At 69.3% G+C, this 111378-nt stretch carries 113 protein-coding genes, 1 tRNA gene, 2 pseudogenes and 2 riboswitches (2 of these 118 cut by a window edge); of the genes and pseudogenes, 46 read left to right on the top strand and 70 right to left on the bottom strand.

The genetic code is table 11. From position 1 onward, the window contains the following. The 5 genes from ACQPYK_RS09830 to ACQPYK_RS09810 form a co-directional block, all read right to left on the bottom strand. Positions 1-1279: the 5' portion of an ABC transporter ATP-binding protein gene (locus ACQPYK_RS09830; RefSeq protein WP_433253360.1), read on the bottom strand. The gene continues 455 nt to the left of window position 1, outside the view; only the first 1279 of its 1734 coding nucleotides appear in the window; the start codon lies at positions 1277-1279; its stop codon lies beyond the left edge, outside the window. Positions 1280-1496: 217 nt separating this feature from the next. Further along, positions 1497-2708 (bottom strand): beta-ketoacyl-[acyl-carrier-protein] synthase family protein, encoded by a 1212-nt coding sequence (locus tag ACQPYK_RS09825; protein ID WP_433253358.1) that lies wholly within the window; start codon positions 2706-2708, stop codon positions 1497-1499. Continuing rightward, on the bottom strand, positions 2705-2953 hold the full coding sequence (locus ACQPYK_RS09820; protein WP_433253356.1) for an acyl carrier protein: 249 nt from the start codon (positions 2951-2953) through the stop codon (positions 2705-2707). Before ACQPYK_RS09820 ends, ACQPYK_RS09825 begins: the two co-directional genes overlap by 4 nt. Positions 2954-3275: 322 nt before the next feature. Further along, on the bottom strand, positions 3276-4397 hold the full coding sequence (locus ACQPYK_RS09815) for a Vgb family protein (protein ID WP_433253354.1): 1122 nt from the start codon (positions 4395-4397) through the stop codon (positions 3276-3278). Positions 4398-4784: 387 nt separating this feature from the next. Further along, positions 4785-5369 (bottom strand): hypothetical protein, encoded by a 585-nt coding sequence (locus ACQPYK_RS09810; protein ID WP_433253352.1) that lies wholly within the window; start codon positions 5367-5369, stop codon positions 4785-4787. A gap of 489 nt (positions 5370-5858) precedes the next feature. On the opposite strand from ACQPYK_RS09810, the gene ACQPYK_RS09805 reads away from it, so the two are divergent. Further along, positions 5859-6440 carry a hypothetical protein gene (locus ACQPYK_RS09805; protein WP_433253350.1) on the top strand — a complete coding sequence of 194 codons (582 nt, stop codon included), beginning with the start codon at positions 5859-5861 and terminating at the stop codon, positions 6438-6440. Continuing rightward, complete coding sequence (locus tag ACQPYK_RS09800; RefSeq protein ID WP_433253348.1) at positions 6433-7503, top strand: hypothetical protein; 1071 nt, start codon at positions 6433-6435, stop codon at positions 7501-7503. Before ACQPYK_RS09805 ends, ACQPYK_RS09800 begins: the two co-directional genes overlap by 8 nt. A 109-nt stretch (positions 7504-7612) precedes the next feature. Here ACQPYK_RS09800 and ACQPYK_RS09795 read toward each other — a convergent pair whose 3' ends face one another. From ACQPYK_RS09795 to ACQPYK_RS09775, 5 genes are all read right to left on the bottom strand, one after another. Next, entirely contained in the window at positions 7613-7810 is a 198-nt protein-coding gene (locus ACQPYK_RS09795; protein ID WP_433253346.1) for a hypothetical protein, read from the bottom strand. Between the two features lie 188 nt (positions 7811-7998). Next, entirely contained in the window at positions 7999-8700 is a 702-nt protein-coding gene (locus tag ACQPYK_RS09790) for a nucleotidyl transferase AbiEii/AbiGii toxin family protein (protein WP_433253344.1), read from the bottom strand. Further along, positions 8697-9017: a hypothetical protein gene (locus ACQPYK_RS09785; protein ID WP_433253342.1), complete on the bottom strand. Its 321-nt coding sequence runs from the start codon at positions 9015-9017 to the stop codon at positions 8697-8699. The genes ACQPYK_RS09790 and ACQPYK_RS09785 overlap by 4 nt, the downstream gene beginning before the upstream one ends. Positions 9018-9038: 21 nt before the next feature. Beyond that, the gene (locus tag ACQPYK_RS09780; RefSeq protein ID WP_433253340.1) at positions 9039-9791 is read right to left on the bottom strand and encodes a hypothetical protein; all 753 of its coding nucleotides are present in this window, start codon (positions 9789-9791) and stop codon (positions 9039-9041) included. 39 nt (positions 9792-9830) lie between these two features. Then, positions 9831-10550 (bottom strand): FadR/GntR family transcriptional regulator, encoded by a 720-nt coding sequence (locus ACQPYK_RS09775; RefSeq protein ID WP_433253338.1) that lies wholly within the window; start codon positions 10548-10550, stop codon positions 9831-9833. An 86-nt stretch (positions 10551-10636) separates the two neighbouring features. On the opposite strand from ACQPYK_RS09775, the gene ACQPYK_RS09770 reads away from it, so the two are divergent. The 8 genes from ACQPYK_RS09770 to ACQPYK_RS09735 all read left to right on the top strand — a co-directional run bounded on the left by ACQPYK_RS09770 (position 10637) and on the right by ACQPYK_RS09735 (position 20056). Continuing rightward, positions 10637-11980, top strand: coding sequence for a glutamine synthetase family protein (locus ACQPYK_RS09770; RefSeq protein WP_433253336.1), 1344 nt, complete (start codon positions 10637-10639; stop codon positions 11978-11980). A gap of 2 nt (positions 11981-11982) precedes the next feature. Then, positions 11983-13326 carry an aldehyde dehydrogenase family protein gene (locus ACQPYK_RS09765; RefSeq protein ID WP_433253334.1) on the top strand — a complete coding sequence of 448 codons (1344 nt, stop codon included), beginning with the start codon at positions 11983-11985 and terminating at the stop codon, positions 13324-13326. Between the two features lie 5 nt (positions 13327-13331). After that, the gene (locus ACQPYK_RS09760; protein ID WP_433253332.1) at positions 13332-14096 is read left to right on the top strand and encodes a 3-oxoacyl-ACP reductase; all 765 of its coding nucleotides are present in this window, start codon (positions 13332-13334) and stop codon (positions 14094-14096) included. 120 nt (positions 14097-14216) lie between these two features. Continuing rightward, positions 14217-14912, top strand: a complete 696-nt coding sequence (locus ACQPYK_RS09755) for a gamma-glutamyl-gamma-aminobutyrate hydrolase family protein (RefSeq protein WP_433253330.1) — start codon at positions 14217-14219, stop codon at positions 14910-14912. Positions 14913-15001: 89 nt separating this feature from the next. Continuing rightward, positions 15002-15100, top strand: a riboswitch (glycine riboswitch). After that, positions 15101-15195, top strand: a riboswitch (glycine riboswitch). Between the two features lie 33 nt (positions 15196-15228). After that, positions 15229-16317, top strand: a complete 1089-nt coding sequence (gene gcvT, locus ACQPYK_RS09750; protein ID WP_433253328.1) for a glycine cleavage system aminomethyltransferase GcvT — start codon at positions 15229-15231, stop codon at positions 16315-16317. After that, on the top strand, positions 16314-16703 hold the full coding sequence (gene gcvH / locus ACQPYK_RS09745; protein ID WP_433253326.1) for a glycine cleavage system protein GcvH: 390 nt from the start codon (positions 16314-16316) through the stop codon (positions 16701-16703). The genes gcvT and gcvH overlap by 4 nt, the downstream gene beginning before the upstream one ends. A 79-nt stretch (positions 16704-16782) precedes the next feature. After that, positions 16783-18159, top strand: a complete 1377-nt coding sequence (locus ACQPYK_RS09740; RefSeq protein ID WP_433253324.1) for an L-serine ammonia-lyase — start codon at positions 16783-16785, stop codon at positions 18157-18159. 160 nt (positions 18160-18319) lie between these two features. Continuing rightward, entirely contained in the window at positions 18320-20056 is a 1737-nt protein-coding gene (locus ACQPYK_RS09735; protein ID WP_433253322.1) for a hypothetical protein, read from the top strand. Between the two features lie 185 nt (positions 20057-20241). On the opposite strand, the gene ACQPYK_RS09730 is transcribed toward ACQPYK_RS09735, so the two are convergent. Continuing rightward, positions 20242-20859 (bottom strand): DUF6286 domain-containing protein, encoded by a 618-nt coding sequence (locus tag ACQPYK_RS09730; RefSeq protein ID WP_433253320.1) that lies wholly within the window; start codon positions 20857-20859, stop codon positions 20242-20244. A 151-nt stretch (positions 20860-21010) separates the two neighbouring features. On the opposite strand from ACQPYK_RS09730, the gene ACQPYK_RS09725 reads away from it, so the two are divergent. Beyond that, positions 21011-22204 carry an amino acid deaminase/aldolase gene (locus ACQPYK_RS09725; RefSeq protein WP_433253318.1) on the top strand — a complete coding sequence of 398 codons (1194 nt, stop codon included), beginning with the start codon at positions 21011-21013 and terminating at the stop codon, positions 22202-22204. Positions 22205-22357: 153 nt separating this feature from the next. On the opposite strand, the gene ACQPYK_RS09720 is transcribed toward ACQPYK_RS09725, so the two are convergent. Further along, complete coding sequence (locus ACQPYK_RS09720; protein WP_433253316.1) at positions 22358-22696, bottom strand: DUF3618 domain-containing protein; 339 nt, start codon at positions 22694-22696, stop codon at positions 22358-22360. 111 nt (positions 22697-22807) lie between these two features. On the opposite strand from ACQPYK_RS09720, the gene bcp reads away from it, so the two are divergent. Both bcp and ACQPYK_RS09710 read left to right on the top strand, forming a co-directional pair. After that, entirely contained in the window at positions 22808-23272 is a 465-nt protein-coding gene (bcp, locus tag ACQPYK_RS09715; protein WP_433253315.1) for a thioredoxin-dependent thiol peroxidase, read from the top strand. A 542-nt stretch (positions 23273-23814) separates the two neighbouring features. Next, positions 23815-23888: transfer RNA gene (locus tag ACQPYK_RS09710), tRNA-Leu, on the top strand. A gap of 425 nt (positions 23889-24313) precedes the next feature. Here ACQPYK_RS09710 and ACQPYK_RS09705 read toward each other — a convergent pair. Both ACQPYK_RS09705 and ACQPYK_RS09700 read right to left on the bottom strand, forming a co-directional pair. Then, the gene (locus ACQPYK_RS09705) at positions 24314-25507 is read right to left on the bottom strand and encodes an FAD-dependent monooxygenase (protein WP_433253313.1); all 1194 of its coding nucleotides are present in this window, start codon (positions 25505-25507) and stop codon (positions 24314-24316) included. Further along, positions 25504-25776 carry a hypothetical protein gene (locus ACQPYK_RS09700; protein WP_433253311.1) on the bottom strand — a complete coding sequence of 91 codons (273 nt, stop codon included), beginning with the start codon at positions 25774-25776 and terminating at the stop codon, positions 25504-25506. Before ACQPYK_RS09700 ends, ACQPYK_RS09705 begins: the two co-directional genes overlap by 4 nt. A gap of 69 nt (positions 25777-25845) precedes the next feature. Between ACQPYK_RS09700 and ACQPYK_RS09695 the strand changes: the two genes are divergently transcribed. Continuing rightward, the gene (locus ACQPYK_RS09695) at positions 25846-26424 is read left to right on the top strand and encodes a TetR/AcrR family transcriptional regulator (RefSeq protein WP_433253309.1); all 579 of its coding nucleotides are present in this window, start codon (positions 25846-25848) and stop codon (positions 26422-26424) included. On the opposite strand, the gene ACQPYK_RS09690 is transcribed toward ACQPYK_RS09695, so the two are convergent. Further along, positions 26362-26631, bottom strand: coding sequence for a hypothetical protein (locus ACQPYK_RS09690; RefSeq protein ID WP_433253307.1), 270 nt, complete (start codon positions 26629-26631; stop codon positions 26362-26364). The two genes, ACQPYK_RS09695 and ACQPYK_RS09690, sit on opposite strands and share 63 nt — an antisense overlap. Positions 26632-27092: 461 nt before the next feature. Between ACQPYK_RS09690 and ACQPYK_RS09685 the strand changes: the two genes are divergently transcribed. The 4 genes from ACQPYK_RS09685 (at position 27093) to ACQPYK_RS09670 (ending at position 32639) form a co-directional block, all read left to right on the top strand. Then, entirely contained in the window at positions 27093-28316 is a 1224-nt protein-coding gene (locus ACQPYK_RS09685) for a sensor histidine kinase (RefSeq protein WP_433253305.1), read from the top strand. A 178-nt stretch (positions 28317-28494) separates the two neighbouring features. Next, positions 28495-29148: a response regulator gene (locus ACQPYK_RS09680; protein ID WP_433253303.1), complete on the top strand. Its 654-nt coding sequence runs from the start codon at positions 28495-28497 to the stop codon at positions 29146-29148. Positions 29149-29344: 196 nt separating this feature from the next. Next, positions 29345-30115: an ABC transporter ATP-binding protein gene (locus ACQPYK_RS09675; protein WP_433253301.1), complete on the top strand. Its 771-nt coding sequence runs from the start codon at positions 29345-29347 to the stop codon at positions 30113-30115. Between the two features lies 1 nt (position 30116). Then, positions 30117-32639: an ABC transporter permease gene (locus ACQPYK_RS09670; RefSeq protein WP_433253299.1), complete on the top strand. Its 2523-nt coding sequence runs from the start codon at positions 30117-30119 to the stop codon at positions 32637-32639. A 187-nt stretch (positions 32640-32826) separates the two neighbouring features. Here the strand turns inward: ACQPYK_RS09670 and ACQPYK_RS09665 are convergent, their stop codons facing one another. The 3 genes from ACQPYK_RS09665 to ACQPYK_RS09655 all read right to left on the bottom strand — a co-directional run bounded on the left by ACQPYK_RS09665 (position 32827) and on the right by ACQPYK_RS09655 (position 34172). Beyond that, positions 32827-33096 carry a hypothetical protein gene (locus ACQPYK_RS09665; protein ID WP_433253297.1) on the bottom strand — a complete coding sequence of 90 codons (270 nt, stop codon included), beginning with the start codon at positions 33094-33096 and terminating at the stop codon, positions 32827-32829. Continuing rightward, entirely contained in the window at positions 33093-33842 is a 750-nt protein-coding gene (locus ACQPYK_RS09660) for a toxin glutamine deamidase domain-containing protein (RefSeq protein WP_433253295.1), read from the bottom strand. Before ACQPYK_RS09660 ends, ACQPYK_RS09665 begins: the two co-directional genes overlap by 4 nt. 75 nt (positions 33843-33917) lie before the next feature. After that, positions 33918-34172 (bottom strand): hypothetical protein, encoded by a 255-nt coding sequence (locus ACQPYK_RS09655; RefSeq protein ID WP_433253293.1) that lies wholly within the window; start codon positions 34170-34172, stop codon positions 33918-33920. A 227-nt stretch (positions 34173-34399) separates the two neighbouring features. On the opposite strand from ACQPYK_RS09655, the gene ACQPYK_RS09650 reads away from it, so the two are divergent. Continuing rightward, positions 34400-35914, top strand: a complete 1515-nt coding sequence (locus ACQPYK_RS09650; protein ID WP_433253291.1) for an APC family permease — start codon at positions 34400-34402, stop codon at positions 35912-35914. Between the two features lie 94 nt (positions 35915-36008). Here the strand turns inward: ACQPYK_RS09650 and ACQPYK_RS09645 are convergent, their stop codons facing one another. The 7 genes from ACQPYK_RS09645 to ACQPYK_RS09615 form a co-directional block, all read right to left on the bottom strand. Further along, entirely contained in the window at positions 36009-37673 is a 1665-nt protein-coding gene (locus tag ACQPYK_RS09645; protein WP_433253289.1) for an FAD-dependent oxidoreductase, read from the bottom strand. A 127-nt stretch (positions 37674-37800) separates the two neighbouring features. Beyond that, positions 37801-39555: a molybdopterin-dependent oxidoreductase gene (locus tag ACQPYK_RS09640; RefSeq protein WP_433253287.1), complete on the bottom strand. Its 1755-nt coding sequence runs from the start codon at positions 39553-39555 to the stop codon at positions 37801-37803. Positions 39556-39670: 115 nt separating this feature from the next. Next, positions 39671-40303: an XTP/dITP diphosphatase gene (locus ACQPYK_RS09635; RefSeq protein ID WP_433253285.1), complete on the bottom strand. Its 633-nt coding sequence runs from the start codon at positions 40301-40303 to the stop codon at positions 39671-39673. After that, positions 40300-41016, bottom strand: coding sequence for a ribonuclease PH (gene rph, locus ACQPYK_RS09630; RefSeq protein ID WP_433253283.1), 717 nt, complete (start codon positions 41014-41016; stop codon positions 40300-40302). The genes ACQPYK_RS09635 and rph overlap by 4 nt, the downstream gene beginning before the upstream one ends. Before the next feature lie 5 nt (positions 41017-41021). Beyond that, a complete protein-coding gene (locus ACQPYK_RS09625) occupies positions 41022-41774 on the bottom strand; it encodes an MBL fold metallo-hydrolase (protein ID WP_433253281.1) in 753 nt (250 codons plus the stop codon). A 79-nt stretch (positions 41775-41853) separates the two neighbouring features. Then, positions 41854-42675, bottom strand: a complete 822-nt coding sequence (murI, locus tag ACQPYK_RS09620) for a glutamate racemase (RefSeq protein ID WP_433253279.1) — start codon at positions 42673-42675, stop codon at positions 41854-41856. 68 nt (positions 42676-42743) lie between these two features. Next, entirely contained in the window at positions 42744-43535 is a 792-nt protein-coding gene (locus tag ACQPYK_RS09615; protein WP_433253277.1) for a thioesterase family protein, read from the bottom strand. 151 nt (positions 43536-43686) lie between these two features. Here ACQPYK_RS09615 and ACQPYK_RS09610 point away from each other — a divergent pair, with 151 nt between their 5' ends. Both ACQPYK_RS09610 and ACQPYK_RS09605 read left to right on the top strand, forming a co-directional pair. Next, complete coding sequence (locus ACQPYK_RS09610) at positions 43687-44022, top strand: hypothetical protein (RefSeq protein ID WP_433253275.1); 336 nt, start codon at positions 43687-43689, stop codon at positions 44020-44022. Positions 44023-44124: 102 nt separating this feature from the next. Further along, positions 44125-45978 (top strand): DUF3352 domain-containing protein, encoded by a 1854-nt coding sequence (locus tag ACQPYK_RS09605; RefSeq protein WP_433253273.1) that lies wholly within the window; start codon positions 44125-44127, stop codon positions 45976-45978. A 279-nt stretch (positions 45979-46257) separates the two neighbouring features. Here the strand turns inward: ACQPYK_RS09605 and ACQPYK_RS09600 are convergent, their stop codons facing one another. From ACQPYK_RS09600 to clpS, 6 genes are all read right to left on the bottom strand, one after another. Next, positions 46258-47205, bottom strand: a complete 948-nt coding sequence (locus tag ACQPYK_RS09600; protein ID WP_433253271.1) for a PLP-dependent cysteine synthase family protein — start codon at positions 47203-47205, stop codon at positions 46258-46260. 82 nt (positions 47206-47287) lie between these two features. Then, positions 47288-47566: a MoaD/ThiS family protein gene (locus ACQPYK_RS09595; RefSeq protein WP_012888463.1), complete on the bottom strand. Its 279-nt coding sequence runs from the start codon at positions 47564-47566 to the stop codon at positions 47288-47290. A gap of 87 nt (positions 47567-47653) precedes the next feature. Then, on the bottom strand, positions 47654-47791 hold the full coding sequence (locus ACQPYK_RS09590; protein ID WP_433253269.1) for a hypothetical protein: 138 nt from the start codon (positions 47789-47791) through the stop codon (positions 47654-47656). Positions 47792-47878: 87 nt separating this feature from the next. Then, positions 47879-48295: a Mov34/MPN/PAD-1 family protein gene (locus tag ACQPYK_RS09585; RefSeq protein ID WP_433253267.1), complete on the bottom strand. Its 417-nt coding sequence runs from the start codon at positions 48293-48295 to the stop codon at positions 47879-47881. Positions 48296-48304: 9 nt separating this feature from the next. Continuing rightward, a complete protein-coding gene (locus ACQPYK_RS09580) occupies positions 48305-48829 on the bottom strand; it encodes a DUF2017 domain-containing protein (RefSeq protein WP_433253265.1) in 525 nt (174 codons plus the stop codon). Positions 48830-48920: 91 nt separating this feature from the next. After that, on the bottom strand, positions 48921-49190 hold the full coding sequence (gene clpS / locus ACQPYK_RS09575; RefSeq protein ID WP_433253263.1) for an ATP-dependent Clp protease adapter ClpS: 270 nt from the start codon (positions 49188-49190) through the stop codon (positions 48921-48923). Positions 49191-49254: 64 nt separating this feature from the next. Between clpS and ACQPYK_RS09570 the strand changes: the two genes are divergently transcribed. From ACQPYK_RS09570 to ACQPYK_RS09560, 3 genes are all read left to right on the top strand, one after another. Then, entirely contained in the window at positions 49255-50538 is a 1284-nt protein-coding gene (locus tag ACQPYK_RS09570) for a nicotinate phosphoribosyltransferase (RefSeq protein WP_433253261.1), read from the top strand. A 5-nt stretch (positions 50539-50543) separates the two neighbouring features. Further along, positions 50544-51116: an isochorismatase family protein gene (locus ACQPYK_RS09565; RefSeq protein WP_433253259.1), complete on the top strand. Its 573-nt coding sequence runs from the start codon at positions 50544-50546 to the stop codon at positions 51114-51116. Between the two features lie 247 nt (positions 51117-51363). Next, on the top strand, positions 51364-51936 hold the full coding sequence (locus ACQPYK_RS09560) for a hypothetical protein (RefSeq protein WP_433253257.1): 573 nt from the start codon (positions 51364-51366) through the stop codon (positions 51934-51936). Positions 51937-51976: 40 nt separating this feature from the next. On the opposite strand, the gene ACQPYK_RS09555 is transcribed toward ACQPYK_RS09560, so the two are convergent. The 6 genes from ACQPYK_RS09555 to ACQPYK_RS09530 all read right to left on the bottom strand — a co-directional run bounded on the left by ACQPYK_RS09555 (position 51977) and on the right by ACQPYK_RS09530 (position 58044). After that, the gene (locus tag ACQPYK_RS09555) at positions 51977-53728 is read right to left on the bottom strand and encodes a DEAD/DEAH box helicase (RefSeq protein WP_433253255.1); all 1752 of its coding nucleotides are present in this window, start codon (positions 53726-53728) and stop codon (positions 51977-51979) included. Between the two features lie 174 nt (positions 53729-53902). After that, the gene (locus ACQPYK_RS09550; RefSeq protein ID WP_433253253.1) at positions 53903-54721 is read right to left on the bottom strand and encodes a hypothetical protein; all 819 of its coding nucleotides are present in this window, start codon (positions 54719-54721) and stop codon (positions 53903-53905) included. Positions 54722-54819: 98 nt separating this feature from the next. After that, positions 54820-56208, bottom strand: a complete 1389-nt coding sequence (locus ACQPYK_RS09545) for an MFS transporter (protein WP_433253251.1) — start codon at positions 56206-56208, stop codon at positions 54820-54822. Then, positions 56205-57191, bottom strand: a complete 987-nt coding sequence (locus ACQPYK_RS09540; RefSeq protein WP_433253249.1) for a zinc metalloprotease — start codon at positions 57189-57191, stop codon at positions 56205-56207. The genes ACQPYK_RS09545 and ACQPYK_RS09540 overlap by 4 nt, the downstream gene beginning before the upstream one ends. A gap of 96 nt (positions 57192-57287) precedes the next feature. Next, positions 57288-57542, bottom strand: coding sequence for a DUF3039 domain-containing protein (locus ACQPYK_RS09535; protein WP_433253247.1), 255 nt, complete (start codon positions 57540-57542; stop codon positions 57288-57290). Positions 57543-57552: 10 nt separating this feature from the next. Next, on the bottom strand, positions 57553-58044 hold the full coding sequence (locus ACQPYK_RS09530; protein WP_433253245.1) for a hypothetical protein: 492 nt from the start codon (positions 58042-58044) through the stop codon (positions 57553-57555). Positions 58045-58187: 143 nt separating this feature from the next. On the opposite strand from ACQPYK_RS09530, the gene ACQPYK_RS09525 reads away from it, so the two are divergent. Continuing rightward, positions 58188-59606: a cellulase family glycosylhydrolase gene (locus ACQPYK_RS09525; RefSeq protein WP_433253243.1), complete on the top strand. Its 1419-nt coding sequence runs from the start codon at positions 58188-58190 to the stop codon at positions 59604-59606. A 63-nt stretch (positions 59607-59669) separates the two neighbouring features. On the opposite strand, the gene ACQPYK_RS09520 is transcribed toward ACQPYK_RS09525, so the two are convergent. Next, positions 59670-61265: an MFS transporter gene (locus ACQPYK_RS09520; protein WP_433253241.1), complete on the bottom strand. Its 1596-nt coding sequence runs from the start codon at positions 61263-61265 to the stop codon at positions 59670-59672. A 155-nt stretch (positions 61266-61420) separates the two neighbouring features. Here ACQPYK_RS09520 and ACQPYK_RS09515 point away from each other — a divergent pair, with 155 nt between their 5' ends. After that, positions 61421-62092, top strand: a complete 672-nt coding sequence (locus ACQPYK_RS09515; RefSeq protein ID WP_433253239.1) for a TetR family transcriptional regulator — start codon at positions 61421-61423, stop codon at positions 62090-62092. Here the strand turns inward: ACQPYK_RS09515 and ACQPYK_RS09510 are convergent. The 6 genes from ACQPYK_RS09510 to ACQPYK_RS09485 form a co-directional block, all read right to left on the bottom strand. Continuing rightward, the gene (locus ACQPYK_RS09510) at positions 62053-62631 is read right to left on the bottom strand and encodes a YqgE/AlgH family protein (RefSeq protein ID WP_433253237.1); all 579 of its coding nucleotides are present in this window, start codon (positions 62629-62631) and stop codon (positions 62053-62055) included. The two genes, ACQPYK_RS09515 and ACQPYK_RS09510, sit on opposite strands and share 40 nt — an antisense overlap. Before the next feature lie 379 nt (positions 62632-63010). Further along, entirely contained in the window at positions 63011-64423 is a 1413-nt protein-coding gene (locus ACQPYK_RS09505; protein WP_433253235.1) for an NAD-dependent malic enzyme, read from the bottom strand. Between the two features lie 82 nt (positions 64424-64505). After that, the gene (locus ACQPYK_RS09500; protein ID WP_433253233.1) at positions 64506-65135 is read right to left on the bottom strand and encodes an AAA family ATPase; all 630 of its coding nucleotides are present in this window, start codon (positions 65133-65135) and stop codon (positions 64506-64508) included. Between the two features lie 48 nt (positions 65136-65183). After that, positions 65184-66116 carry a co-chaperone YbbN gene (locus tag ACQPYK_RS09495; RefSeq protein WP_433253231.1) on the bottom strand — a complete coding sequence of 311 codons (933 nt, stop codon included), beginning with the start codon at positions 66114-66116 and terminating at the stop codon, positions 65184-65186. 67 nt (positions 66117-66183) lie between these two features. Continuing rightward, positions 66184-67851 (bottom strand): acyl-CoA mutase large subunit family protein, encoded by a 1668-nt coding sequence (locus ACQPYK_RS09490; RefSeq protein WP_433253229.1) that lies wholly within the window; start codon positions 67849-67851, stop codon positions 66184-66186. Between the two features lie 113 nt (positions 67852-67964). Then, a complete protein-coding gene (locus tag ACQPYK_RS09485) occupies positions 67965-68498 on the bottom strand; it encodes a MarR family winged helix-turn-helix transcriptional regulator (RefSeq protein ID WP_433253227.1) in 534 nt (177 codons plus the stop codon). 290 nt (positions 68499-68788) lie between these two features. Between ACQPYK_RS09485 and ACQPYK_RS09480 the strand changes: the two genes are divergently transcribed. Both ACQPYK_RS09480 and ACQPYK_RS09475 read left to right on the top strand, forming a co-directional pair. Next, a complete protein-coding gene (locus ACQPYK_RS09480; protein WP_433253225.1) occupies positions 68789-70270 on the top strand; it encodes a hypothetical protein in 1482 nt (493 codons plus the stop codon). 55 nt (positions 70271-70325) lie between these two features. Next, a complete protein-coding gene (locus ACQPYK_RS09475) occupies positions 70326-71000 on the top strand; it encodes a DUF4230 domain-containing protein (protein WP_433253223.1) in 675 nt (224 codons plus the stop codon). Positions 71001-71019: 19 nt separating this feature from the next. Here the strand turns inward: ACQPYK_RS09475 and meaB are convergent, their stop codons facing one another. Together meaB and ACQPYK_RS09465 are read right to left on the bottom strand one after the other, a co-directional pair. Further along, the gene (gene meaB, locus ACQPYK_RS09470) at positions 71020-71943 is read right to left on the bottom strand and encodes a methylmalonyl Co-A mutase-associated GTPase MeaB (protein ID WP_433258744.1); all 924 of its coding nucleotides are present in this window, start codon (positions 71941-71943) and stop codon (positions 71020-71022) included. Between the two features lie 107 nt (positions 71944-72050). Next, entirely contained in the window at positions 72051-73238 is a 1188-nt protein-coding gene (locus ACQPYK_RS09465; RefSeq protein ID WP_433253221.1) for an acetyl-CoA C-acetyltransferase, read from the bottom strand. An 83-nt stretch (positions 73239-73321) separates the two neighbouring features. On the opposite strand from ACQPYK_RS09465, the gene mce reads away from it, so the two are divergent. The 3 genes from mce (at position 73322) to ACQPYK_RS09450 (ending at position 76577) form a co-directional block, all read left to right on the top strand. Next, positions 73322-73744 carry a methylmalonyl-CoA epimerase gene (gene mce, locus ACQPYK_RS09460; RefSeq protein ID WP_433258742.1) on the top strand — a complete coding sequence of 141 codons (423 nt, stop codon included), beginning with the start codon at positions 73322-73324 and terminating at the stop codon, positions 73742-73744. A gap of 197 nt (positions 73745-73941) precedes the next feature. Further along, on the top strand, positions 73942-75228 hold the full coding sequence (locus ACQPYK_RS09455; RefSeq protein WP_433253219.1) for a DivIVA domain-containing protein: 1287 nt from the start codon (positions 73942-73944) through the stop codon (positions 75226-75228). Between the two features lie 140 nt (positions 75229-75368). Beyond that, a complete protein-coding gene (locus ACQPYK_RS09450; protein WP_433253217.1) occupies positions 75369-76577 on the top strand; it encodes an AI-2E family transporter in 1209 nt (402 codons plus the stop codon). Here the strand turns inward: ACQPYK_RS09450 and ACQPYK_RS09445 are convergent. From ACQPYK_RS09445 to ACQPYK_RS09430, 4 genes are all read right to left on the bottom strand, one after another. Beyond that, entirely contained in the window at positions 76537-77328 is a 792-nt protein-coding gene (locus ACQPYK_RS09445; RefSeq protein WP_433253215.1) for an alpha/beta fold hydrolase, read from the bottom strand. The two genes, ACQPYK_RS09450 and ACQPYK_RS09445, sit on opposite strands and share 41 nt — an antisense overlap. Before the next feature lie 205 nt (positions 77329-77533). After that, entirely contained in the window at positions 77534-78241 is a 708-nt protein-coding gene (locus ACQPYK_RS09440; RefSeq protein ID WP_433253213.1) for an alpha/beta hydrolase, read from the bottom strand. Between the two features lie 175 nt (positions 78242-78416). After that, positions 78417-78728: an ATP/GTP-binding protein gene (locus ACQPYK_RS09435; RefSeq protein WP_433253211.1), complete on the bottom strand. Its 312-nt coding sequence runs from the start codon at positions 78726-78728 to the stop codon at positions 78417-78419. A 20-nt stretch (positions 78729-78748) separates the two neighbouring features. Then, positions 78749-80218 (bottom strand): 3-hydroxyacyl-CoA dehydrogenase family protein, encoded by a 1470-nt coding sequence (locus ACQPYK_RS09430; RefSeq protein ID WP_433253209.1) that lies wholly within the window; start codon positions 80216-80218, stop codon positions 78749-78751. A gap of 87 nt (positions 80219-80305) precedes the next feature. On the opposite strand from ACQPYK_RS09430, the pseudogene ACQPYK_RS09425 reads away from it, so the two are divergent. The 8 genes and pseudogenes from ACQPYK_RS09425 to ACQPYK_RS09390 all read left to right on the top strand — a co-directional run. Beyond that, positions 80306-80410: pseudogene (locus ACQPYK_RS09425) on the top strand (endonuclease NucS); the annotation flags it as partial. 63 nt (positions 80411-80473) lie between these two features. Beyond that, positions 80474-82144, top strand: a complete 1671-nt coding sequence (locus ACQPYK_RS09420) for a recombinase family protein (RefSeq protein WP_433253207.1) — start codon at positions 80474-80476, stop codon at positions 82142-82144. 219 nt (positions 82145-82363) lie between these two features. Beyond that, on the top strand, positions 82364-83575 hold the full coding sequence (locus ACQPYK_RS09415) for an AAA family ATPase (protein WP_433253205.1): 1212 nt from the start codon (positions 82364-82366) through the stop codon (positions 83573-83575). Positions 83576-84765: 1190 nt separating this feature from the next. Beyond that, on the top strand, positions 84766-85035 hold the full coding sequence (locus ACQPYK_RS09410; protein ID WP_433253203.1) for a hypothetical protein: 270 nt from the start codon (positions 84766-84768) through the stop codon (positions 85033-85035). A 223-nt stretch (positions 85036-85258) separates the two neighbouring features. After that, positions 85259-85741 carry a hypothetical protein gene (locus ACQPYK_RS09405; protein ID WP_433253201.1) on the top strand — a complete coding sequence of 161 codons (483 nt, stop codon included), beginning with the start codon at positions 85259-85261 and terminating at the stop codon, positions 85739-85741. 19 nt (positions 85742-85760) lie between these two features. Further along, complete coding sequence (locus tag ACQPYK_RS09400) at positions 85761-86135, top strand: hypothetical protein (protein WP_433253199.1); 375 nt, start codon at positions 85761-85763, stop codon at positions 86133-86135. A gap of 26 nt (positions 86136-86161) precedes the next feature. Continuing rightward, entirely contained in the window at positions 86162-86833 is a 672-nt protein-coding gene (locus tag ACQPYK_RS09395) for a hypothetical protein (protein ID WP_433253197.1), read from the top strand. Between the two features lie 258 nt (positions 86834-87091). Beyond that, positions 87092-87319, top strand: coding sequence for a BRO-N domain-containing protein (locus ACQPYK_RS09390; RefSeq protein ID WP_433258741.1), 228 nt, complete (start codon positions 87092-87094; stop codon positions 87317-87319). A 320-nt stretch (positions 87320-87639) separates the two neighbouring features. Here ACQPYK_RS09390 and ACQPYK_RS09385 read toward each other — a convergent pair whose 3' ends face one another. From ACQPYK_RS09385 to ACQPYK_RS09355, 7 genes and pseudogenes are all read right to left on the bottom strand, one after another. Then, positions 87640-88272, bottom strand: coding sequence for a hypothetical protein (locus ACQPYK_RS09385; RefSeq protein ID WP_433253195.1), 633 nt, complete (start codon positions 88270-88272; stop codon positions 87640-87642). Next, positions 88269-88448, bottom strand: a complete 180-nt coding sequence (locus ACQPYK_RS09380; RefSeq protein WP_433253193.1) for a hypothetical protein — start codon at positions 88446-88448, stop codon at positions 88269-88271. The genes ACQPYK_RS09385 and ACQPYK_RS09380 overlap by 4 nt, the downstream gene beginning before the upstream one ends. Beyond that, a complete protein-coding gene (locus ACQPYK_RS09375; protein WP_433253191.1) occupies positions 88445-88837 on the bottom strand; it encodes a hypothetical protein in 393 nt (130 codons plus the stop codon). The genes ACQPYK_RS09380 and ACQPYK_RS09375 overlap by 4 nt, the downstream gene beginning before the upstream one ends. A 62-nt stretch (positions 88838-88899) precedes the next feature. Beyond that, the gene (locus tag ACQPYK_RS09370) at positions 88900-89433 is read right to left on the bottom strand and encodes a DUF5753 domain-containing protein (protein ID WP_433258740.1); all 534 of its coding nucleotides are present in this window, start codon (positions 89431-89433) and stop codon (positions 88900-88902) included. Between the two features lie 108 nt (positions 89434-89541). Next, positions 89542-89748 (bottom strand): annotated as a pseudogene (locus tag ACQPYK_RS09365) (helix-turn-helix domain-containing protein); the annotation flags it as partial. Positions 89749-89762: 14 nt separating this feature from the next. Then, on the bottom strand, positions 89763-90278 hold the full coding sequence (locus ACQPYK_RS09360; protein ID WP_433253189.1) for a DUF6879 family protein: 516 nt from the start codon (positions 90276-90278) through the stop codon (positions 89763-89765). Next, positions 90250-90495 carry a hypothetical protein gene (locus ACQPYK_RS09355; RefSeq protein ID WP_433253187.1) on the bottom strand — a complete coding sequence of 82 codons (246 nt, stop codon included), beginning with the start codon at positions 90493-90495 and terminating at the stop codon, positions 90250-90252. The genes ACQPYK_RS09360 and ACQPYK_RS09355 overlap by 29 nt, the downstream gene beginning before the upstream one ends. A gap of 275 nt (positions 90496-90770) precedes the next feature. On the opposite strand from ACQPYK_RS09355, the gene nucS reads away from it, so the two are divergent. The 6 genes from nucS (at position 90771) to ACQPYK_RS09325 (ending at position 96576) form a co-directional block, all read left to right on the top strand. Beyond that, on the top strand, positions 90771-91430 hold the full coding sequence (gene nucS / locus ACQPYK_RS09350) for an endonuclease NucS (RefSeq protein ID WP_433253185.1): 660 nt from the start codon (positions 90771-90773) through the stop codon (positions 91428-91430). A gap of 398 nt (positions 91431-91828) precedes the next feature. Further along, positions 91829-92671 carry an ABC transporter ATP-binding protein gene (locus ACQPYK_RS09345; RefSeq protein WP_433253183.1) on the top strand — a complete coding sequence of 281 codons (843 nt, stop codon included), beginning with the start codon at positions 91829-91831 and terminating at the stop codon, positions 92669-92671. Positions 92672-92868: 197 nt separating this feature from the next. Continuing rightward, entirely contained in the window at positions 92869-93711 is an 843-nt protein-coding gene (locus ACQPYK_RS09340; RefSeq protein WP_433253181.1) for an ABC transporter permease, read from the top strand. Further along, positions 93669-95057 carry a sensor histidine kinase gene (locus ACQPYK_RS09335; protein ID WP_433253179.1) on the top strand — a complete coding sequence of 463 codons (1389 nt, stop codon included), beginning with the start codon at positions 93669-93671 and terminating at the stop codon, positions 95055-95057. The genes ACQPYK_RS09340 and ACQPYK_RS09335 overlap by 43 nt, the downstream gene beginning before the upstream one ends. A 3-nt stretch (positions 95058-95060) precedes the next feature. Next, positions 95061-95684, top strand: coding sequence for a response regulator (locus ACQPYK_RS09330; RefSeq protein ID WP_433253177.1), 624 nt, complete (start codon positions 95061-95063; stop codon positions 95682-95684). A 310-nt stretch (positions 95685-95994) separates the two neighbouring features. Further along, on the top strand, positions 95995-96576 hold the full coding sequence (locus ACQPYK_RS09325; RefSeq protein WP_433253175.1) for a TetR/AcrR family transcriptional regulator: 582 nt from the start codon (positions 95995-95997) through the stop codon (positions 96574-96576). A gap of 67 nt (positions 96577-96643) precedes the next feature. Here ACQPYK_RS09325 and ACQPYK_RS09320 read toward each other — a convergent pair whose 3' ends face one another. From ACQPYK_RS09320 to ACQPYK_RS09295, 6 genes are all read right to left on the bottom strand, one after another. After that, a complete protein-coding gene (locus tag ACQPYK_RS09320; RefSeq protein WP_433253173.1) occupies positions 96644-96961 on the bottom strand; it encodes an STAS domain-containing protein in 318 nt (105 codons plus the stop codon). Between the two features lie 193 nt (positions 96962-97154). Beyond that, entirely contained in the window at positions 97155-97748 is a 594-nt protein-coding gene (locus ACQPYK_RS09315; RefSeq protein WP_433253171.1) for a response regulator transcription factor, read from the bottom strand. Further along, a complete protein-coding gene (locus ACQPYK_RS09310; protein ID WP_433253169.1) occupies positions 97745-98956 on the bottom strand; it encodes a sensor histidine kinase in 1212 nt (403 codons plus the stop codon). Before ACQPYK_RS09310 ends, ACQPYK_RS09315 begins: the two co-directional genes overlap by 4 nt. A 40-nt stretch (positions 98957-98996) precedes the next feature. Continuing rightward, complete coding sequence (locus ACQPYK_RS09305; RefSeq protein WP_433253167.1) at positions 98997-99794, bottom strand: ABC transporter permease; 798 nt, start codon at positions 99792-99794, stop codon at positions 98997-98999. Positions 99795-99902: 108 nt separating this feature from the next. Next, positions 99903-100964, bottom strand: a complete 1062-nt coding sequence (locus tag ACQPYK_RS09300) for an ABC transporter ATP-binding protein (protein ID WP_433253165.1) — start codon at positions 100962-100964, stop codon at positions 99903-99905. Positions 100965-101059: 95 nt separating this feature from the next. Then, a complete protein-coding gene (locus tag ACQPYK_RS09295) occupies positions 101060-104215 on the bottom strand; it encodes a S41 family peptidase (RefSeq protein ID WP_433253163.1) in 3156 nt (1051 codons plus the stop codon). A 65-nt stretch (positions 104216-104280) separates the two neighbouring features. On the opposite strand from ACQPYK_RS09295, the gene ACQPYK_RS09290 reads away from it, so the two are divergent. Then, positions 104281-104871, top strand: coding sequence for a cob(I)yrinic acid a,c-diamide adenosyltransferase (locus ACQPYK_RS09290; protein ID WP_433253161.1), 591 nt, complete (start codon positions 104281-104283; stop codon positions 104869-104871). Between the two features lie 114 nt (positions 104872-104985). Here the strand turns inward: ACQPYK_RS09290 and ACQPYK_RS09285 are convergent, their stop codons facing one another. The 7 genes from ACQPYK_RS09285 to ACQPYK_RS09255 form a co-directional block, all read right to left on the bottom strand. Then, positions 104986-105669 carry a choice-of-anchor C family protein gene (locus tag ACQPYK_RS09285; RefSeq protein WP_433253159.1) on the bottom strand — a complete coding sequence of 228 codons (684 nt, stop codon included), beginning with the start codon at positions 105667-105669 and terminating at the stop codon, positions 104986-104988. A 227-nt stretch (positions 105670-105896) separates the two neighbouring features. Beyond that, positions 105897-106307: a DUF2550 domain-containing protein gene (locus tag ACQPYK_RS09280; protein WP_433253157.1), complete on the bottom strand. Its 411-nt coding sequence runs from the start codon at positions 106305-106307 to the stop codon at positions 105897-105899. Between the two features lie 41 nt (positions 106308-106348). Further along, positions 106349-106756 carry a F0F1 ATP synthase subunit epsilon gene (locus ACQPYK_RS09275; RefSeq protein WP_306856419.1) on the bottom strand — a complete coding sequence of 136 codons (408 nt, stop codon included), beginning with the start codon at positions 106754-106756 and terminating at the stop codon, positions 106349-106351. A gap of 65 nt (positions 106757-106821) precedes the next feature. Beyond that, the gene (atpD, locus tag ACQPYK_RS09270) at positions 106822-108249 is read right to left on the bottom strand and encodes a F0F1 ATP synthase subunit beta (RefSeq protein ID WP_433253154.1); all 1428 of its coding nucleotides are present in this window, start codon (positions 108247-108249) and stop codon (positions 106822-106824) included. 1 nt (position 108250) lies between these two features. Further along, positions 108251-109150, bottom strand: a complete 900-nt coding sequence (locus tag ACQPYK_RS09265; protein ID WP_433253153.1) for a F0F1 ATP synthase subunit gamma — start codon at positions 109148-109150, stop codon at positions 108251-108253. Positions 109151-109153: 3 nt separating this feature from the next. Beyond that, positions 109154-110803: a F0F1 ATP synthase subunit alpha gene (atpA, locus tag ACQPYK_RS09260; RefSeq protein ID WP_433253152.1), complete on the bottom strand. Its 1650-nt coding sequence runs from the start codon at positions 110801-110803 to the stop codon at positions 109154-109156. 23 nt (positions 110804-110826) lie between these two features. Further along, positions 110827-111378: the 3' portion of a F0F1 ATP synthase subunit delta gene (locus tag ACQPYK_RS09255; RefSeq protein WP_433253151.1), read on the bottom strand. 261 nt of this gene lie beyond the right edge of the window; the window shows 552 of its 813 coding nt (coding positions 262-813); its start codon lies off the right edge, out of view; the stop codon is at positions 110827-110829.

Here is a 111378-nt window from a genome sequence, read left to right as displayed (position 1 = left end):
GCGAGCCGTCCAGCACCGGCGCGTCCTGCTCGACGTAGCCGAGGGAGGCGCGCAGCTCGCTCAGCGGCCACTGCCCGATGTCGCGGCCGTCGACCGTGATCGTGCCGGACTGCTGCTCGTAGAACCGTTCGAGCAGGGCGAACACCGTGGACTTGCCCGCCCCCGACGGGCCGACGAGCGCGGTCATGCCACCGGCCGGCACCGCGAAGGAGACGTCGTGGTGGACCACCGGCCGGTCGTCGCCGTAGCGGAAGGCCACGCCCTCGAAGCTCACCCCGGCGGGAGCCGTGCCGACCTCGCCGCCCACGCCGGCGCTCTCCTCGGCCGGGAGCTCCTCGATCTCGCGGATCCGCTTCACCGCGGCCAGGCCGTTCTGCATCTGGGTGACGCCCTGGATCAACTGGCCGATCGGGGCGACCAGGTAGAACAGGTAGAGCAGGAAGGCGATCAGCGAGGACACCTCCAGCGCGCCCGAGGCGACCCGCGCGCCGCCCACGCCGAGCACGGCCACGAAGGCGAGCTGCGCGGAGACCCACGCGGAGATGCCGGCGATCGAGGTCCACCAGGCGACCGCGATGCCCCGGTCCCGCGCCTCGCGGGCCGCCTCCGCCACGGTGGCGATCTCGCGGTCCTCGGCGCCGCTGGCCTTGACCGTGCGGAAGGCCTGCAGCACCCGGTCGAGCACCGCGCCCATCTCGCCCACCGCGACCTGCGCCTGCGTCGAGGCCCGGCGGATGCGCGGCATGACCAGGCCCACCAGTGATCCGACCAGGACCAGGACCGCCAGCGTGATGAGCAGCAGCAACCCGTCCATGATCACCATCATCACCACGGCGCCCAGGAGCATGAACACCGAGCCGACCATCTCGACGACGCCTTCGGTGAACACCGCCCGCAGCAGCGTGGTGTCGGAGGTCACCCGCGACAGCAGGTCTCCGGGCTTGAGCCGGTCCACCTCCGACACCCGAAGCCGCAGCATCCGGCCCACGAGGCTCTGCCGGGCGGAGAACACGACGCCCTCGCCCATCCGCTCCAGCACGTATCTGCCGAGCGCGCCGACGCCCGCGCCGACCAGCACGGCGGCCGTCAGGCCGAACACAGGCCCGACCAGGGAGCGCTGCTGGCCGAAGGCGTCGATGACCACTTTCGCGAGAAGCGGCATCGCCAGCCCGGCCAGCGAGCCGACGAGGCTGAGGATTCCGCCGAGGAGCAAGGCCCGTCGGTGCGGGCGGACGTAGGCGAGCAGGAGGCGCCAGGAGGCGGTCTCGGGCAATTTCATCTCCTTCGGAGGCTGACGTGACCGGACCCGGTCGCCGTCTTTCCTATCTACCGCGCACACGCCGAAGCCGGGCGCTGTGCCCGGCTTCGTAGACGAAAGTCGATACCGTCAACATAGGTTGACGGACAAGGAGATGTCAACCGAAGTTGACCACGGGAGATCCGGGGGCCGACTGGAGACATGCTCGGAAGGGCTTCGCGCGCGCCGCGATACGGGGTCAGGACGGGGTGAGCACCAGGCAGGCGTTGCTGCCGCCGAAGCCGAAGGAGTTGGACAGGACCGGGGCGGCGCCGACGGGACGTGGCTCGCCGTGGACGAGGTCGACGAGGTCGGCCTCGGGACCGCCGGTGAAGTTGGCGGTCGGGGGGACGAGCCCCTCGCGGGCGGACAGCAGCGCGATGATCGCCTCCAGCGCCCCCGCACCGCCGACCAGGTGGCCGGTCACCCCCTTGGTCGAGGTCACCGGGGGCGTGCGCCCGCCGAAGCAGGCGTGCAGGGCGACGGCCTCGGCGCTGTCGTTGTGCGGGGTGGAGGTGCCGTGCGCATTGACATGGCCGACGTCCCCGGGGTCGAGCCCCGCGTCCAGCAGCGCGGCGCGCATGCACTCGGCCGCGACGGAGCCGTCCCTGAGCGGTGCCACGATGTGGTTGGCGTCGCAGTTGGCCGCGTAGCCGCTGACCTCGCCGTAGACGCGGGCTCCCCGGGCCCGGGCGAGGTCGGCGCGCTCCAGGACGAGGAAGGCGGCGCCCTCTCCCATGACGAAGCCGTCCCGGTCCCCGTCGAAGGGGCGGCACGCCTCCGCCGGGGAGTCCGTCCGCTCCGACAGGGCTCCGACACGGGCGAAGGCGTACATGGCCAACGGGGAGAGCAGAGCGTCCAGACCCCCTGCCACCGCGGAGCCGACCACACCGGAGCGGATCGCGCGCAACGCCTCGCCGATCGCGGTGGCCCCGCTGGCGCAGGCGGTGTTGAAGGTCAGGCAGGGGCCGCGGTAGCCGTACCGGATGGCGATGCGCGCGGCGGTCGAGCTGGACATCAGCGTCGGCACGGCGTGGACGGGCACCTTCTCCCGGCCCAGCGCGTGCCCCACGATCAGGCTCTCCAGCGCGGCGAACCCGCCGCCGCCGGTGCCCACGTAGACGCCGCAGCCCTCGGCGGGCAGGCCGCCCGCGTCGGATACGGCGTCGGCCGCCGCGGCGAGGCCGATCTGACAGGTGCGGTCGAGCGTCCTGAGCTCGCGTCCGGTGAAGTAGTCCAGCGGCTCGAACGGGACCAGCGGGCAGCCGATCGAGACCGGTGCCCCCTCCTCTGCGAGCGCCGGGATCACGCTCGCGAGCGACTTGCCCGCCAGCACGGTGGCGAAGGCGTCCCGGACCGTGTTGCCCGCCGGGCTCTTCACACCCAGCCCGGTGACGACGACGCGTGTCACCGGGCCACCAGCGCGGCGTGCAGGATGCCCGCCATGTCGGCGACGGTCCGCGCGCCCGTGAAGTCGCCGGGTTCGAGCTGGACGCCCAGCCTCTCTTCGATGATGACGGCGATCTCCACCCATTCCAGGCTGTCGATCTGGTGGTCGGCGATGGTGGCGCCGGGCTTGATCTGATCGCTGGGCACGCTGAGCACCTCGGCGATCGCGGACTGGACTACGGATGTGGCTGAATCGAGGCTTACCATTCGCCCACCTTTAAAAGTAAAGGGATCGATCCACTCGGGCCCCCGCAATCCTCGGACTATAACTAAACAGACATAAGTTCTGTCTATCCCCTGCCAGGGGAAATTCCTGGAGTTTCTACTCATCCAGCGATAATTAACGACTCAAAAACCGAGCAATCCGCGGCCGCGAGGACGGGCGGGAGGGGAGGCCGGGACGGAAGCCGGGGCGCACGGCACGGGCGGCCGCCCGTGCCGGAGCGGGCGGGCCGCGAAAAAGGCCGGCGGCCGCGCCCGGAGTCCGGGAGGCGGCCGCCGGCCGGCACGTCAAGAAGTCACGACGGCGTCAAGGGGTCACGACGGCGATCTGGTCGACGTAGTCCTCGGTGATCCAGAGGTTGTCGTCGGATCCGGGCGCGATGTCGAACGGCCCGGAGACGACGGTCGGCAACGCGTACTCGTTGATGATCCCGGAGGTGCTGCTGCTGGCGACGTTGTTGGCGCTCTGCTCGACGAACCACAACTGGTTGTCCGACCCGACCGTGATGCCCCACGGGAAGCTGTCGGGGTCGGAGAGCGTGTACTCGGTGAAGCTGCCCGAGGTGGTGACCTTGCTCACCTTGCCGTTGGCGTCGGTGTACCACAGCTTGCCGTCCGGGCCCGGGGTGATCCCGATGGGCATCGCGCCGGAGGACGGGACGGCGTACTCGGTGATCGTCCCAGAGGTGGTGATCTTGCCGACGCTGCTGCCGAGCGGCTCGGTGAACCACAGGTTGTCGTCCGGGCCTGCGGTGATGCGCATGGGGTACATGCCGCTGGTCGGCAGGGCGTACTCGGTGATCGTCCCGGAGGTGGTGATCATGCCGATCTTGTTGCCCACCGTCTCGACGAACCACAGGTTGCCGTCCGGGCCGGCGGTGATGCCCCACGGATAGGAGTCCGCGGTCGGGATGGTGTACTCGGTGATCGTCCCGGAGGTGGTGATCCGGCCGATCTTGTTGGCCGCCGCCTCGGTGAACCACACGGCGCCGTCCGGGCCGGTGGTGATGTGCGCCGGCTGCGAGTCGGTGGTCGGGATGGTGTACTCGGTGAACAGACCCGCCGTGGTGACGCGCCCGATCTTGTTGGCGTAGTTCTCGGTGAACCACAGCGCGTCGTCCGGCCCGGCCGTGATGCCGATGGGCGTCGCCGGGCTGGTCGGTATCGTCAGCTCGTTGATCGTCGGGATCCGCCGGGCCTGTGCCTGCCTGGCCGGCTGGGTGAGCCGGGGCGCGGGCGGGAAGTGGCAGCGGATCCGCCGGTGCTGCGGCATCAGCTTGAGCTTGAGGCAGAGGGTCACCCAGGGGCGTGGCGGTGACGGACGGTGCGACGGGGCGGCGGAGGCGGACACCGGCAGAGGGGTGCTCGCCGCCAGGGCCAGGGCCATGACCACGAGCGGATACCCGAGGCGTCGAGAGCGAGGACGCATGACATTCCTTCCAAAAGCGAAAAAGGTAGAAAAGGAACGCGGGTAGGCCATTTTGTGTATTCGAGTGATCGAGGCCCGCGGCATCACGGCCGCCGACGGCGGGAATCTACGGGCATCGGCACGAACACCCTGAAGGCCCGATCCGGACGATGTTCTTCATTCCTGTCCGGCCCCGGCGACCCCAATATCTCCCACGGCCGCCGGTCACCTTCGATCATCTGCGTTCGTGGCTGGTCATGGAAACGCCAACTCATCGGCGGGTCGCCCGAGCGCGCCGAAACCCGTGCGGGCGGTTCCGGCCGTACGCCGGGGGCCTCGCGCCGGGGAAACCCGCCGTCGGCGGGAAAGGAGCCGCTCGGACAGAGGGGCTCGGAGCAGGGGCGCCGCTCAGGCGACCGAGTGAGTGATGGTCCCGGTGTAGGTGCCCGCGGCGGCGGCGGCCGGGATGGTGACGACCAGCGTCGGCTCCCAGCTGGTGGAGTTGGCGATGCCGATCACCTTGCGTCCGCTGAACGCGGTCGCCGGCGCGGTCAGGGTGACCTTCTGGGCGGCGGTGGGCTGCCCGGGGGTGCGGATGCCGCCGCCGGAGGAGGCGGTGGTCGACCCGGACCAGTAGGAGACGTTGGCCTTGGTGATGGTCTGCACCGGCGCGCCGGTGGTGAAGTCGGTGGAGGCCACGGTCGCCGTCCAGATGGGGTTGCCCGACCGGGAGTCGATCACGGTCACCGTGCCCAGGGAGGCGCTGAGCGTACTGCCCGCCGTGCCGCTGCCCAGGCTCGCCGAGTTGGGCACGGTGATCGCCAGCTGGTCGGCGCGCCAGGCGACCGTCGCGCTCGCCACGCCCACCGTGCTCCCGAAATCCGAGGTGGAGGCCGAGGCCCCCGGGGCGGCGAGGGCGAGCAGCACGGCGATCGACGCCGCCAGAGACAGGGGCGTTCGCGCGCTGGAGTCGCCCGCACAGCTCTTCCTCATTGCGATTCCTCACACGTGTCTCGTGGGCGATGCTCGTGGAGCATCTGTTCGGTTGCGCGCAGAAAAACCGATGGGCAGCCTAGATCATTTCGCCCGGACCGCGTTTCCCGAACGTCGTCCGTGGACGGCAAATCCACGGCAAAGGCAGCGGTGGAAACACCCGTTCCTGAACGAATGGGTGCACCCGCCGACGCCGCGCTCACAGGATCCGGGCACGGCGGGGAGACGGACGCACCCGAAAAGCCGCCGATCGGCCCACCGTCCCGCCCCGGGCGCCCGGCCGAGGCGCCCCGCCCGGAAACGCCCGAGGCGTGATCGGTTACGCCGCACCCTCGAATCACCGGCCCCACCAACACCAACAGTCACCATATGATCGCCAAAAGTTCCCAGATGTCCTTCTCGGACAGTTTCCCGGACGTGATCGCGGAGCAGGATGTGATCACGCCGCAACGGCCCAGGTAGGGCGGGCATTCGATGAAGGAGACAGCAGTGTCTAAAAGCCGTCTGGGCATCTCGTTGGCAGGCGCCGCCGGCATGGTGGCGGCCATGGTGATGGTGGCCCTGCCCGCGCAGGCCGGCACCTGCCCCGCGTCGACCACCTGTTCCACCACGGTGACCTTCACCGTGACCGCCCCGGGCGGGCTGACCATCACCGTTCCCGACGGTCCGGTCAACATCGGCAGCGGCGCGCCGGGCACCCAGATCAGCGGGCCGCTCGGCCCGGTCACGGTCTCCGACCAGCGCGCGGCGCTCAACGCGACGTGGGTCGCGTCGGTGATCGCGGCGCCGGCCGGCTTCACCACCGGCGGCGGCACCGCGCCTGAGACCGTTCCCACCAGCGCCGTCCTCTACTGGTCCGGCACCGCCACCACCACCGGCACCGGCACCTTCGTTCCCGGCCAGATCGACGCGGCGGCCGCGCAGACACTGACCGTGACGCGCACCGCCTACAGCAAGACGACCGGCTCCGGCAACAACTCCGCCACCTGGACCCCGACCATCGTGATCAACATCCCCGCCCAGGCGGTGGCCGGCACCTACACCGGCACGATCAACCACTCCGTTGCCTAGCCCCCTGTGCCCCCTGTCGCGCCGGGTCCTCCCGGCGACACTGCTCGCCCTCCTGCTGTCCGCGAGCGCCGGCGCGCCGGCGGTCGCGGACACGGGCCGGGACCGGGCGCGTTCGGCCGGCAGGGACCTCCTCGGCGTCAGGCTGCTGGAGATCCCCGCCAACCGGATGGACGATCCGCGGTCGCACTCCTTCATCGTCGACCACGTCAACCCCGGCACCACGTTCACCCGGCGCTTCGAGGTCTACAGCACCTCGCGCAAGCCGCAGCACGTGCGGCTGTACGCGGGCGCCGCCGCCATCAGCCACTCCCGCTTCACCTTCGCGCCGGCCGGCACCGCCAACGAGCTGAGCTCATGGATCACGCTCAACCGCCCCGAGGTCGACCTGCCGGCGCGCGGCAGCACGTCGGTCAAGGCCACCGTCGCGGTGCCGATGTGGGCGACCAAGGCGGAGCGGTACGCCGTCATCTGGGCGGAGATCGCCTCTCCGGGACCGGGCCCGAAGGGGAACATCGCGCTCGTCAACCGCGTCGGGATCCGCGCCTACCTCGACGTCGGCCCGGGCGGGGAGCCGCCCTCGGACTTCGATATCGGCGAGATAGTGCCCCAGCGCACCGAGGACGGGCAGCCGAAGGTCGTGGCGAGCGTCGCCAACACCGGCCAGCGCGCCCTCGACTTCGACGGGCGGCTGTCCCTGTCGGAGGGGCCGAGCTCGCTGAGCGCCGGTCCCTTCCGGATCAACCGCGACACGACCCTGGCCGTCGGCGGCCGCGGGGACATCACCATCCCGCTGGGCGAGGACCTGCCCGACGGACCGTGGAAGTTCCGGCTCACCCTCCAGAGCGGACGGGTCAGCCATACGGCGACCGGAACGCTCACCTTCCCCGCCAAGCCCGGGACGTGGGGCCTGCCGGCCGCGCTGGACTCCCCGATGACGATGACCCTCGGGCTGGCCGGCCTGGTGGCTCTCGTGGCCGCGTTGGTCCTTCTCATCGGCTTCCGTCGTTCCCGCGCGCGCCGGCGGTCCCCGGCCGCCGGCCGTCTCCACGGCGAACCCGCCTGACGCCGGCCGGTCGTTCGACCGGCCGATCGGCGATCGACCAACCGGCCAGCCGGCTGGTCGGCTGGTCAGCCGGTCGGCTGGTCGGGCTTACATTCGCTCAGGCAGCCGGTCAGCCGCGGCGGGCGCCGTACTCCCGGCGCATCTCGGCCACGGTGTCCAGGATCTCGTCCTGGGTCCTGAGCAGCTTCGCCTCGGCCTCTTCCGTACGGCCCTCGGCCGCCAGCCGGCGGTTGCCGGTCCGGCTGCCCAGCCTCCGCTTGGCCCTGGCCTTCATCTCACGCAGATTGAGCTTCTCGATCAGACCCACGAGATCCACACTCCTTCGGCAGAAGGCCCGTCAGCTTCCCTGCCGCCGGCCGAGTATGCCTCCCCGGCTCCTCGGCTCCTCGGCTCCCCGGGCGCTCCGGGCTCCCTGGGCTCTTCGGGCACTCTGGGATCCCCGGCCCCCGGGCTCCCCCGCCCCCCGGCTTCGGGCTTCCGCCCCGCCGGCGCCCGTCAGTCGGGCTCCGGGACGTCGTCGTAGTCGGCGCCGTACTCGGCGTCGCCCTCGTCGGCGCGGCGGAGCTTGATGTCCTCCACCCAGGCGTAGGACAAGCGCCTGATCTCGGCGATCCGCTCCTCGTCCACCCCATAGGCCTCGAAGTCCTCGTCGGCGATCAGATCGACGAACTCCAGCCGCATCACCAGCTCGGCGAGGGAGAACTCCTCGTTGTGCAGGCGGGCCAGGTGTTCCAGCTCGCGAAAGCCGTACAGGTGGGAGACCGAGGCGATGTCGATGACGTCACGGGCGAGGCTGCGCTCGTGCAGGGCCCGCATCTTGAGCCCCACCGCGTCGTCCAGGGAGACGACGGACAGGTCCCCGACGATCGCGGGCTGCTGCTGGAAGGCCTCCCGGAGCAGGTCGAACTCGCAGCTCTGCTCGGTCAGGGGGTCGCTCACCACCAGGCGGCCCATCCGGGGCGTGACCTCGACCACGGTGGCCTCCAGCCCGGCCGCCCTGAAGGCCTCGGCGACCCCGTCGGCGACCTCGGGCAACGGCGTCTCGGCGGCGGTGGCGAAGTCGAGATCGTTGCTGGGGCGGTCGGTGAAGCCGTGGGCGTTCATGGCGTAGCCGCCGGCCAGGACCAGCCCGAACCGGGAGCAGACCGGCAGCACTGCCTGGAGCATCCGCTGCTGGAAGGGCGGCAGGAGCATCATTCCCACCCCAGCGCGGCGATCTTTCCTTCCCAGGCCCTGCGGTAGCCCGGCCCGAGGCCCCGGCGCAGGGTGGGCCAGTCGGCGATCAGGAGCTCGGCGTTGAGGTAGGACTCGGCGTCGTCCCGGCCGCCGCCGGTGATGACCGTGCGATACAGGCTCATCCGCAGCAGCGGCTTCGTCAGGTCGAACTCGGCGAGCCCCGACCAGACGAGGTGGACGGGCAGGGCGACCACCCCCGTGGCCGGGCCGCGCAGGTCGGCCAGGGAGTCGGGGACCCGCCGCTCGACGCCGTCCCAGCGGGATGGAAGCACGTTCACGCCCCCAGTATGCCCGCCGGCTCAGCGCCGGACCCTGCGGCGCGTGGAGGGGAGGTCGTGGCGACCGGAGACGAACTCCTGGAAGGCGATCTTGGCGCGGATCACCGGGTGGCGCAGGCGCTCCTCGCGGCGTACGGCCCTGGCCATATGCCGGGGCCGGGGACGCCGGGCGCCGGGCGCCATGAACCAGTGGGCCCAGGGCGACCCCGGGCGGGCCAGCCGCAGGGCGCCGGGGATCAGCAACAGCGGGATGAACAACCCGGTGAGCCCCGTCCAGATCTTGCCCTTGAGCAGGGTGACCACCGCCAGCACGAGGTTGGCCACGATGACGCCGGCCGCGAGCCACGTGCCCTGCGGCGTGCCGTCGGAGTGCTCCCAGCCGAGGGGCCGCAGGCCGAGCAGGAGCAGGCCGGTGAGCGCGATCGCGATGAACACCGCGTCGACCGACGTGCGGCCCTCCTCCTCCCAGTAGACGTCGTGCAGGTGCAGGATCAGCGCGAACTCGTCCAGGATCAGGGCGGCGCCGATGCCGAAGACGGCCGCCGTCACGGCGTACCAGCTCTCCGAGATGCTCGCGACGACCAGCCCCGACACCCCGCCGAGCAGGGTCAGCACCACGCCGAAGACCACGTGGTGGATGTGCATCTCACCGACGTTGACGTTGCGGAACCAGCCGACCTCGGCACGGATGAGCCGGACGTTGATCCGGGTGAACACGAAGGCGCCGATCAGCGCGACGAAGAAACAGAACAGCGGAAGCCGCCCTGTGTCCATGATTCTTTCCCGTAACAGATCCCCCACTGCTTCACCAGATTATGCGAGGAAGCCTCGCAGGAGGGCCGCAGTCCCCTCCAGATGTTCGGCGACCGCGCGGCGCGCGGCGTCGGGATCTCCGGCCAGGATGGCCGTTACGATCGCCTCGTGCTGGGTGGCGGCGTGTTCGATGTTGCGCTGGAGGACCGGGATCGCGTTGAGCAGGTCGGTGACCCGCAGCCTGGCGTCCGCGCAGGTGGAGGCGAGCAGCGAGGAGCCGGTCAGTTCCGCGATGGACAGGTGGAAAGCCGTGTCGAGGCGGCGGTAGTCGTCGGGCCCGGCCGAGTTGACCTCCCGCAGGCGCCGTCGCAGCGTGTCGCACTGCGCCCGGCCCAGCTCGGCGGTGGCCAGCACCTGGGCCGCGCCGCACTCCACGGCCATCCGGAAGGTGAGCGCGTCGTCGAGGTCGTCGGTTCCCATGTCGGCCACGGCCCTGCGCAGGTCTCCCTGGCGGGGACGCGGCGGAGCGTAGGTGACGAACGCACCGCCGTATCTGCCTCGCCGTACGGTGAGGTAGCCCGCCTCCTGCAGCGCGCGGATGGCCTCGCGCAGGGTGACCCTGCTGATCCCGAGCTCCACGGCCAGCTCCCGCTCCGGCGGCAGCTTCTCGGTGACCACACCGAGCTTGATGGCCTGGAGCAGGCGTTCCACCGTCTCCTCGAACGCGTTTCCCGCACGCACCGGCCTCAGCACGGTCGTCAGTCGCGGCGACTCGTCCAATCTCACCTCCGTTCTTGACAATAGATCCTCCCGTAGACCTCAATGGTATGAGAGTAGCCCAATAAGTCTCCGGCGAGGAGGGCGGCATGGACGTCAGCGAGCTTCGCGACGAGGTGACGGCGGGACGGATCGACACCGTGCTGCTGGCGATCGTCGACATGCAGGGCCGCCTGCAGGGAAAACGTCTGTCGGCGCGATACTTCATGGAGGAGGTGCTGCACCACGCCGCTGAAGGCTGCAACTACCTGCTCGCGGTCGACGTGGACATGAACACCGTGGGCGGCTACGCCATGTCGTCGTGGGAACGGGGATACGGCGACTTCGTCATGAGACCCGACCTGTCCACCCTGCGCCGGGTGCCGTGGCAGGAGGGCACCGCCATGCTGATGGCCGACCTGGTGTGGGAGGACGGCACGGACGTGACCGCCTCCCCCCGGCAGATCCTGCGCCGGCAGCTCGACCGGCTGGGCGCGCGGGACTGGGGCGCGTTCGTCGGGACCGAGCTGGAGTTCGTGGTCTACAACGACACCTACGAGGAGGCCTGGCGCCGCGCCTACCGCGACCTGACCCCGGCCAACCTCTACAACGTCGACTACTCCCTCCTGGGCACCGCCCGGGTCGAGCCGCTGCTACGCAAGATCAGGCTCGGCATGGAGGGCGCCGGGATGTACGTCGAGTCGGTCAAGGGCGAGTGCAACCTCGGCCAGCACGAGATCGCCTTCCGCTACGCCGACGCGCTCACCAGCTGCGACAACCACTCCGTCTACAAGAACGGCGCCAAGGAGATCGCGTCCCAGGAGGGCATGTCGATCAGCTTCATGGCCAAGCCGAACCAGCGCGAGGGCAACTCCTGCCACATCCACATCTCGCTGCGGGACACCGGCGGCAGGCCCGTCATGGCCGGGGACGGCCCGCACGGGCTGTCGGAGATCGGGCAGCGCTTCATCGCCGGGCAACTCGCCTGCATGCGCGAGCTGACCCTGCTCTACGCCCCGAACATCAACTCCTACAAGCGCTACGTGCCGGGCAGCTTCGCCCCCACCGCCGTCAAGTGGGGCGTGGACAACCGCACCTGCGCGTTGCGGCTGGTCGGCCACGGGGAGTCGCTGCGGATCGAGAACCGGGTGCCCGGCGGCGACGTCAACCCCTACCTGGCGGTCTCGGCGCTGATCGCGGCCGGCCTGTACGGCATCGGCGAGGAGCTGCCGCTGCAGGAGGCGTTCACCGGCAACGCCTACGCGTCGGGCGCGGAGAGCGTGCCCCACACCCTCCGGGACGCCCTGGAGCTGTGGGAGGGCTCCGAGATCGCCCGTGCCGCCTTCGGCGAGGACGTCGTGGCGCACTACGCGAACAACGCCCGGGTCGAGCTGGCCGCCTTCGAGGCGGCGGTGACCGACTGGGAGCTGTTCCGAGGATTCGAACGGATGTGAGCATGAAGATCATAAATCCGGCGACCGAAGAGGTGGTCGCCGAAGTCGAGTTCGCGGACGCCGCCGAGGTGGACCGGGCGGTGGAGCGCGCCAGGCGCGCCTTCGGCGCCTGGCGCGCCGTCAGCCCGCCCGACCGGGCCCGGCTGCTGCGCGCCTTCGCCGCCCTGGTGGAGGAGCACGCCGAGGAGCTGGCCCAGCTGGAGATCGCCAACGCCGGGCACACGGTCGGCAACGCCCGCTGGGAGGCGGGCAACGTCCGTGACGTGCTGAACTTCTACGCCGGGGCGCCGGAGCGCAACCACGGCCGGCAGATCCCGGTGGCCGGGGGCGTGGACGTCACCTTCCAGGAGCCGCTGGGCGTGGTCGGCGTGATCGTGCCGTGGAACTTCCCGATGGTCATCATGACCTGGGGGGTGGCCCCGGCGCTGGCCGCGGGCAACACCGTGATCGTCAAGCCCGCCGAGTGGACGCCGCTGACCGCCCTGCGACTGGCCGAGCTGGCCCTGGCGGCCGGCCTGCCCGAAGGGGTGCTCCAGGTCCTGCCGGGCGCCGGCGAGGTGGCGGGCGCCCGGCTCGTCGAACACCCGGACGTGGCGAAGATCGTGTTCACCGGCTCCACCGAGGTCGGCAAGGAGATCGCGGCCACCTGCGCCGGACAGGTCAAGCGGATCACCCTGGAGCTGGGCGGCAAGAGCGCCAACGTGGTCTTCGCCGACGCCGACCTGGACAAGGCCGCGGCGACCGCGCCGTACGCGGTGTTCGACAACTCCGGCCAGGACTGCTGCGCGCGCTCCCGGATCCTGGTGCAGCGCTCGGTCTACGACGACTTCCTGGAGCGGCTCGCACGGGCGGTGCTGAAGGTCAGGGTCGGCGACCCCCGCGACGAGAGCACCGAGATGGGCCCGCTGATCAGCGCCGAGCACCGGGACCGGGTGGCCTCCTTCGTCACCGGGCCGGTCCACCTGCGGGGATCGTGCCCGCAGGGTCCCGGCTTCTGGTTCCCGCCGACGGTCCTCACCCCCGAGGTGACCGACCCGGCGTTCACCGAGGAGATCTTCGGGCCGGTGGTGTCGGTGGTCCCGTTCGACGACGAGGCTGACGCCGTGCGGATCGCCAACGACACCCGATACGGCCTCAGCGGATCCATCTGGACCCGGGACGTCGGCCGCGCGCTACGGGTGGCCCGCGCGGTCGAGGCGGGCAACCTCAGCGTGAACTCCCATTCGAGCGTCCGCTACTGGACCCCGTTCGGCGGCTTCAAACAGTCCGGCCTCGGCCGGGAACTGGGCCCGGACGCCCTGTCCGCGTTCACCGAGACCAAGAACGTCTTCATTTCGGAGGATTGACAGCCATGCAGCGTTTGCAGGACCGGGTCGCCGTCATCACCGGCGCGGGCAGCGGTATCGGCCTGGCCACCGCGCGCCGGTTCGCCCAGGAAGGCGCCCGCGTCGTATGCGTGGACCTGGACGAGGCGAGCGGGTCGGCGGCCGCGGCCGAGGTGGGCGGCCTGTTCGTCAAGACCGACGTCACCAGCGAGGCCGACGTCGCCCGGATGTACCAGACCGCGTTCGACACCTACGGCAGCGTGGACATCTCGTTCAACAACGCGGGCATCTCACCGCCGGAGGACGACTCGATCCTGGAGACCGGCATCGACGCCTGGCGCAGGGTCCAGGAGGTCAACCTCACCTCGGTCTACCTGTGCTGCAAGCACGCCATCCCCTACATGCAGCGCCAGGGCAAGGGATCGATCATCAACACCGCGTCCTTCGTGGCGGTGATGGGCTCGGCCACCAGCCAGATCTCCTACACCGCCTCCAAGGGCGGGGTGCTGGCTATGTCCCGCGAGCTCGGCGTGCAGTTCGCCCGCGAGGGCATCCGGGTCAACGCGCTCTGTCCCGGACCGGTCAACACGCCGCTGCTGCAGGAATTGTTCGCCAAGGACCCCGAGCGGGCACAGCGCCGCCTGGTGCACATCCCGGTCGGCCGGTTCGCCGAGGCCTCCGAGATCGCCGCCGCGGTGGCCTTCCTGGCCTCGGACGACGCGAGCTTCATCACCGGGTCGGAGTTCCTGGTGGACGGCGGCATCTCCGGCGCCTACGTCACGCCCCTGTAACCAGCCGTGACCGGTTTGGGGAGATTTGCCCACCCCATACCGTCCGTCCTCGATAACGTGCCGGGACGCGGGCAGATACCTATGTCACCACACGTCCCGGCACCCGGCGAGAAAGAGATCATGTCCCGTCCCGTCATCGGCATCACCTGCTACGTCGAGCCCGCGAAGTTCACCGTCTGGGAGATGACCACCGCGCTCCTGCCGTACAACTACGTCGACCACGTGGTCCGCGCGGGCGGGCAACCGGTGATCCTGCCTCCGGCGGGCGACCCCGCCGCGCTCGCCGGACGCCTGGACGGGCTGATCCTGGCCGGCGGCGGAGACATCGGCCCGGCACGGTACGGCCAGGCCCCGCACGAGCGGACCGGCTACGTCCGCGAGTTCCGCGACGACGCCGAGTTCGGGCTGTTGCGAGAGGTCCTGGAACGGGGCATCCCGTTCCTGGGAGTCTGCCGGGGCCTGCAGGTGCTCAACGTCGCCCTCGGCGGCAGCCTCCACCAGCACCTGCCCGACACGGTCGGCCACACCGGGCACGCCCCGGCGCCCGGTGACTTCGGCCGGATGCCGGTACGGCTGACCCCCGGCAGCCGTATCGCCAAGGCTCTCGGCGCCGAGGCCGTCGACGTGGCCCACTACCACCACCAGGCCGCCGACCGGCTGGGGTCGGGCCTGACCGTGACCGCCCACGCCGAGGACGGCACGATCGAGGCCGTGGAGCTGGCCGACCACCCGTTCGCCGTCGCGGTCCAGTGGCATCCCGAAGCCGACGACGAGAGCCTGCTGTTCGAAGAACTGGTACGGCACGGCCGCCCCTGAACGGCACGACGGTCTCCGAACGGCGACAACCCGCCGCCCGGGGATTTCGCTCGGCCGGTGCAGGCGGTTAGGCTTGCCGTGACACCGATGAATCCCGTGCGGGAGAGCGTCCTGACATCCAGGCCAGGACCCCTGAAGGAGCAAGCCCTCCCCGCGAACCTCTCAAGGCAAAGGACCGTACGGGTAGGTGGCCTCTGGAAAGCAGGCCTGATGGCCTCGCCGAAGGTGAAAGTCCGGCAAAAATCGGGCGAAGCTCTCAGGCATCGATGACAGAGGGGGAGGATGATCTCATCTGTCCCCTGCCTGAGGTGCGAACATGTCCCGACCTACGCCGCTGCGCGGCGTCCACGAGGCCCTCGGCGCGACGCTGACCGACTTCGCGGGCTGGCTGATGCCGCTCCGCTACGGCAGCGAGTCCACCGAGCACAACGCGGTCCGCCAGGCTGCGGGCCTGTTCGACCTGTCCCACATGGGCGAGATCTTCGTGACCGGCCCCCAGGCCGGCGAGGCCCTGGATTACGCGCTGGTGGGCTACATCTCCGCCCTCGACCCCGGCCGCGCCCGCTACACGATGATCGTCGACCCGTCGGGCGGCGTGCTGGACGACCTGATCGTCTACCGCCTGGCGGACGAGGAGTTCATGGTCGTCGCCAACGCCTCCAACTACCCGAGGGTCGCCGCCGAGCTCGTCGAGCGCGCCAAGGCGTTCGACGCCGTGGTCGAAGACCGCTCCGAGCAGTACGCGCTGATCGCGGTCCAGGGCCCGCGCTCGCGCGCCATCCTCGGCGAGATCACCGACGCCGACCTCGACGGGCTGAAGTACTACGCGGGCCTGCCCGCCACCGTGGCCGGCCGCAAGGCCCTCATCGCCCGCACCGGATACACCGGCGAGGACGGATTCGAGCTGTTCATCGCGGCCGACGACGCCGAGCCGCTCTGGGCCGCGCTCACCGAGGCGGGCGAGCCCCACGGGCTGATCCCGGCCGGCCTGTCCGCGCGCGACACCCTCCGCCTGGAGGCGGGCATGCCGCTGTACGGCAACGAGCTGTCGGCCGACCTCACCCCGTTCGACGCGGGGCTCGGCCGTGTGGTGAGGTTTGACAAGCCGGGCGACTTCGTCGGCCGGGCCGCCCTCGAACCGCTCAAGGACGTCCCGCCGACCCGTCGTCTGGTCGGACTGGTCGCGACAGGCCGCAGGGTGCCCCGGCACGGATACCCGGTGGTCTCCGGCGACGGAGCCGTCGCCGGAGTGGTCACCAGCGGAGCGCCGTCCCAGTCACTGGGCAAGCCCATCGCCATGGCCTACGTGGACAACGGCCCGTCCATCGGCCTGGCCGTGGACATCCGGGGCAGTCGCGAGCCGGTCGATGTCGTTGAACTGCCTTTCTACAGGAGGAAAAAGTGAGCAGCATTCCCGATGACCTGCAGTACACCAAGGAACACGAGTGGGTGTCCGGCATCGACGACGGCCTGACCCTCACCGTGGGCATCACCGCCTACGCCGCCGAAGCGCTGGGTGACGTGGTCTACGTGCAGGTCCCCGAGGTCGGCTCGACGGTCGCCGCCGGCGACGCTGTCGGCGAGGTCGAGTCGACCAAGTCGGTGAGCGACATCTTCGCCCCGGTGGGCGGGGAGATCGTCGAGGTCAACCAGGCGGTCGTGGACGACCCCTCCCTGGTCAACAGTGACTCCTACGGTGAGGGCTGGCTGTTCCGCGTCCGTCTTGAGGGCGACGCCGACGACCTGCTGTCCGCCGAGGAGTACACCGCACTCACCTCAGGCGAGTCCTGAGATTTCTCCTCTTGCGCCGTGATCATGTGCGTCACCCGGCGCGCATGATCACGGCGATGTGAAGGCAGGGATCAGATCAATGGCGATCAGCGTCTTCGATCTCTTCAAGATCGGCATCGGACCGTCCAGCTCGCACACCGGCGGGCCGATGGCCGCCGCGCACAAGTTCGCCCGCGGCCTCGACCAGGACGGGCTCCTGGAGAAGACCGCCAGGGTCGAGGTGATCCTCTACGGCTCGCTCGGGCTGACCGGCAAGGGCCACGGCAGCGACAAGGCCGTCCTCCTCGGCCTGTCGGGTGAGAAACCCGAGCTCGTCGACGTCGAAACCGTCGACGACCGGCTGGCCGCCATGCGCTCCTCCGGGACGATCTCCCTGTACGGCTCCCGCGAGATCCCCTTCGTGATCGGCGAGCACCTGATCTTCGAACGCAAGATCTCGCTGCCGCACCACCCCAACGGCATGCGCTTTTCCGCCTTCTCCGAAACCGGAGAACCGCTGCGCGAGAAGGTCTACTACTCGGTGGGCGGCGGCTTCGTCGTCGACGAGAGCGCCACCGGCGCCGACCGGATCAAACCGGACGACACCGCCCTGCCGTACCCCTTCACCACGGCCGCCGAACTGCTCGCCCACTGCGCCGAGACCGGCCTGTCGATCTCCGGGCTGATGCTGGAGAACGAGAAGGCCTTCGGCCGCTCGGAGCGGGAGATCCGCGACCAACTGCTGAACCTGTGGCGGGTCATGACCGAGTGCGTCCAGCGCGGCATCGCCAAGGAGGGCGTGCTGCCCGGCGGGCTGAAGGTCCGGCGCCGGGCCAACCAGCTACACCGGCGGCTGCAGAGCGAGTCCCCCGAGAAGGACCCGCTGCAGACCATGGACTGGGTCTCGCTGTTCGCCCTCGCCGTGAACGAGGAGAACGCGGCGGGCGGCCGGATCGTCACCGCCCCGACCAACGGCGCCGCCGGCATCGTCCCGGCCGTGCTCACCTACTACGACCGGTTCACCCCCAAATCCGACGACGACGGGGTGATCCGCTTCCTGCTCACCGCGGGCGCGGTCGGCGTGCTGTTCAAGGAGAACGCCTCCATCTCCGGCGCCGAGGTCGGCTGCCAGGGCGAGGTCGGCTCAGCCTGCTCGATGGCCGCCGCCGGGCTCACCGAGGTGCTGGGCGGCACCCCGGAACAGGTGGAGAACGCCGCCGAGATCGGCATCGAGCACAACCTCGGCCTGACCTGCGACCCGATCGGCGGCCTGGTGCAGATCCCGTGCATCGAGCGCAACGCGGTCGCCTCGATCAAGGCCATCGCCGCCGCCCGCATCGCGCTACGCGGCGACGGCCGCCACTTCGTCTCGCTGGACAAGGCCATCAAGACCATGCGCGACACCGGCCGCGACATGCTCGACAAGTACAAGGAGACCAGCCGCGGCGGCCTGGCGGTGAACGTCATCGAATGCTGACGTCACGGGGCCGGGGCCTGCCCGGCCCCCGGCCTCTCCGTGAGACCTCCGGCCACTTCCACAAAAAGGCCAATCGGCACGAGCTTCACCATCTCGTACAGGATCCCCCGGTCCCGCGCCTATGCTGGGTGGCCTTGTCGCGCAGACTCGGGAGGTAGCGGTGTCAGGGGGAGCACGCCCGGCGAGTCGTTTCCTCCGCACGCACCGGCTCTTCCTGGCCGCCCTGCTCGCCGGCGCCGCGCTCAGAACCCTGGCCGTGCTCGGCTACCGGCCCGCCCTGTGGTTCTGGGCCGACTCCTTCGTCTACCTCAACGCCGGGCTTGACCCCCGCCCCCTGGAGTCACGCCCCTCGGGCTACTCCCTGTTCCTGTGGACGCTGCAGCCCCTGTCCAGCGTCCAGGCCGTGACCGTGCTCCAGCACCTGCTCGGGCTGACCACGGCCGCCTGCGTCTACCTCCTGCTGCGCCGCCGGGGCGGGCTGCCCGGATGGGGCGCGACGCTCGCCGCCCTGCCGGTGCTGCTGGACGTCCACCAGATCCAGCTCGAACACCTCGTGATGGCCGACCTGCTGATGGAGTTCCTCACGGTCCTGGCGATCACGCTGCTGCTGTGGCGACGGCGGCCACCGGTATGGGCCGCGCTGCTCGCCGGGTTCCTGCTGGCCGCGGCGACCGTCACCCGCACGATCGGGCTGCCCCTGATCGCCGTCGTGCTGGTCTGCCTGCTGATCGGCCGCGCCGGCTGGAAGGCCGCCGTCTCCACCGCGCTGGCCGCCGCGATCGGCCTGGGCGCCTACGCCGCCTGGTTCGGAGCCGAGTACGGCACCTACGGGCTGACCCGCGGCAACGCCTTCCTGTGGGCGCGCACGATGACCTTCGCCGACTGCGCGAAGATCAAGCCCGCCGGGCCGGAGGCCGCGCTCTGCCCGGTCGACCCGGTGAGCGAGCGCAAACCGCCTCCGGTCTACATCTGGGACGGCGCCTCACCACTCAACAAGATCAAGGGAACCTGGGCCCAGCGCGACAAGCTCGCCGGAGACTTCGCCGTCCAGGCCATCAAGGCACAACCCCTGGACTTCCTCCGGGCGGGCCTGACCGACGTGGCCCACGTCTTCGACTGGACCCGCAGGGTCTACCCCACCCCCGGGCCGCAGAGCGCCTACGTCTTCCCCGACACCGCCAAGCCCTTCCCCAAGGGAGCCGCCTCCCAGGGCAGGACCGCCGAGGAGCTGACCCTCGCCTACCAGGGCGCCTCCGGCGCGCCCACCCTCGTCGAACCCTACGCCGGCTGGCTGCGCGCCTACCAGGAGCAGGGCTTCCTGCGCGGCCCGTTCGTCGCCGCGATCCTGCTGACCGGCCTCGCCGGCGTCCTGCTGCGCCTGCGTCGGCTCGGCGGCGCCGTACTGATGCCGTGGGCCGCCGCGACCGTGCTGGTGGCCCTGCCGCCCTTCATCGCGGCCTTCGACCACCGCTACGTGGTGCCCGCCCTACCGCTGGCGTGCCTGGCCGCCGGACTGGCCTTCGGCGTACGGCGACACCCGGCGGCCCCGGACGCGCCGGCGGCGGACCTGTCAGCGGCGGACCCGTCAGCGGCGCCGGACGTGCAGCCGGACGACCGCCCCGAGCCCCTCGTCGCCTACCGTCCTGCGAACCTTGCCGACCGCGTCCTTGTTCAGCCGCGCCACGAGTTTGGCGACGTCCGCCTCTGGCCCGCAGCTCACCCCGATCCGCAGCCGGTCACCCCCCACCGACCTGACCTGGATGCGCCGGAGCCCTTCGACTTCTTTAAGCGCGACCCCCAGCATCGCGGTCCCGCTGCCGCTACGGCTCCCCCACCGGCCCCATCCCAGGGCGCCCAGCAGCCAGCGGATCGCCAGGAGCGCCAGCGCCATCAGTAGCAACGCGGCCAGCCAGCCCACCCAGGCATGCCCGGCCAGATAGTCGGGAAGCGTCCGGCTCAGAATCCGAGCCTCCCTCGGCTGGGGAAGCTTTCCCCGCCCGCGCAGGAACCCGTAGGTCCCGGCCCCGGTCAGCACCGTCCCGACGACGGCCAGGCCGATCCGGTTGCCCATGTACGCCTTCATCAGATCCCCCGCCTGCGCAGCCGCACCACGACCTCGCCGCCGCACACCGCACCCAGACTCGCCATCCGGTCCCCCACCGCCGCGCCGACCTGACGCAGCAGCAGACCGGTCCGGTCGGTGTCGCCGACCACCGTGATCTCGACATTGCGCCGGCCCAGCCGCACCCGCGCCCTGTCCACGTCGTTGACCGACTGAGCCGCCTCCCGCAGCGTGCGACGCAGCCCGGCCCTGGTCATCCCCATCACCATCCGGGGATCGGCGGACTCCAGCGGCACCAGCCGGGTCCGGCCCGGCAGCACGGCCAGCCCGAGCAACAGCGCCCCGGCCATCACCACGACCAGCGACAGGGCGAGCGACAGGTGATCGGACCACTTCGCCTCACCGACCCAGGCGGCGAACTGCCGGTACGGCATCCGCCCGAACGCCGAGCCCGTCAGCAGGCCCGCCGCCACTCCGGTCGCGACGGACAGCGAGACGGACGCCGTCAGGGCGACCAGCACGCCGGCCGGGGTCCTGCCCGGCCTCAGCAACCGCAGCGACCGGCGACGGACCGCCTGCAGGTTCTCCCCGCCGGCCGTACCCCCCGTGCTCGACAGGATGTCCTGGAGAGTGCTCATCACCCGGACAGGTTTACGCGGCCGCGGCATCCCGGGTGAGGTCTGACCGGCCACTTGCACGATCTTGGAGTCCCCCTGGCAGGAGAATTTACCGCCGGACGATCAACATGAACAATACTCACATTCGGCTGGATCGGGTTATCCTGCCGTCATGGATGACCGCCAGCGCTACGACCGGGCCACCGCGCATCTGGATCCCCCCTTCGCCGTGCTCGACCTGGCAGCCCTACGCTCCAACGCCACCGGCATGACCCGACGAGCCGGCGGCAAACCCATCAGAATCGCCAGCAAATCGATCAGATCCCGGCCCGTCCTGGAACGCATCCTCACCATGGACGGCTTCACCGGCATCATGGCCTTCACCCTGCCCGAAGCCCTCTGGCTGGCCTCCACCGGACTGCGCGACATCCTCCTCGCCTACCCCACCGCCGACCGCGCCGCACTCGCCGCACTGGCCACCGACACCCGCGCGGCCCAAGAGATCACCCTGATGGCCGACCGGACCGAACACCTCGACTTCATCGAAGCCGCCGTCGCCGACGTCCGCGACCGCCACGAGATCCGGATATGCCTCGACATCGACGCCGGCTTCGTCACCCTCGGCGGCAAACTCCGAGCCGGCGCCCGCCGCTCCCCCATACGCGAAGCCGACCAGGCCGCCGACCTCGCCGCCGACGTCGCCAAACGCCCCGGCTTCCGCCTCGTCGGCCTGATGGCCTACGAAGCCCAGATCGCCGGAGTCGGCGACGCCCCACCCGGCAACCCCGTCCTCACCCGGGCCATCCGCCTCATGCAGGCCCGCTCACAACGCGAACTCATCACACGCAGAGGCCGCATCGTCCAAGCCGTCACCCAGATCACCGACCTGGAATTCGTCAACGGCGGCGGCACCGGCAGCATCGAAAAGACCGTCCGCGAAAAGGCCATCACCGAAGTCGCCGCCGGATCCGGCTTCTTCCACCCCCGCCTGTTCGACTTCTACCGCGGCTTCACCGGCCGCCCCGCCGCCCTGTTCGCCCTACCCGTCGTCCGACGCCCCGCCCCCGGCGTCGTCACCGTCCTCGGCGGCGGCTACCTCGCCTCCGGCGCCCCCGGCCCCGACCGCCTCCCCCAGCCCTACCTGCCGTGCGGGCTACGCTACGACCCCGACGAAGGCGCCGGCGAAGTCCAGACCCCCCTCCTCGGCCAGACCGCCGAAGACCTACGCGTCGGCGACCGCGTCTGGTTCCGCCACGCCAAAGCCGGCGAACTCTGCGAACGCTTCGCCGGCCTGCACCTCATCGACGGCGACGAGATCGTGGAGGAGGTCCCCACCTACCGCGGCGAAGGCCACACCTTCCTGTGACCTCCCCGGCCTCCGGCCTCCGGCCTTCGACCTCCGAGCCCCGGCCTCCGACCCTCCGGTCTGCGGCCTCCACCGGCCTTCGATCTCCGGCCCCCGACGCCGGCCTCCCCGCCGACCACGGCCACACGGCCGGGCGGACACCCGCCCGGCCGGTCAACGCCGCCGGCGCCGCCAGAGCATGACCATCGCGGTGACCGCCAGCATCGCTCCCACACCGATCAGAATCGGCGCCAGATCCGCCTGCTCATCCGCCCACAGATCGTCGGACTCGTCACCCACCTTGACCGGCCGCGGCGCCACCCCGACCGCCTCGCCGACCCGGTCCCCCACCGAGACCAGAAACTCCCTCGCGCTCGACTCCGCCTTGGCGACGGTCCGCCTCGCGACCTTCTTCGGACTCACCCGATCGGCGATGGCGTCAACCGTCTGGGCCAACTCCGCACGGGTCCGCTCGATTCGCCGCTCCAACTCCGCGGGATCGGTGTCCGCCATGGCTCTCCTCTCATCGCCCTTGACATTGATCAGTCTGTCAGGTCCGGCCCTCCCACGACACTTCGGGCGGCCAGGTAAGTTGACCTGGGAACGATTCCTCGGAGGAGCCACATGAAACTTGAGCCGGGCGACGCCGCCCCGGACGTCACGCTTCCCGCCGCCGACGGCACCACCGTGTCCCTCGACACCTACCGCGGCAAGCGCGTCATCCTCTACTTCTACCCCGCCGCGATGACCCCCGGCTGCACCAAGCAGGCCTGCGACTTCCGCGACAGCCTCGCCTCCCTGACCGCCGCCGGCATCACGGTCCTCGGCGTGTCCAAGGACACCCCCGCAAAGCTCGCCAAGTTCGCCGAGCACGACGCCCTGACCTTCCCCCTCCTGTCCGACCCCGGCCTGGAGGTCCACAAGGCCTACGGCGCGTACGGCGAGAAGACCATGTACGGCAAGACCACGGTCGGCGTCATCCGCTCCACCTTCGTCATCGACCCCGACGGGAAAATAGAAAAGGCCCTCTACAACGTGAAGGCCACCGGCCACGTGGCCCGCCTCCGCCGCGAACTCAGCCTCGACTAAATACCATTTATCGCCGTTTTATACACCTTGCGCATGCCCCAAGAATTGTCGGCCCCATTACCTATCCTTGGGGCATGCCAACCAAGTACAAATACACCCCCGAGATGCTGGCCGACGCCGCGGCGAAGTCCCTCAGCATCGCCGACGTCCTCCGCCACCTCGGCATCACCATCGCGGGCGGCAACCACGCGCACATCAGCCGCCAGCTGAAGCGCCTCGGGATCGACACCTCACATTTCCTCGGCCAGGCCCACCACAGAGGGCGGAGCTCAGGCAGGCGCCTGCCACCAGAGGAAGTCCTCCGCGTGTCTCCACCGGGGTCCCCCAGGACCAAGCCGCCCCTGCTCCGCCGGGCGCTTCAGGAAGTGGGAGTGTCCTACCGTTGCGATAGCTGTAAGATCGAGGGCACTTGGGAAGGCGTGCCGCTTACGCTGCACGTCGACCATCTGAACGGCGACTGGCTTGACAACAGAATAAATAACTTGCGATTCCTCTGTCCGAACTGCCATTCTCAGACAGAGAATTTCGCAGGAAAAAACAGAGGGGCCGTAGCCCAACGGCAGGAGGCAGCGTCTTTAGGTGGCGCGCAGTATGGGTTCGAATCCCATCGGCCCCACAATCAAATAAAAGAAAAATCCAGCACGCTTGGACCGACAATAATCAACGTAACTCTGCCGGTTCAGGACGCACTGTTCATAGAACAATACGTTAATCGAAGACTCGCCCAGTCCAAATCCGCAGCGATACGCAAAGCGATTCGACTGCTGCGGGAGGCCAATCCCGAAGACCAAGCCGCCACATCTGGCGATCGGGGCACGAGCCAACCCACTACGCCACGGGACCTCGTCGTAGGGGATGACATCGGCGAGCCGTCAGGGTGAAGTCCGGCCGGTCGGCCGCGTGCCGGAGAAGAGGCCCGGGGCCGGCCGGTCACGGGATCGTTCTGGGCCGGTGGGGCGAGGTGGGAGGGTGACGGGCCGGGGATGTGGCGGTGGCCGTTGAGCCGCGTGTCGTGGTGTTCTGCGGGCCGCCCGTCGTGGGCTATGGGCCGGGATGTACGGCTTCGCGCTCGTAGTCCGGCAGCGGCTCGGTCTTTTTGGGGCGCATGATGCGTTCCATTCCCGCCATGGAGTCCAGCAGTGGCGATCTGGCCACGGCGTTTCTCAGCCGGGTGCCGATGCCGCTCTTGGGGACCATGAGGCGGAGGTTGGGGCCGACCTGCTGCATGCGGTGGACTGGGGCTCTGAAACCCTCTTCGTATCGGCGGAAGGCGGCCTGGTGGTCGCCTGCCGTGGCCGCGAGTTCTCCTGCCAGTCGGTAGGCGCCGATCATGGCCAGTCGTGCTCCGCAGCCTGACACGGGTGAGGCGCAGTAGGCGGCGTCGCCTACCAGTGTCACGCGTCCTGATGACCAGGATGGCATTCTTACCTGGGCCAGGGTGTCGAAGTAGAGGTTGGGGTCGGCGAGTGCTCTGGTGAGTAGTTCGGGCACTTGCCAGGACATGTTCGCGAACGCTTCGGTCAGTAGGTGTTTGTGTTGCTCGGTGTCCCGGTGGTCGTAGGTCAGTGGTTCGCGCCGGTGGAAGATGAAGTTTGCCTTTGCCCCGGTGTGGTTGCCCGATCGGTAGATTCCTACCATTTTTCCGGGTTCGTTGTAGGCCGTGACCCAGCGGTTCTCGCCCAGGGTGGGGTCGGCTTCGGCGAAGGCGAAGTAGTGCTCCATGTGTCGTAGGAACCGTGACTCCGGTCCGAAGGCCAGCCGGCGGACTGTGGAGTGGATGCCGTCGGCGCCGACGACCAGGTCGAACCTGCGGGTCTGTCCCTGTTCGAAGGTGGCCGTCACTCCGTCGGCGTCCTGTTCCAGTGTCTGGATGGAGTCGCCGAAGATGTGTTCGACGCCGTCCTTGGTCGCCTCGTGCAGGATCGTCGCCAGGTCTCCGCGCATGATCTCGACCTCGTCGCCCGTGGACCGCATGTCCATTCGGGCCAGGCTCCGGCCGGTGGCGTCGACGAATGTCATGCCTGCGATGTCGGTTCCCGCGGCTCTGATCTGGGGCAGGATTCCCATTCGCTCGGCCACTTCGATGGCCTGGTCCCGTACGTCGACCCCGTTGCCGCCTGCGCGCAGCTGGGGTGCGCGCTCGACCACGGTGGGCCGGAAGCCGTATCTGGCCAGCCAGAACGCGAGGGTCAGTCCGGCGATGCTGCCTCCGGAGATCAGGATTCGCTCGTTCATCGCATACCGACGATCATCCGGCGGGGGGCGTCGGCCGCCTTCAGGCGCTGGGTGGTCGTGTCGATGTCGTGCCGGTCGGCGTGCTCTCCGTCGAGTGGCGTGAGCCGGTCGGTCGCGATGAGGTCGAGGAGGTGGGGGAGGTCCGGTCCGAACCCGTCTCCTGCTCGGAAGCCTTCGATGAGGGCCTCGTCGGGCTGTGTCGCCGGGTCGGGGGCTTGGTCGAGCAGGACGCCTGCGGGGGCTTCGGGGGTGGTGAGTAGCGCTTGCATGGGCCCTCCCGGGCTCATAAACTAAGTGAAATGAATGTTCCACTTGAAGATATGGAAGGGCCGTTCCAGATGTCAACCCCTGCCGCGCCCGGCGACCAACGACGCCGGGCGGACGCCGTACGCAACCGGCAGCTCGCCCTGGAGGCCGCCAAGACGCTTCTCGCGCAGCGGGACGCCACCATCACGGTCGAGGCCATCGCCCGTCAGGCCGGGCTGGGAGCGGCCACCGTCGTGCGGGCCTTCGGCAACAAGGAGGCGCTCATCGACGCCGCCGTGACGGACCTGCTCGATCCGCTCATCCAGCGGGCCAGGGACGCGCTGTCCGAGCCCGACCCCGAGCGGGCTCTGCGCTGTTTCCTCCTCGATCTGATCGAGTTCCAGTCCGCCCACTGGGTCATGAGTGAGCAGCTCAGAGGACTGGAGGTGCCCTCGACGACCGTCCAGCGGGCCGCGCTGCGCCAAGCGGTGCTCGACATGGTCTCCCGGGCGCGCGGCGCGGGTGCGATCAGGACCGACATCGACCCCGCCGTCGCCACGGTGATGCTGGGCGAGGTGACGTACGCGATCGCGCGGTCGGACGAGGCGTCACGCCGGCTCGCCGAGGGTTTCGTCACCGTCGTCCTGGACGGCCTGCGCCCCCAGTCCTGACGCCGCGGCCTGCTCACTCTGTGCGGCCGGTGCGGAGACCGCGAAACGGCGCCGGTTTTCACCGGCGCCGTTGCGATGGGTGCGGTCGGGTGAGCGGGGTCGGGTGAGCGGGGTCAGGCCCGGCCAGTCGCGGGTGGCGGTGCCGAGGTCCTGGAACAGGAGCTCTTCGAAGCCGGAGCCGAAGTAGAAGCCGGTCACGGTGCCCACCGCGAGGACGGCGGAGGATCCGCTGGTGAGCTGGAATACGGGGCCGCCGCTGTCGCCGTGGCGCGCGGAGCGCCAGCCTCGCGCGGACTGCAGGTCGTACCAGCACTCGTAGTTGCCGTAGCTCGCGGTCCTGGGGGCTGAGGTAGTCGGTCGGTCCCTGGGTGGTCGGTTCGGGAGTCGGCTTGACGGGGTCGTCCGACGATGCCGCCGCGTGAGGTCATCGGGTGGTGGGGCGGGACATCGGGTCGCGCGGTGCATCCTCTTCACCGCGCGACCCGGCGTTGTGATCCGCCATCACAAACATTCTCCCTTTACTCACCCCGGAGGGTGCTCCCGGAAACCATGATGCCCAACGGGGGGTAAAGGATGCGTAAGCCGCAGGTGTTGTGCGACCTGGGTCGTAGGCGGAGCTCCCCCTTGAGGGGGAAGGTCGGTGATCTGCGGATACGTATTGTGGTGATGTGTTCGGCAGATTACACGCGTGGAGTCGGCGCCATCCGGCTCTTGTGGACGTCCTGTGGCTGGCTCCGTTCGTGCTGGCCTGCCTGGGCACGCTCGTCATGTTCGCGGCGGATCCGGCCGCCTATCAGAGCGGGCTGAGTTTCTGGGTTTACCTGGGGCTGGGTGTGGTGTTGGTGGTGCCGCTGCTGTGGCGGCGGAGCCGGCCTCTGACGGTGTTCACGATCGTCTCGGTGGCGAGTTTCGGGCAGTGGCTCTTCGGTGTGGAGCCGACGCCGTTCAACGTGGCGGTGCTCATCGCGATGTACACGGTGGCGTCGTTGTGTTCGCTGCCGTGGGCTGTGGCGGCGGGCCTGGTGGCGGAGCTGGGGCTCGCCCTTTCTTTCGGGCAGATAACGACGAATCCTGATCCGGGGACTCTCGCCAGTGCCTCGGTGTTCGTCGTGGCGATATGGATCTCGGGGATCTACGCCAACACCCGCCGCCGTTATCTGGAGGGCCTGGAGGAGCGGGCCGAGCGGGCCGAGCGGGAGCGGGATCAGCAGGCCCGGCTGGCGGCCGCGGCCGAGCGGACCCGGATCGCCCGCGAGTTGCACGACGTGGTCGCGCACAATGTGAGTGTGATCATCGTTCAGGCCGATGGGGCGGGTTACGCGCTCGACAGCGATCCTGAGCAGGCTCGTAAGGCCTTGCAGGCCATCTCGACGACCGGGCGGCAGGCGTTGGCCGAGATGCGCAGGATGGTCGGCGTGCTGCGGGCGGCCGAGGGCGCCGTGGGTGAGGCGGCGGCCGGGGAGGTGGCGGAGGAGTATGCCCCGCAGCCGAGCCTGTCGCAGCTTGACGGGTTGGTGACGCAGGTGCGTTCTTCCGGGCTGCCGGTCGACTTCCGGGTCACCGGCGCGCCGCAGGAGCTTCCCGAGGGGGAGCAGTTGACGGTGTATCGGATCGTTCAGGAGGCGCTCACCAATACGCTCAAGCACGGCGGTCCGAACACCAGGGCCGTGGTCGAGATGGAGTACGGCGTGCGCGAGCTGCTTTTGCGGGTGACCGACGACGGCCGCGGTGCGGCGGCGTTGGGCCGGCCGGGCGGGCATGGTCTGGTCGGCATGCGGGAGCGCGTCGCCATGTTCGGGGGAAGTGTCGAGGCCAGGCCGCGGCCGGGCGGCGGTTTCCAGGTGATCGCGCGGTTGCCGATCGGTGAGACCGGCCGGAGCCGGGCCGCATGACGGGGCCGGGTCGGATGGCGGGGCCGGGTCGGATGACGGGGCCGGGCCGCATGGCGGGATCAGGTCCGATGACGGAGCCGGGCCGTATGGCGGGGCCGGGCCGGATGACGGGGTCGCGTGGCGGGACGAGATGGATGGCCGGGGGCCGACGGGCGGTGGGTGAGCGGTGATCCGCGTCATGCTGGTCGATGACCAGGAGTTGCTGCGGGCCGGGTTCCGCATGGTGCTCGGCGCGCAGCCGGACATCGAGGTCGTCGCGGAGGCGGGTGACGGCGCGGCGGCCGTGGAGGCGGCGCGGTCGGCCGAGGTCGACGTCGTGCTGATGGACGTGCGGATGCCGGTCATGGACGGGGTGGAGGCGACCCGGCTGATCTGCGCGGCGGCCGAACGGCCCCGGGTGCTGATCCTGACCACCTTCGACCTGGACGACTACGCGTTCGCGGCGCTGAAGGCGGGTGCCTCGGGGTTTCTGCTGAAGGACGTGCCGCCTTCGGATCTGGTCAGTGCGATCCGTTCGGTGCACAGCGGGGACGCGGTGGTGGCGCCGAGCACGACGCGGCGGCTGCTGGAGCGTTTCGCGGTGCATCTTCCCTCTTCGGGTGCGGTGGAGCCGGTGGCGCTCACCGGGCTGACGGCGCGGGAGCGGGAGGTACTGGTGCTGGTGGCCCGGGGTCTGTCGAACACCGAGATCGCCGAGCGGTTGGAGCTGGCGGAGGCGACGGTCAAGACGCATCTGGGCCGGGTTCTGGCCAAGCTGGGTCTGCGGGATCGGGCTCAGGTGGTGGTGTACGCCTACGAGTCGGGTCTGGTGACCCCGCACTCGGCCGGGTAGCCGGCCGGACGGTCGCCTCGGCCGGACGGTCGCCTCGGCCGAATGGCCGAGGCGGGTCTGCCACCGGAGTGGCAGTGATCGGTTCGCGGGAGCCCTGCGGTGGAGGAAGAGTCCCTCCTCAAGTCCGATGACCTGTGTTTTCTTCGGCAATAGCGTTTGTTGCGTCATAACGCACATGTTGCCGAGGAGAGTTGACGTGACCATCACCGGAGAGGTCGGCGCGTGGAACACGCGAGAGGACGCGGCGGCCGCCGTAGTGGCCAGAGGCCTGAGCAAGGTGTACGGCCAGGGGGATGCGGCGGTGCACGCGCTCGGGGGGGTGGACGTCTCCTTCGCAACGGGTGCCTTCACCGCGATCATGGGCCCCTCGGGGTCCGGTAAGTCCACGTTGATGCACTGCCTGGCCGGGCTGGACACGGTCAGCGCGGGGCAGGTTCACATCGGGGACGTGGAGTTGACCGGTCTCAGCGACAAGCAGCTCACCCTGTTGCGTCGCGAGCGGATCGGCTTCATCTTCCAGGCGTTCAACCTGCTGCCGACGCTGACCGCCGAGCAGAACATCCGGCTCCCGCTGGAGATCGCCGGGCGTCAGGCCGATCGGGACCTGTTCGACCGGGTCGTGGAGACCGTGGGTCTGCGTGAGCGGCTCGGTCACAAGCCGGCCGAGCTGTCGGGTGGTCAGCAGCAGCGGGTCGCGGTGGCCCGCGCCCTGATCAGTAAGCCGCAGGTCATCTTCGCCGACGAGCCGACCGGGAACCTGGATTCGCGCAGCGGCGCCGAGGTGCTGTCGTTTCTGCGCACGTCGGTGCATGAGCTGGGGCAGACGATCGTGATGGTCACCCACGACCCGGTCGCGGCCTCCTATGCCGACCGTGTGGTCTTCCTGCGTGACGGTCTGCTGGTCAGCGAGCTGGTCGGGCCGACGCCGCAGAGCGTGCTGGACACGCTGATGAAGCTGGAGGCGTGAGTTGCTGAAGACGACTCTGGCCGGGCTGCGGGCGCACAAGCTGCGCCTGCTGCTCACCTCGCTGGCGATCACGCTGGGGGTGGGCTTCATCGCGGGCACGTTCGTGCTCACCGACACCATCGACGCGGGTTTCACGCAGAAGTTCTCCGCGGCGGCCGATCGGATCGACGTCGCCGTGCTGCCGGTGCCGGATGAGAAGGCCGACGGGGTGCCGACCGTCTCCGGCGCCGTGCTGGAGAAGGTCCGCGCCGTCGGCGGCGTGGCCGACGCTCAGGGTCTGGTGCAGGGCGTCTCGGCGCTGATCGGCAAGGACGGCAAGGCCGCGGGGAACCATCCCACGGCCGGTGTCTCCATCGCCGAGGGTTCGCTGAACCGCACCGTGATCACCAGCGGCACCGCGCCGAGGAGCGCGACCCAGGCCGTGCTGGACGAGAACACCGCCAGGACCCGCGGTTTCAAGGTGGGCGACACCATCACGGTGCTGGACTCCAAAGACGTCAAGCACGAGTTCACGCTGGTGGGCCTGTTCGACGTCGGTCTCAACCAGGAGCTCGGCTTCACCGGCGCGGTGGGCTACACCGCGGGCACGGCTCGGGAGATGACCGGAGAGAAGGGTTTCCGGGAGATCGACGTCGCGGCCGCCGAGGGGGTGACGCAGGAAAGGGTGCGCGACTCGTTGGCCGCCGCCCTGGGAGGGGGTTATCAGGTCAGGACCGGCAAGGAGTACGCCGATGAGATGGCCCGGCAGAACGGTGCCGACACCAAGATGGTCACCCTGGGGCTGCTGATGTTCGGGCTGGTGGCGATGTTCGTGGCGGCGCTGGTCATCTACAACACCTTCAACATCCTCATCGCCCAGCGGACCCGCGAGATGGCGCTGCTGCGCTGCATCGGCGCGACGCGGGGTCAGGTGTTCGGCTCCGTCGTGCTGGAGTCGGTCGTGGTCGGCCTGCTCTCCTCGGTGCTGGGCCTGCTGGTGGGTTACGGTCTGGGCGTCGGAGCGCTGGCCGTGTTGAAGGCGGTCGGTGCGCCGCTGCCCGTGGTGACCGCGACCCTCGCGCCGCGCACGATCGCTCTGGCGATGCTCATCGGTCTTGTCGTCACGGTGGGCGCGGCCCTGTTGCCGGCTCGGTCGGCGACGAAGGTGGCGCCGATCGCCGCGTTGCGCACGCAGGTGGAGGAGCACACCTTCAGGGCGGGTCTGGTCCGGGTGATCTTCGCTTCGCTGTTCCTGGCCGCGGGGGTGGGTGCCACGGTGGTCGGGGTGAACATGACGGCGGGTCAGGCCGCGCTCGTCGTGGTCATGGCCGGTGGCGTGTTCGTCTTCTTCGCGGTGCTGATCCTCGGCCCGGTGATCGTCAAGCCGCTCGGCGCCTTCGCGGGCTGGGTGCCGGCCAAGCTCTTCGGGGTGCCGGGCAGGCTCGCGGTGGACAACTCGCGGCGCAATCCGAAGCGGTCGGCCACCACGACCGTGGCGCTGACCGTGGGTGTGACGCTGATGACGCTCATCGCCGTTCTGACCGGCACCATGCGGGTGACCTACACCCACAAGCTGGACGAGCAGTTCCCGGTGGACTACATGGTCCAGTCGCAGAGCCGGGATTCCGTCCTGCCTCGCGCGCTGGCCGAGGAGCTGCGGACCAGGCCGGAACTGTCCTCGATCGTGGCGTTCCGTGAGACGGTCGCCGGGGCGGGAGAGGGGGCCGGGTCCGGGAAGTACGAGGTCGGAACGTTCACCGCGTCCTCGGATTTCAGGCCGAAGCTCGGCACGGGTTCGATCGACGGTCTCAGGCCGGGGACGGCGGTGGTGGCCGACTACGTCGCCAAGGATCTCCGGCTCAAGGTCGGCGACCGGATCCCGGTGCGGACGGCCAAGGCGGGCACGGTCGCGCTCACGGTCGTGTCCACCTTCGACCCGGAGGAGACCGATCTGGCGGAGGTGACCGTGCCGGACAAGGAGTTCGAGCGTTACTTCGGCGCGGTCGGCGACAGCCGGGTGATGATCAACGCCAAGGACGGGGTCGATCCCGAGCGGGCCCGCAAGGTGGTCGAGGCGGCGGCGCAGCCGTACCCGACGGCGAAGGTCGCCAGCTCGACCGATGTGCGGGGCGAGTTCGAGGAGGCGCTCGACATGATGCTGATGATCATCACCGGTCTGCTGGGCCTGGCGGTGCTCATCTCCCTGCTGGGGATCGCCAATACGCTGTCCCTGTCGGTGCACGAGCGGACCCGGGAGTCGGCGTTGCTGCGGGCGCTCGGCCTGACGCGACCCCAGCTGCGGCGGATGCTCTCGATCGAGGCGCTGGTTCTGGGGCTCATCGGCGCTCTGGTCGGCGTGGTGCTGGGCGTCACGTTCGGTTGGGCGGCGGCGCAGACGATGACGGACGACGTCGCGTTCCAGCTTCCGGTGTTGCAGATCGTGGCCTTCGTGGCGCTGTCCGGCCTGGCCGGGGTGCTCGCCGCCGTGCTGCCCGCCCGCAGGGCGGCGCGCGCCTCCATTGTGAGCTCGCTCGCCGCCGGCTGACCGGAGTTTCACGAAGCCTCGAAGGCTCGTGGAACCTCACCTCGGGGCAGGCCCAAGTCCGAGGTGAGGTTGAGCTCCGTCCCGGGCCGAGCTCCATCCCGGGCTGAACTCCGTCCCGGGCTGAACTCCGTCCCGGGTGGAGCTCCGTCCCGGGTGGAGCGGAGTCCCTCGGTGGCCGGGGCGCCTTCTATCGGGGGCGGCGCCCCGGCCACTGCTCCGCCACCGTCTCGGGGTTGAGCAGGGGCCGGATGACGACCTCGCCGGTGGCCTTGTCGATCACCACGCAGCCGCCGCCCACGGTGTCGGGCAGCACGCCGGGGTCGTCGGGCTCGGGCTCCTTCGACCAGGCGACATAGCCTTCTTTGAAGGTATATATCCTGATCTCGGTGGCGGAGCCCGGCCCGCGGACCCCGTTGAAGTACTCCTCGGCGATGGCCCTGGCCTGGTCGAGGTTCACAGCCTGCGCCCCTCCTTGTCGATCACCACGCAGAAGACCCCGGTCACCGACTCGTAGGGCGGTTCGACCGCCATGTGACCCCGCTGGGCGTCGATCCAGATCACCTCGCCGCCGGAGTTGACCGCGTTCCACGCGTGGCTGCCGCCGGCCGGCCAGCGGTTGATGATGATCGCCGCGGCGCCGTGTCCCCCGGCCAGCAGCGCCTGCGCGATGGGAACGTAGGCGTGGCGTCCTTGCCCCACGTATTGGAAGCGCTGCCCCAGCCACCGTTCGGCCCGTGCCACTCCCCCCGCCTCACCGGTGAGCAGCGGTTTGCCGACCCGGTCGTACTCCGGCCGCCGGGGTGCCGCGACCGTCGGCGCGCCGTACCAGGTGGACAGCACCGACAGCGCGCAGTCCACCGCGTTGGTCGCCCGGAACGGGTCTTCGGCGGCTCCGGCCCCGTTGATCAGTCTGATCCACATGCCCCGTGGATCGGGAAAGCGCCGGGGTATCGCCTGCTCCGTCACCGGCACGGCCCGCTCGATGTCCTCCTGGGTCTGCGGGTCGGGCCTGGCCAGCCCCCCGGCCACGCCGTACGGCCGGCACCGCTCCAGCCGCAGCGGCCCCCAGCGCACCCGTTCGGGCTCGCGCGGCGCGGCCACCACGACCGAGCTCGGAGCCTCCAGCTCGAAGTCACGCCACCGCTGCCCGTCCGCGGTCACGACGGGGTTGTAGACCCCTTCGGGCAGAAACAACTGAGTCACGCGGCCCCCCTCGCCCGTTCGCCTCGTGCCCGATGCTAGGACGGCGGCCCGCGGGAGGTGGGTGAGTTGACCAGATCAGGGTCCGGCGTCGTGCCGGGCCTCGGCGAGGTGCTCCAGAACCGTGTCCGCGATGTCCCCGAGGGTCTGGATCTGCTCGTCGGTGAGCAGGTCGATCAGGTGGCGGCGGACGGACTCGACGTGGTCGGGGTCGGACAGGCCCGGGTCGTGGGTGAGGTCGTGGGAGATCTGCGCGTCGAGCAGCGGGCGCATCCGGCGATAGCCGAGCCATGCCCGGAACTCCCGCTCGTCGAACCGGCGTGGATCGGCCATGCGCTCACCCCGGTGTTCGTTGACGTGTAACCGGAATGCCGGCGAGCCCTTCCTCCCGAGAGCGGGAAACCCAAGGGACAGAAGGGGCTTTTGTCCGGTATCACCGATTCGAAGATGACATGTCGTAACCCTTTGCTGCCTTTTTGCACCTTGTTCGTCGGTCTCGCTGACGGCCAATATCGTCGCCATCCCCCCTCCGGCGCTGTTTCCAGAAAGGCGCACGCGATTTGAGCATCACCGACAGGCCCGAAGCTCCGGCCGACGGCGTCCACCGCCTCCGCAAGAACGCCGTCGGGCTGATGGGCGTCATCTTCATGGCGGTCGCCACCGCCGCGCCCATCACCGCGATGACCGGCAACGTCCCCATCGTCGTCGGCTTCGGCAACGGTCTTGGCGTGCCCGCGGGATATCTCGTGGCCACCATCGTGCTCACCGTCTTCTCGGTGGGCTACGTGGCCATGGCCAAGCACATCACCTCCGCGGGCGCCTTCTACGGCTACATCTCCCACGGCCTGGGCCAGGTCGTCGGCATGGTGGCCGGCCTGCTCGCCACGATGGCCTACGTCGTCTTCGAAGCCTCGATCATCGGATTCTTCGCCTACTCGGCCAACGACACCTTCAAAAGCCTGGCCGGAGTGGACATCCACTGGCTCTGGTTCGCCTTCCTCGGCCTGGCGCTGAACGCGCTCCTCACCTACTTCGACATCAACCTGACCGCCAAGGTCCTGGGCGTCTTCCTCGTCACCGAGATCCTGATGCTCGGGCTGACCGCCACGGTGACCCTGCTGCACGGCGGGGGGCCGGACGGCCTGATGCCGCAGACCCTCGACCCGCTGAAGGCCTTCACCGTCACCGGCCTGGAGAAGGGCGCCGTCGGACTCGGCCTGTTCATGTGCTTCTGGTCCTGGGTCGGATTCGAGTCGACCGCCATGTACGGGGAGGAGTCCCGCGAGCCCAAGAAGATCATCCCGATCGCGACCCTGGTCTCGGTGGTCGGCATCGGCCTGTTCTACACCTTCGTCTCCTGGATGACGGTGGCCGCCAACGGGGTGAAGGCGCCCCAGATCGCGGCCGAACAGTTCGCCGGGATCTTCTTCAATCCGACCGGGGAACTGCTCGGGCAGTGGGCGGTCGACCTGTTCAAAGTCCTCATCCTGACCGGCTCGTTCGCCTGCTCGATGGCCTTCCACAACTGCGCGTCCCGCTACCTGTACGCGCTCGGCCGCGAGGACCTGATCCCCGGCACCCGCGCGACCCTGGGCGCCACCCACCCCAGGCACGGCTCACCGCACATCGCGGGGTTCGTGCAGACCGCGATCTCCGTGGTGATCGTGCTGGCGTTCTTCTTCGCAGGAATGGACCCCTACCTGCACATTTACACCCTGCTCGCGGTGCTCGGCACGCTGGCCGTCCTGATCGTGCAGACACTCTGCTCGTTCTCCGTGATCGGCTACTTCCACGTCAGGAAGAAGCACCCCGAGACCGCGTCGTGGTGGCGCACCCTGCTGGCCCCCCTCGTGGGCGGTCTGGCGATGGCCTACGTGGTGCTGCTGCTGTTCCAGAACCAGGAGGCGGCCGCCGGAGACGCCTCCAAGTCCCTGTTCTTCACCCTGATCCCCTGGATCGTGCTCGGCTTCGCCCTTCTCGGCGCGGCCCTCGCGCTCTATCTGAAGGTCCGCAGGCCCGAGAAGTACGCGATCATCGGCCGGATCGTGCTGGAGGACACCGTCGAGCGCGACTGACCTCCCACGCCCACGGCCCGCATCCGCCACACGTACGGCCCGCGCCCCCGCGAGAACCTCGCGGGGGCGCGGGCCGTACCGGCTTCACCGGGTTCTACCTCAGCGCGTTGATCACCTCACTCGCGGCGCGCTCCCCCTCGGTGGCGCCGCCGTTCATGAACCCCTGGAAGTCGTAGGAGCAGTGCTCGCCGGCGATGTGCACGTTGCCCTGGGCGGTCGCCTCGTAGCCGGCGTGCTTGTGCAGGTATCCGACGGGCCAGTAGGAGTAGGCGCCGAGCGAGTAGGGATTCCTGTGCCAGGCCGACAGCTGGGCGCGGCCGTTCCACTTCGCCTTCGTGCCGGGGAAGATCCGGTCGATCTGGGTGAGCGTCGAGGACGCGAGGTCACGGACGTAGGGGTCGGACTCCGTGGGGAACGGGGTGGACGGGCTGAGGGAGAAGGCAGCGTCGCCGCCGCCGTACTGGATGAGCACGCCGGTCGAGCCGCTCTGCCCCTTGGTGGTGTCCCAGCACTGCTGGAAGGGCAGGTCGGTGAAGCAGTCCCCGGCCGATACTCCCGGCCACGGGCCGGTGCCGAGCCAGGTCCTGGCGGTGAACTGCATGTTGAGCTTGGTGACATAGCCCATCCGGGCGTCACGCAGCAGGGCCGTCATGCGGGTGTCGAATCCGGCGCGTGACAGGTCCAGGCGCTGCAGGATCGGCAGGGGCACGGTGAGGATCGTGTGGTCGGCGACGACGGTCCTGGTGGTGCCGCCCTCGTCGAAGGTGAGCGTCTGGGTGCCGTCGGCGTTGGCCCGCACCGCCAGCAGCTTCCAGCCCATCTGGACGGAGCCGGACGGCAGGGCCGCCGCCATGGCCTGCGGGAGTTGGTCGTTGCCGCCCACGATGTGATAGCGCTCGTCCGACAGGCCCCAGACGTTGAAGTGGCCGGGGTTGGGCTGGTAGCCCATCAGCAGGACCAGCGCCAGAGAGGACTGGTCGGTCGTCTCGGCTCCGTACTCGACGTTGTAGGCGACGTCGAGGAAGCGTCCGAGGTCGGAGGCGTATCCGCCGGGCACGCGGGAGTCGATCCACTGCCGGATCGACATCCCGTCCAGCGCGGTCCCGGCCGGCGTGGTGCTGTTCCACCTCACCTCACCGGCGGCCTGAAGGTCGGCGTGGAGCGCCTGGTACATCTCCTTGAAGTCGGCGTCGGCCTGGGATCGCGGATAGTAGGCGCCGTTGACGTGCAGGATCTCCTCGGCGCCGTTGGGACCGGCTCCGGCGAAGTTGACCGTGGACAGGCCGAACCGGCGGCACAGCTCCAGCATCTTCTTGTGCTCGACGTCGATCAGCTCGCCGCCGATCTCGGAGGTCTGCCCGCCCGCCCAGTGAGAACGCTGGGAGTACATCCGGCCACCGACCCGCGACGGGTTGGCCTCGTAGACGATCGGGGTGGCCCCGGCGTCCCTGAGGGTGAGCGCGGCGGTGAGCCCGGCGATCCCGGCGCCGATGACGGCCACCCTGGCGGGCTTGAGCGGCGGCTTGGCCGGTGACATGACGTCGGCGCGGGCCCTGCCCTGGGCGGAGCCCAGCACGGTGACCGCCAGGCCGGCCAGCGCGGCGCGCCGGAGCAGGTCGCGGCGGGCCATGCCGCCGGGTTCCGCGGCGGCCTCGGCTCGCAGTCCGCGCAGATCTTCAACAGGGACCTTGAGGAGGTGGGCGTCGTGGTGGTCGGCTGCCAGGCGCTGGAGCGCGCGCAGGGATGAGGTCCGTGCCATGAGTGGCCTCTCTGATCGTGTTGGCGATCAGCATGGAGACCGGAGGGCTCCGGCGGCAGTCGGCATCGCGTAACGGATGTCGATGGTCGCCTGACACTGTGCCGCGCAGGATCCGGCGGAGCCCGGTTCAGGCGACCTCGACGCTGACGGTGTGCCAGCCGGTGGCGCCGTCGGGGGCCACCGGGGCCGGGTCGGAAGTCTGGGTGTAGCCGGTGGCGTCGGTGGCCCGCACCTCGACGGTGTGGCTTCCCGGGGTGGCCTCCCAGTCGTCGATCACCCACTGGCGCCAGGTGTCGGCGGTCGGCGCCTGGGCCAGCCGGGCCTGACGCCACTGCCCGCCGTCGATCCGCACCTCGACGGCGTCCACCCCCTTGTGCTGCGCCCAGGCGACGCCCGCGATCACGGTACGGCCCGGCACGAGGCGGGCGCCGTCCCTCGGCAGGTCGATGCGTGACTGCGTCTTGATCGGCCCCTTCGCGGCCCATCCCCTGGGTGTCCAGTAGGCCTCGTCCCGGTCGAAGCGGGTCACCTTGATCTCCGTCACCCACTTGGTGGCCGAGACGTAGCCGTAGAGACCGGGGACGACCTGGCGGACCGGGAAGCCATGGTCGACCGGGAGCGCCTCGCCGTTCATCGCGAAGGCCAGCAGCGCGTCACGGCCGTCGAGGACGACGTCGACCGGGGTGCCGCAGGTCCAGCCGTCCGCGGAGGTGCTGAGCAGCATGTCGGCCCCCCGCTGCACCCCCGCGTCGCGCAGCACGCCGGCCAGGCTGGCGCCCAGCCAGCGGGCATTGCCGATGTACGGCCCGCCGACCTCGTTGGAAACGCAGCACAGCGTGATGTCGGCCTCCTGCAGGGGGCGTTTCATCAGGTCGGCGAAGGTGAGCTCGACGGGTCTGTCCACCATGCCGTGGATCTTCAGGGTCCAGCTTCGCGGGTCCACCTGGGGTACCACGAGGGCGGTGTCCACCCGGTAGAAGTCATGGTTCGGGGTGACGAACGGCGACAGTCCCCTGATCTTCAGATCGACGCCGGCCGGCAGCGGTGCGGCGGAGGGGCGGGGCAGCTGCACGCCGACCCGGGCCGCTGCCACCTCCGCGCGCCCCGACAGCATCCGGCCGACCACACCGCTCGCGCCGGCGACGCCGACACCGACGAGCGTCCCGACCAGCAAGCCGCGCCGGTCGAGCGCGTAGCGGTCGCCGCCCGCCCGCATGACCGGCGGGATCGGCGGGATCGGCGCGTCGCGCCGTTCCTCCCGCCCGGCACCGGCATCGGGAGACCCGCCCCCCACCCCGGCGCCAAGAGACTCTCCCCCGGCTCCAGCACCGGCACCGGCACCGGCAGATTCCCCCTCGGCTCCGGCACCGGGGCGCTCATCTCCGGCTCCCGTCCCGAGAGGTCCACCGCGTGGGTCCGTCTCGCGGGAGTCGTGCACGGGGACGAGAGCACGCGCGGTGAGGCGGCGCAGGGCGACCATGGCGGCGGCGACGCCCGCCACGGTGGGACCGACGTCCACGACGTCCGCGCCGGGGCGGGTCAGGACGGCCACGATGCCGACCGCGCCGAAGACGGCCAGGCCCGCCAGGCCGTAGCGGATGTCCCGGACGGCCAGGACGCCGACGGCCGCGGCGATCGCGGCGAGGACCACGAAGACGCCCGCCAGCAGGACGGTCTTGTCGTTCTCGCCGAAGGCGCGGATCGCGAAGTCCTTCAGCCCGGCCGGGGCGAGGTCGACGGCGGCGTTGCCGACCGCGACGACCGGGAAGGCCGACGCCTTCACCAGGCCCGCCACCAGCAGGGACACCCCGACCGCCACCGCGCCGGACACCAGGCCGATCAGCGCCGCCGCCCATCCGGGCATGCGCCTGTTGCTCTCCATCCTCCGACGCTACGCCTGCGGGCGGGCGCAGGATCTTACGCGCCGATTACGGGCGGCCCGGCCTCCTGCGGACCTCCACGCCCCGTGGCGCGTGATCGTCCGCTTTCGACGGACCCTAGCCGATCGCTTCGGCGAGGATGGACGCCAGCGCGCGGAAAGCGCGGCCCCGGTGGCTGATGGCGTCCTTCTCCTGCGGCGACAGCTCGGCGGTCGTCCGGCTCTCTCCCTCGGGCACGAAGATCGGGTCGTAGCCGAAGCCGTTGGTCCCGCGCGGCGCGTCGATGATCAGGCCGTGTAGCGCGCCCTCGGCCACCCGCTCCTCCCCCGAGGGCAGGGCCAGCGCCGCGGCGCACGCGAAGTGGGCACCGCGGCTCTCCTTGGGCACGTCGGACACCTGCGCGAGCAGCAGCCTCAGGTTCGCTCCGTCGTCGCCGTGCCTGCCGGACCAGCGCGCGGAGAATATCCCCGGCATGCCGTTCAGCGCGTCGACGCACAGGCCGGAGTCGTCGGCGATGGCGGGCAGACCCGACTGCCGGGCGACCGCGTGCGCCTTCAGCAGGGCGTTCTCCGCGAAGGTCAGGCCGGTCTCGGCGACGTCGCCGATCTCCGGGAACTCCTCTAGGCCGACGATCTCCACCGGCACCGAGGCGTCGGCCAGAATCCGGCGGAGTTCGGCGATCTTCCCGGTGTTGCGGGTGGCCAGGACCACCCGGCCCGGGGCCGTGCCCGCGGCTCGCTCCGCGCTCACGCCAGCGTCTCCCGCTGCAGGCGGGTGAGCTCGGCGCACCCGGCGACGCCGAGGTCGAGCAGCTCGTCGAGGGTGGCCCGGTTGAACGGCTTGCCCTCGGCCGTGCCCTGGACCTCCACGAACTCGCCGCTCCCGGTCATCACCACGTTCATGTCGGTCTCGGCGGCGACGTCCTCGGTGTAGCAGAGGTCCAGCAGTGGCGTCGATCCGACGATGCCGACCGACACCGCGGAGACCGAGTCGATCAGCGGGTCGCCCTTGCACATCTTCCGCTCGCGCATCCACCGCACCGCGTCGGCCAGCGCCACGTAGGCGCCGGTGATGGCGGCCGTGCGGGTGCCGCCGTCGGCCTGCAGCACGTCGCAGTCGATGACGATCGAGTTTTCGCCGAGGGTCTTGTAGTCGACGCAGGCTCGCAGGGACCGGCCGATCAGGCGGGAGATCTCGTGCGTCCGGCCGCCGATCTTGCCGCGCACCGACTCGCGGTCGTTGCGGGTGTTCGTGGCCCGGGGCAGCATGGCGTACTCCGCCGTGACCCAGCCCTGGCCGCTGCCCCGGCGCCAGCGGGGCACGCTGTCCTGCACGGAGGCGGCGCAGAGCACCCTGGTGCCGCCGAACTCGACGAGCGCCGAGCCCTCGGCGTGCGCGAGCCAGCCACGGGTGATGGTGACGGGGCGAAGCTGATCGGGAGAACGTCCATCTGCACGAGCCATGAAACTCACCCTAGGTCATATACGGCCCCGCTCCGCGCCAGTTCGGTCCGTCCCCCGAAACCGCCCCGGGAGGCGTCCTGCAGAATCCGCGCGGGGTCGTGCCAGGGGACGAGATGGGTCAGCACCAGGGTGCCCACGTCCGCCCTGGCCGCGTGCTCGGCGGCCTGGCGGCCTGTCAGGTGCAGGTCGGTGGGCAGGTCGGGCTGTTCCAGGAAAGAGGCTTCGCACAACAGCACGTCCGCCCCCGAGGCGAGCTTGACCAGCTCGGCGGACTCGCCGGTGTCGGCCGAGTAGGCCACCGAGCGCCCGCCGTAGGAGACCCGGAAGCCGTAGGTCTCGACCGGGTGGTTCATCGGCGCGGCCGTCACCTCGAACGGGCCCACCTCGAACACGCCCGGTGCCAGCGGCGCGAAGTCGAAGGCCGTCTCAAGCCCCGGCTCCTCGGGCATGCCGTAGGCGGCGGCCAGGCGGCGGGGCGCGTCGGCGGGGGCGTGGACCGGCACCCGGGGCAGCGGGGCCCGCGAGGAGTAGGTGCGCACCACGTGGTAGGGGCACATGTCGAGGCAGTGGTCGGCGTGCAGGTGGGACAGGCAGATAGCGTCCACGTCGTAGAGCCCGATGTGCCGCTGGAGCGCGCCCAGGGCGCCGTTGCCGAAGTCCAGCAGCATGCGGAACCCCTCGGCCTCCAGCAGGTAGCAGGAGGAAGGGCTGTCCGGGCCGGGAAAGCTCCCGGAGCACCCGATGATCGTCAATTTCACGGCGGCCTCCTCGTTCTCACATGGCCTTCTTACCTTGTGGCGCTGCCTGTCCCGGCTCGGATGCCGGTGACCGCCGTCTTCACGGGCGCTGCCCGTTTCCGGAGACCCCTCCCACCGCCGCGAGCTCGACCGCCTGGATCTCCGGTCCCAGGAAGCGCCGCCCGAGCTGCTCGAACAGTGCGGTGTCGCCGGTGGCGGCGAACCGGTGACGGGGGGTGCCGCCCGCGGCGGCCAGACCCCGGTCGTGCAGGACGCGGTAGACGTCCTTGGCCGTCTCCTCGGCGCTGGAGACCAGCGTGACGCCGTTTCCCGCGACGTAGGAGATGGGCGCCGACAGCAGCGGGTAGTGCGTGCACCCCAGGATCAGCGTGTCGCATCTGTTGTCCAGCACCGGTTGCATGTAGCCGCGGATGACCTCGATGAGCTCCTCGCTCATCGTCTCTCCGCGCTCCACGAACTCCACCAGCCGAGGCGCCGCCACGCCGGTCAACAGCACGTCGGGGGCGGCGGTGAACGCGTCGTGATAGGCCATCGACTCGATCGTGGCTCGGGTCCCGATCACCCCGACCCGACCGTTGCGGGTGGCCCGCACGGCACGACGCGTCGCCGGCTGGATCACCTCGACGACCGGCACGTCGTAGCGTTCGCGTGCGTCCCGCAGCACCGCCGCGCTGGCGCTGTTGCACGCGATCACCAGCATCTTGACGTCGTGCTCGACGAGGTGATCCATCACCTCGAGCGTGTAGGCGCGGAGCTGAGCGATGGACTTGGGGCCGTACGGCTGCCGCGCCGTGTCGGCCACATAGAAGATCGACTCGTTGGGCAGCTGATCCATGATCGCCCTGGCCACCGTGAGGCCGCCCACACCGCTGTCAAAGATCCCGATACTCGCTTGCGACATGGTTCCCAAGGTTAGGCGACCTGGGACGACCGCTCATGGTAAGAATCCTCACAACGCTGATTCGTGGCTCAGCCTCTACCCACCCGGGCGAGCTGGCGGCACTGGGCGACCAGCCGGCCGGCGGAGTCCCAGACCTCGACCTCCTCGTCGAACCAGCCGTCACTGATCATCCGGCCGCTGCCCAGCAGGGTGAGCCAGCCGGGAGCGGGCAGGGCGCGCAGGTGCCAGGTGAGGTCGACGGTGGGGGCCCAGCCTCGGGCGCCCGCGGAGAAGACCACCGGCGGCAGAGCGTCCACGGCCAGCGCCAGCACGTAGGGGTCGGGATCCTGCGGCTCGGCCATCCGGAAGTAGGCGCGGGCCTCGGGACGGCCGGTGGGCCTGCCGTCGAGCCAGGCGACGGTGGGCGGGTCGAACGCCATCTCCATCTGCGCGTTGAGCGTCATGTTCGACTCGGGTTTGGGGTCGGGCAGCTTGACGCACCGCTCGATGGGCGGCATGGCCGCCGAGGGGCCGTCCGTCCAGTCGGGGACGACGTCACCCAAGGTCGCCGTCGTGACAAGAGTCTCGATGAAGGAGGTGTCGTTCTGGATCAGGGTCGCCCGGGTCATCGCGGCGGTACGGCCGGCCTTGATCCGCTCCAGTCGCACCCGGGCGGGGCCGGGCACGGGCGCGCGCAGGAACTGGGCGCTGGTGGTCACCGGATGCTCGTGCGGGGAGGCGTCCACCACGGCGCGCAGCAGCACGGCCATCAGGTAGCCGCCGTTGAGCGGCCCGCCGATCGAGTATCCGGGATCCAGGCACACGTCGTAGGTGGTCTCGTCCACCCGGATGGCCTGTGTCGCCTCGTCGAATTTCGTCATCCACGCTCCCGAACCTTGTTCTAGAGCGTTTACTTTACCGAGCCCGCGCGCCTCACGCTCCCCCGGCCTTCGACGCGTGCCGCTACCTGGGAAAACACATCCACACTGAGAGACTGATAACCATTTTCCACGGGGTTTTCGGGGGCACGGCATGGCAGGAGTCGGTGATCTCATCGGTCAGTCGGTATGGGACTCGGAGGGGGTGTGGGTGGGGCAGGTGGTGGACGTCCGGATGGCGAGGAACCGCAGGGGCACCTTCGGCATGCAGCAGCAGTTCACGGTCTCCGGCCTGGTCGTCTCGCACCGGCGGTCCCCGGTGATGCTGGGACTCACCCGCGACCCGGGCAACCGGACGAGCTGGCTGTTCAAACTCGTGTTCCGCGTGCTCTACAGCGGCAGCAGCTTCGTCTCGTGGGATGCGGTGGCCGCCACGGGCAACGGCGAGATCGTGCTCAGGAAGCCCACCAAGGCGCTGCAACGGGTCTGATCGTTTACGGCCGGACGACGGCCGGTTTAGATTAATGCAAGCCGCTTGCTAGCAATGTGCACTAACTTCTCCATACCCGAGAAGTCCACATTGTGAGTGAGTATGCCTGCCAATAATCCCCCCGACCAGCCGCCCGCACCGGATCAGCAGCCCGACCGGACGATCGCCTATCGTCCGCAGCAGTACGGCCAGCAGCAGCCCCCGGCCTACCCTCAGCAAGGCGGTTACCCGCAGCAGAACGCGGGGGGGTACCAGCAGCCCGGATACGAGCAGCAGGCCCACGGCCAGCAGGGCGGATACCAGCAGCAGGCCTACGGCCAGCAGGGCGGATACCAGCAGGGACAGCCCGGATACCCCGGCCAGCCCGGTCAGCCCGGATCCCCACAGGGACAGCCCGGTCAGGCCGGATACCCCGGCCAGCCCGGATACCAGCAGGACTACGGCCAGCAGCCCGGCTGGCAGCAGCACAACACCGAGATTCTCGGCTTGGGAGAGCCGACGGCCCCGCCCGCCCGCAAGGGCGGCAAGGGCTGGCTGCTCGCGGTGGTCGCCGCCCTGGTCGTGGTCCTCGTGGGCGGCGGTGGCGCCTTCGCCGTCAACCTGCTCAGCGGCGGCGGCACCCAGCCGCACGACGTGCTGCCCGGCAACGCCATCGGCTACGTGCGTCTCGACTTCGACCCGGCCGCCAACCAGAAGCTGGCGCTGTTCCAGATCGCCCGCAGGTTCACCGTCACCAAGGACTCCTTCACCGGCGACGACCCGCGCCAGGCGCTGTTCGACCTGGCGAAGAAGGACTCCGGCAGCCTCCGCGACGTGAACTACGCCGCCGACGTGCAGCCATGGCTCGGAGACCGCGTCGGCATGGCCGCGCTCACCCCGGCCGAAAGCGGCGGGACGCCCGGCTTCGTGGTGGCCGTCCAGGTGACCGACGAGGCCAAGGCGAAGGCCGGGATCGCCAAGCTGATGAACGGTGAGAAGTACGGCATCGCCTTCCGCGAGGACTACGCCCTGCTCACCGCCACCCAGGCGGAGGCCGACCAGGCCGCCCAGGCGGCGCCGCTGGCCGACAACGCCGGCTTCTCCGACGATCTGAACGCCCTCGGCGAGACCGGCGTGCTCTCCTTCTGGGTCGACGCCGGCAAGATCGCCCAGGTCGCCCCCGAGCTGGCCACCACCCAGAACCCCGCGGCCCTCGCACAACTCAAGAACGCCCGCCTGGCCGGTGCGCTCCGCTTCGACGGCCAGTACGTCGAGCTGGCCGGCATCAGCCGTGGCGCGCAGGCACTGGAGGGGGTGGAGGCGCCCGAGACCACCGGGATCGGCCGGCTCCCGGCCTCCACCGCCGGCGCGATCTCGATCTCCGGCCTCGGCGACGTGATCGGCAAGCAGTGGGCCCAGCTCATGCAGGCGGCCGACCAGGCCGGCGGCGGCGGGAGCTTCCAGCAGTTCGCCGAGCAGGCCCAGCAGAAGTACGGGCTGGCGCTCCCCGCCGACCTGGTGACGCTGCTCGGCAAGAACATCACCCTGGCCGTGGACGCCAACGGCCTCGACGGTGACCAGCCCAAGTTCGGCGCCCGCATCGTCACCGACCCGGCCAAGGCGCAGGAGGTCGTCGGAAAGATCGAGAAGTTCATCGCCGAGTCGGGCACCGCCGTCCCGCAGCTCGCCAAGCTCCCCGGTGACGGCGTCCTGGTGCTGGCCGGCTCCCCGGACTACGCCGCCGAGCTCGCCAAGGAAGGCGGCCTGGCCGACGACGAGACCTTCAAGACCGCGATCCCCGACGCCGACGCGGCGACCTTCGCCGCCTACGTCGACCTGAACAAGGTGGAGAAGCTCTACCTGCAGGGCCTGCAGGGTGACGACAGGGCCAACCTCCAGCAGCTGCGCGCCGTCGGCATGAGCGGAACGCAGTCGGGCAGCGAGGCCTCCTTCTCCCTGCGCGTCCTGTTCGACTGATCACCGTCGGCGAAGACGGCGAGGGCGGGCGTCCCGGTGGGGCGCCCGCCCTCGGCCTTGCGGCCTCATGGCCCTGTGACTCCGTGGCCCTGCGACTTTGCGACCCTCGCGACTTTGCGACTTTGTGGCCTTTGCGACCTCGCGGCCCTTGCGACTTTGCGACTTTGTGGCCTTTGCGACCTCGCGGCCCTTGCGACCTCGCAGCTTCCGGCCGCCCGGTGACGCCTGACCTCGCACCACCCCGTGACCGGGCGGTCCCGTCCGGCACGAGGGACCGGCTCAGGCCCAGAGCTGGCCTTCGAGTCGTTCCTCGGCCTCGTCCAGGGTGCCCTCGTAGGCGCCGGTGGACAGGTATTTCCAGCCGCCGTCCGCCACCACGAACACGATGTCGGCCCGCTCGGCGGCCTTGACCGCCTTGCTCGCCATGCCGAGCGCGCCGTGCAGGGCGGCTCCGGTGGAGACGCCGGCGAAGATGCCCTCGGTGGCCAGCAGTTCCCTTGTGCGCCGCAGGGCGTCGGCGGAGGAGACCGAGAACCGGGTGGTCAGGACTTCGGGGTCGTAGAGCTCGGGGATGAAGCCCTCGTCCACGTTGCGCAGGCCGTACACCAGCTCGCCGTAACGGGGCTCGGCGGCCACGATCTTCACGTCGGGGACGCGCTCGCGCAGGAACCGGCCGACGCCCATCAGGGTGCCGGTGGTCCCGAGGCCCGCCACGAAGTGGGTGACGGTCGGCAGGTCCGTGAGGATCTCCGGCCCCGTCGTCTCGTAGTGGGAGCGCCAGTTGGCGGGGTTGCCGTACTGGTAGAGCATCACCCAGTCCGGATTTTCGGCGGCCAGGCCCTTGGCGACCCGGACCGCCTCGTTGGAACCGCCGGCCGCAGGCGAGGAGATGATCTCCGCTCCCCACATCCGCAGGAGCTGGCGGCGCTCCTCCGAGGTGTTCTCCGGCATCACGCAGATCAGCTTGTAGCCCTTGAGCCGGGCGGACATCGCCAGCGAGATGCCCGTGTTGCCGCTGGTGGGTTCGAGGATCGTGCAGCCGGGCCGGAGCAGGCCGTCCTTCTCCGCCTGCTCGATCATCCACAGCGCCGGACGGTCCTTGATCGAACCGGTCGGGTTGCGGTCTTCCAGCTTGGCCCAGATCCGCACGTCCTCCGACGGGGACAGGCGGGGCAGGCCGACCAGGGGGGTGCGGCCCACGGAATCGATCAGTGAGTCAAAGCGCATGGTTCACGGCTTCCGCCTCGTGTTGACAAACGGGAAACACCGGCGGTGCCGCCGGCCCGTCGAGGCCGGCGGCACCGCTCCGCTAGCGGGAGCCGCCCGCCACGGCCGGCAGGACGGTGACCGTGTCGCCGTCGGAGAGCGGGGTCTCCAGGCCGCCCAGGAAGCGGACGTCCTCGTCGTTCAGGTAGACGTTCACGAAGCGGCGCAGCGCGCCCTTGTCGATCAGGCGGTCCTTGAGCCCCGGGTGCCGGGACTCCAGGTCGCCGATCAGCTCGTCGAGCGTCGCGCCCTTGGCGTCGACGGCCTTGGCGCCGTCGGTGTAGGTGCGCAGGATGGTCGGAATGCGAACCTCGATGGCCATCGCGGGTCAATCTCCTTGTGTCGTCATGGGAGTGCCGCCCACCGGATCAGAACACCGGCGGGCGCGAAGGGATTCCGGAACTGCCGGTCAGCGACAGTCGTAGACGACGACGGAGGGAGTGTGCGCGAACAGGAAGTTCTGCACGGCCGCGAGACCCGCGCCCCGGGCCCGCGCGCCGATACGTGAGAGCACGACGTCCTCCAGGCTCGGGTCAACGGTCGACATGGTCATCAGCTTACCCAAAGGGGCGATTCGCCTCACGGCCGGATCGGCCGCGGGGCACAGGACAGGTCACAGGTCACAGGTCACAGGTCACACCGAGGTGATCGTGACCTCCTCCTCCTGCACCACGCCGTCGACGATCCGGTAGGAGCGCAACTCCGCCTCCTCGCCCAGCTCCTCGCGGGTGGAGACCAGCACGTAGTGGGCGTTCGGCTCGGAGGCGTAGGAGATGTCGGTGCGCGAGGGATAGGCCTCGGTCGCGGTGTGAGAGTGGTAGATGACCACCGGTTCCTCGTCGCGGTCGTCCATCTCGCGCCAGACCCGCAGCTGTTCCAGCGAGTCGAAGCGGTAGAAGGTGGGCGATCGCTCGGCGTTCTCCATCGCGACGAACCGCTCGGGAGAATCGGAGCCGATCGGCCCGGCGATCACGCCGCAGGCCTCGTCCGGGTGGTCGGCCCGGGCATGCGCGATGATCTTGTCAACCAGTTCCCGAGAGATCGTGAGCATGCCAGGAAGTTACCAAAGGGCGCGGACCAGCGTGTCCTGGAGGTAGGTCAGCCAGTCGTAGGTGACGTACGCCGGATAGCGCGGGTCGTCCTCCTTCATCTGGGCGATCTCGTCGTGGACCTCCTCGGTCACCTCGAGCCGGGTGCCGAGCGCGAGCCGTACGTCGTTCAGCGCGCGCATCCACGCCTGCGCCTGTTCCCGGGTGAGCTCGACCCGTCCGGGCTCGGCGCTGTCGAGCATGGTCTGCGCGTCGGCCCGCTTGCCGTCGCGCAGGGTCGCCTCGGTGTAGCGGCGGAACTCGGCGGACTGCTCGGTGTCCTCGTAGGCCGAGGGGAACAGCCGGGCCAGCACCGGATCGGCGGACTGCTCGGAGGGGCCGATGCCGAGCGCGCGCTCCAGCGGGTCGTCGCCGGTCTCCCCCGGCTCGATCAGCCCGAGGATCTGAGAGACCAGCGAACGCAGGATCGAGACCTCGGCGGCGTCGAAGACAGTGATCACGCTGCCCTTGCGCCCCCGCTTGAACCCTGAACTCACCGCTCGTTCCCCGCTTCCCGCTCGCTTCCCGCGGAATCCGCTCCACGCGTCGCGCGGGAGAGCGCGAGACGGGCCGCGCCGGATCCGCCCCTCATGAATCCCGCTGCACGGTGGCCCACAGACCATAGGAGTGCATGATCTGCACGTCGCGCTCCATCTCCTCGCGCGTGCCGCTGGACACCACGGCCCTGCCCTTCTGGTGCACGTCGAGCATGAGTTTCTCCGCCTTCTCCCGCGAGTAACCGAAGACGGACTGGAAGACATACGTGACGTACGACATCAGGTTGACCGGGTCGTTCCAGACGATCGTCAGCCATGGCAGATCGGGCCGCACGTCGGTTGACGGACGCTCGACCTCCATTGGAGCGGTGCTACCCACATACACCAGTCTGCCCTACCGCGGGCTTAGTCTTCGACTCGTGACGATGAGCATGAGCACGGCGTTGCTGACAGATCACTATGAGCTGACAATGCTGCAGGCGGCACTGCGCAGTGGCGCCGGGTCGCGACGCGCGGTGTTCGAGGTGTTCGCCCGCCAGCTGCCCGGCGGGCGACGTTACGGGGTGGTCGCCGGAATCGGCCGGGTGCTGGAGGCGCTGGAGAGCTTCCGGTTCGGCGACGAGGAGCTCGCGTTCCTGCGCGACAACCAGATCGTCGACGCCTCCACCCTCGACTTCCTCGCCGGCTACCGCTTCACCGGCAGCCTGTACGGCTACCGCGAGGGCGAGTGCTATTTCCCCGGCTCCCCCATTCTGACCGTGGAGGGCACGTTCGCCGAGGCCGTGCTTTTGGAGACGGTGGTCCTGTCGATCCTCAACCACGACTGCGCGATCGCCACCGCGGCCTCCCGCATGGTCCGCGCCGCCGGGTCCAGGCCGCTGATCGAGATGGGCTCGCGACGCACCCACGAGATGGCGGCCGTGGCCGCCGCGCGAGCCGCCTACCTGAGCGGATTCTCCGCCACCTCCAACCTGATGGCCCGCCACCGCTACGGCGTGCCGACCGCCGGGACCGCGGCCCACGCGTTCACGCTGCTGCACGATTCGGAGCGGCAGGCCTTCCAGGCCCAGATCGACTCGCTGGGCACGGGCACCACCCTGCTCGTCGACACCTACGACGTGGCGGAGGCCGTGCGGACCGGCGTGGAGCTGGCCGGCCCCGACCTGGGCGCCATCCGGCTGGACTCCGGCGATCTGGGCGAGGTCGCCCACGCGGTCCGCGGGCAGCTCGACGCGCTGGGTGCCGCCAAGACACGGATCCTCGTCACCAGCGACCTGGACGAATACGCGATCGCGGCGCTGTCGGCCGCCCCGGTGGACGCCTACGGCGTCGGCACCTCGCTGGTCACCGGCTCCGGCGTGCCGACGGCCGCGCTGGTCTACAAGCTCGTCGTCCGGGAGGACGCCCAGGGGGTCATGCAGCCGGTGGCCAAACGGTCGGTGGGAAAGCCCAGCCGGGGTGGCCGCAAGGAGGCCTTCCGGCAGCTCGACCCGGCGGGCACGGCCGTCGGCGAGCTCGTCATCGTCACCGGCGAGCGACCCGAGGAGGCCCGGCCGCTCCAGGCCGAGCTGGTCCGCGACGGCGAGATCGTCGGCCGGGAGGGCCTCGAAGCGGGCCGCCGCCGGCACCGCGAGGCCGTCGCCGAGCTGCCCGCCGAGGCCCACCAGCTGTCCCGGGGCTATGCCGCCATTCCGACCGTGTTTGACTAGCCTTCATGGCAACCGCACTGATCATCGTCGATGTCCAGAACGACTTCTGCGAGGGTGGCAGCCTGCCGGTGGGCGGCGGTGCCGAGGTTGCCGCCGCCATCTCCCGGCACGCCGCCTCGCACGACTACGACCATGTCGTGGCCACCCGTGACTTCCACGTCGACCCCGGCGCCCACTTCGCCACCGAACCCGACTACGCGAGCTCCTGGCCCGTCCACTGCGTGGCCGGGACCCCGGGCGCGGACTTCCACCCCGCCTTCGACACCGCCAAGGTCGAGGAGGTCTTCAGCAAGGGCTCCCGCGCCGCCGCCTACAGCGGTTTCGAGGGCAGCGCCCCCGACGGCACGAGCCTGGCCGACTGGCTCGCCCGGCGCCGGGTGAGCGCGGTGGACGTGGTCGGCATCGCCATCGACCACTGCGTGCGCGCCACCGCCCTGGACGCGATCGGCCACGGTCTGGCCGTACGGGTGCTGCTGGACCTGACCGCCGGGGTGGCCAGGCCGACCACGGAGGCCGCGCTGGCCGAGCTCGGCGCCGCCGGAGCCCGGCTCAGCGGCGAGCCGGTGCTCCGCTCCTGAAGCAGGCGACGGCTCTCCCGACGCCGACGGCCGGCTCCCGGAACGGGCCACCGCTCTCCCGACGCCGACGGCCGGCTCCCGGAACGGGCCACCGCTCTCCCAAGCCGGCGGTCCGAGCCGGCGGCCGGTGGTCAGGTGCCGGAAGGGACCACAGGCGGGTCACGAAACTTCCAATACGGCCGCCACTCCATGCGATAAGAGTATTACGGAGAGTCGTAATCCTCTGATCTCACGGTGGTGACCGCCCATGCTCGCGCTCGGTGTCTCCTGGCTGATCCTGGCCCCCATGTGCCTGTGGCTGTTGCTGCGCGGCAGAGGCTCGGCCCGGCTGGGCGGCGTGGTCGCGCTGGCCGGGTTGGAGGCGGCCACGATCTGGGTCAACAGCACGACCGGCGCGCCACCCGCCCCGACCGCGCGAAAGGCGGCCGTGACCGCCCCGACCGCGCGGGAGGCGGCCGTGACCGCCCCGGCGGCGGTGCGTGCGGCCGGGCACGCCGCCTGCGCCACCCGGCTGCCCGCTCCCGAGCGGGCGCAGCCGGCTTCGCGCCGGGGCGAGGTGCGCGCCGTACGGCTCTCCTGGACGGCCGTGGCGGGCGAGTGCGACACCGCGACCGTCGTCCTGCGCCGCGACAGGCGCGACGTCAGAGTCTGGCTGCACGAGGGGCCCATGAAGCACCGGCCCGCCGACGCCCGGACCGTCCCGGTGAGCGTGGCGGACGGGACGGCCTCCGTGGAGATGCGTCTGGCGCCCCCGCTGCCCGGCGGGGAGGCGTTCAGGACGATCGACGGCCGGACCGGGCGGCCGATCGTCCCGCGCTGACGGCCGGACCGGGCGGCCGATCGCCCCGCGCCGAGCGGGCCTAGTGCGACCGCTGGGTGGCCCAGTGACGGATCTTGTCGATCCGCTCCTGGACCTGCTCGGCGGTGGCCTGTGCGATGGCCGGGCCGCCGCAGGCCCGGCGAAGCTCGGCGTGGATGACGCCGTGGGGCTGGCCGGTGCGGTGGTTCCATGCGCCGACCAGGCCGTTGAGCTCCTTGCGGAGGTTGGCGATGAGCTCGTGCGGGGCGAGCTGGGGCTCCTTGGGCTCGGGCTTGTTCCGCTTGGCCTTGAGCTGGTCGGACTGGCGCTTGCTCAGCAGGGTCCGCACCTGGTCGGGCTCCAGCAGGCCGGGCAGCCCGAGGAAGTCCTCCTCCTCGGGCGAGCCGGGCTCGGCTGTGGTGCCGAACTCGCCGCCGTCGAAGAGCACCCGGTCGAAGGTGGCGACCGCCTCGAGCGTCTCGAAGGGCAGCTCGTCCCCCAGGACGTCGGGGTTGTCCTTCTTACGCTGGGCGTCGTCGAGGAGGAAGTCGTCGAGCCCCTCCTCGGGCAGGTTGCGGTCGAGCACGTGGTCACGCTCGGCCTCCATCTCCCCGGCCAGCCCCATCAGGGTCGGCACCGAGGGCAGGAACACCGAGGCGGTCTCGCCCCGCTTGCGCGCCCGGACGAAACGGCCCACGGCCTGGGCGAAGAACAGCGGGGTCGAGGTGCTCGTGGCGTAGACCCCGACCGCCAGGCGGGGGATGTCGACGCCCTCGGAGACCATCCGGACCGCGACGAGCCAGCGGTCCTGGGAGGCGGAGAACTGTTTGATCTTCTTCGACGCCTCGGGATCGTCGGAGAGCACGACCGTGGCGCCCTCACCGGTGATCGCGCGAATGTGCTTGGCGTAGGCGCGGGCCGTCTCGTGGTCGGTGGCGATGACCAGGGCGCCGGCGTCGGGCACTCCCCTGCGCACCTCGGTCAGGCGCCTGTCGGCCGCCCGGAGCACCTGCCGGATCCAGTCGCCCTTGGGGTCGAGCGCGGCCTTCCACGCCTGGCCGAGCTGGTCCTTGGTGAGCGGGGTGCCGAGGGTGGCGGCGATCTCGTCGCCCGCCCGGGTCCGCCAGCGCATCTCGCCGGCATAGGCCAGGAAGATGACCGGCCGGACGACACCGTCGGCGAGCGCCGGGCCGTAGCCGTAGGAGTAGTCGGAGACGCTGCGCCGGACGCCCTCGCCGTCTTCCATGTAGGTGACGAACGGGATCGGGTTGACGTCGGATCGGAACGGGGTGCCGGTCAGCGCCAGGCGCCGCGCGGCGGGCTCGAACGCCTCGCGCACCCCGTCGCCCCAGGACTTCGCGTCACCCGCGTGGTGGATCTCGTCGAAGATGACGAGCGTCTTGCGCGCCTCGGTCCGGGCGCGGTGCAGCGCCGGGTGCATCGAGATCTGGGCGTAGGTGACGGCCACCCCGGCGTAGTCCCGCGAGGTCGCGCCCTGGCTGTTCTTGAACTCGGGGTCGATGGCGATGCCGACTCTGGACGCGGCGTCGGCCCACTGCTGCTTGAGGTGCTCGGTGGGTGTGACGATCGTCACAGCCCGGATGATCCCCCGCGACAGGAGATCGCTGACGATGCGCAGCGCGAAGGTCGTCTTGCCCGCACCGGGTGTGGCGACCGCCAGGAAGTCGCGTGGCTCGCGCCTGCAGTAGAGGTCAAAGGCCTCCTGCTGCCAGGCACGGAGCTTCGGCGCGGTGCCCCAGGCGGCACGGTCCGGATACGAGGGGGACAGGTGGGATGCGGCGGAAGTGCTCACAGTGTCCCCAGAGTAATCTGAGTCGCCGACAAGACGTGCCGATCCGGCGAGATGCTCGCCAAGGTCACCTCCGCGTGCTAAAGGTCTTCCACTCCCGTACGGCCGCGCCGCCCGGCATCCGGCGCCGTCCCGGGAAAGGCGGCCGCAGGCGCCCGCCAGGCCCTCGCCGCGGGCCTAGCGGACTCCGGCGATCACCGTGTCGATCTCGGCCCGCAGCCGGGGGTCGTCCGGCTGGGCCATGCCCATCATGACGACCGGCCGGCCGGCCGCGCCTGTGAGGAACACCACACGAAGATAGGCGGGGCGGTTGACGACGTCGCGGTACTCCGCCCGCAGGGAACGGCTGTAGCCGGTCCGCCCGCCCACCGTGACCGGCCGCTCGTCCACCACTTCGACCTCGTCGCCGTGCAGCAGCAGCCGCGCGTACAGGTCGGCGAGCTCCACCGCGGCCTTGCGCGCGTCCGCCGCCGGCTCGACCGGCCTGGACATCACCGTCGCCACCCCGTCGCCGCCCGCCGTCCCGTCGCTGCCCGCCACCGCGGTGAACGCGGTGACCGGTGGCACCGTGCCGGCCCGCCAGCCCTGGGGCAGCGGGTATCCCACGCCCGCGTCGGGGTCGCTCACCCTGGTGGCCGGCGGCGCGGAGGCCGGCAGGATCCGGGGAGCCAGGACGGCGCCGGCGATGACGACCCCCGCGCCGGCCACCAGGGCGACCAGTCCGGGCAGGCGCCGCCGCAGGCGGCCGGGGATCCGGCGGCCGGGTGGGGCGATGGGCGCGCCGTACAGGCGAGCCGAGGGCGGGAGGTCGTCCCGCGGCACGTCGTCGACGGGCTGCCGCCGCCGGCGTCCGGGCTCGGGGGAAGGCCATGCCGCGCGCTCGGGCTCGTCGGACGGCCGCGCCCGGTGCTGCCCCTTGCGCCCGGCTCCCTCGGGCGGCCACACCCGGTGCCCGGGCTCCTCCGGCGGCCACGCCTGGCGAGGGCGTTCGTCCACGCCGCCTCCTCCCGGTGGTCACGGTCCTCCCGTCCTACCATGCCCGCCCGGGTCCGGTCCGGCTATAGGCGATCGGCGTCGCGGCGGAGGCGGACGGGTCAGGTGGCGTCCCGCATGCGGCCGGCCACGCCCACCCCGAGCAGGCCCACGGCCGCCATCAGGACCACGATCGTGATGTAGCCGGTGGGGATGTCGTCGTGGCCGATCAGGTTGATCAGGACGCCGCCGAAGCCGATGGTGAGCGCGCTGCCCAGGGTGTCGACGACCTGGAGCGCCGCGGAGTTCGCGCCCTGCTCGGCGTCGGGCGACTGGCGCATCGCGGTGACGTTGACGCTGGTCATGCCGATTCCCATGCCGAATCCGGCGACGACCCAGGCGGGCACGGCGACCCAGCCGGTGCCGCCGGGCACGAGCACGAGCAGGGTCAGCAGGACGCCGGTGGTGACCGCGGCGGCGCCGAGCCGTACCAGCCGGGGCCTGTCGTAGGCGCGGCGGGTCTGCAGGTAGGAGCCGGTCGTCCAGCCCAGGGCGCCGATGGTGAGCGCGATCCCGGCCTCGGCGACCGAGAAACCGCTCACCTTGGTGAGCAGCAGCGGGATGAACGCGTTGACCCCGAAGAACGCCGAGCTGAGCACACCGCGCATCATGATCGTGGTGGGCAGGCCGTGGCCGAACCTGAGGGCTCTCGGCGGCAGCAGCCGGGGCAGGCCCACGGCCAGGGCGACCAGTCCGGCGGCGGTGGCGATCCCTCCGGACAGGGGGGCGTTGTGCAGCCGGTCCACCCCGTACAGCAGCGCCCCGGCCCCGCCCGCCGTGGCCGCGGCCGCCAGGGTCATGGCCACCGGCCGGGAGCGGGGGCCGGTGGCGGGCTCGGGGGCCGGGCCCTCACCGGCGCGCAGCGCGGGCAGGAGCATCACCAGGGCGGGGACCACCAGCGGCACGATCCCGTAGAAGACCCAGCGCCATTCGAGCGTCGTGGCGATGAGCCCGCTCAGCCCGGGGCCGATCAGCGCGGGCAGCACCCAGGCGGCCGACAGGGCGGCGAACACCTTGGGCCGCGTCTCCGGGACGTAGACTCGGGCGATCATCACGTAGATCGCTACGACGACCCCGCCGCCGCCCAGTCCCTGTACGACGCGCGCGACGATGAACAGTTCCTTGGTCCCGGCCGCGCCCGCCAGGACCATGCCGGCCGTGAACAGGCCGATGCCGAGCAGGAAGGGCACGGCGTGCCCCCGCCGGTCGGACCAGAGCCCGGCGACGACGTTGGCCAGCAGACCGGAGATGAGGAAGGCCGAAAAGCTCATGCCGTACAGGTCGAGCGCGTCGAGATCCTTGGACACCGCGGGCATCACCGTGCCGACCGACATGCCTTCGAAGGCGATCAGCGTGACGACGAGCAGGATGCCGAGAGTGGCGGTGCGGTATCGGGGGCCGAAGATCCGAGGAGGTTCGTACGGAGCGTCAAGCGTCTTCGGTACTGTCACCCATCAAGGGTAATGTCCGGCGAAGACCGGTATGCGGCCCACATCTCGTGCATTCTGGCCGCCTGGCCGGCGGTGAACTCCGACATGCAGCGGTCCTGGGCGTAGTCCATGAAGTTGTGGATGGGGTCGGGGGCGTCGCCCTTACAGGTGTCCTTGACGGCCGGGCACCCTTCGGTGGGCTGGCCTTCCGGCGCGGTGTCGGCGACTCCGTCGCCCGGCGACTCGCAGCCGTTCTCGAAGGTGTGCAGCAGCCCGAGCCAGTGGCCGATCTCGTGGACTCCGGTGAACCCCCGATCGAAGTTGCGCAGCGATCCGCCGGGCAGGCTGCGCCAGTCGAGGACTACGCCGTCGAGGCTGGGCTGGGTCCGGTACCAGTACGGGTAGGTGGAGTAGCCGAGCACGAGCTGGCTGAGCTGGGCGACGTAGAGGTTGAGGGTGTCGGCGCCGCCCCTGCGCGCCCGTTTGATCCCCGCCTCATAGGCGAGGGGCTCGCGGAACCAGGTGGTGTTGTTGGTCCGGGTGAGGCCGTCGAGGCGGAACTGGATTCCGGTGTCGACCCCGCCGAGCCGGCCGGAGTAGGCGGCGTTGAGCGTGGCGATCTGGTTGCGCACCGCGCTGTCCTGCGCTCCCAGGGGACCGGCGGTGATGACGTGCACCCAGGTGGGGACCATGATCGGGGTCCAGGGTCCGTGGCGCATCCCCGACTGGCGCCGCCGCAGGTCGCCGAGCATCTCCGCGACCTGCGGCGGGGCCGGTGCGTGCGGCTCGGGCCCGCGCCCGGAGGTGCCGGCCCGCGCGGCGGCGCACCCCGGGGCCGGACTCGCCGTGGACGAGGCCCCCGCAGACGAGGCCTCCACGGACAGGGCCTTCGCGGTCCCCGAGGCCCGGACCGGGCTCAGCGCGGACGCCGAGGCCGCAGTGGCGGGAGCGGCGCCCGCTGTGAACAGGCATACCGAAATAGCGGCGATCGCACGCCGAGCCATGCAGTCCCCCGACAGGTCACATCTACTGGTCGATTGCCGCCCCCCAGCGGCACCCCGACCGTAACCTCATCGGTGGCGATCACCCATGAACAACACTCACTCGTTGTTGTTGCTGTCCTCGCCCTTGGGCAGCCCTTCGTAGATCTCCTTGCACTCGGGGCAGACCGGGAACTTCTGCGGATCCCGGTTCGGCACCCAGACCTTGCCGCAGAGCGCGCGCACCGGGGTGCCGCTGAACGCGCTCTCCATGATCTTGTCTTTCTCGACGTAGTGGGCGAACCGCTCGTGGTCGCCGTCGCCGTGCGACAGGTCCGGCCGGATGTCGCTCTCAGGGAGAATCTTCGTGCTCACCCTGCCGATTTTATGCCCGGACCACGGTGGTCCCCGCGTCGGCGCTCGCCAATGTCGCGATTGCGGCCGTCCAGCCCAGCACGACGCCCCAGACCAGCCCGGTGACCAGGGCGCCGGCCACGAGCCCGGCATAGGCGCCGGGACCGGCCTGGACGGTCTGGGAGACGGCCACCGCGCGCAGCAGACCGGCTGCCAGCGTTCCCAGGACGAAGGCGCCCCAGCCTGCGAAGAAGGCCCGCACGGCCCCGCCCCGCCGGTGGGTGGTCACCCAGGCCACCGCGCCGACCAGGACGAGGGCGGCGAGGTTCTCGGTGAGCGTGAACGGCCAGCCGGTCTCGCCGAGCGGGACGAGCCGCAGGCCGGGCAGGCCGTACGGCAGGCCCAACGCGGACGGCACGGCGAGGGGGCCGGCGGCGGTGGCGAGATCCGCGCCGAACGCCCCGAACGCCGAAACGATCAGCAAGGTAACGACCGCCGGCAGGCCATTGCGAACAGTGCTCATGTTCGGCAGGCTAGCGCCCAACCGATTCCCGTGAAAGACCCGGATCGGAGCCCACCGCTCCCGCGCCGGGCTCACCGCCACGCCCGCCACGCCGGCGGACGGCAGACAGTCCCGGTGGGCGGCCGGGAGATGGAGGCATCTCGATGAAGCGTCCGCGTCTGGTCGCCGCAGGGCTGGCCCTGGCCGTCGCCGCGGCGGGCGCGGTGGCCTCGGCCGCCCGGGGCGAGGCCCCCGAGCGGGTCTCACGGTTCGTCACCGACGACCGGGGGCGAGTGCTGACACTGCACGGCTTCAACACCGCGAGCAGCGCCAAGAGCACCCCCGACGCGCTGCCGGAGCTGACCGAGGCGGACGTCGAGACCGAATACCGGGCGATGGGCACGAACTTCGTCAGGTTTCTGATGCAGTGGCGGGCCGTCGAACCGTCTCCCGGCGTCTATGACACGAAATACCTTGAAAAAGTGGCTGAGCGGGTTGGCTGGTACGCCAAACGGGGCTACCACGTGATGCTCGACATGCACCAGGACCTGTGGGGCGACCGGATCACCCTCGACGGTCACGCCGGCAACGGCGCCCCCGGCTGGGCCACCCACCTGGACGGGCTGCCGGTCGCCGGGCGACACGACACCTGGGAGCTCTACTACCTGGATCCCGGCGTCATGCGGGCCTTCGACCACTTCTGGAACACCACCGGCGAGCACCCCGACCTGATGGACCACTACGCCGGGGCCTGGCGGGCGGTGGCGGACCGGTTCAAGGACGATCCGGCCGTCATCGGCTACGACCTGATGAACGAGCCATGGGGCGGCTCCGTGCAGGGCGCGACGTTCGAGAACGGTCCGCTGGCCGAGCTCTATCGCCGCACGATCGCCCAGATCAGGACCGTTGACCGGGACAACTGGATCTTCCTGGAGCCGCAGGCGGTCGGGATCAACTGGGGCCTGCCCAGCGGTCTGCCCCGCCTGGCGGACCCGCGGCCGGGCGAGCCCCGGATCGGCCTGGCCCCGCACCTCTACCCGCTCCCGCTGGACCTCGGCGAGGACTACGTGGCCGCCTCACGCGAGTGGACCGACATCACACTCGGCTGGTGGCGCTCGAACATGCTGCGCCTCGCCGAGCGCCAGGGCGGGCCCGTCATCCTGGGCGAGTTCGGGCTCGACACCACGCGCCCGGGCGCCACCGATCTGGTGGAGCGGGTGCTGCAGATGACCGACGAGCTCGGCATGGGCCGGGCCTACTGGTCGCGTGACCCCGGACCGTGGGGTCCCTACGACGACAAGGGCGCTCCGGGCCCGCTCGTCCCCGTCTACGCCAGGCCGTACCCGAGGGCGATCGGCGGTCTCCCCCGGCAGATCGCCTATGACCGCGCGGCCCGTTCGCTGACCGTGCGCTTCGACGCCAACGGGACCGGGCCGACCGAGATCTACCTGCCCGCCGACGAGTTCCCCCGGGGCGGCAGGGTCAGCGGGGCCACGTCCTTCACGTGGGACTCGGACCGGCGGATCCTCACCGCGACGACCCCGGCCTCGGGCCCGCAGACGCTCACCGTCACCCCCGCGTAGACGGCGCACGGACCGGTACGGCTCCCGCCGGGCGATGGCGGGAGCCGTACCGGAGCGGTGGGGTCAGCCCATGTGGATCGGGCCGTCCTCGGACTTGCGGCCGGCCCTGACGAACAGCGCGAGCACGGCCGCGAGGACCGCGACACCCGTGCTGACCACGAAGCCGAGGTGCATGCCGTCCAGGAAGGACAGGTGCGAGACGTTGGCCATGCCCTGGATGACCGGCTCGGGTATGCCCGGCATCATCTGCGAGGTGGGCGCCCCGCCGAAGGTCGCCAGCTTCTCCAGCCCCTCGACCTGCTGCGGCGGCAGCGGCGGGAGCTTGGCCTGCGTCCAATGGCCGGAGTAGACGTCCGCCACCCGCGCCGACACGATCGCGCCGAGGATGGCCGTGCCGAGCGCGCCACCGACCTGCATGGCCGACTGCTGGACGCCGCCCGCGACGCCGCTGAGGTCCTCCGGCGCGTTGCCGACGATGATCTCGGTGGCGCCGACGAAGACCGGTGAGAGGCCGAAGGCCAGCAGCAGGAACGGGATGCCGCTGTCGAGGAACGTCGCGTCGAGGCTGAGCCGGGACATCAGGAACATCGCCACAGCGGTGACGAGCATGCCGCCCGCGATCGTGATCTTGGCGCCGAACTTGCCGAGGAGCACGGCGGCCAGCGGCGAGGCGACGATCATGCCCGCGCTCATCGGCAGCATCCGGAGACCGGACTCCAGGGGCGACAGCCCGTGCACGCCCTGGAAGAAGAACGTGAGGAAGAACATCGCGCCGAACATGGAGAACGCGACGAGCATCATCAGGCCGGTGCCGATGGAGACCGAGACATTGCGGAAGAGGCTGAGCGGCAGGAGCGGCTCGCCGCAAACGGCCTGCCACCACACGAACACCGCCCCGACCACCACGGCCGCGACCAGGAAGCCGATGGTCAGCGGGTCGCCCCAGCCCCACTCGGGCGCCTTGATGATGGCCCAGACCAGGGCGAACATCGCGACCGACAGCAACACGACACCCAGCCAGTCGACCTTCGACAGGGCCCGCGCCCTGCTCTCGGTGAGCACCCACAGCCCCATGGCCAGGGCCACCACGCCCACCGGGACGTTGATGAAGAAGACCGACTGCCAGCTCACGTTCTCCACCAGCAGGCCGCCGACGATCGGGCCGGCGGCGCTGGACAGGCCGATGATGCCGCCCCAGGCGCCCATCGCCATCTTCAGCCGCTCGCCGGGGAAGGCCACCCGCAGCAGCGCAAGGGCGGCGGGCTGCAGCAGCGCGCCGAACAGACCCTGGAGCACGCGCAGCGCGATCAGCACGCCGATCGAGGAGCTGAGGCCGATCGCGAGCGAGGTGAGCGCGAAGCCGGTGACGCCGACCAGGAAGATCATCTTGTGCCCGAACAGGTCGCCGAGCTTGCCCGCGGTGATCAGGAACACGGCGAGGGCGAGAAGGTAACCGCTGGTCACCCACTGCAGGTCGGCGAGCGAGGCGTTGAGGTCATGGGCGATGACCGGGTTGGCGATGCCGACGACGGTGCCGTCGAGCATCACCATGATCACACCCAGTGAAACCGAGAGAAGCGTGAGCCACGGATGACCCTGCCTCGGCGATGTGCCCGAATCGGGCGGCGACGCTGTGGCCACCGTCTTGGCGTCTGCCATGGAAGGGTCCCCTCGTGAGTTCAGATTCGTCCCGACATGGGACGTGTCAACGCAGAGTAATTTATGACAGTCCCTGACATATGACAAATCCTTTTAAGGGACATGTCGTGACTTGTGGCAGACTGTGAACATTACGTTTCGAAGGGGTGACGTGCATGGGACGGCCCGGTCTGCGGGAACGCAAGAAGCAGAAGACGCGCCTGGCGCTGATCGACGCCGCCCTCGACCTGTTCGCGGAGCAGGGATACGAGGCCACGACCGTCGACCAGATCGCGGCCGCCGTGGACGTCTCGCCCCGTACCTTCTTCCGCTACTTCGCGACCAAGGAGGACGTCGCCCTCTCCCTGCAGCTGGACGGCCTCGAGGTCGTGCTCGCCGAGTTCGCCGCCCGGCCGAAGGAGGAGTCGCCCTTCACCGCGCTCGGTCATGCCCTGCGCGCGATGATCACCATGTTAGAGGAGGGGGATCTCGCCGAGAGAGCCAGGTTCGTCAAAGCGCACGAGGTGATCGACAGCACCCCGGCGCTCTTCGGCGGGAGCGTGCGGCGGATAGTGAACAGCGAGCGACGGCTGATCGCCGAGGTCGCCCGGCGCGAGGGCGCCACCCCGGACGACCTGCTGTCCCACTTCATCGTCGCGCTCTTCACCAGCGTGACCCGGGTCGGCTTCGAGCCCTGCGAGCCGGACGACGCCCACGACCTCACCGCCCTGGGCGAGCGGCTGGAGGCGACGCTGGCCCTGGCCGAGCGCTCGCTGCGCCCCGGCTGGGACCGCCCCTCACCGCCCCCTCAGTTCATCGAGGGGTCGTCGGGGCAGGTCGCCACGTAGGCGAGCTCTCCCCGCTGGCGGCGGAGCACCGCGCGCCACAGCGACCCGGGATCGTGATGGAAGGTGTCGCCCGGCTCGGCGTCCACGACGTACCAGGCGCCCTCGCCGATCTCGGCCTCCAGCTGCCCGGCGGTCCACCCGGCGTATCCCGCGAAGATCCGCATCTGGGCGATCTCCCCGGCGAGGATCTCCGGCGGGGCGTCGAGGTCGACGGTGCCGAGCCGGGACACCGCCGCGGTGCCCGCGTGCAGCCGTCGCCAGCCGAGGGGCTCCTGCCCGCTCGGGACCGCGGCCAGGGCCAGGGCGCTGTCGGTCTGTACGGGACCGCCCTGGAACAGCACGGGCGGCCCCGTCACCAGGGCGTCCCAGGTGGGCAGCACCTGTGTCACCGAGATGTCGCTGGGCCGGTTGAGCACCACGCCCAGCGTGCCGCCGTCGAGATCGTGCTCCAGGACCAGGACCACGCTGCGCCGGAAGTTGGGATCGTCCAGCTGCGGTGTCGCCACCAGCAGACCACCGACGTAGATCGCCTCCGCCATACCTCCATCATGAGGGGTGGACCCCGTATCGCGCTGCTCCACCCCCGCCACAGATCTTCAAGATCTCTGACTACGTCACTGAACGTGCATGAATGAAAGCTATGTGGAGCGATGCGACCTCTTCGTTCTCACTCGCCGGCCCACGGCGCGACTCGGTGACCTCCCGGTCGCCCTCACCGGCTCCCGAACGTGAGCAGACACCGGACCCGAGGAGACATCGAACAGGAGGGGACACCGGACCCGAGGAGACGCCGAACGGCCCGGACGCGCCTGCGTCCGGGCCGTTCGGCCATCAAGCCTCAGATCAGACCTCGATCAAGGCCTCGATCATGGTTTCGGTCATACCTGCCGTGCCTCGGTCATGCCACCGCCGTACCTGTCACGCCTCGGTCATGCCGCTGCGCGCCCGGCCGCCGGCCGACTCGCGCACGGCCGCCGCGACGGTGCCCGCGACGTCGGCGTGGAAGACGCTCGGGATGATGTAGTTGGGGCCGAGCTCCTCGTCGGTGACCACGGCGGCCAGGGCCCTGGCCGCCGCCAGCAGCATCTCCTGGGTGACCACGTTGGCCTGGGCGTCGAGCAGGCCGCGGAAGACTCCGGGGAAGGCGAGCACGTTGTTGATCTGGTTGGGGTAGTCCGAGCGGCCGGTGGCGACCACGGCGGCGTGCTCGCGGGCGTCGTCGGGCGAGACCTCGGGCTCCGGGTTGGCCAGGGCGAAGACCACCGCGCCCTCGGCCATGGTGGCGATGTCGTCGCCGTTGAGGATGCCGGGGGCGGAGACCCCGATGAACACGTCGGCGCCCTTGACCGCGCCGCGCAGGTCACCGGAGTAGCCCTCGGCGTTGGTGTGGTCGGCGATCCACCGGAGCGAGTCGTCCAGGTCCTCGCGCCCGCCGTGCACCGCGCCCAGGTAGTCGCAGACGATGACGTTGTGCGCGCCGGCCGCGAGCAGCAGGCGCAGCACGGCCGTGCCGGCGGCGCCGGCGCCGGCGAGGGCGATGCGAACCCCGCTCAGCTCCTTGCCGACCACGCGCAGCGCGTTGGTGAGCGCGGCCAGCACGCAGATCGCGGTGCCGTGCTGGTCGTCGTGGAAGACCGGGATGTCCAGCAGCTCGCGCAGCCGCCGCTCCACCTCGAAGCAGCGCGGCGCCGAGATGTCCTCCAGGTTGATGCCGCCGAAGCCGGGGGCGAGGATCTGGACGGTGCGGACGATCTCGTCGACGTCCTGGGTGTCCAGGCAGATCGGCCAGGCGTCGATGTCGGCGAAGCGCTTGAACAGCGCGGCCTTGCCCTCCATGACGGGCAGCGCGGCGGCCGGTCCGATGTTGCCCAGGCCCAGCACGGCGGAGCCATCGGTGACCACCGCGACGCTGTTGCGCTTGATGGTCAGGCGGCGGGCGTCTTCGGGGTTGCGGGCGATGGCCATGGAGACCCGGGCGACCCCGGGGGTGTAGGCCATGGACAGCTCGTCGCGGTTGCGCAGCGGCACCTTCGACTTCATCTCGATCTTGCCGCCGAGATGCATGAGGAAGGTGCGGTCGGAGACCTTGTGGATGACGACGCCCTCGACCGCGTCGAGCTTGTCTACGATCGCCTGGGCGTGATCGGTGTCACGCGCGGCGCAGGTCACGTCGATGCGCAGGGTCTCGTGTCCGGCGGTGGTCACGTCGAGCGCGGTGACCACACCTCCGGCGGACTCTACGGCGTGGGTGAGCTGGCTGACAGCCTTACCACCCGCCGGCACCTCAAGGCGCACGGTGATGGAGTACGACACACTCGGCACTGTGGCCACAGTCAATCCGCTCCTTTGCGACTGACTTGGTTGGGATGCCCTCCATGGTGCCATCACCGGGCGGGTGTCCGGGCCGGGCCCCTCAGCCCAGTGCTGTCGATGCGGTCACAATCAGCTCCACACACGTGTCGATCGGGATGCTCGTGCTGTCCAGCACGAGGTGGTAGAGGAGCGGGGAGGCCGGGTCGGCCCGGTAGAAATGGCGGACGTAGGCGGCCCGGGCCCGGTCGTTGTCCTCCACGAGCCTGCGCGCCTGACGCTCGGTCACCCCGGTCAAGGTCGCGGTCTGGATCACCCGGCGCTGGGCGGGCGCGTCCAGCCGCACGTGCAGCGCCCCGGGGTGGTCGGCCAGGACCAGCGCTCCGGCCCTGCCGAGGATCACTCCTCCCTGGCCCCGCGCGGTCTGCCTGATCACCCTTTCGGTGTGGGCGACGAAGTCCTCGGCGGGCAGCGGCATGTTTCCCGGCATGTACATGTCCACACCGCCGAAGCTGACCGTGGGAAGCCGCATTGCCTCCGACAGCAGCCGGCCGAACCCGTGCTCGGCCCGGTCGTCGTGGGCGAGCGCCTCTTCCAGGGTGCAGCCGAGCTCATCGGCCACCGCGCCGGGGATCGCCCGGTCCATGAAGGGAACGCCCAGGCGTCCGGCCACCGCCGGCCCGATCACACTGCCGGCGGTGCCGTACGTCGCGGAGATGGTGACGACCCGCATGCCCTGGTTATGCCCACAAAGCGGGACATTCAGAGCAAATAACAGTATTTAGAACAGGGCGTTCGCCAGGTTCCTGCGGGCGCGCGCGATGGACGGGTCGTCGGCGGGCAGGGTGTCGAACAGGCCCAGGAGGTGGACCCTGGCCTTGTCGCGCTCGTCGCCCGAGGTCCGGCGCACCACCGCGATGAGACGGTCGAAGGCCGTGTCCACGTCACCGGCGAGCATCTCGAAGTCGGCCGCCAGAAGCTGGGCGTCGATGTCGGCGGGATCGTCCAGCCGGCGCTGCACCTCGGCGGGATCGACGTCCTGGGTCCGCCGGATCAGGCCGAGGCCGGCCAGGCCGAGCTTGGCGTCCTCGTTGTTCGGGGAACGGGCCAGCAGCCGTTCGTAGGCGGCCACGGCGCCGTCGAGGTCGCCGTCGTCGATGGCCTGCTCGGCGGCGATGACGTCCGGGTCCGCCGGTGGCTCCTGCGGCTCGCCCTCGGCCGGGGCGTCCTCGGCGGCCGGCGGGAGGTATTGGGCCAGGGCCTCCATGAGCTGCGACAGCCAGTCACGCAGCTGCGGCTCGGTGGCGATGCCGGGAACGACCGCCACCGGCTGCCCCTGGAAGATGGCGTACAGGGCGGGCACGTTCTGCACCCGGAGCGCCTGCGCGATCTGCGGGCTGGCCTCCACGTCCACCCGGGCGAGAAGCCACCGGCCGGCGTTCTCGGCGGCGAGCTTCTCCAGCAGCAGGCTGTAGTCCTTGGCCTGCTCCGCTCGGGTGACGGTGAGTTCCAGCAGCACGAGGCTGTTCATGGAGCGTTCGACGACTTCCGTCGCGAAGTTGGCGTCGTCGACGTAGACGACCTGCGCCGGGGTGTCGCCGCTCTCCTGGGCCGTGGCCTCCCGCCGCGCCTGCGCCTCCAGCGCCTGCTTGCGCGCGCCGAGGTCCACGGCACCGTAGAGCGATCCGGGTCGAGTGAAGTCCGCTGGGCTCATACCCCCAATCCTGCCGTATCCCGATTACTGCGCCGACTCGCCATCGCCGAAAGCGGGCTCGCCGCCGCTAGAAACGAGCGGGTTCGGTGTAGACGCCCCATTCGCCGCGAAGCGCGTCGCAGATCTCGCCCAGCGTCGCCTCGGCGCGAACCGCGTCCAGCATGGGCGGGATCAGGTTTCCCTCACCCTTGGCGACCTGCACCATCGCGGCCAGCGCGGTGTCGACGGCCCCCTGGTCGCGCTCGGCGCGGCGGGCGGCGAGGACGCGGTTCTGCTCGCGCTCGACCTCGTGGCTGACGCGCAGGATCTCCAGCGGCTCGTCGATGGAGGCGGTGTGGCAGTTGACCCCGACGATCCGCTTGTCCCCCTTCTCCAGCTTGCGCTGGTAGTCGAAGGCGGCTTCGGCGATCTCGGACATGAACCAGCCGTCCTCGATGCCGCGCAGGATCCCCGAGGTCATCGACCCGTCATGGCCCATGTCCCGGATCTTCGCGAAGATCGCCTCCGCCTCGGCCTCCAGCCGGTCGGTCAGCGCCTCCACGTACCAGGACCCGCCGAGCGGGTCGGCGACGTTGACGACCTCCGTCTCCTCCATGATCACCTGCTGGGTGCGCAGCGCGATCTCGGCGGCCTTCTCCGAGGGCAGCGCCAGGACCTCGTCCAGCGCGTTGGTGTGCAGCGAGTTGGTGCCGCCGAGCACCGCCGCGAGCGCCTCGACCGCGGTGCGCACCACGTTGTTGTACGGCTGCTGCGCGGTCAGCGAGACCCCGGCCGTCTGGGTGTGGAAGCGCAGCCACTGGGCCTTGTCGGTGGTGGCCCCGTAGACCTCGCGCAGCCACCGCGCCCAGATCCGCCGCGCGGCGCGGAACTTGGCGATCTCCTCGAAGAAGTCGATGTGGGCGTCGAAGAAGAACGACAGGCCGGGGGCGAAGACGTCGATGTCCAGGCCGCGCGACAGGCCGAGCTCCACGTAGCCGAACCCGTCGGCCAGGGTGAAGGCCAGCTCCTGGGCGGCCGTGGAGCCCGCCTCGCGGATGTGGTAACCGGAGACGCTGAGCGGCTTGTAGGCCGGGATCTCGGCGGCGCAGAACTCCATCAGGTCACCGATCAGGCGCAGGTGCGGCTCGGGGGCGAACAGCCACTCCTTCTGCGCGATGTACTCCTTGAAGATGTCGGTCTGGAGGGTTCCGTTGAGCCTGCCGATCGGCACTCCCTGCCGCTCGGCGGCGACGACGTACATGCAGAAGATCGGCACGGCCGGGCCGCTGATCGTCATCGAGGTGGTGATGTCACCGAGCGGGATGCCGTCGAAGAGCAGGTCCATGTCCAGCGCGGAGTCGATCGCCACGCCGCAGTGGCCGACCTCGCCGAGCGAGCGCGGATCGTCGGAGTCGCGGCCCATCAGCGTCGGCATGTCGAAGGCCACGCTGAGGCCGCCGCCGCCCGCACCGAGGATCATCTTGTAGCGCTCGTTGGTCTGCCGGGCGTTGCCGAACCCGGCGAACTGCCGGATGGTCCACGCCTTGCCCCGGTAGCCGGTGGGGTGCAGTCCCCGGGTGAAGGGATACTCCCCCGGCCAGCCGATGCGCGCCATGCGCGGGTCGTCGCCGTCCGGCCCGTAGACGGGCTCCACGTCGAGGCCGGAGAGGGTCTGGAATTCGGATTCGCGCTTGGCGGCCTTGTCGAACCGCGCCTGCCAGCGCGCCCGTCCGGCCTTGATCTCTTCGGCGTCCATAGCCAACTCCCTTGTACGGCGTGCGGCTCCTGCACGGCTTGTGGCCTCGGGAAAATACTAGGACGTCCTACTAATTTTTGGCCAGCGCGGTTCCGGGGGTTCCGAGGGGATGATCAGTCCTCGAAGTCTCCTGCGGCCACCCGCAAGGTCCTGAGCAGGCCGAACATCTGCTCCAGCTCCGCCTCGCCGTACATGGTCATGGCGAAATCAGCGCCCATCAGATCAGCGGTCGCCCGGCCCACGATCTCGCGGCCCCTCTCCGTGATCTCCGCCAGCACGCCGCGTCCGTCATGGGGATTGCGCATGCGGCGGACCAGACCGGCCCGCTCCAGCCGGTCGACGGTGTTCGTCACGCTCGTGGGGTGCACCATCAGGCGCTCGCCGATCCTGGACAGCGGCAACGCCCCCGTCTTGCTGAACGTCAGCAAAACCAGCGCTTCGTACCGGGCAAAGGTCAAGTCATGCGGCTTGAGTAGCGTGTCCAGTTGCGAGAGCAGGATCTGGTGCGCTCTCATGATCGACGTGACTGCGGCCATGGCCGAGGAGGGCCCGAAGTGAACGCGCCACGTCTCCGCGGCACGCTCGATGGGGTCGAACGGCAGATTCAGCTGACCTGTAGCCACAGGGCTACGGTAGCGCGGCCTCATCCCGGTTCGCCCATATACGTAGAGTCACCGGACGGACTGCTTCACCAAGAACCCGGGCATTAAACGTCACGCTCAGTTATGGTTCCCACATCGAATGGTGAGGGCGTGGCCAAGTGGCCGCGCGGACTCGCTCCGGCCTGCGGGGGATGCAGCCCGGATCGGTCGCCGAGGGGACCGGCTACCGCATTCACGGCACGGGGGGTGCTTGATGAACGACAATTCAACGGCGTTCGGACGCCGTACGGACCGCTGCTCGACCGACACGGCGTGGATCCGTTCCACGCGCGCCGGTGCGTGAGCACAGGGGCGTTTCACGCGAAGAACTCCAGCAGAGCGCGTTGGTGGCGGTCGCCGTCCTGCTCGTGCTCGGCGTGTTCGCGGCGTGGAGCGTCCTCATTCCCGGTGTCAGCGCGTGGGAGAACATCATCGTCGCGGTGATCGGCTCGCTGCGGGTCACCGGACCGGTGGCCGCGGCGTTCGCGGCGTGGGTGGCGGTGCGCCGGCGGCGCGGGACCGGCAGGCGGTCGCTGACCACCTGGCAGGCGGTGCGCGCGCCCCTGGCGATCCTGGTGGTGGTCGGGGGCTCCTTCGCCGCGACGCTGCTGGTCCTGGCGATCAGGACCATGCTCACCGAGCAGGCGGGACGGCTGCTGCCCAGCGGCATCGTGATGGGCATGGCCGGGCTGGCGCTGTACGTCGCCATCGGCTGGGTGACCGGCTGGCTGCTGCCGTGGACGATCACCCCGGTGTTCGCCGGGCTCGGCTGCTACGGCCTGTTCACCTGGCTGACCCAGGCGGCGACCTGGGCCGACCGGCTCGCCCCCGCCACGCGGGAGCCGTACGACCCGTTCCGGGGACTCAGCGCCGCCGCCCTGACCGACCAGACGCTCTGGCTGCTGGGCATCAGCGCCGCGCTGCTGCTCGGCTGGGCCGCGGTCGTGACCCGGCAGGCGCTCGTGCTGGCCGCCGCGTTGCTGGCGGTGCTGGCCGCCGGGACGGGGGTGGCCCGGCTGCTCACCGAACCGCCGACGATCTCCGCCCAGCGGGTGGTCTACAGCTGCCAGGAGTGGCCGATCACGGTCTGCGTGCATCCCGGCATGCGCACCGGGCTGCCCGAGCTCGGCTCGGCGTTCGTCAAGATCGCTTCCAGGCTGGCGGGCACGCCCGGCGAGTTCTCCCGGCTGGAGCAGCATCCCCGGCGCGAGGACGTCACCCTCCCGCCGGGCGCGGTCCCGATCCACGTGGACGACCTGGCCGCCGGCTTCGCCGACGAGGCGGCCGACGAGTTCATCGAGAACCTGGCGCGGGAATGCGACGGCACCCCGGCCGGCGGATACCGCGACATCGTGGTCGCCTGGCTGCGCGGCAAGCCGCTGCCCAGCGGGCCGCTTCCCGAGCACCAGTACGCCGCCGCCTGGTTCTCCGGCCTCACCGACGCCCAGCGGCGCGACTGGCTCCGGCTGTACTACACCGACTTCGTCGGCTGCCGGCTACAAAGCACTCACTTCGGCGGCCAGCTGGGAGAGGCCGGACAGACAGTACAACCCGAGCAGCCGGGGCAGATCAGCCAGACCGGCCAGGGCATCCAGAACGGTCAGACCGGCCAGAGCGGCCAGAGCACGCCCGGCCCGTTCTACCAGGCGCCGGACCTGCGGGCCGACCCGCCGCACCGGCCGTCAGGCACCGTGCCCTCGGCCGCCTCGGCCTCGCCGCCCGTCCCGAGGAAGACCCCCGGCGGGAAGCCGAAGACGGAAGCGCACCCCCGGGGCTGACAAGATCAGCATAGGCTCGGCGTGAGAAAGCGGCCACCGAGGGAAGGAGACCGCCGTGAAAGCCCCTCTAGAAGCACCGCCGGAGGCTCCCACGGCGCCTCGCCGGCGCCGCTGGCGCTTCCTCGCCGGGCTGCTCGTCGCCGTGATCCTTCTCGTCGTGGGCGCCCGCCTGACCTGGTCGTGGCTCAACCCCTTCGGGGAGACCACGGTCGACCGCAGCCAGCCCGTGCTGCTGCAGTCCATTCACAACCTCAGCCGCTTCGAGGCGGCCACCGGCAACTTCCAGGTCGTCGTCGATCTGGAGAAGGACGCCGCCTTCCTGCCCGATGCCGTCAAGGGCAGCCGGACGCTCTTCGTCGGTGCGGGCGGTGTCGACGCCTACGTCGACTTCGGCGGCCTCGGCACCGGCGCGCTGACCGTCTCGCCCGACCGCAAGCAGGTCACGGTACGGCTGCCGCGCGCCCAGCTCGAAAAGCCCAACCTCGACAACAAGCGCTCCTACGTCTACGCCCAGCAACGCGGCCTGTTCGACCGGGTCGAGGACTTCCTGTCCTCCTCCCCCGCCGACCAGCAGGAGCTCTACGTGCTGGCCGAGAAGAAGATCGCCGAAGCCGCCCAGGCCAGTGATCTGCGCAACCGAGCCGACCAGAACACCAAGGCCATGCTTCAGGGCATGCTGGCCACCCTCGGCTTCGAGAAGGTCACCGTGAAGTTCGCCGACGAGCCCTGACCGGGGCGGCGCGCCCCGGTCAGCCGATGGCCGCCACCAGCTCGTCGGCGGCCCGGTAAGGGTCGAGGCCGGCGTCCAGGACGCGGGTGGCGAGGGCGTCCAGCCGCTGGTCGCCGTGGAGGTGGGCGAACCGGGAGCGGAGGGCGTCCAGGGCGATGGCCTCGATCTCGTCACGCGCCCTGACATGGCGCCGGCGATCCAGCTCGCCCGACTTCTCCAGGTAGGCGAGATGCGTGTCGAGGGCGTCGACCACGTCCTCGGCGCCCTCACCCCGGTAGGCCACCGTCGACACGATCGGCGGTTTCCAGGGCCGCTCGACCAGGGCGATCATGTTGCGGAGCTCGCGGACGGCCGCCTGGGCGCCGTCACGGTCGGCCTTGTTCACCACGAACACGTCCGCGATCTCCAGGATGCCCGCCTTGGCCGCCTGCACGCCGTCGCCCATCCCCGGTGCCAGCAGCACGACGGTGGTGTCGGCCAGCGAGGCGATCTCCACCTCCGCCTGGCCGACCCCGACGGTCTCGACGAGGATGACCTCGCATCCGGCGGCCTCCAGGACGCGCAACGCCTGGGGGGTGGCCCAGGACAGGCCGCCCAGGTGGCCGCGGCTGGCCATCGACCGGATGAACACCTCCGGGTCGGTGGCGTGGTCCTGCATGCGCACCCGGTCGCCGAGCAGCGCCCCGCCGGTGAAGGGCGAGGACGGGTCCACCGCGAGCACGCCGACCCGCCTGCCCCGCTTGCGGAAGGCCTGGACCAGCATTCCGGTGGAGGTGGACTTGCCCACTCCGGGAGAGCCGGTGAGCCCGATGACCCGGGCCCGGTGCGGCCGCTCCGCGCAGAGCTCCGCCGTGATCTCCCGCAGGAGGGGCGAGCCGTTCTCCACCATGGAGATCAACCTGGCCACGGCGCGGGGCTGCCCGCCTCGCGCCCGCGCCACCAGGTCGGAGACGTCCGCGGCGGCGGGCCGCCCGTCCCGGGCGGCCGTGTCGGAGCCGTGTACGGCCGAAGCCCGCCCGGTCCGGGCGGTCACGTCGGAGCTCCCCACGGTCAGGCCGAGGGGACGCGGATGATCAGGGCGTCGCCCTGGCCGCCGCCGCCGCACAGACCCGCGGCGCCGAGCCCGCCGCCCCGCCGCTTGAGCTCGTGGGCGAGGGCGAGGACGATGCGGGCGCCGGAGGCGCCGATCGGATGGCCGACGGCGATGCCGCCGCCGTTGACGTTGACCTTCTCGAGCGGGACGCCGAGCTCCTTGGCCGACTGGAGGACGACCTGGGCGAAGGCCTCGTTGATCTCCAGCAGGTCGAGCTCCTCGACCGAGAGGCCCTGCTTGCCGAGAGCGTGCTTGATCGCGTTGGCGGGCTGGGACTGGAGCGAGTTGTCGGGTCCGGCCACGTTGCCGTGCGCGCCGATCTCCGCCAGCCACTCAAGGCCCAGCTCCTCGGCCTTGGCCTTGGACATCACGACCACCGCGCAGGCGCCGTCGGAGATCTGCGAGGCCGAACCGGCGGTGATGGTGCCGTCCTTGCTGAAGGCCGGCCGCAGCCTGCCCAGCGTCTCGACCGTGGTGTCGGCGCGCACGCCCTCGTCGGCGTTGAAGATCACCGGGTCGCCCTTGCGCTGCGGGATCGCCACGGGGACGATCTCGTCGTCGAGCACGCCGTTCTTGATCGCGGCGGCGGCGCGCTCGTGGGAGCGGGCGGAGAAGGCGTCCTGCTCCTCGCGGGTCAGGCCGAGGCGCGCGTTGTGCCGCTCGGTGGACTCGCCCATGGACACCTGGTCGTAGGCGTCGGTCAAGCCGTCGAAGGCCATCGAGTCCACGACTCCGGCGTCGCCGTATTTGACTCCCCTGCGCAGGCCGGGCAGCAGGTGCGGGGCGTTCGACATGGACTCCATGCCGCCCGCGACCACGATGTCGAACTCGCCCGCCCTGATGAGCTGGTCGGCCAGGGCGATGGCGTCCAGCCCGGACAGGCAGACCTTGTTGATCGTCAGGGACGGCACGGTCATCGGGATCCCGGCCTTGACGGCCGCCTGGCGGGAGGGGATCTGGCCCGCTCCGGCCTGGAGCACCTGGCCCATGATCACGTACTGCACGGCTTCGGGGGCGACGCCGGAGCGCTCCAGCGCGGCCTTGATGGCGATGCCGCCGAGCTCGACGGCCGACAGACCGGACAGCGAGCCGAGCAGCCGTCCGATGGGGGTGCGAGCTCCGGCGACGATGACGGAACCAGACATGAAGGGGCCTCCCTGGCGGGACTTGGGGCGACTTTGCCACCATACCCATGAGTACCGGAATGACCGCCATGGAGGCCGGCCCTATGTTCACGCGCATCGACCATGTGGGAATCGCCTGCCACAACCTCGAGGAGAAGATCGCGCTCTTCGAGCAGACCTTCGAGCTCACGGTGGTGGCACGCGAGATCAACGAGGAGCAGGGCGTCAAGGAGGCGATGCTGCACATCGCCGACGGCGACGGCGGCGGCTCCTACATCCAGCTCCTCGAACCGCTCGGGCCCGACACGCCGGTCGGTAAGTTCCTCGCCAAGCGCGGAGAAGGGGTGCACCATGTCGCGTTCGGCGTATCGGACGTGACCGAGGCCCTGAGGGAAATCGGCGGCAAGGGCGTCAGGCTTCTCGACGAGAAGCCCAGACACGGCTCGATGGGCTCGTCTATCGCTTTCTTGCATCCCAAGGATGTGGGGGGAATGCTGACGGAGATCGTTCAGGCCAAAGAACGCTGATGGGGCCTCGTGTCAAATGCAAGAAAGGTTCATACGTAACAAGTCGCGCAGAAAGTCGGAGGGGACCTCCAACACGGCAACACCAGAGTACGCTGGCCTATCACCGGACGTGGATCCCGCCACGGCTCCCGCCTCGGATGTCCGAAATCCCCCGTCCGGCCCGTGTAGCCGTCTCGACAACCCAGGATCGAGCCTCCATGCAGTCCGACATCGACGCCCAGCTCAACAATTTCTTCGAAGACGCCCCCGCTCGGGAATTCGACGTGGTGCTCCGTGGCTATGACCGGCACCAGGTCCACGACCATCTGAAGCAGGTCGACAACGAGCTGCGCCAGTCCCGGGAGCAGGTCCAGTCCCTCCAGCGAGATCTGTCCGACTCCCAGCGTCAGCTGCAGGAGCAGGAGCGTCCGACCTACTCCGGCCTCGGCGCGCGGATCGAGCAGCTGCTTCGCCTCGCGGAGGAGCAGGCCACCGAGCTGGTCCAGGCCGCCAGGTCCGAGGCGAACGAGATCAAGGCCGCGTCCAAGGTCGAGGCCGCCGATCTGCGCGCCGCCGCGGAGAACGAGGCGGCCGAGAAGCGCGCCCTCGCCACCCGCGAGGTCGACGAGATGCGCACCACCGCTGAGCGCGACGCCGAGGAGATCCGCTCCACCGCTCGCCGTGAGGCCGACGAGCTGACCGCCACCACCGAGCGCGAAGTCGCCAAGCTGCGGGCCACCGCCGACCACGAGGTGGCCGAGAAGCGCGCGGACGCCGAGCGCGAGATCGCCAAGCTGCGCACCACCACCGAGCGGGAGGTCGCCCAGCTGCGCGCCTCCACCAAGCGCGAGCGCGACGAGGTCCTCACCACCGCCAAGCGTCAGGCCGACGAGATGCGCGCCCAGGCCCAGCGGGTCCTGGAGGAGTCCGAGGCCAAGCGCGCCCAGGACGAGGCCGAGTTCGAGATCCAGCTCGCCGCCCGCCGCGAGGAGGCCGAGCGCCAGGAGGCCGAGCGCCACGCCACCGCGCAGGCCAACACGCAGAAGCTGGTCTCCGAGGCCGAGCAGCGCGCGGCCACCGCCGAGCAGCGCGCCACCAAGGCCACCCAGCAGGCGGAGCAGACCCGCCGCGAGGCCGACACCCACGCCAAGCAGCTGCTCGCCAACGCGCGCAAGAACGCCGACCAGCTCGTCGCCGATGCGAAGGCGAGCGCCGAGTCGATCGTCTCCGACGCCAAGACCGAGTCCGAGCGGAGCCGCTCCGTCGCCCAGCGCCAGGTCGACGAGCTGACCCGCCAGCGCGACAGCATCACCAGCCACCTCGCGCAGCTGCGCCAGCTGCTCGGCGGCGCGCCGCTTCCGGCCGCCGAGCCGGAGCCGGCGATCGCCCCGGCCCCGGTCAAGCCGGCCATCCCCGCCGCCAACGGCAGCGAGAAGCCCGCCCCGGCCTCGGCCCCGGCCAAGGCCGAGACCAAGGACGACGACGCGGAGTGGTGGCAGGAGTAGGCGCCGCCGAAACGGGGCGTTGACGACGGCTACGGGAGAGCCTGGCGGCCTTGCCGGTCGCTAGGCTCTCCTTTGTCTTTCCGCCGTCCCGTGTCTTTCCGCCGTCCCGCGCGGCCGCGCCCGCACAGCTAGGAGCAACCGTGCCCGAAGCGTCCCAGACAGCCGACGTCCCCACGACGCCTGCCCCGGGACCCCGCCTCTCCTCCGGCATCCCCTCCTCCGAGGCCGTGGACGCTCCTGGCGCTTCCCGCGGCCCCTCGAGAGAGGTCGCCTCCCCTGAGGCGCCAGAGGAGCACGCGACGCCGTACGGCCGGCCGGGCAAGCCGCTGGCCAAGAACCCCTTCCTCCTCGGTCTGACCGCCGGGTTGGGCCTGCTCACTTCCCTGGCCCTGGCCCTGGCCCTGGTCACCTCCTACAGCGTGATCGTGCTGGTCGTGGTGGCGATGTTCCTCGCCCTGGGGCTGAATCCGGCCGTCGAGGCGTTGCAGCGGCGCAGGCTGGCCCGCCGCGGGGCGATCTCGATCGTCTTCGGCGGGGTGATCCTGTTCTTCGTGCTCTTCGGCATGGCGATCGTCCCACCGGTCACCCAGGAGACGGCCTCGTTCGTCGGCGCGGTTCCCGGCTACATCCAGGAGCTGCTCGCCAACCCCACCCTGAAGGAACTGGACAGCGACTACCAGATCCTGACCAGGATCGGCGACTACATCACCAGCGGCGGCCTCGCCCAGACCGTGGCGGGAGGCCTGGTCGGCGCCGGAGCGGTGGTGTTCAACGCGTTCTTCTCCGGGGTCACGCTGCTCGTCCTGACCCTGTACTTCCTGGGATCGCTGCCTTCGATCAAGGACTACCTCTTCAAGCTCGTGCCGAGCAGCCGCAGGCAGCGGACCCGGGCGCTCGGCGACGAGATCATCAGCGGCATCGGCGGCTACGTGGCCGGAAACCTCCTCATCTCGGTGATCGCCGGTGTGGTCTCCTGGGTGTTCCTCACCGTCCTGGGCGTCGAGTACGCGCTGGCGCTCGCCCTTGTGGTCGCGGTCACCGACCTGATCCCCCTGGTCGGCGCGACGATCGGCGCGGTGCTGGTGAGCGGAGTGGCGCTGCTGCAGTCGGGGACGCTCGGCATCGCCTGCGCGGTCTTCTTCCTGGTCTACCAGCAGGTCGAGAACTATCTGGTCTATCCGCGCGTGATGAAGCGATCGGTGGACGTGGCTCCGGCGGTCACCGTGATCGCCGCGCTGTTCGGCGGCGCGCTGCTCGGCATCGTCGGAGCGCTACTGGCCATCCCGGTGGCGGCGGCGATCGCGCTGATCATCCGCGAGGTGGTGATTCCCCGGCAAGCTCGGCTATGAAGCCGATCACCGCGCGGTTGAACGCCTCGGGCTGCTCGATCGCACTCAGGTGCCCCGCCTTCTCGATCACGACCAGCCGTCCGTCCGGCACCGTTTCGACCATCGTCTCGGCGTCGGCGGGCGGTGTGAGCTTGTCTTCCTCCCCCACGATCACCAGGGCGGGCACCTTGAGCCCGCGCAGGGTGTCGAAGGAGTCGGGGCGGGCCGCCATGGCGCGCTGGGCCCAGGCCACGGCCTTCGGCGGCGCCGACTGGACCAGCCCTCGGACCCGGCCGAACACCATCGCCCTGCGCTGCGCAGTGGTCACCCCGATCAGCGCCGGAAGCACCTCCTCCAGCAGGATCGAGGTGCCCTCGTCGAGCACGGCTGCGGCGATGCGCTCGCGGTTCGCCCTGGCCGCCCCGGAGTCGGCGGCCGCCTTGGTGTCGGCGAGGATCACCCCCAGCACCCGATCGGGATGGCGCCTGCAAAGGGCCATCGTCACGTAGCCGCCCATGGACAGCCCGCCGACGACGGCCCGGTCGACACCCTCGTGGTCGAGCAGGCGCACGACGTCGTCGGCCATCACATCGAGGGAGGGGTCGTCCTCTCCCAGCGCCGAGCCGCCGAAGCCGCGCAGATCAGGGGTGATGGCCTTGCAGACGGTACCCAGTGCCTCGCGCTGGGCCAGCCACATGGCCGATGACAGGGGGAACGCGTGCAGCAGGACGACCGGAAGCCCTTCGCCCGCTGATCGTGTATACAGTTGCACGCCCTCCACCGTAACCGCGGGCACCCGGTCTGACACCCTTCAAGGGGTTCGGCCGTACCAGTCGGCACCGAATGGGGGCTTCTTTCTCGACGTCTCCGTTCACGACCTGACGCCATGCCGCCGGACATGACGTGCCCAGACCCGTGAAGCGGAATGAGAAAGGTTCGCCGACGGCCTGGCGATCCGGCCCGGCCCGGCGGAATGCTCAGCCGAAGTCGAGCGGCAGCGGGTATCCGGACGGGTTCACCCGCCGGACGATCTCGTTGAGGACGATCCGCACGTACGGCTCGCCGACCCACAGGTGTTTGGCCCCCTCCACCCCGACGACCTCGGCCTGAGGCACCCGGGCGAAGCGTGCTCGGGCCTCCTCCGGCCGGAGGTAGTCGTCGAACTCCGGGACCAACGCGGTCAGCGGCCGGCCGAACGCCGCCCACGCGTCGAGGTCAGCGTCGGTGGCCCGGTGCAGTGGCGGGGACAGCAGGACGGCGCCCTCGACGAGCGGGTCGTGGCCCCACTTGAGCACCAGCTCGGTGCCGAAGGACCAGCCGACCAGCCAGGCTCGGGGAAGGTCGTGGAACTCGGCGTACTCCAGCGCGGCGGCCACGTCGAAGCGTTCCTGCTGTCCCTCGCCGAAGGCCCCCTGGGAGGTGCCCCGATCGGAGGTGGTGCCGCGCGTGTTGAAACGCAACACGGCCAGATCCGCCAGCGCGGGCAGCCGGTTGGCGGCCTTCTTGTAGACGTGGCTGTCCATCATGCCGCCGTGCGTGGGCAACGGGTGCAGGCAGATCAGCGTGGCCACCGGGGGCCGGTCCGCCGGAAGGGCCAGCTCGCCGACGAGCGTCAGGCCGTCGCCGGTGTGCAGCTCGATCGGCTCCCTGCGCGCGGGCAGGACCGTAGAGGCCCGGATCTCCATCTGTCTTCTTCCCCACTTCGTCTCTTGGCCAGGCGCCGGCGGACCGGCTGTCCGGGGCGGGCGCCGTGCGATCGTCGTCATCGGTCGGTGGGCCGGAGCCCGGGAGACCCGGAGACCCGGAGACCCGGAGACCCGGAGACCGGAGCCCGGGAGGCGGACGCCCGCACCGTCGTCCTCAGTATCTGGTCCGGCCGGGTCCTCGCTTGACCCGGTTGCGCCAGCACGCCGTGTGCCAGTGCCTGCGCTCGTCCTCCCCACCCGCCCAGGCGGGCCAGCTCACCAGGTGCGGCAGGCCCGTCCTGATCTCCTGGTCACAGCCGGGACACCGGTAGACCTTGTCCGCTCCGGCCCCGCTGACCCGGCGCACGTGCCAGTCGCCGTCGGGCCATTCCTCCACCTGGTCGACACCGGGAACGAACTGGCCCACGGGGCGGGAGGACGCTCCCCGGCCGGTCGTCCCCCGGCCGCCCCGGGCGAAGGGTTCCATCCGGCGTGCTTTGCGGGGGCTCATGGCAGGTCGCGGATGCTTCGCACCCCGGCCGTGACGAGCTGGTCGAGCAGCGGGGCCGGGGCGAGGGAGGGCTCGCGGTATTCGGCGTAGAGCGCGCGCAGGCCGTCGCGGACGGTCTCCAGCCCGAGCTTGTCGAGCATCTCGAACGGCCCCGCCGGATAGCCGCAGCCCAGCTTCATGGCCGCGTCGATCTCGTCGATGCCCGCGTAGCCGGAGTCGTACATCCGCACGGCGTCGTTCAGATACGGGTAGACGAGCGCGTCCACCACGAACTCGGCCCGGTCCTTGCACGGCACCGGGGTCAGGCCGGCGATCCGCACCAGGCCCTCCACCGCAGCCGCGGCATCGGGCGAGGTGAGCACCGTGGAGGCGACCTCGGCGACGCCGTCCCCGATCAGGTGCAGACCGACCAGCCGCTCGGGGTGCGGCAGCCCGGCGGCCAGTTCGACCACGGGGTTGCGGGACAGCGCGACGACCACGTCGGCGTCCTCGACGGGCGCGGAGGCGAACCCGGCCGCGGAGAGTCTGGAGACGAGCTCCTGCGCGCCCTCCCCCAGCACCGCCACCGATCTCGCCGACGGCTTGCTCCCCGGTGGCGGCCCTGCGGGCTCCTCGCCCCGGTAGAAGCCGCCGCCGGACTTGCGGCCGAGCAGTCCGGCGGTGACCAGCTCGCGCAGAATCGGCGCGGGAGCGTGGCGGCGGTCGCGGCTCTCCTGGAACAGCACGCACAGCACCTCGTAGGAGGTGTCCAGGCCGATCAGGTCGAGCAGGGCGAAGGGACCCATCGGCAGCCCGACGCCGGCTCTCATCGCGGTGTCGATGGCGTCACGGGTGGCCAGGCCACCTTCCAACAGGACGGCGGCGTGGTTGAGGTAGGTCAGCAGCAGCCGGTTGACCACGAAGCCTGCGCGGTCGCCCACGGTCACGGGGGTCTTGCCGAGCCGTCGTGCCAGGGCCGCCACCTCCTCCGCCAGACCGTTCTCGGTGGTCACCGTGCGGATCACCTCGACCAGCTTCATGATCGGCGCGGGATTGAAGAAGTGCATGCCGACGACCTGGCCGGGCCGGGTGGTGGTGGCCGCGATCTCGGTGACCGACAGTGACGAGGTGTTGGTCGCGAGCACGGCGGACGGCTTGCAGATCCGGTCCAGGTCGGTGAAGAGGGCGCGCTTGAAATCCATGACCTCGGGGATGGCCTCGATCACCAGGTCGGCTTCGGCGAGGTCCTCCAGGGAGGTGGTGAAGGTCACCCTGTCGAGGATCTCCGCGCGTTCGGCCTCGCTCAGCCTGCCTTTGGCCAGCGCCTTGGCCGTGGAGCCCGCGAGGTGGTCGCGCCCCCGCTCCAGCGCCGCGGCGTCGGCCTCCACACCGATCACCCCGAGACCCGCGCGGGCGAACACCTCGGCGATCCCCGCGCCCATCGTGCCGAGCCCGACCACTCCGACCATCTCAAAGCTGCGCGTCATGCCGCCCAGTCTCCCAGAGGTGCCCGTCCCGCCCCAAAACCGGCTTGGGCCCTCGGCACCGGGATCTCCCGGGTAAGGTTGGCGCCCATGCGGTTGGTCATCGCGCGCTGCAGCGTGGATTACGTGGGAAAGCTCACGGCCCATCTTCCGATGGCGCCCCGGCTCATACTGATCAAGGCGGACAGCTCAGTTTTGTAGATCTCCAAACTCCAGTTACCTTGGTGGCCTCTACTTCGCCCCCGAGGAGACAGCCGTATGCGCGTGCTAGCGGTCAAGAGGATCAGCCGAGACTCTGAGCAGTCGTCAGCGCTCGAACGTCAGGAAGTCCAGCTTGCGGAAGCGATCCGCAAGGGCCGTCACACGGTCGCGGGATGGGTCGAAGACGCGACGGTGTCCGGTGCCGTGAACCTTCACCAGCGACCGTCACTGGGGCGCTGGCTCGCTGAACCCCTCGTACACGAGTGGGACGCCCTGATGGTCACAAGCCAGGACCGCATCTCTCGTGATGACCTTCACTGGCATCAGTTCGTAGGTTGGGTTCTGGCAAACGATAAGACGGTCATCATCCTGGATGACCCGTCGTTCAACCTCGCCGACCCGAACGGGCGGATGATCGCTGGCATCAAGGCGTCTCAAGCGGCGAACTACCGGAACGCGGTCCGGGAGAAGAGAATGAACCAGACAGCGCACTACCGAGAAGAGAACCTGTGGCCCGGCGGCACTTGGCCTTTCGGATACCGGGCCGTCCGCGTCCAGCACAACGGCGCGACCCGATGGCGTCTGGCCATCGACCCTGTTACCGGCCCTCTCGTACGCGAAGCGTATGAACGGCTCGTCAACCAGAACCATTCAATGGGCACCATCGTGAAGGACTGGAACGCTCGGGGCGTGTTGACCACGCTCGACTATCAGCGCCACGTCAACGCCACAGAAGGCCGCGACCTGGTCAAGAGCAAGGTGAAGGGGAGCCGCTGGGCTACCACCTCCCTAAGAGTCGTTCTGACCAAGCCTTCCCTTATGGGTTATGCCATGCACAAAGGTGAGGTTCGCCGGAAGGATGGGCTTCCCGTCGTTTGGGCCGACCCCATCTTGTCGCGAGAAGAGTTCGACCAGCTACAGGAGGTCATCGAAGGCCGTACGCGCGGTAAAGGTCTAGCTCGGGCAACTACGCCACTCGTGGGAGTCGTGTTCTGCAAGTGCGGACAACCGCTGTACTCCAACTCGTCGACAAAGAAGCTGACTGACGGCACCCCCCGCCACTACAGCTACTATGTGTGCCGAACCTGGAGCTTGGGCACTCGATGCGAATGGGTTAAGTCGTGGCCTAAAGACTTCGTACAGGACTACATTGACGACGCCTTCATGAACATTGCCGGAGACCTAGAGGTCACCGTTAGGGCGTTCGTTCCCGGCGTCGATAGGTCCAAAGAGATCGCGGGCCTTCAAGAAGCTCTCGAAAACCTGAACGGCAACCTCGCGTATCTCAAGCCCGGTAGCACCGGGGCCATCAATGCTATTCGAGCCATCGAAGAGCACGAGCGGGCCATAGCGGAATTGGAAGCTATTCCCGTTGTTCCATCCCGCTACGACGAAACAGGGACCGGCGAGACATACCGCGAACTCTGGAACCGCACCCCCGAATGGGAGTCTCGCGCCGAGTTGCTTCGCGTAGCGGGATTCCGATTCTACTTCGCTGGCGCGACCAATGCCCCTGAGATTCACATCTTCACTCCAGAGCACCTAGCCAAACGCATTAATGACGCACATACGGGAAGCGCGGAACCCAGCTTTGTCGAAGGGGTCGATATGTGGACAGGGAACGCTATGGCAGATCGACGCACCACGGAAGCAGAGATGCGAACCAAGTCCCATGACCGCTTGGCTCAGGCCATGGAACATAGCCAGGAGAGCGAGCAACCCACGTAGAACCCTTAGCAAGACGTAGGAAGCGAGAGCAGGGCACACAGGCCCCCGCCGTCACGGCGGGGGCCTGTCGTCATCTACGGGCAACCTAACGTCTCGCTAACAGGTTACGCAGCAACGGCATACAAATACTCCGTCGCATCTCTCGAAAGCGTGTACACGCTCTCTCTTAAAAGCGTGTACACGTGTTACGCCCATCCAATTTGCCCACCTTCTTGTCACATGGTTGTATGTGGCCAGGCCCCCACTGCGGGCGACATCAATATGTTGAGCACCAGGACTTGTTCCTCGCGTGCCCGCCGCAGCAGGGGCCTTTTGCATGCCCTGATTGCGTTCAAAGCTCCACAGCGACGCCTCAGGAAGACAAGCCGTCTACGGCTACCACAGCCAATTAGAGGTCATACGAAGGGCGGTCAGGTATCGAGGGCCTGGCCGCCATTGACGACAGGAAACGAAAGATTGAGTGACAACGCTTTTCCACTAGTACCTAAAAGGGAGGCGGCTGCCCGCCGCCGTGCCCACGGTCAGAGCAAGTTCCTCATCCCCGGACTGATTTCCCGCGCAGGGACAATCCTCTACGGACAACCAAAAGCCGGTAAGACAGTTCTCACGTCTCAGCTTGTGTACTCGCTCGCTACCGGCGCTCCATTCCTTGACGTGACACCGGAAAGCGGGCCGCTACGGGTAGGCGTAGCATTGACAGACGGCGGAGCACTAGAAGAGTTCGACGATCTTTACCAGGTATTCGATCCCACCTTTAGCAACCTATGGGAGATTCCGGATATCCGAGATGAAGGCAACCGGCAGGCAGTGATCAGCAACACCGACGTGTTGGTCATCGACAATCTCGACGGCCTCTTGCCCGATGATGCGGACATGAACAACCGGAACGGTGTCCGGCCTACCATGGGCATGCTTACCCAAATGATTCGTCAGGGAATTCCTGTGATCCTTGTGCATCACGCGAACAAGCCTGGAATGAGCGGGGCCGGTAAGGCGATGAACGGTTCAACGTTCATCACATCATGGCCGAGAATGATTCTCCGGCTGGAGAAGAACAGACAAGGCGCGGGTACGCACAAGTTGACGGTAAGCGGCAACCACGTTGCCGAGCAGGCTTGCCGTCTCCACCTGGATGACTCCGAAGGGTTGCGATTCAGGATCGCTAACCCGTGGGACTCTCCCGACCAGGAGAAAGCCGAACGGAGACAGAAACGCGACGGGGCGACGATGGACATCAATCTTAAGCACGCCCGGTTCGTGGTCGAGCATTGTCAGGGAATGACGCAGCGGAAAGCCGCTATGGAGCTTGCCGCCAAGTTCGGCGGTAGCCACGAGACGTACCGGTCACGGCTCAAGGGTGCGATACCTGTCGAGCAGGCCGGGGCCGGGGCCTGGGTGCTGACTGAGGCAGCTCAGAACATGGCCGCTTAGCCGGGTGGGTGGGCGGGTGAGTGGGTTCCCCTAAGGGGTTCGTACCTCACCCCACCCCACGACTAGCTCTTGCCTTTAAAGCGCCCATCGGGCAAGAGCAGTAAGGGGTTCTAGCTTAAGAACGATTAGCAGCCCCTAAGGCTGCCTCTAGATAGAAGCGTTCTTAGCTATTGCGGCCCTGCCGGGCCGCGCTAGTTCGGCCACCGGGCCGAGCAAAGGGTGTCCACAGTAGCGACCCCCTTCAAAGGGTCGCCGCAGCCAATAAACCTAGCTTATTTATTGCGGCCTTACCGGCCGCCCACCAGTCCGGCCATCGGGCCGAACGAGTGAAGCTAGCTAACTAGCGCAGCCCTTCAAAGGGGCTGCTAGCAACGGGGTTTGAGTAAGGAAGCTAGCACTGGCGACCCTCAAAGGTCGTCAGTGAGTTAAGACCAGCTTGGCTAGCTTCGGAATCCTCCGGGGATTCCGGCTTACATAGTCACTTGATTCCGCCGATCCTTCGGGGATCGTCGGTAGCGAATTAGTGGGCCTGGTGGCCCTTACTTAACTTCCGGTGGACTAGGGCATGCCGTCTTATGTGGCTGCCCCTGTTTGTTGGCCAGCTCGTTAGCTATGCGGGCTTGCGCCCACTTTGATTCCGTTGGCTACCTCGCTGCCCGAGGGGCAGCAGTAAGGAACAGCTTGTGGACTCCGTTGGAGAACAGGGCCTTACCGAAGGCCCTGAGAACGACGTAGACGCATGCTCGCGGTGCCGGGGGCCACTTCCCTACCCCCGGCCCGCTAAAGGCCGTAGGCGCTTCTGTGACACGTGCCGACAGGCACGACGCAGAGAGACCGCACGGGAAGCGATGCGGGCCAGGCGAGCCCGGCCGCACGGGTACCACTCGCTCTACGGCCCATGCGATGGGTGCCTAAAGGTCCAGGACCTTCGGCACCACCAAGGGCATATAAACGCATGCTCGCCACAATGCCTACGGGCCGGGGTTGCTGGCGGCCCTGATTGGGACGACGACCTAGACGAGTGGTAAATGCTCTTACCAGCATCTTGTTAGCGTGACGCGACTGGATATATGCCCGAAGCGATTCGGGCTCTCTACGGGTTGACGATTCAAGCCCCTCACGGATTCGGACCGTGGGGGGCTTTGTCATGTCCAACCTCGATATATAGGAACGAGAGAGAGGGTACGACGATGAATCTCGTATACGACGCGCTGACAATCACAGAGCTTGTCCAGATGCGCACCGAAGCCGATAACAGCGCCCAGGAGTGGCGCGCGGTAGCCACTACGGCAGAGAGCGGAAACGCCTACGCCTTTGCATGGTGGGCGGCTCTCCGAGAGATCTCGCACAAGACGAGAGTGGCCATGCACAACCGGGCAAGGCTTGACAGCCTGCCCTGCGACTGCGGCCTGTGCGGCAAGCGGAAGCGGGTGACACTCGATGCCCCCGGCCCTGAATGAAATCAGACGACGATACGACAGGCCCCGCCTGTCCATGCGCGCCAGTCTCGTAAGAACAGCTCTAAGGCTGTGGAAGGGCCTCCCTACCCACCAAGACGCGTCTATCGGCCCGTGGCTTGCCGACGTAGTGCCGCTAGTACGCCGGGGACAGCAGGAGGAGGCGGCCTTTACCGTCGATCTCCTACGCGAGGTGTCGATACTACGAACGGGCCGCCCGGCCCCCGTGATTGATCTGTCCCGCATCCGAGGCCGCGTCAACGACGTCCCACTAGAGGACGTATACACGCGCCCATTCCACCGCCTATGGACGGACCTAAGCAAAGGCAAGCGGTATAACGACGCCGTCCAGGCGGAAGCCAGCCGACTAGCAAAGTCGATCGAGACCGACCTACAACTAGCGTCGCGCAGCGCCGCACAGGCGGCGATGGAAGCCGATGAGCGAATCGTCGGCTACAAACGCGTTCTCTCCGACAAGCCGAACCACTGCCCTCTATGCGTGGTCGCCGCAACGAACACATACAGCCGTGGCGACCTAATGCCGATCCACCCGGCTTGCGGGTGTTCCGTCGATCCTGTTTACGAAGGTTCGAACGGTAGCCACTTTCTGGACGATGAAGTATCCAACGCTTACAAGCGCGCTCTTGAAGCGGGAAGTATCGCCGTGTCCGATCACGGCGAGTATGGGCCTTACCTACAGGCCGCCTAACCACGAATGAGGTAACACAATGAATGAGCATGACGAGATTTTCACCGGTCAGCTAGACCGGGAAGACCTCAGAGGTATGACACACGACCAGATTAACGCGGCCCGCGAGGCTGGCAAGCTTGAAACGATGATTAGTAACCCTCGCTGGGTTCGGCCCGGAAAACTTGAACAGCGCATGGCCGTAGCTGAAGCGGAAGCTCAGCGGGACGTGCTAGAGAAGGCGCGGCTTGCTCTCAGGCTGCAAGCCGATCCGGAAACTGTGATCCGCGAGATTATAGACGGTACCAGTGAAGCAAAGCAGCTCACTCGTGACGACCTGGCAAACATGACGCATGAGCAGATCAACGCGGCTCGCGAAGCGGGCCACCTGAACACCATTCTCGGAATCAGATAATCCGTACAGCCCGTAGGAGTGTAGTGATGAAGTATCGTCAGGCGATTGAGTACACCAACATCCCGCTCCCTCCGGAAAGGTATCTTCCGGCAGGAGTACGCAAAGCCGATAAGAAGCTTCGGGACCTAATGGCTACCCGAACAATGCTAAGGGCCGATAAGGACCTGATCGAGCAGCAAATTATTGACGCCACAGAAGCCGACCGCTTGGCCGATATCGAGGCAGTAGCGAAGGGGAAGGATCTCCCTGCTTCTCAGGTGCCCGAGTTGGAAGCTAAGCGGGACGAGCTAGAGCGACGTATTGCCGCGATGTTCGATCTCATCGCCGAAGCTAAACATGCCCTAGCTGACGTGCTTGCCGAGAGCTTCGATGCTATCCATGCGTTGGCCGCATCGGACGTAGACATCAAGTCAGCCGCCTACATTGATAGCCACAAAATCGTTCTCAAGGCACGAGGGGGGTACAGCGAAGCGCTTGGAGTCATGAAGTGGTCTGAAGATCACGGACCGTTCTATACGGAGCGTTTCAGAGATAGGGACTATGAGAGGGTTGCCTTCCCCACTAACTTCGAGTGGGCAGAAGGAACTGACGTCCACCAGGCATTCAACGCACTCCGCGACGAAGCTTTGTCTCATAAGCCCGATGAACAGTTGGGCTACTGGAAGGGTAAGACCGATTACAGCTATCTAGAAATGTAGGCCCCCATAAAGCAGGCTAGGCCCCCGTAATCACGGGGGCCTATTTCTGTTTGCGCACCAAGGAAACCAGGAACCCGTAAGAGGGTGGGGGTACCCCCATGTTCTCCCGAAAGGAGAACCGTGCGAGGGGTGTCCATCGCAGTACCTACGGGACTGGGACTTTCTAACTACACACGGTAAAGGCGGTCTGACGTGCGTAGATGCGAGGTTTGTCCGGTCGAATTTCTGTCCTTTTAGGGGCAGTTCGACGACGCAGCCATACGGGTTGTCCTGCGGGATGGTGAGCCTTGGTGGGTGGCCAAGGACATCTGCGACGTCTTGGGCATCCAGAACGTCAGCAACGCCATGCTGAAGCTCGACGAAGACGAGAAACAGCAGGTCAGGGCAAACATCGGCCAGACCGATGTTATGCGTGGCAGGGCTCCGTGGTTCGTCAGCGAGTCTGGGCTCTACTCCCTGATCCTTCGCAGGTCAACGCCGCCCTGAACAATATTCAGGGCGGGAACACGCTGGTCAACATCATCAACGAGCCGGGCCTACCCTTACGTAGGGTGACAAACCGCGGAACGGGCGCAACGCCCTGACCTGCGGCCTCAAAGGCCGGCGGGCACGGCCTGTAACGATAAAGGCCCCGACAGGGGCACGGACACATCGCCTTCCCCGGTGCCGTCGCGCCCCCTGTCGGGGAGTCTCAAGGGCAGTCAGCCGCCAGGCGGTGAGCTACCTGGATGACGATGAGAAAGGCCAGGTCAGCGCGAGTGCCATTAGTAATGACGCTCGCCCTGTCGGGGAGCCTCAAGGGGCGGTCAGCCGCGATTGGCTGGATTCGGTGCCCGTTGTATGTCATGCAGGCTGACGATCAACTGTGTGGCCAGTGCCCGATGGAGTAGGTGGAACTCGTCCAGGCCGATGGCGATCTGATGGCGGGTCTCCACTACCCGGCCGTCGTCGTCCTCGCCGTACAGGTCGGCCAGCACTCCAATTGGAGAGTAGTCGCCGACCGTGTAGACGGCTGGCGCTCCTCTGCGTAGGTACGGGCAGGTAGTCAGGGCCTCGACAAGGTGCGCCTTGCAAGTGGGCGGGTTAACAGTGGGCCAGGTGGCCGCGTCGCCGGGCAGAGCGGAGGGCATGACCCACCAGATACGCCCGGTGCCGGGGTCTGTCGCCGACTGGCCACACACCCGGCACAGCCGTTTCAGCATGCACCGGCGTTGACGCAGCGTGTGAACCATGGGCCACAGGATCTTCCCGTCCCGCGCGGTGCCACACCGAACCCACAGCGCCCCGAACATCCAATCCTGCGGAAGCGCGTCGCGGTAGGTCAGCCGGGGCTCTCCCGCCGCCCATTCGAAGGCGAGCGGCAGATCAAGAGTCTCTTCGGCGTACGGCGTGACGTAGGGCTTGTGGAGGGCGGTCCGTGTCATCGCGGAGCGGGTCATCTCGCCTTCCAGTTCGGCGCGATCAACCACGCCACCCGCGCGACCAGACATCCCATCTCAAGCTCATGGAACGTCTCGGCGGTCACGTCAGCGTCGGCCGTCTCAGGGGTGCCGGTGAACCGGGCTTCCCAAGTGCCGTCGCGTTCGATCACGTCGAACTCCGGGATCTCCCTCATGCGGCTTCCTTCGGCATCGCCGCGAGGATCAGGTCCACCACCGCGCCCGGTACGTCCGGGCTCACCGACTGGCACTCAACCCCGATCGTGGGGAGCGAGACCATGTAGCGGCCGGTGCGCTCCCCTACGGTTACCGTCGCCACTTCCCAACCGCCGGGACTGTGGGCGACAAGCTCGAAGCGATCGGACCGGGGGAACGGGTCGGGGCGGTCACCGTAGAGGCGGAGTCCCACCCGGTGGCCGATTGACGTACGTACCCCTTGCGCGTTCACCAGCTCCGCGAGGCGACGCAACGTCTCGGGGGGTGACTCCTGCCCGGCGGGATCCGAGGTGTCGTCGTTCTCACGTTCTTCTGTACGGGGCTCTGCTGCTGTCTGCCCGGTTGTCATGTTGAAGACGGTAGAAACGGCGGACAACGCCTCTCAACGAATGTGTACGAACTTGCACGCCCTCATCTGAGAGCGTCGATTGCTGCTGTGATCAAACTTCGGGCCTGCCCGCCGTACACGGCGCTCTCCGCAAGCTCAGAGAAGCCCCTGCCATACATGGCTACCTCTGCGGGCTCCGTGACGGCTACTGCCGCCGTCAGCAGCTCTACGTGTACTCGCGTGTCATCGAAGATGTTGAAGCCCTCTAGCGTCCACATGCGGCGCAACGCGGTAAAAGGGATCACTCCTAGGGAGACGGAAGGCAGCGACATGACGGCCAACAGGTGTCCGAGCTGCCCGGCCATCACTTCGGCATCGCCGACGCGGTAGCGCAACACGGACTCTTCGACCAGGACCGCGAAACGGTGATCACCTTCGTATAGCACCCGCGAGCGGGCAACTCGCGCCGTTACGGCGTCCTCTACATCGTTCGGTGTCTCGTGAAAGACGCTGATCGCTGACAGCAGCGCGCCCGCGTACCCCGGAGTCTGGAGAAGCCCCGGCACCACCTGAGAGCAGTAGATCCGGAAATGCCGAGTCGCCTCATACAGAGGCATCCTCGACTCTTGCAACTGGCGTAGCCCTGAGCGTTGGAGTCGACGCCACTCGACATACATGGAGTCAGCCGCTCGGGATGCGGCGATCAGATCCGCCGTCTGATCCTCAGCCCCACAGATCCGGCACCAGTCCCGAATGTCCGCGTCAGAGGGCGGCGTCCGGGCGTGTTCGAGGCGGGAGCATTTGGACTCATGCCAGCCTGCCGCCGTTGCCAGCGCCCGCGCAGTCAAGCCTGAGTCCAGGCGGATGTCACGCAGGCGCTGGGCAACCCGTTGACGGGCTTGCTGAACGCTGGAAGAGGGAGAGGTACCCACGTGCAGGAAGAAGGCTAGGCGGGCCGGTACGCCTCGTGTGGAATCCCTCGTTCCCACACTGCTTCGAACGCCGAAGCACAGAGCTTGATCACGGCCGGATCTTCAGACACTTCATCACCCAGGTAATGCCCATCTCCGGAGAAGTGACCGAAGCGAACCAAACGGTCATCGAATAGCCAGAAGTCATTACCGGGCAACGCGATGTCCGATGCCTGCCGCCGGGGCAGCCACTTCACCAGCTCACCGATTCCGGTGTTCAGAGGCTCCGTGAGTTCGTACTCATACCGGATGAACTCGGTGATCGGTTCGGACACGATGCGTGCCCGGCGGATACTTACGCCTCGGGCGATCGTCTCGCGGGCGAGCTTGACCCATTCGGGCCACCGCTCTACCGCGTCTATCTGCCGTCCGGCTTTCCAGTCGAGATATACGGGGTCATCCGGGGTGTATGCGTCCCGCATCTCCAGATGGATCGCCGTGTGATGGCACTCGCCGATCAGGTCAACGAACGTCGCTTGCGGCTTCGGCACCACACGCCTCCATGAGCATCGACGCCATGCGTCGGGGAATCCGGACGACCTTCTCATGATCCGGTATGGGGCTACGCGCGGCGACTTGCGCCAGGGCGGCGGAGTCGGTCACTTCCCATCCTTGAATCACGATGCTGCCGTCTGTGTCGTCCACCCAGACCGAAGGGCAGTTATCGCCGTTGGTGTCGGGGTCGATTCCGATAAACCGTAGCGCCACGGTGGCCTCCCGTGTTGGGGGTGTGCACGGATTTGCGTATTCGCGAGCCTGACCGGTGGAAGCAGGGCAGTCAAGGGAAGCGAGTAGATCAGCATGAACCGTGTACACGCCTGTCTGCGTCCTGTTTCTAGGCAGCAATGGCCCTACGTGTCCCATGAGCTGACGAGCGAGAGCGGCATGCCGTGCCACGTCGGTGGTAGAGCCAGGCTTCCCTGCGGTCAGCTTGTCTCTCGGGCCAGCCCTGCGAACTTCTTCGGGGGACTAGCCTTGCCTTCATGCGTCTCGTCATCGCTCGCTGCACGGTGGACTACATAGGCCGTCTATCTGCCCATCTACCACTGGCAACTCGTTTGGTGATCTTGAAAGCCGACAGCTCGGTGTCCATCCACGCCGACGATCGGGCCTTCAAGCCGCTGAACTGGATGAACCCGCCGTGCAAGCTCCGTGAGGAGGAGGGCACCTGGACGGTGACCCACGGCAAGACCGGCGAGAAGCTCGTGCTCACCATGGAGGAGATCATCCACGATTCCAGCCATGAGCTGGGCGTGGACCCCGGTCTGATCAAGGACGGCGTCGAGGCCCACCTGCAGGAGCTGCTGGCCGAGCACATCACCACGCTGGGCGCGGGCTGGACGCTGGTCCGCCGCGAATACATGACGGCGATCGGCCCGGTGGACATCCTCTGCCGCGACCACACGGGAGCGACCGTGGCCGTGGAGCTCAAGCGCCGCGCGGGCATCGACGCCGTGGAGCAGCTGACCCGTTACCTGGAGCTGATGAACCGCGATCCCCTGCTCGCCCCCGTCTCCGGCATCCTGGCCGCGCAGGCCATCGCCCCGCAGGCCAAGACGCTGGCCGAGGACCGCGGCATCCGCTGTGTGACCCTGGACTACGACGAGCTGCGTGGCATCGAGCGCAACGACACCCTGTTCTGAGCGGGCGTTCCGCGTTCCGACTCCTGAGCCCGGGTTCCGACTTCTGAGCCCGGGTTCCGACTTCTGAGCCCGCGTTCTGAATCCGCCCGGGTTCCCGCCGTCGTTTACGGCGAACCCACCGGCCCCCCGCGCCGCAGGGGGCCGGGGTCCGTGGGAAGCACGCTCCACCGGTGCGCGCTGTGCCCGCCGTAACGCCCCTCACCTGCCCGCGTCCCACCGGCACCCGGCCGGGTCCGCGCCACGCCCTCCGGACGACCCTGGCGACCTCCGCCGGTATCCCGGGCCGCCTCCGGTGATGCGAGCACCTCCATCGGACGCGAGCGTGTCCTCCGAACGGAGGACACCCGTTCCACCGATCGTCGGTGCCGCGGCAGCCGCGCCCGGACCACGATTGGGGCATGACGACAGCGGTGACGGTGCGGGGCCTGGCCAAGCGCTACGGCGACGTGCAGGCGGTCGGGGGCATCGACCTCGACATCCACGTGGGCGAGGTGTTCGCGATCCTCGGGCCGAACGGGGCGGGAAAGTCCACCACGGTGGAGATCATGGAGGGGTACCGGACCCGGGATGCCGGTGAGGTCAGCGTTCTCGGCGTCGATCCGGGCAGGCCGACCCGGGAGTGGCGCTCCCGGATCGGTGTGGTGCTGCAGACGGCCAACGACGTGGCCGAGGCGACCGTGCGGGAGACCGTACGGCACTTCGCGGGCTACTACCCCGCGCCCAAGGATCCGGACGAGGTCATCGAACAGGTCGGCCTGACGGACAAGGCGGGCAGCCGGATCCGTCAGCTCTCCGGCGGCCAGCGGCGCCGTCTGGACGTGGCGCTGGGCGTGATAGGCGATCCGGAACTGCTCTTCCTCGACGAGCCGACCACCGGTTTCGACCCCGAGGCCCGCCGGCAGTTCTGGGGCCTGATCGAGGGGTTGGCCCGTCAGGGGACCACGATCGTGCTGACCACCCACTATCTGGATGAGGCCGAGGCGCTGGCCGACCGGGTGGCCGTGGTGTCGGCGGGGCGCGTCGTGGCCGAGGGCGAGCCCGCCACCCTGGGTGGCCGTGCCACCGCGATGGCCAGGGTGAGCTGGTCCGAGGAGGGCGAGCATCACTCGCTGGAGACCGACACTCCGACCAGGACCGTGCTTGAGCTGACCCACCGCTTCGACGGCGAGGTGCCCGAGCTGACCGTGACCCGCCCTTCCCTGGAGGACGTCTACCTCCAGCTCGTCGGGACCCTCTCGTGAACGCGGCCCGTCGGAGCCACCTCATGAACTCCGCTCATCGGGACCCTCTCGTGAACGCGGCTCATCGGAGCCACCTCATGAACTCCGCTCATCGGGACCCTCTGGTGGCACGGCCCGTCGGAGCCGCCTCATGAACGCGCCCGCGCCACGCCCCTCCGCCTTTCCCCCGACCTTCCAACCCCCGAGGTGATCGTTTCATGAGCCAGACCGTGACCCGGGTCCCCACCCGGCCCCGCACCGCCGGCCCGCCCTCCGCGATACGGCTGGGGCTGTCGCGGGCGGCCTTCGAGACCAAGATGTTCTTCCGGGAGAAGGACGCGGTCATCTTCACCTTCGCCTTTCCGATCGTCCTGCTGGTGATCTTCGGTTCGATCTTCGCGGGCGACTTGGAGGGAACCGGCCTCAGCTTCTCCCAGTTCTACGTGGCAGGGCTGATCGGCTCGGCGGCGATGACGGGGTTCCAGAACCTCGGCATCGGCATCACGGTCGACCGCGACGACGGCACGCTCAAGCGGCTGAGGGGCACGCCGCTGCCGCCCGGCTCCTATTTCATCGGCAAGGCGCTCAACACCCTGACCATCTCGTTCTTCCAGGTCGTGATCCTGCTGATCGTCGGCGTCACGCTGTTCGGCCTGAAACTGCCCTCCGCGATCTCCACCTGGCTGACCTTCGCCTGGGTGTTCACGCTCGGTGTGATCGGCTCCTCTCTCCTCGGCGTCGCGGCCAGCAGCCTGCCCCGGTCGGGAAAGAGCGCCAGCGCGGTGATCGCCATGCCGTTCGTGGTGCTGCAGTTCATCTCCGGGGTGTTCATCCCCGTCGCCCAGCTTCCGGTCTGGCTGGTGAACATCTCCTCGATCTTCCCGCTCAAGTGGATGTGCCAGGGTTTCCGGTCGGTGTTCCTGGGTGACGCCGGTGCCACACTGGAGATCGCGAAATCGTACGAACTCGACCGGGTCGCCCTGATCCTGGCCGCCTGGGTCGTCGGAGGACTGGTGCTGTGCCTGCTGACGTTCCGCTGGAAGGGCCGCCGCGACGGATAGGCCCGCTCATCCGGTACGGTCGCCCCGCCGACCCGTCCGGGCCGCACGTCTGGCACTCGCTGCGCGGCTGGGAGCTGCTCCTTGTCACCGCGACGTTCATACCGGCGGCGTTCATCACGGTGGGTGACCTCCCGGTGGGGAAGAAGATCGTCGCCATCGGCCTCGTGACCGCGATCATCCCCGTCTACTTCCTGTTCGGCCGGCCGGCGATCCTGGCCGAGGACCGGCGGCGGGGTGTGGTCTATCTCGCCGTCATGGTCGCCCTGTTCACCCCGGCGACGCTCATCGAGCCTTCGATCGCGTTCGCCCTGTTCGGCCTGTGCCCGCAGTGCTTCATGGTGCTGCGGGCCAGGTGGGCGGTCCTGGTGGTGGTCGCGCTGAACGTCGCCCCGGCGGTCCGCTTCCTGACCGTCGAGAAGGACGGGCCGTTCGGCTTCCTGACCGTCACCACGATCGTGATCTTCTTCTCCGCCGTGTTCGGCCTCTGGATGGAGCGGATCATGGAGCAGAGCGAGGAACGGGCGGCCCTCATCGGGGAGCTGGAGGCGCAACGGGCCGAGGTGTCCAGGCTCTCGGCCGAGCGCGGGGCCCTGGCCGAGCGCGCGCGTCTGGCCGGGGAGATCCACGACACCCTGGCGCAGGGCTTCACCAGCATCATCATGCTGTTGCAGGCCGCCGAGGCCCAGCCCGATCCGGCCCGTCACATGGCGCTGGCCGTACAGACCGCGCGCGAGAACCTGGCCGAGGCCAGGGCGCTGGTGGCCGCGCTCAGCCCGGCGCCGCTGGACGGCTCCACGCTGGACGAGGCGATGGCACGGCTGGCCGACCGGCTCAGGCAGGAGACGGGGATCGCCGCGGCCTTCGCCGTCCGCGGAGACTCGCGCCCGCTGCCGCCTCCCACCGAGGTGGTGCTCGTCCGGGCCGCCCAGGAGGCGCTGGCGAACGTGCGTAAGCACGCGGCGGCGAGCCGGGTGGAGATCTCGGTGTCCTACGGCCGGGAGGCGCTGGTGCTGGAGGTGCGCGACGACGGACGCGGGTTCGATCCCTCCACCGCCGAGGGGTACGGCCTGCGCGGCATGCGCGCCCGCGTGGAGCAGGCGGGCGGCAGCCTTACATTGACCGGCTCCCCGGGCGAGAGCACTCTCCTTGAGGTCGTCCTGCCCGCCGACCCGCCCACAGCCCCGTCCGCAACCCCGCCCGCCGACCCGTCCACAGTCCCGTCCGCAACCCCGCCCGCCAGCCCGTCCACAGTCCCGTCCGCAACCCCGCCCGCCGACCCGGTCCCCGGTCGGTCCGCCGTCCCCCTCACCGATCCACTTACCGACCGGCCCGCCCAGGGAGCGTGACAGGTGCTGCACGTGATGATCGTCGATGACCACCCGGTGGTTCGGGAGGGCCTTCGAGGCATGCTGGAGGCCGATCCCGGGATCACCGTGGTCGGCGAGGCCGCATCGGGGGACGAGGCGGTCGTGCGGGCCGGGGAGCTCGAACCCGATGTGATCCTGATGGACCTGCGCATGCCGAACGGGGACGGGGTGAGCGCCATCTCGCGCATCCTCGCCGCGCGACCGGAGAGCAGGGTGATCGTGCTGACCACCTATGAGACCGACCAGGACATCGTGCGGGCGGTCGAGGCGGGAGCCGCCGGATACCTGTTGAAGGACACCTCCAGGGCCGACCTGCTGGCCGCGATCGTCTCGGCGGCGCGGGGCGAGACCGTGCTGTCGCCGTCGGTGGCGACGCGGCTGGTCACCCGGATGCGTGCACCGGTGAGCGAGTCGCTGTCGCCGCGTGAGGCCGAGGTGCTCTCCCTGGTGGCCCGGGGGCTGACCAACGCGGAGATCGGCAAGGCCCTGTTCATCAGCGAGACCACGGTCAAGACGCACCTGCTGCGCGTCTTCGGCAAGCTCGGCGTGTCCGACCGCACCGCCGCCGTGACCACGGCGCTGGATCGGGGACTCCTCACCCGGTAAGCGATGGTTTACCAGACGTCGAACCCGGTCTATCGTGGGTGGGTTGTGCCTTTTCGAGTTCGTCGTGCGCTGCCGGGTGATCCTGCCTCGTCCATTCGCGCACGGCAAGAACTTGACTGACTAGTCAGGCTCGCTACCTTCTTGCATGGAGGACGCAAGCGATTGCACACTTACTCTTCCACAAAAAGGATCTTGCACCCATAATGGTGGATTCTGGGCCAGGATCATGAGGTGGAAGTGATAAAGCGAGTATTTGTCAAGCCCACACCGACGATGGGGACTTGACATGAATGGGCGATCTTACAGAGGAATGTCGGCTGAGGAGCGGCTTGCGGAACGCCGGGAGCGCTTGATCGCTGCGGCGTACACTCTCTATTCCGATCCGGGTTTCCCAGAGACCACGATCGAGAAGCTGTGCGCGGCTGCCCGCATCTCCAATCGCGCCTTCTACGAGTGTTTCTCTGGTCGCAATGAGCTGCTGCAGGCGGTGCACGACAGATGCGTGCAGGAAACGCTGCAGTCGGTGTCGAAGTCGATCGACCAGGCACCCGGCACGCTACTCAGCCGGGTCGAGGCGGGTATCGCCGGATACATAACCTTCGTCACCGAAGACAGGCGCCGCGCCCGGATCATGCATCTGGAGGTGCGCCGCGCGGGCGACTATCTCACCAGGTCACGACAGCAGGCCGTGGCGGCCTTCAGCCAGATGATCGAGGCCAACGTCGTCGATCTGCCGGAGGGGGTCAAGGCCAACCAGCACCTGCTGGCACTGGGCATGATCGGCGTGCTCCAGGAGCTGCTCATCGAGTGGGTTCTGGCCGACGACCCACCCGATGTCGACCAGCTGATCGACACCGCCGTGCACATCTTCTACCGATCCTTCATGACATGACCCGGTCCGGCACGCGAGGCGCCCACGACCGGTCCCGGGACGGCGGAGCACCGCCGCACGAGCGGCGTCAGGCCACCGCGACCTCGGGAAGCTCGACGGTGAGCACCCGGTTGAGCCGGGTCACCGCCAGCACGCGCATGATCCGCGGCGGAACCCCGCGCAGAATGAGGCGGCGCTCGGCGCCCAGCGCGCGGCGATGCGTGCCCACCAGCACGCCGAGGCCGGTGGCGTCGATCATCTCCAGCCCGGAAAGATCCACGATCAGATCACCGTCGCCCGAATCGACCGCCTCGTGCAGTCGCGGGCGCACTCCGGCGACGGTGCCCACGTCGAGTCGGTTGCCGACACTGACCACCTGGGCCTCGGGGTTTCCGGGGACGCGCATGCCTCCTCCTCAGGCTCCTCGGGCCGGACCGCGGGACGGACGTCATCTCGGCACGTCACCGCGACCAGGCGATCACGCACCACATCTACGTGATGCCACAGCGTGATGGCGAATGCGGACCTCGCGCCTTCCCGGCCGCACGCTACCTACCACCATGTGCTTCCCCTGCCCCACCCCAAAGGAAAAATTCTGTTCAGAGCCAACCTTTTTCCTGGGCGAGGCGGATGGCGGTGATCCGGTTGGTGGCGCCCAGCTTGGTGATGGCGCTGGACAGGTAGTTGCGCACGGTGCCCTCGGTGAGATGCAGCGAGGCGGCGATCTCACCGACCGAGGCACCTCGCGAGGCGAGGGCCAGGGCGTCGCGCTCCCGCTCGGTGAGCGGGCTCTCCCCCGCCATCATCGCCGAGGCGGCCATCTCGGGGTCGAGATAGCGCCCGCCGGAGTTCACCTTACGGATCGCCGTGGCCAGTTCGGCGGCGGAGGCGTCCTTGGGGATGAACCCGCGCACTCCCGCCGCGAGCGCCCTCCTGAGATAGCCGGGCCGCCCGAAACTGCTCAGCATCAGCACCGCGTGTCCGGGAAGCGTCTCGGCCACGCTCAGCCCGTCCATCCCCGGCATCTCGATGTCCAGCACGATCACGTCGGGGTGGTGATCCTCTACGGCCTGCGCCACCAGGTCGCCTCTGGCCACCTCGGACACCACCTCGATGTCCGGCTCCAGGCCCAGCAGCGTGGCGATCGCCCCCCGGATCAGATGCTCGTCGTCGGCCAGCAGCACCCGGATCATCGAACTCCCTCCAGCGGGATCGACACCCGCAGTCTGAACTCGCCGGCGCCCGCGGCACCGGCGTTGATGACGCCTCCCCTGGCGGCCACCCGCTCCGACATCCCGATGAGGCCGGTGCCGCGCCCGCCCGTCCCGGTCACGCCGTCGTTGGTCATCTCCAGCACGGCCGCGTCGTCGCGGAGCGTGATCGAGATCCGGCACCGGGTCGCCGAGCTGTGCCGCAGCACGTTGGTGGTGCCTTCGCGAACCACCCAGGCCAGCAGCGTGCCCAACTCCTCGGGCACCTGCTCCGGCGGGGTCTCCAGTGTGCAGCGGATGCCGTCGGCCTCCAGCACCGCGACCATGCTGCGAAGCTCGGCGTCGAGGTCGACGGTCCGGTAGCCGCGCACCGCCGTGCGGATCTCCTTCAGCGCCTCCCTCGCCAGCGCACGCACCTCGTCCATCTCACCGGACGCCCGCTCGGCGTCCACCTTCGACAGCTTGACGGCCACCTCGCTCTTGACCGCGATCGCGGACAGGCTGTGCCCGACCAGGTCGTGCAGGTCGCGGGAGAAGCGGAGCCGCTCCTCTGTGACGGCCAGCCGCGCCTGAGCCTCCTTGCCCTCCTCCGCCAGCCTGACGACCTCCCAGAACCAGAGCTGGAACCGGTTCGCGCAGGGCAATCCGAAAGCGGCTCCGAGGAAGGCGACCACGAGAGGGAGCACGTCCTCGCTCGCGAGCGGCGAGACCAGCATGCGGACGAGGACAGAGGTGGGGTCGTCTCCGACCGATGTGAGAAGCAGGGCGCCCACGGTCGCGCCCAGGCCGGCGACGAACGTGCCGGTCCTGCCCAATAGCAGCGCCGCACCCGACGCCCAGGCCGGGGCGATCAGTCCCCAGGTCCACAGCTGGGCGTCCGGGATCAGCAGGATGGCGACCCCGAGCGCCGCCGAAGCCACGATCTCGCGGTTGGCCGCGATCCCGGCGATGGCCGCCCTCACCATCCTCATGTAGAGGACGCTGAAGACGACCAGCCCGAGCAGCCCGAGGACCAGGACGGGCACCGGCTTCGGCTTCACCTCCGCCATGATCCCGGAGAGGACGCCGGCCCAGATGAGGAGCACACCGGTGATCAGCGACCAGACGGTCAACCGGCGGAGCCGCTCGACGGTCGTCCGCTTCCTCCGGCGTGGAAACGCCCGAAGGACGGAGCGCTTGAAGCGCTCCATCCTCACATCATCAGCATTTATCAACATTTGATAGTGAACGTTAGCCGCGCCGGGGCTCCCACCGGAACAGCCACCGGGCCAGCAGGGCCGCCACCACGATCCAGCCCAGCAGGATGCCGAGCGCGGGCAGCGCGGCGACCCACTGCCCGGCCGCGCTCAGCGTCTCGCCGCTCCCGGAGAGGTAGTTCTTGCCGAGGAAGGCGGTGCGCACGATCTGCACGACCGGGGTCACGGGAAGCGCCTTGGAGACCACGCCCAGCGCTCCGGGCAGTGCGTCCGCGGGGTAGGCCACCGGGGCGCCGATCATCACGATCAGGATCACCGGTAGCACCGTGATCTGGGCCAGCTCGGCATTGGGCGTGATCCCGGAGAAGGCGGCGGCGAGCAGGGCGAACAGCGCGACTCCCAGGGCGGCGGCGACCAGCAGCAGCGGCACGTTGGACGGCAGGACACCGTCGGTCTGCTGGATCCAGACCGCCAGCAGCACCACCTGGCCGAGATAGAGGGCGAACGCACCGAGAGCGCTGCCGCCCAGGACGGCCATCGCGGACGGCTGGCCCCCGCGCAGCCGCTTGAGCACCAGTTCCTCACGCCGGGCGGTGAAGGTGTTGACCAGGTTGCTGAAGACCGCGAACCCCAGCATCATCCCGGGCACTCCGGTCAGCACGAAAAGCCGTCCGGGGATGCCGGCGATCTGCGCGTCCCCCTGGGTCTGCGTGAATATCCAGGCCATCATCAGCGGCAGCAGCACCACGTTGAACAGCACGGTGGTGTTCCTGGTCACCAGGGTCAGGTCGAGCTTGGCCAGCCGTACGGCGTGCAGGACATCGGTCTTCATGATCACTCACACTTCTTGTTCGCTTCGTCCACTCCATGACCACGCGTTCCCTGCGGACCTCCGTACCGCGGGAACATCCGGCGCCCACCGCGCCGGATCCGCCTCACCTCATCGCGCCTCTCCCACCACGCGCATGAAGACGTCCTCGAGGGTGCCCCGCCGTACGGCCAGCCGCCGCAGGACCTCGTCCTGCTCGTCGGCCCAGGCCAGCAGCGGCTGGAGGGCGGCGTGCGCACGGGCTTCGGCCGGCCCGTCGACGAGGGTGTAGGTGACCTCGGTGCCGCCGTCGGCGTAGGTCAGCGCGGGGGCGACGCCGTCCAGGACGGGCAGGTCTCCGAAGGACCGGACGGTGCCGGGAAGCCGGAAGGTGATGGTGTCGCCGGAGCCGGCCACCACCTCCTCGACCGTCCCGTAGGTGTGGATGCGGCCCTGGTGCATGATGGCCAGCCTGCTGGCGAGGCGTTCGGCCTCCTCCAGGTAGTGCGTGGTGAGCAGCACGGTGGTGCCGTCGGCCCGCAGGTCCTCGATCACCTTCCAGGTGGCGCGGCGGGCCTCGGGGTCCATTCCGGTGGTCGGCTCGTCCAGGAAGAGCACCTCCGGCCGCGAGAGCACCGCGAGCGCGAGGTCGAGCCGGCGCTTCTGGCCGCCCGACAGCTGCCGGACCCTGACCCTGGCCTTGTCCGCCAGGCCGACCAGCTCCAGCGCTCCCATCGTGGCCCGGCTGACGCCCTTGGCCCTGCCCATGAGGGTGAAGCCCCCCGGCAGTTTGGCGCCGCCGGAGAAGGCGACCGGCCGGCCGGCGTCCTCGCTGAGCCCCTTCCACACGTCCACGGTCTCGGCCACGGTGAGGTCACCGAGGAAGCCGCCCTCCTGCAGCATGATCCCTACGCGGGGACGCAGCTCGCGGTGCTGCCTGACCGGATCGAGGCCGAGCACCCGGACGGTGCCGTCGGTGGCGGGCGTGAAGCCCTCCAGGACCTCCATCGTGGTGGTCTTGCCCGCGCCGTTGGTGCCGAGCAGGGCGAAGAGCTCGCCCCTCGGGACGGTGAAGGAGATGCCGCGTACGGCCTCGAAATCACCGTACTTCTGCCGGAGCCCGCCGACCTCGATCACGTTGTCGAGGCCGGCGGTCCCGGTGCCGGTCACGTCCGCAAGCTGTGGTGTCCTCATGCAGACAATCGTGGCGTTTTCGCGTTTTAGCAGGTAGTCGCCGATATCACCGGAGGGCCACGGATCTTTCAGGTCCTCGGGATGACAAATGTCAACTACGGGCGGGGCGGCAGTGCCGGGCGTCGGCGGGAGGGACGGGTCGCGGTGTCGGGCGCGGTGGCCGCGGGGCGCTCGTCGAGGGCGGCCAGCGCGAGCCGTACCGCCTCCTCGATCTGCGGGTCCTGGTCGGCGGCCCAGTCATCGGGGGTGATGTCCACCTCCACGTCGGGGTCGACGCCGTAGTTCTCCACATCCCAGCCGAGCGCCTCGAACCAGAACGAGTAGCGGGGAACGGTGATGTGCGTCCCGTCGACCAGGCGGTGGTTTCGGTCGATGCCGATGACACCGCCCCAGGTGCGGGTGCCCACCACCGGCCCCAGCTTGTGGATCTTGAAGGCGGCGGTGACGATGTCGCCGTCGGATCCGGCGTCCTGGTCGGTGACCGCGACCAGCGGACCGCGGGGGGCGTCCTCGGGGTAGGTGATAGGCGCCAGGCCCCTGGGCAGGTCCCAGGCGATGACCCGGCGCAGCAGCTTCTCGATCACGAGCTCGGAGGTGTGGCCGCCCCGGTTGCCCCGGACGTCCACGACGAGCCCCTCGAAGGTCATCTCCCTGCGCAGGTCGCGGTGGAACTGCGCCCATCCCTCGGCGACCATGTCCGGGATGTGCAGGTAACCGAGCCGGCCGCCGCTGAGCCGGCGGACGTGCGCCCGGCGCTCGGTCACCCAGTCCTGGTAGCGCAGGCGGCGGTCATCGCGCAGCGGCGTGACGACCACTCTGCGCCCGCCGCCCAGGGTCAGCTCGACCGGCTTGTCACCCGCGCCCACCAGCAGCGGCGCGGGGCCCTGTGGCGGCACCGGACGGCCGTCCACGGACAGCAGCACCTCTCCCGGCTGGATCCCCACGCCGGGGGCGGCCAGCGGCGAGCGGGCGTGCACGTCGGAGGACTCACCGGGCAGCACCCGGTCCACCTGCCAGCGGCCGTCATCGCTGACGGAAAGGTCGGCGCCGAGCAGGCCGACCGAGTCGGACGCGGGGTGGCCCCAGGGAGCGGCGTCGACGTAGGCGTGCGAGCTGCCGAGCTCCCCGACGACCTCCCAGAGCAGGTCGGCGAAGTCGTCGGCGGTGGCGACGCGCTCCACCAGCGGCCGGTACTCCTCCAGCACGGTGTCCCACTCGACGTCGGCCATGTCCTCGACCCAGAAGTCGGCCCGTATCCGGCGGCCCATCTGGGTGTAGGCGTGCCGCCGGTAGGCCTGCGGGTCGGCGGTGATCCGGATCCGCGACAGGTCGACGGTCGTGTCGTCCCCGCCGTTCTTGCCGGTCACCGGGCGGACGGTGAGCGTGCCCTTGTCGCGGACGACGAGCTGGGTGCCGTCGCCGCTCACCCAGTAGCGGTCGAGCTTGTCGACCACCTCCTCGCACTTGCGCTTGACCAGGTCGTAGCGGTCCAGCGCGGGCTGGGGAGGCTCGCCCCCCACCTGGTCGCGGTCCTCGCCGAGCTCCCCGGCCAGCGGTTCGCGCAACCAGGCGAACCCGCCCTTGACCGCGCGCAGCGCCGAGTAGCGCCCTTCGGGCACCGGCACCTGCACGACCCTGGCCGCGATGCCGTCCAGGTCGACGGTGAGCGCGACGTCGTCTTTGCGCTTCTTCCTGTCATCGTCGTCCGGCTCGCCGACGGCCCGGCCGTCGGAGCTGGGCGCGAACGGCGACGGGGTCGCCGCCGCCAGCGGCACCAGGTACGGGCGGTAGCCGAACGGGAAGGACATGTCGAAGGAGTGCGCGTCGTAGACCGGGTCGAAGCCGCGCCGCGACAGGAACGCCAGGTAGTCCCCGGCGAACGCGGGCGAGACGTCCACGAACCGGCCGTCGGTGACGTCGGTGACGACCCGGTCCACCACCCTGGCCAGCCTGATCCGGCGCAGCGGTGTGCTCTCCGGGTGCGACCAGGCCAGCCACGCGGAGTCCGGTGACCAGGTCAGTCCGTCGATCTCACCGTTGGCCGTGGCCAGCTCGGTCACCTCGCCGGAGGCCACGTCCACCAGGAGGAGCCGCCCGTCTCTGGCCGCCACCGCGATCGTGTTCGCGTCGGGGGCGACGGCCAGGTCGCCGACCTCACCGAGCCTCCCCGCGGCGATCCTGCGACTCTCCCCGCCGCTGGCCAGGCCGATCTCCAGTCCCTGCCGCTCTCCGTCGTCGAAGACCCACACCACCCGGTCCGCACCGAGGATGCGCGGTTTCCCCGCCGCGAGGCCGGTGCTGAGCTGCCGGGCCGGGCCGTCCCGGTGGGTGATCCAGTGCACCGCGCCCTGGACCTCCACCGCGCTGGCCCGCCCGGTGGCGTCCACGGCCAGATCGTGCAGCCTGTGGCCGGCGTTGATCTGGTACGGCTGCCGCCCCCGCAGCGGGGACCCGGGCATGACGTCGAGCTTGCGCGCCTCGGCGTCGAGGTCGTCCAGCAGATAGATGTCGCCGGCGTTCTGATAGACGACGCGGGTCCCGTCGGTGGTCGCGTGCCGGGCGTAGAAGACGTCGTGGTCGGTGTGCCGGCGCAGGCCGGTGCCGTCCAGCGCGCAGGAGTAGAGGTTGCCGACCCCCTCGTGGTCGGACAGGAAGACCAGGCGCCCGCCGACGAGTATCGGGTTGGCGAAATGGCCCTTCACATCGGCGAGCAGCCGGGTGAAGTCGCCTCCGGACCGCTGGACCCACAGCCGGCCCGCCGTACCGCCTCGGTAGCGTTTCCAGGTCCCCGGATCCCGGGCGAGGGAGGCGGTGAGCAGCGCCACCGCGTCCCCGGCGATCGACAGGTCGGTGACCGGGCCGTAGGGCAGTCGCTCGACCTGGCCGTCACCCAGCGCGTAGGCCCAGGTCCGCGAGGCGAACGGCTGACCGGTCGCGCTGATCGCGAGGACCTTGCCGTCTTCCGTCCAGCCGCGCGTGCGGGTCCGGCGGTCACCCCAGTAGGTCAGCCGCTCGGCCGAACCGGACTCCAGGTCGGCCAGGAACACTTCGGGGGCGCCGTCGCGAACACTGGTCCAGGCGACTTTCGTGGCGTCGGGGGAAAGGCGGGGATGGCCGGCGGGAGCCCGGTCAGAGGAGAGACGCCAGGCTCGGCCTCCGTCGGCCGGGGCCGCCCAGACGTCATCGTCGGCGACGAACGTCAGCGTCTCGCCGGAAATGTGGGGGAATCGCAGGTAAGAACCAGAAACCATCGGTAAATCATATTGTCCGCTATCAGGACAATCTTGATATTTCTTCGACCACTACGCTGAGCCATATGACGCGAGCTGACAGAGACGAGCCGGTGGTGCTCTCCAAGATCTACACACGGACCGGCGACGACGGCACGACCGCGCTCGGGGACATGAGCCGTACCCGCAAGACCGACCCCCGCCTGGCCGCCTACGCGGACGTGGAGGAGGCCAACGCGGCGATCGGCGTGGCCCTGGCCACCGGCTCCCTCGACGACGACGTCACCGCCGTCCTCGTCCGAATCCAGAACGAGCTGTTCGACGTCGGCGCCGACCTGTGCACCCCGGTCACGGAGAACCCCGAGTTCCCGCCGCTGCGGGTCGAACCCTCCTACGTCGAATGGCTGGAGGCGAGGTGTGACGAGTTCAACGAACGGCTCAAGCCGCTGCGCAGCTTCATCCTGCCGGGCGGCACCCCGGCCGTCGCCCAGCTCCACATGGCCAGGACCGTGGCCCGGCGGGCCGAGCGGACCACCTGGTCGGCCCTGGAGGCGCACGACGACGTCAACCCGCTGACCGCGAAATACCTCAACCGGTTGAGCGACCTGATGTTCATCCTCTGCCGGATCGCCGCCCACGGCGAAGAGATCCTCTGGAAGCCCGGCGCCACCCGTTGAGCCGCACCCCTGGCAGCGGACGCTCCGCCGATGCCCGTGGCCCTGGCAGGGGCCCGGGGGCGGCCCCTGAGCCCGGTGAGCCCCGGCCGTCGGCCGGGGCTCACCCACCAGGTGTCAGCTGCCGTCCCCGGTCACCTCGGCGTCCGTCCCGACACTGACGTCCCCGATGGTGATGTCCCCGAGGCCGAAGCAGCGCAGCCGCGGAGTGACGATCACGTCATCGATCGCCGGGCCGTACACGCCGGGGGTGGTGGAGACGAGGCTGAGGGTCGCCGTCGTGTCCTGGGCGCAGAAGGAGAACCTCTCTCGCACATAGCCCATGTTCTGCGGCGATTTCCCCGTGGTGTCGAAGGCGAACCTCCGCTGGACGAGGAGAGGCCCCTGGGTCACCCGCGCGTACCCCGTCTTCACCGTCGGCCGGCCGTAGGTGTTGCCCGCCAGGGCGTAGCTGACCGTGTAGCAGCGTCCGGGCGAGGTGGCGAAGGACTGCTGGATCGTCCCGGGACCGCCTCCCGACAGGTCCACCGACTGCCGTCCCTGGAAGGCGGGCCACGGGCCCCCGGGACCGATCAGGTCGACCGAGCCCGCTGTGACGTCCCACGGGCCGATGGTGGCGCCCGCGTTGAGCTGGACGGTCCCGGAACTCACCGGGAGCTCGAAGCTGCCGTTGCCGATCAGCGCAAGCGCCCCGGCAGAGGCGTGGGCCCCGGCGGAGGCGCAAAGGGCGAGCGCGCAGGCCGCCGGCAGCGCGACGGCCAGCCGGGCGGCTCGCCGTCCGCGCGTCTTCGAAGCGATCATGGTTTCCCCCTGTTATCTGTGATCTCTGCTCACAACAGACGGCCCGCCGGCATGGCGGGACATGATGTGCTTCACATACCGATGTCAACGAATCGCCACGCTGCGTAGCCGTTCGAAGATCCACAGTAACGACGAGGAGCCGTCACACCCCCGTGGCACGCCCGGCCAACGGCGAGGTGGCGGAAAACAACAGGACACCGCGCGAAACGCGCGGCCTGTCGGAAAGGTCAGGTGACGTCGAGGTAGGCGCCGGGCGGGGCGGACTCCAACCAGGCGACGAACCCGGTGAGGGCGCGGTATCCCATGGCGAGCTCGAACGCGCTCTGCCCGGTGCGGCACTCCAGCGCCGTCACGCCCTCGAGAAATCCGTAGAACTCGCCGGGCCCGACCTTGCGACGCCCGGAAACCACAAGGCCGCGCCTCACGATCACGTGGCGCGGCCTTGGAAGCAGACCTATGAGTGGAATCCAGTTGAGCTGGCCGTCGGCGTAACGGGCTACCCCTACGCGCCAGCCTCGCTGCCCCGGCATCGGGCGCAGGCAACACAGCACCGATCCTCGGGAGCGGGTCAGGATCAGCACGCGGGAGGCGAGGAGGGCGACGAGCAGCGCCACCACGATGAGTACGTCCAGCACCATGCCTGCCGCCCCCAAAAAACCGTACCGCTCAGAAGCAGAATTTATCCGACTTCTTCGCCGGCCGCGCGCAACCGGGCCCTGGCACGCTTGGCCGCGACGGCGGCGTCCGCGTCCTCCTGGTTGGCCTCGATCGAGGCCTGCGCGCGCTGGAGCGCGTCCTTGGCCGCGGCGACGTCGACCTCGGAGCCGAGCTCGGCCAGCTCGGCCAGGATCGACACCTCATCGTCGGCCACCGAGAGGAAGCCTCCGTGAACCGCGGCGATGAGGTCGCTCTCGCCACCTCCGCGCTTGACCGTCAGCACGCCGCCCTCGACGAGAACACCGAGCACGGGCGCATGCTTAGGCATGATACCGATCTCGCCGTCGATGGTCTTGGCAATCACCATGTCGGCCTCGCCGGACCAGATCTCACGTTCCGGCGAGACGACGCCTACTCGCAGCTTCGCCACGTTCTCTCCAGTTCCTTTCGAACCAGGTGCCGGTACGGCTCACGCCGTACCGGCACCGAAGGCGACTAGCGGGCGAGTTCCTTGGCCTTGGCGATGGCCTGCTCGATGCCACCGACCATGAAGAACGCCTGCTCGGGCAGGTGGTCGTACTCGCCGGCGCACAGGCCCTTGAACGAGGCGATCGTCTCGTCCAGCGGCACGAACTCACCCGGCTGGCCGGTGAACGCCTCGGCGGCGTACATCGGGTGGGACAGGAAGCGCTCGATACGGCGGGCCCGGTTGACGGTGACCTTGTCCTCTTCGGACAGCTCGTCGATACCGAGGATCGCGATGATGTCCTGCAGTTCCTTGTACTTCTGCAGGATCCGCTTGGTCTCCTGCGCCACGCGGTAGTGCTCCTCGCCGATGATCAGCGGGTCGAGGATCCGCGAGGTGGAGTCGAGCGGGTCCACCGCGGGGTAGATGCCCTTCTCCGAGATCGGCCGGGACAGAACGGTCTGCGCGTCGAGGTGCGCGAACGCGTTGTGCGGGGCCGGGTCGGTGATGTCGTCCGCGGGGACGTAGATCGCCTGCATCGAGGTGATCGAGTGACCGCGGGTCGAGGTGATGCGCTCTTGGAGGACGCCCATCTCGTCGGCCAGGGTCGGCTGGTAACCCACCGCGGACGGCATGCGGCCGAGCAGCGTGGAGACCTCGGAACCGGCCTGGGTGAAACGGAAGATGTTGTCGATGAACAGAAGCACGTCCTGCTTCTGCACGTCACGGAAGTATTCCGCCATGGTCAGGGCGGACAGCGCGACGCGCAGACGGGTGCCCGGGGGCTCGTCCATCTGGCCGAAGACGAGCGCGGTGTCCTTCAGGACGCCGGCCTCGTCCATCTCCAGCCAAAGGTCGTTGCCCTCACGGGTACGCTCGCCGACGCCCGCGAACACCGAGGTGCCCGAGAACTTCAGCGCGACTCGGCGGATCATCTCCTGGATCAGAACGGTCTTGCCGACGCCGGCGCCGCCGAACAGGCCGATCTTTCCACCCTTGACGTACGGGGTGAGCAGGTCGATGACCTTGATGCCGGTGGGCAGCATCTCGGTGCGCGACTCAAGGGTGTCGAAGGAGGGCGACGGGCGGTGGATGCCCCAGCGCTCCTCGATCTTGAGCGACGCGGTCGGCACGTCGAGCGACTCGCCGAGGGTGCTCCACACGTGGCCCTTGACGACGTCGCCGACGGGCACGGAGATGGCGGAGCCGGTGTCGGTCACCGCCGCACCGCGGGTCAGGCCGTCGGTGGGCTGCATGGAGATGGCGCGGACCAGGTTGTCACCCAGGTGCTGGGCGACCTCCAGGGTCAGGGTCTTAGTCTCCCCGCCCAGGGTGACGTCGACCGTCAGCGCGTTGTAGATATCGGGCATCGCCTCGACGGGGAACTCCGCGTCGACGACGGGACCGGTGACCCGCGCGACGCGGCCCACGCCGGTCTCAACAGTCTGTGCAGTCATTTCACTCTTTCCCCGCTGCGGCGTCAGCCAGCGCGTTCGCGCCACCGACGATCTCGCTGATTTCCTGGGTGATCTCGGCCTGGCGAGCCTGGTTCATCTGCATGGTGAACACGCGGATCAGCTCGTTGGCGTTGTCGGTCGCCGACTTCATGGCCCGGCGGCGTGCGGCGTGCTCCGAAGCCGCCGACTGGAGCAGCGCGCTGAAGATGCGCGACTCCACGTAACGCGGCAGCAGCGTGTCGAGCACGGCACCCGCGCTGGGCTCGAACTCGAAGTACGGCAGCGGCGTGTCCGGCTTCTCGGCGGTCTCCTCGACCACCAGGGGCAGGATCCGCTTGATCGCGACCTCCTGCGTGAGCATGGACACGAAGCCGGTGGAGACGATGTGGATCTCGTCCACGCCGTCCTCCGCGGAGAACGCCTGGATCAGCGTGTCGGCGATCTCCTTGGCGTGGGAGTAGGTGGGGCTGTCGGAGAACCCGGCCCACTGCCCGCCCATCTCACGACCCCGGAAGGTGTGCCAGGCGATGCCCTTGCGACCCACCACGAAGGGCGTGGGCGTGACGCCCCGGCCCTTCAGAAGGGTGCTGAGGGCCTCGGCCTCACGCAGGATGTTCGCGTTGAAGCCTCCGGCGAACCCACGGTCACTGGTGACGATGAGCACGGCCGCCTTGGTGGCCTGCTGCTTGGCCACGGTCAGCGGGTGGTCGACGCTGCTGGTGTTGCTGACGACGCCCGTGACGGCGCGAGTGATCTCGCGCTCGTACGGCACGGCCGCCTGCATCCGCTGCTGCGCCTTCACGATGCGCGACGAAGCGATGAGCTCCTGGGCACGCGTGATCTTCGCCGTGGACCTGACCGACTTGATCCGCCGCCGCAGCAGTCTTAGCTGGGCACCCATCGGCTACTTCTTCTCGGCCGTGCGGACGTGCTTGGTGATCTTCTCCTGGCCGACCTCGCCGGCGTCGAGCGCCGCGACCGGCTCGTCGTTGACCAGCAGCTCGCCCGAGGCGGTCTCGAAGGTCTTCTTGAACTCGGTGATGGCGTCCTTGAGGGCGGTCACCGTGTCGTCCGACAGATCCTTGGTCTCGCGGATGCTGTCGAAGATGCCCTTGTTCTCGCGCGAGAGGTAGTCCAGGAAGTCCGTCTCGAAGCGGCGGATGTCCTCGACCGGGACGTCGTCGAGCTCTCCGGTGGTGCCGGCCCAGACCGACACGACCTGCTTCTCGACCGGGAACGGGCTGTACTGGGCCTGCTTGAGCAGCTCGACCAGGCGCTGGCCGCGCTCCAGCTGGGCGCGGGAGGCCGCGTCCAGGTCGGAGGCGAAGGAGGCGAAGGCCTCCAGGTCACGGAACTGCGACAGCGACAGACGCAGCGTGCCGGCGACCTTCCGCATCGCCTTGACCTGCGCGGAGCCGCCGACTCGGGAGACGGAGACACCGACGTTGATGGCCGGGCGCACACCCGAGTTGAACAGGTCGGTCTCGAGGAAGCACTGACCGTCGGTGATGGAGATGACGTTGGTCGGGATGAACGCCGAGACGTCGTTGCCCTTCGTCTCGATGATCGGCAGACCGGTCATCGAGCCCGAGCCCATCTCCTTCGACAGCTTCGCGCAGCGCTCGAGCAGACGGGAGTGCAAGTAGAAGACGTCGCCGGGGAAGGCCTCACGGCCCGGCGGGCGACGCAGCAGCAGAGAGACGGCGCGGTAGGCGTCGGCCTGCTTGGTCAGGTCGTCGAAGACGATGAGAACGTGCTTGCCCTGGTACATCCAGTGCTGGCCGATGGCCGAACCGGTGTAGGGGGCGAGGTACTTGTAACCGGCCGGGTCGGACGCCGGAGCGGCGACGATGGTGGTGTACTCCATCGCGCCCGCCTCCTCGAGGCGGCCCTTGACCTGGGCGATCGTGGAGCCCTTCTGACCGACCGCGACGTAGACGCAGCGAACCTGCTTGTCGGGGTCGCCGGAGAGCCAGTTCTCCCGCTGGTTGAGGATGGTGTCCACGGCGACGGCGGTCTTGCCGGTGCCACGGTCACCGATGATCAGCTGGCGCTGGCCACGGCCGATCGGCGTCATGGCGTCGACCGCCTTGAGACCGGTCTGCAGCGGCTCCTTCACCGGCTGGCGCTGAACCACGGACGGGGCCTGGAGCTCGAGGGCACGCAGGCCGTCGGACTCGATGGCGCCCTTGCCGTCCATCGGAACACCCAGCGGGTCGACCACACGGCCGAGGAAGGCGTCGCCGACCGGCACGGACAGGACCTCGCCCGTCCGGCGGACCGACTGGCCCTCTTCGATCTTGCTGAAGTCGCCCAGAACAACGACACCGATCTCCCGGACGTCCAGGTTCAGTGCCAGGCCACGCGTGCCGTCCTCGAACTCAAGCAGCTCGTTCGCCATCGCCGAGGGAAGGCCGGAGACATGGGCGATACCGTCGCCGCAGTCGACGACGGTCCCGATCTCCTCGCGCGCGGCGCCTTCCGGCTCGTACGCCTGGACGAAGCGCTCAAGCGCGTCCCGGATCTCGTCCGGCCGGATCGTAAGCTCCGCCATCTCTCTTCAGTCTCCCTATTCGCCTAGCCGGCCAACCGGCGGCGGACTTCTTCGATTCGTCCCGCGATGGTGGTGTCGATGAGGTCGTCCCCGATGTGAACCGAGAACCCTCCGAGCACTCGCGGATCCACCTCGACGTTCAGATGAACGTCGCGGCCATACGAGGTGCGCAGCCACGCGGCGAGACGTCGCTTCTGCTCCTCGGAGAGCTCGACAGCACTGCGCACCACCGCGACGAGGCGCTGCCGCTGGGCGGCGACCAGGTTGCCGAACTCTTCCAACCCTCTGTCCAGGCTACGTCCTCGCGGATGTACCACGAGCTGCGTGACCAGACGAAGGGTGGTGGGGGCGACCTTGCCGGCGAGCAGGGAGCCGAGCAGCTCCTGCTTGGCCTGCGCGGGGACGCCGACGTCGGCCAGGGACCGGTGCAGTTCCAGGTTCGAGGCGACGATGCGCCCGAACCGGAACAGCTCGTCCTCGACGTCGTCGAGCCTGCTCTGCGCCTCGGCCTCGGCCGCGGCGGCGATGACGCCGAGACGCTCGAGCGCGTCGGCCAGATCGCCCGAGCGCGCCCA

This window comes from Streptosporangium sp. CA-135522 (assembly GCF_050949235.1).
In the GTDB taxonomy this organism is placed as follows: domain Bacteria; phylum Actinomycetota; class Actinomycetes; order Streptosporangiales; family Streptosporangiaceae; genus Streptosporangium.
Note: the sequence above shows the minus strand (reverse complement) of the source record. Positions and strands in the feature narration are given on the sequence as shown.

Bases quoted from the DNA above. Each gene is read 5' to 3' on its own strand.
- ACQPYK_RS09765 (WP_433253334.1), top strand. From the start codon at position 11,983: ATGAAGATCATAAATCCGGCGACCGAAGAGGTGGTCGCCGAAGTCGAG.
- ACQPYK_RS09455 (WP_433253219.1), top strand. From the start codon at position 73,942: ATGCAGTCCGACATCGACGCCCAGCTCAACAATTTCTTCGAAGACGCC.
- ACQPYK_RS09400 (WP_433253199.1), top strand. From the start codon at position 85,761: ATGAATGAGCATGACGAGATTTTCACCGGTCAGCTAGACCGGGAAGAC.
- ACQPYK_RS09645 (WP_433253289.1), bottom strand. From the start codon at position 37,673: ATGGCACGGACCTCATCCCTGCGCGCGCTCCAGCGCCTGGCAGCCGAC.
- ACQPYK_RS09585 (WP_433253267.1), bottom strand. From the start codon at position 48,295: ATGCTCACGATCTCTCGGGAACTGGTTGACAAGATCATCGCGCATGCC.
- ACQPYK_RS09700 (WP_433253311.1), bottom strand. From the start codon at position 25,776: ATGCAAGCGCTACTCACCACCCCCGAAGCCCCCGCAGGCGTCCTGCTC.
- ACQPYK_RS09530 (WP_433253245.1), bottom strand. From the start codon at position 58,044: ATGAGCACTGTTCGCAATGGCCTGCCGGCGGTCGTTACCTTGCTGATC.
- ACQPYK_RS09320 (WP_433253173.1), bottom strand. From the start codon at position 96,961: ATGCGCGTCCCCGGAAACCCCGAGGCCCAGGTGGTCAGTGTCGGCAAC.
- clpS (WP_433253263.1), bottom strand. From the start codon at position 49,190: ATGGAGGTCGAGCGTCCGTCAACCGACGTGCGGCCCGATCTGCCATGG.
- gcvT (WP_433253328.1), top strand. From the start codon at position 15,229: ATGTCCCGACCTACGCCGCTGCGCGGCGTCCACGAGGCCCTCGGCGCG.
- ACQPYK_RS09485 (WP_433253227.1), bottom strand. From the start codon at position 68,498: ATGAGGCCGCGCTACCGTAGCCCTGTGGCTACAGGTCAGCTGAATCTG.
- ACQPYK_RS09310 (WP_433253169.1), bottom strand. From the start codon at position 98,956: ATGGAGCGCTTCAAGCGCTCCGTCCTTCGGGCGTTTCCACGCCGGAGG.
- ACQPYK_RS09280 (WP_433253157.1), bottom strand. From the start codon at position 106,307: ATGGTGCTGGACGTACTCATCGTGGTGGCGCTGCTCGTCGCCCTCCTC.
- ACQPYK_RS09755 (WP_433253330.1), top strand. From the start codon at position 14,217: ATGTCCCGTCCCGTCATCGGCATCACCTGCTACGTCGAGCCCGCGAAG.
- ACQPYK_RS09325 (WP_433253175.1), top strand. From the start codon at position 95,995: ATGTCGGCTGAGGAGCGGCTTGCGGAACGCCGGGAGCGCTTGATCGCT.
- ACQPYK_RS09340 (WP_433253181.1), top strand. From the start codon at position 92,869: ATGAGCCAGACCGTGACCCGGGTCCCCACCCGGCCCCGCACCGCCGGC.
- ACQPYK_RS09790 (WP_433253344.1), bottom strand. From the start codon at position 8,700: ATGATGCTCCTGCCGCCCTTCCAGCAGCGGATGCTCCAGGCAGTGCTG.
- atpA (WP_433253152.1), bottom strand. From the start codon at position 110,803: ATGGCGGAGCTTACGATCCGGCCGGACGAGATCCGGGACGCGCTTGAG.
- ACQPYK_RS09440 (WP_433253213.1), bottom strand. From the start codon at position 78,241: ATGGAGATCCGGGCCTCTACGGTCCTGCCCGCGCGCAGGGAGCCGATC.
- ACQPYK_RS09540 (WP_433253249.1), bottom strand. From the start codon at position 57,191: ATGGCTCGGCGTGCGATCGCCGCTATTTCGGTATGCCTGTTCACAGCG.
- ACQPYK_RS09780 (WP_433253340.1), bottom strand. From the start codon at position 9,791: ATGGACACAGGGCGGCTTCCGCTGTTCTGTTTCTTCGTCGCGCTGATC.
- ACQPYK_RS09420 (WP_433253207.1), top strand. From the start codon at position 80,474: ATGCGCGTGCTAGCGGTCAAGAGGATCAGCCGAGACTCTGAGCAGTCG.
- ACQPYK_RS09290 (WP_433253161.1), top strand. From the start codon at position 104,281: ATGACGCGAGCTGACAGAGACGAGCCGGTGGTGCTCTCCAAGATCTAC.
- rph (WP_433253283.1), bottom strand. From the start codon at position 41,016: ATGGCTCGTGCAGATGGACGTTCTCCCGATCAGCTTCGCCCCGTCACC.
- nucS (WP_433253185.1), top strand. From the start codon at position 90,771: ATGCGTCTCGTCATCGCTCGCTGCACGGTGGACTACATAGGCCGTCTA.
- ACQPYK_RS09375 (WP_433253191.1), bottom strand. From the start codon at position 88,837: ATGACAACCGGGCAGACAGCAGCAGAGCCCCGTACAGAAGAACGTGAG.
- ACQPYK_RS09525 (WP_433253243.1), top strand. From the start codon at position 58,188: ATGAAGCGTCCGCGTCTGGTCGCCGCAGGGCTGGCCCTGGCCGTCGCC.
- ACQPYK_RS09315 (WP_433253171.1), bottom strand. From the start codon at position 97,748: ATGATCCGGGTGCTGCTGGCCGACGACGAGCATCTGATCCGGGGGGCG.
- ACQPYK_RS09265 (WP_433253153.1), bottom strand. From the start codon at position 109,150: ATGGGTGCCCAGCTAAGACTGCTGCGGCGGCGGATCAAGTCGGTCAGG.
- ACQPYK_RS09395 (WP_433253197.1), top strand. From the start codon at position 86,162: ATGAAGTATCGTCAGGCGATTGAGTACACCAACATCCCGCTCCCTCCG.
- ACQPYK_RS09415 (WP_433253205.1), top strand. From the start codon at position 82,364: ATGGTTGTATGTGGCCAGGCCCCCACTGCGGGCGACATCAATATGTTG.
- ACQPYK_RS09815 (WP_433253354.1), bottom strand. From the start codon at position 4,397: ATGCGTCCTCGCTCTCGACGCCTCGGGTATCCGCTCGTGGTCATGGCC.
- ACQPYK_RS09615 (WP_433253277.1), bottom strand. From the start codon at position 43,535: ATGACGAAATTCGACGAGGCGACACAGGCCATCCGGGTGGACGAGACC.
- ACQPYK_RS09435 (WP_433253211.1), bottom strand. From the start codon at position 78,728: ATGGAACCCTTCGCCCGGGGCGGCCGGGGGACGACCGGCCGGGGAGCG.
- ACQPYK_RS09380 (WP_433253193.1), bottom strand. From the start codon at position 88,448: ATGAGGGAGATCCCGGAGTTCGACGTGATCGAACGCGACGGCACTTGG.
- bcp (WP_433253315.1), top strand. From the start codon at position 22,808: ATGAAACTTGAGCCGGGCGACGCCGCCCCGGACGTCACGCTTCCCGCC.
- ACQPYK_RS09610 (WP_433253275.1), top strand. From the start codon at position 43,687: ATGGCAGGAGTCGGTGATCTCATCGGTCAGTCGGTATGGGACTCGGAG.
- ACQPYK_RS09570 (WP_433253261.1), top strand. From the start codon at position 49,255: ATGAGCATGAGCACGGCGTTGCTGACAGATCACTATGAGCTGACAATG.
- ACQPYK_RS09770 (WP_433253336.1), top strand. From the start codon at position 10,637: ATGGACGTCAGCGAGCTTCGCGACGAGGTGACGGCGGGACGGATCGAC.
- ACQPYK_RS09730 (WP_433253320.1), bottom strand. From the start codon at position 20,859: ATGAGCACTCTCCAGGACATCCTGTCGAGCACGGGGGGTACGGCCGGC.
- ACQPYK_RS09695 (WP_433253309.1), top strand. From the start codon at position 25,846: ATGTCAACCCCTGCCGCGCCCGGCGACCAACGACGCCGGGCGGACGCC.
- ACQPYK_RS09500 (WP_433253233.1), bottom strand. From the start codon at position 65,135: ATGCGGGTCGTCACCATCTCCGCGACGTACGGCACCGCCGGCAGTGTG.
- ACQPYK_RS09520 (WP_433253241.1), bottom strand. From the start codon at position 61,265: ATGGCAGACGCCAAGACGGTGGCCACAGCGTCGCCGCCCGATTCGGGC.
- ACQPYK_RS09590 (WP_433253269.1), bottom strand. From the start codon at position 47,791: ATGTCGACCGTTGACCCGAGCCTGGAGGACGTCGTGCTCTCACGTATC.
- ACQPYK_RS09595 (WP_012888463.1), bottom strand. From the start codon at position 47,566: ATGGCCATCGAGGTTCGCATTCCGACCATCCTGCGCACCTACACCGAC.
- ACQPYK_RS09725 (WP_433253318.1), top strand. From the start codon at position 21,011: ATGGATGACCGCCAGCGCTACGACCGGGCCACCGCGCATCTGGATCCC.
- ACQPYK_RS09510 (WP_433253237.1), bottom strand. From the start codon at position 62,631: ATGGCGGAGGCGATCTACGTCGGTGGTCTGCTGGTGGCGACACCGCAG.
- mce (WP_433258742.1), top strand. From the start codon at position 73,322: ATGTTCACGCGCATCGACCATGTGGGAATCGCCTGCCACAACCTCGAG.
- ACQPYK_RS09705 (WP_433253313.1), bottom strand. From the start codon at position 25,507: ATGAACGAGCGAATCCTGATCTCCGGAGGCAGCATCGCCGGACTGACC.
- murI (WP_433253279.1), bottom strand. From the start codon at position 42,675: ATGTCGCAAGCGAGTATCGGGATCTTTGACAGCGGTGTGGGCGGCCTC.
- ACQPYK_RS09305 (WP_433253167.1), bottom strand. From the start codon at position 99,794: ATGAAGACCGATGTCCTGCACGCCGTACGGCTGGCCAAGCTCGACCTG.
- ACQPYK_RS09370 (WP_433258740.1), bottom strand. From the start codon at position 89,433: ATGCCTCTGTATGAGGCGACTCGGCATTTCCGGATCTACTGCTCTCAG.
- ACQPYK_RS09285 (WP_433253159.1), bottom strand. From the start codon at position 105,669: ATGATCGCTTCGAAGACGCGCGGACGGCGAGCCGCCCGGCTGGCCGTC.
- ACQPYK_RS09720 (WP_433253316.1), bottom strand. From the start codon at position 22,696: ATGGCGGACACCGATCCCGCGGAGTTGGAGCGGCGAATCGAGCGGACC.
- ACQPYK_RS09760 (WP_433253332.1), top strand. From the start codon at position 13,332: ATGCAGCGTTTGCAGGACCGGGTCGCCGTCATCACCGGCGCGGGCAGC.
- ACQPYK_RS09640 (WP_433253287.1), bottom strand. From the start codon at position 39,555: ATGGAGAGCAACAGGCGCATGCCCGGATGGGCGGCGGCGCTGATCGGC.
- ACQPYK_RS09410 (WP_433253203.1), top strand. From the start codon at position 84,766: ATGAATCTCGTATACGACGCGCTGACAATCACAGAGCTTGTCCAGATG.
- ACQPYK_RS09565 (WP_433253259.1), top strand. From the start codon at position 50,544: ATGGCAACCGCACTGATCATCGTCGATGTCCAGAACGACTTCTGCGAG.
- ACQPYK_RS09300 (WP_433253165.1), bottom strand. From the start codon at position 100,964: ATGAGGACACCACAGCTTGCGGACGTGACCGGCACCGGGACCGCCGGC.
- ACQPYK_RS09810 (WP_433253352.1), bottom strand. From the start codon at position 5,369: ATGAGGAAGAGCTGTGCGGGCGACTCCAGCGCGCGAACGCCCCTGTCT.
- ACQPYK_RS09655 (WP_433253293.1), bottom strand. From the start codon at position 34,172: ATGGCCGATCCACGCCGGTTCGACGAGCGGGAGTTCCGGGCATGGCTC.
- ACQPYK_RS09490 (WP_433253229.1), bottom strand. From the start codon at position 67,851: ATGGACGCCGAAGAGATCAAGGCCGGACGGGCGCGCTGGCAGGCGCGG.
- ACQPYK_RS09560 (WP_433253257.1), top strand. From the start codon at position 51,364: ATGCTCGCGCTCGGTGTCTCCTGGCTGATCCTGGCCCCCATGTGCCTG.
- ACQPYK_RS09820 (WP_433253356.1), bottom strand. From the start codon at position 2,953: ATGGTAAGCCTCGATTCAGCCACATCCGTAGTCCAGTCCGCGATCGCC.
- ACQPYK_RS09345 (WP_433253183.1), top strand. From the start codon at position 91,829: ATGACGACAGCGGTGACGGTGCGGGGCCTGGCCAAGCGCTACGGCGAC.
- ACQPYK_RS09385 (WP_433253195.1), bottom strand. From the start codon at position 88,272: ATGACCCGCTCCGCGATGACACGGACCGCCCTCCACAAGCCCTACGTC.
- ACQPYK_RS09515 (WP_433253239.1), top strand. From the start codon at position 61,421: ATGGGACGGCCCGGTCTGCGGGAACGCAAGAAGCAGAAGACGCGCCTG.
- ACQPYK_RS09680 (WP_433253303.1), top strand. From the start codon at position 28,495: ATGCTGGTCGATGACCAGGAGTTGCTGCGGGCCGGGTTCCGCATGGTG.
- ACQPYK_RS09465 (WP_433253221.1), bottom strand. From the start codon at position 73,238: ATGTCTGGTTCCGTCATCGTCGCCGGAGCTCGCACCCCCATCGGACGG.
- ACQPYK_RS09600 (WP_433253271.1), bottom strand. From the start codon at position 47,205: ATGCGCTTTGACTCACTGATCGATTCCGTGGGCCGCACCCCCCTGGTC.
- ACQPYK_RS09605 (WP_433253273.1), top strand. From the start codon at position 44,125: ATGCCTGCCAATAATCCCCCCGACCAGCCGCCCGCACCGGATCAGCAG.
- ACQPYK_RS09430 (WP_433253209.1), bottom strand. From the start codon at position 80,218: ATGACGCGCAGCTTTGAGATGGTCGGAGTGGTCGGGCTCGGCACGATG.
- ACQPYK_RS09740 (WP_433253324.1), top strand. From the start codon at position 16,783: ATGGCGATCAGCGTCTTCGATCTCTTCAAGATCGGCATCGGACCGTCC.
- ACQPYK_RS09495 (WP_433253231.1), bottom strand. From the start codon at position 66,116: ATGAGCCCAGCGGACTTCACTCGACCCGGATCGCTCTACGGTGCCGTG.
- atpD (WP_433253154.1), bottom strand. From the start codon at position 108,249: ATGACTGCACAGACTGTTGAGACCGGCGTGGGCCGCGTCGCGCGGGTC.
- ACQPYK_RS09295 (WP_433253163.1), bottom strand. From the start codon at position 104,215: ATGGTTTCTGGTTCTTACCTGCGATTCCCCCACATTTCCGGCGAGACG.